The sequence below is a fragment of the Nonomuraea sp. NPDC054003 genome, assembly GCF_055585125.1.
In genome coordinates this window covers 110,565-222,946 of the sequence record NZ_JBVJKR010000015.1, presented here as the reverse complement: position 1 = coordinate 222,946, position 112,382 = coordinate 110,565, and the positions used below count along the sequence as shown (strand labels likewise).

Below are 112,382 nucleotides of genomic sequence, written 5' to 3'. Positions count from 1 at the left end.
TCGCCTCCTACCACTCCGAGGCGGGCTGCCTCAAAGCGGGGCAGGAGGGCGTGCGCAAGCGGCAGTGGACCAAGCCCCAGTGCATCAGGTCCTTCTACGCGCTGGGCACCTGGGACCTTTGGGTGGGCTAGCGCCCGCCGTCCGGTGGCAGGCGCGCGGCCCCCACCTCGCCGGGATGGCCGCCGCGCTGCTGCTGGCGGTGCTGGTGACCAGGGCCGCGGTGACGCTGCCGGAATGGGGGCGGCTCTCCTCCGGCGCGGCGCTGATGACGGCCGAGGTGACCCGGCTGGTGGTGGGCCTGCCGGTGTGCGTCGTCGGGGTGCTGCTCCTGGCCGACCGCTACGCCCGCCGCAGGGGCGCGCTCGTGCTGGCCGCCGGAGTCGTGTGGATCGTTCCGCCCGCGATGTCCGACGTGCTCGCCGCCGTGGAGCACCCGGGGACGCCCGTCGCCGCCGCCGCGATCCTGCTCGCCGCGGCCGGCACCGCCTGCCAGCCGCTGACGGTGCTGCTCTTCCCGCTGTGCCTGCTGCCCCGCCCGGCCGTGCGGTGGCCGAGGACGGCCGTGATCGTGACCGCCGCCGCCGCGAGCATCCAGTACGCGGTCGTCTGGGGGCTGGGCACCCCCGGCTCGGCCCGGTTCGCCAGCCCGTGGGCCGGCACCGCGCCCGCCACGTGGGCCGCCGGCCTGCTGCACGACAGCCAGGTCGCGCTCGACTGGCTGGCGCCGGTCGTGACGGCGGCGGTGACCGCCGAGCTGGCCCGCGCGGCGTCGAAGGCCGGGCGGGGGAGCGCGGCCCGGTGGGTGATCGCCGCGGCCTGCCCGCTCTACGCCTGCCTCCTGCTCTCCGACCTGTGGGGTGAGAGCTGGACGATGGTGGCCCGGTCGGCCGGGGTGGTGCTGTGGGTCGCGATGATCGGGCTGGCCGCCTCGCACGGCGGGCTGTGGCGCCTGGAGCGGGTGACCAGCCACCGCATGGCCCGCGCGTTCGTCCTGGCGGTGCTGGTCATCGCCGTCACCTGCGCCGCCATGGCGGCCTGGGCGGCCCTGCCCACCGGGCGCACCACCGTCACGGCCGTGGTCGCGGGCTGCGCGCTGGTGACGGGATGGGCCGCCCGGCCGCTCGTCCGGCACGCCGTCCTGGCCGTCGAACGCGCCTTCTACGGGCCGCGCGCCCGGCCGCACGAGGCGGTGCGGGCGCTGGCCGTCCGGTTGCAGCAGGCCCCGCACCCCGGCGACGTGCCCGAGCAGATCTGCCGCGGCGTCGTCGAGGATCTGGGGTTGTCGGGCGCGCGGATCGCGCTGGAGACCCGCGCCGGCGCCCGCCTGCTGGCCGCCGCCGGGGCCCCGGTCGACGGCCCGGCGCAGGTCTTCCCGCTGCGTCACCACGGGGAGGTGGTGGGCAGGCTGGAGGTGGCCCGCGACGGGGCGAGCACCCCGGCCGAGCGCGACAGCGAGCTGCTGGCGCTGCTGGCCGACCAGGCCGGGCCGGCGCTGGCCGCGCTGCGGTTCGGCGAGGAGGCGCAGGCGGCCCGTGAGCGGCTCGTGCTGGCGCGTGAGGAGGAACGCCGCCGCCTGCGGCGCGAGATCCACGACGGTCTCGGCCCTCAGCTCGCCGCGGTGCAGCTCCGGCTCGGCGTGGCGCAGGCGTGCGGGCAGGCGTCCCCGGCCGCGCGGGCCCATCTGGGCACGGCGGCGGAAGTGCTCGTCGAGGCGCTGGCCGAGATCCGTCGCATCACGGCGGGGCTGGCTCCCGCCACGCTGGTCGAGCGCGGCCTGCTGGACGCCACCCGCATCCTGGCGCACCGCCTCACCACGGACGCCGTACGGGTCACGGTCACGGCCGGGCCGCTCCCCGCGATGGCCCCTGCGGTGGAGACGGCCGCGTACCGCATCGCCGCCGAGGCCGTGACCAACGCGGTGCGGCACGCCCGCGCCCGCCACGTCGAGGTGGCCTTCACCACCGCCCCCGGCACCCTCACCGTCACCGTCACCGACGACGGGACCGGCTTCGGCGCGGACACGATCCCTGGCACCGGCCTCCTCTCGGTCACCGAACGCGCCGAGGAGGTCGGCGGCCACGCCGACCTCCACCCCACCCCCACCGGCACCACCATCACCGCCACCCTCCCCACCCCACCCCCACCGGCCCTTCCAGACCACCCCGGACGTCCGGACCAGGGTCATTCCCCGCCCTCAGCAGTGGGATCGTGGCCGTCCCCCCGGACCTCCACCCCGCCTCCGGCGGTGGGGTCGTGACCCTCACCCCCTGCTCCTCCGGACTGACCTCGGCGGTGGGGTCGTGAGCGCAGCCCTCCCGGTCCTCCACCCCGCCTCCGGCGGTGGGGTCGTGACCCTCACCCCCTGCTCCTCCGGACTGACCTCGGCGGTGGGATCGTGAGCGCAGCCCTCCCGGTCCTCCGGACCGCCCCCGGCGTCACCTTCCGGCTCCTTCGAACTGACCTCGGCGGTGGGGTCGTGGGCGCCGCTCTCTCGGTCTTTCGGACCGTCCTCGGTGGCGGGATTGTGGCCGTTGCACTCCCGGTCCTCCGGACCGCCCTCGGTGTCCGGATCGTGATTGTTCCGATCCCGGACCTAGGCCTCGCCTCCGGCGGCGGGATCGTGACCGTCACCCCCCGCACCTCCCTGACTTCGGCGGTGGGATTGTGAGCGCTGCCCTCTCGGCCCTCCGGACCGCCCCCGGCGTCCGGAGGGTGATTGTCCCGCTCCTGAGCCTTCGCCCCGCCGCCGGCGGCGGGATCGTGACCGTCACCCCCCGGCTCCTCCGGACCGCCCCCGGCGGCGGGGTCGCTGGGCTTTCTGGTTTCCGTCGGTGTGCCGGGGTTCTTGGTTTGGGGGAGGGTGTGGATGAGTGAGGGTGGGGCGATGGATGGTGCGGGGCCGTGGCGGGTGTTGGTGGTTGACGATCATCCGCTGTTCAGGGAGGGGCTGGCGGCGGCGCTGGGTCTGGACGGTGAGTTCGTGGTGGTGGCGCAGGCCGCCACCGGGGAGCAGGCGCTGGTGGAGGCCGAGCGGACGGGCCCGGATCTCGTGGTGATGGACCTGGGCCTGCCGGGACAGTCCGGCATCGAGACCACCCGCCAGCTGCTCAGGGCGCGGCCGGAGGTCAGGGTGCTGGTGATGACGATGTCGGAGGACGACGACAGCCTGCTCGCCGCCATGCGCGCCGGCGCCCGCGGATACCTGCTCAAGGGCGCCGTACGCGAGGAGATCCTGCTCGCCCTGCGCACGGTCGGGCTGGGTGGCGCGGTGTTCAGCCCGCACATGGCCGGACGGCTGGCCGGGTTGTTCGCCGCCCACTCCGCCGCGCCGGCCAGGGAGGCGTTCCCGACCCTGACCGGACGCGAGCGCGAGGTCCTCGACCTGCTGGCCCGAGGGCTCGGCTACGGGCAGATCGCCCAGCGGCTGTTCGTCACGGACAAGACCGTGCGCAACCACGTGGGCTCGATCTTCGCCAAGCTCCAGGTCCACGACAGGGCGGCGGCGATCGCCCGGGCGAGGGACGCGGGGCTGGGCTCGGGATGACCGGAGGGCCGCCATCCCGGGCCCGCCCGCCGGGTCACCGGTCGGTCCACAGGTTCCACAGCCAGCCCTCCGCGCACTGGTACCGCGACCAGTGGCCGCGGTCGATGCCCTGCTGGCCGGCGGTGATGCAGTCGCTGTGGAAGAGGAACTTGCCCCGGTGGATCGGCAGGTGGTCGGCGGCCGCGGAGGCGGCGAGAGGGGCGGCGGCCATCGTGACGACGAATCCGGCGATGGCGAGCAGCTGCTTCATGGTGATGTTCCCTTCTGGATGTCGGGGCCGGTGGTCACCGGCTCTTCCGGACATCTGAAGCTTCGCCCGCCCCCGTTCCCGGGCGCATGGGTCACCTGACCTGTCCGTTCCCGGGTTCTGATACACCCTTTTTCGTACCAGTGTTGTGACGGTGCGTTCACGAGCTGCCGCAATTCAGAGTGATTACGGTATTTGGCGTGGCAGGATTGTCGGTGAAGGGGTGGGGCGACGGAGGCATAGAGGAGCGCTTATGCCGACTTATCGCAATATGAGAGGTCTGACCGAAATCGTGGGCGGGGATTTCCAGCGGACCGGGCCGACCGCGTTGCGCATATTGGTGGGCTCGCAGCTGCGCAGGCTGCGGGAGGAGCGGAACATCACCCGCGAGCGTGCCGGTTACGCCATTCGCGGATCGCATTCCAAGATCAGCCGGATGGAGGGCGGGCGCTGCGGGTTCAAGATCCGCGACGTGGAGGACCTGCTCACCCTGTACGGCGTCGTCGAGCGGGCCGAGCGCGCGACGCTGCTGCTTCTGGCCGAGCAGGCCAACCAGCACGGCTGGTGGCACGACTACCGCGACGTGGTGCCCGACTGGTTCGAGGAGTATCTCGGGCTGGAGCAGGACGCGGAGCTGATCCGTACGCACGAGATCCAGTACGTCCCCGGCCTGCTGCAGACGGAGGACTACGCCCGCGCGGTCATCGCCAGGGGCCACGGCGGCGAGAGCCGCGAGCGGGTCGAGTCGCGGGTCGCGCTGCGGATGCGCCGCCGGGAGCTGCTGGATTCCTCCGGCCGCAGGCTCTGGGCCATCGTGGACGAGGGCGCGCTGCGCCGGCTGGTCGGTGGCCGCGACGTCATGCGCGCCCAGCTCGGCCACCTCGTCGAGATGGCCGGGCTGGCGCACGTCACCTTGCAGGTGCTGCCGTTCAGCGTCGAGGTCGCGGTCGGCGGCGTCGGTCCCGTCACGCTGCTGCGCTTCCCCCAGGCCGAGCTGGACGACATCGTCTACCTCGAACAGCTCGCCAGCGCCCAGTACCTCACGAAGGACGCGGAGGCGCACCCGTACCGGCATCTGCTGAACGAGCTCAGCGTGCACGCGCCCCCGCCCAAGGCCACGCCGGGCATCCTGCGCCGGATTATGGAGGAGCTGTAGGGCCTACGGTTTGCGGGCGACGCCGACCAGGGCGTCCACCTCCTTGAGCTCGGCCAGCGGGTCAGGGTCGGGCCGCCAGAAGGGGATGGACGCCACCCCGGGCTCGACCAGCTCCAGGCCGTCGAAGAAGGCGCCGAACTCCTCCCTGGAGCGCAGGTTGTAGGGCACCGCGTCGCCCTCGTTGTAGTCCTCCTGGGCCTGGTCGAGGGCCTCGCCGGTGACGACGTTGACCCCGTCCCACAGGGCCAGGTAGCTGCCGGGCGGCAGCCCGTCCATCAGCCTGGCCACGATCGCGTGCGCGCCCTCCTCGTCGGTCACGAAGCCCACGATGCCCATCAGCATCAGCGCGACGGGCTGGGTGAGGTCCAGCGTCTTGGCCGCGGCGGCGAGGATCGCCTCGGGATCGCGCAGGTCGGCCTCGACGTAGTCGGTGGCGCCTTCCGGCGTGCCGACCAGGAGCGCGCGGGCGTGGGTCAGCACCAGCGGGTCGTTGTCCACGTAGACCACGCGGCAGGTGGGGTCGGCCCGCTGCGCGACCTCGTGGGTGTTGTCGACCGTCGGCAGTCCCGTCCCCACGTCGAGAAATTGGCGGACACCTGCCTCATTGACCAGATAACGCACGATACGGGCGAGCAAGTGACGAGATAGCCGAGCGATATGCACAATGTCCGGAAATGCTTGGCTGAACTGGTCACCCGCCACGCGATCGACGTCGTAGTGGTCCTTGCCGCCGAGCCAGTAATTCCACATCCGCGCGGCATGGGGAACGGTGGTGTCGATTCGGGAGCCGGGGGGAGGGGTTTCACCCGTCATGTGAGTTACTCCTCTTTTGTCGGGATGCGCCGATCTTCAACGTAGCCGCCGCACCCCTCCCTTTTCCAGCGGCCGGTGTCAGAGGGCTCCGGAGCTCTGCGCGGCCTGGTAGACCTCCATCGCCTCGTCCCCGAAGAAGGGGCCGAACATGAAGCCGGGCGCGAAGTCGTACGTGAAGCTGTTGACCGAGTTGAGCATGCCCAGCCCGGTCGACTCGTTGAACCCGAGGAACCAGCCGCCCCCGCTCGACCCGCCCGTCATGTTGCAGCGCACCCCCTGGCCCCTGGTCGCGACCGGGTCGTTGAACGCCCGCCCGCTGCAGTAGATCAGGGTCGAGCCGTCGAACGGCGACGCCGCCGGATAGCCGAACGCGAACATCTGCCGCTGCCGCGCCTGGTTGAACGCCACCCCCTGCCCGCCCACGACGTCAGTCAGCGTCCGCCCTTGCAGCGGCGCGACCACGGCGGCGGCGATGTCGAAGTTGATGTCCTCGCGGGCGTTCCACTGCTGCGTGGTGAACAGCCTGGTCGCCACCCAGGTGCCGAAGGGGCGGCGGCCGTTGTCGAAGGCCGGCACGAACGCCACGTTGCGGTGCGCGGCCCCGTTCAGCTTGACGCAGTGTCCCGCGGTCATCACCACGCTCTCGTTCGCGCTGGTCACGGCCGTTCCCGAGCAGGAGGCGTTGGCGCCCTCGGCGGTGGTGAAGAACAGCCGCCCGCTGGTGCGCACGACGGCCCCGCCGTCGGTCCACCGCAGGCCGGGGCTGTTGGGCACGGCCTGCTGGGTCTGGGCGCCGCGGGCCTGGTTCCCGGAGCCCTGGGTGCGCCACGGCGTCCGCTGTGTGGCCCGCTGCCCCGTCTGAGCCGCGTCGCCCCTGGCCGCCCACGGCTCACCACGGGTGGGCCCGCTCGACCGGGTGGCCCGCCGGGGTGCCGCCATGGTGTCCATCGGCTGCGCGGCCAGCATCCGCTGCGTGGTCCAGTACTGCAGGACGGTCCTGCGCTCCGACGACGAGTCCGCGCCGGACCACCGGACGGGCCGGTGATCGGCCGTAACGGTTGCCTGTGCCTGTGCGGGGACGAGCGCGCCCGCTAAGGCGAGCGCGGCGGCGGAGAGCAGGGCGACTCTGCGGTGCATGAAGTACCTCCCGAAGACCGGAATCTGCCATCAGGAGGTACGCACGGACCCGCCCATCTTTCTCAAGCCGATCACATATGGGTATGGCGGGACGCTCGGAACCAGGGCGCTCGTCGGCCCGTGAGGTAGGGTGGGTTCACCGCGCAAGCCGTTCGCTCACCTTGGAGCCCCAGCTCAGGTGACCGGCTTCGGGCAGCCGACCTCCCCGTCTTCGGCCCCGTCGCGCGCCCCCGACGCTTTTCATCTCCGAACGGAGAACCGCATGACCATCCGCACCACCGTCCAGGCGTCCGGTGAGATCGACCTTCACACGGGCGTGAAACTGCGCCGGCAGCTGCTCAACGCGCTCTGCCACGCCACGGACACGCTCGTGCTCGACCTGTCGCGGGTCACCTTCTGCGACGCCTCCGGGCTGTCCGTCCTGGTCGAGCTCCGCAACCGGGCCCGGGCCAGGGGCGTCACCGTCCAGCTGACCAGGCCGAGCCCGTTCATGTCCCGGCTGCTGCGCATCACCGGCCTGTATGGCGGCCTCGTCGAGGCCGCCTGACCACGACCCCGCGGCGGCGGCACTTTGTCCAATCGGACGCGAAAGTCGGTCATCCCGCCGCCGATTGGGTCCTCCTCTATCGGCGTAACCCGGGTTACATTCACGTTGATCTGCCCTCACTTATCCCTCACGTTGACCGAAGGGAGAGGCATGAGAGCGCGAACCGCGATCGCGGCCATGACTGCTGCGGCGATCCTCATGCCGGCCGCGGCCGCCCAGGGCGCGGAGACCACCAGCGCCCCGCCCCCCGATGACCGGTTCCAGAAGGTGACGCTGAACGACAACCCCGGCGAGCCGATGGACCTGGCGGTGTTACCCGACTCCAGGGTGCTCCACACGACCAGGAAAGGCGAAGTCTGGTTACACGACCCGAAGACCGGGCTCAACACGCTGGCCGCCGACCTCGACGTCTACCAGCATGACGAGGAGGGCCTGCAGAGCATCGCCCTCAGCCCCGGCTTCGGGAAGGGATCCAAGAAGGACGACTGGGTCTACCTCTACTACTCGCCGCCGCTCGACACCCCGATCGACGACCCCTCGACGCCCGGCGTGAACGAGGGCGACGCCCCGTTCACCGGCGCCCCCGAGGACTTCGAGCCGTTCGAGGGCCTGATCCGGCTGTCGCGGTTCCGCTTCACCGGCGCCACCGTCGACCTGCGCACCGAGCAGCGCATCCTGGACGTGCCGGTGGACCGCGGCATCTGCTGCCACGTCGGCGGCGACATCGTCTTCGACGCCAAGGGCGACCTCTACCTGTCGACCGGCGACGACACCAACCCGTTCTTCTCCGACGGCTACACCCCGATCGACGAGCGGGCCGACCGGAACCCGGCGTTCGACGCCCAGCGCAGCTCCGGCAACACCAACGACCTGCGCGGCAAGATCCTGCGCATCAGCCCGCGCGACGACGGGTCCTACGCGATCCCGTCAGGCAACCTCTTCCGGCGCGGCACCCCCGGGACCCGGCCCGAGGTCTACGCGATGGGCCTGCGCAACCCGTTCCGCATCGAGCTGAACCGGTCCAACGGTGACCTCTACGTCGCCGACTACTCGCCCGACGCCCGCAACGCCGATCCCGCGCGCGGCCCGGCCGGCACCGGGAAGTGGACGGTCATCCGCAAGGCCGGCAACTACGGCTGGCCCTACTGCGCGACCGCGCGGCTCCCGTACACCGACTACGACTTCGCGACCGGGACGTCCGGCGCGGCGTTCGACTGCGCCGCGCCCGTCAACGAGTCGCCGCACAACACCGGGCGGCGCGAGCTGCCTCCCGTCGTCCAGCCGGACGTGTGGTACTCCTACGGCCAGTCGGCGGAGTTCCCCCAGCTGGGCACCGGCGGCATCGGGCCGATGGCCGGCCCCGCCTACGACTTCGACCAGCGTGACACGCGCGGTCGCGACGCCGTGGGCTGGCCGCGTCACTACGACGGCGTCCCGCTGTTCTACGAGTGGACCCGCGACTACGTCAAGGCGTTCCACCGGGGCGGGCGGATCGAGGACGTGCTCCCCTCGTTCGTCTTCGACAACCCGATGGACATGGAGTTCGGCCCCGACGGCGCGCTCTACGTGCTGGAGTACGGCGACGGCTTCTTCCAGGAGAACCCGGACGCCCAGCTCGCCCGCATCGACTACATCGGCAACACCGGCAACCACACCCCCGTCCCGGCCGCCGCGGCGTCGGTGACCGCCGGGCAGGCGCCGCTCACCGTCCAGTTCACCGGCGCGGCCACCACCGACGCCGACGGCGACAGGCTCCGGTACGCCTGGGACTTCGACGCCGACGGCAGGGTGGACTCCCGCAGCCCCGAGGCCGCGTTCACGTTCACCGAGAACGGCCTGTACAACGCCACGCTCCGGGTCAGCGACCCGAGCGGCAGGTCGGCCTCGACGTCGGTGCGGATCGTGGTCGGCAACGACACCCCGGTCGTCGAGATCCTCCGCCCGGCCGAGGGCGACCCGTTCGCGTTCGGCGACGTGGTCGAGTTCGAGGTGCGGGTCACCGACGACCAGCCGGTCGACTGCGCCCGCGTGACCGTGGACTACATCCTCGGCCACGACGACCACGGCCACCCGCAGACCACGGCCCGCGGCTGCACCGGCTCCATCCAGACCACCGAGCCAGGCGGCCACGACCCGGAGAACGACGACCTCACCGGCGTCTTCGTCGCGGGCTACACCGACCCGGGCACCGGTGGCCTCCCCGAGCTGACCGGCACCGACCAGGTCGTCCTCCAGCCCACCCGTTAGGAGAACCCCATGTGCTACGGCTACGGCCCCAGCCGGCGGTCGCTGCTCGCCGCCGGGCTCGGCCTCGGCGCGGGCGCGCTCGCCGCCGCCTCCCCGGCCGCCGCGGCGTCGCCGCACCGGCCGCACCACAAGCACCGCGTCCCCCCGGGCCAGATCAGCATGCAGCTCTGGACCGTACGCGACGACCTCGCGCAGAACTACGACGCCACCCTCGCCTACCTCGCCGAGATCGGCTACCCGCGGATCGAGGTCGCGCTCGGCTACTTCGGGCGTACGGCGAAGCAGCTCCGCGAGTTCCTGGACGGGCTCGGCATCCGGGCCACCTCCAGCCACGACGGCATCAGCCCCGACGACGCCGCCCTGGAAACCAAGATCGAGAACGCGCTGACCCTCGGCCAGACCTACATGGTCGTGCCGTACCTCAACTCCGACAGCCTGGACCAGTGGAAGGCCTGGGCCGAGCGGATGAACGTCGAGGCGCGGGCCGCCCGCGAGGCCGGGCTGAAGTACGGCTACCACAACCACGCCCACGAGTTCACCATCGACCTCGGCGGCGGCCGGACGCCGTGGGACGTGCTCACCGCCGAACTCGACCCGCGCCTGGTCCACCTGGAGATCGACATCTACTGGGCGGTGACCGGCGGCGTCGGCCGCGGCGTCCGTGACCCGGAGCGGTTCGCGATCGACGTCATCAAACGGGCGCCGCAGCGCGTGCTGCAGTATCACGTCAAGGACCGTCACCTGGACGGCGACATGGCCGACCTGGGGACGGGCACGATCGACTTCCGGAGGGTGTTCGACGCGCACCGCGTCAACGAGTACATCGTGGAGAACGACACCCCGGACGTGACGCCGAGGCAGACGTCCGAGGTCGGCTACCGCTACCTGAGGAAGCTCCGTTACTAGGGACGGCGACCGGGCGGCCCCCCCGCGGGCCCGCCCGGTCCACCCTCCGGGCGACACTGGAGCCGTGCTCGACGAACTCGGCTCCGTGCCCGCCTTCGACCGCTTCGCCACCGTCGACGAGGTGAACGCCCGCCTCGGCTCACTCGCCGACAGTCATCCCGGCGTGGCGACCCTGCGCAGGATCGGCACCTCCCGACTCGGCGACCCGCTGCTCTGCCTCACGGTCGGCGACGGGCCGAGACACGCGATCGTCGCGGCCGGCCCGCACCCGAACGAGCCCATCGGCGGGCTGACCGTCAGCCACCTGGCCGCCCGGCTCTGCGCCGACGGCGAGCTGCGCCGCGACAGCGGCTACACCTGGCACCTCGTCGCCTGCCTCGACCCCGACGGCACCCGGCTCAACGAGGGCTGGTTCGCCGGTCCGTTCACCAGGACCCACTACGCGCGGCACTTCTACCGGCCCGCCCCGGACGAGCAGGTGGAGTGGACGTTCCCGTTCGCCTACAAGCGCTCCTACTTCGACCGGGTGCTCCCCGAGACGCTGGCCCTCATGCGGCTGATCGACGACACCCGGCCCGCCTTCTTCACCACCCTGCACAACGGCGAGACCGGCGGCGTCTTCTACTACCTGAACCGGCCCGTCCCCGAGCTGCACCAGGTGCTCAAGGAACTGCCCGGCAGGTACGGGGTGCCGCTGCACGCCGGTGAGCCGGAGCATCCCGCGGTCAGGTCGTTCGAGCAGGCCATCTACCAGGCGCCCACGATGGAGGACGCGTACGACTACCTGGAGGCCAACGGGCAGGACCCGGTCCCGCTCATCGGCGGCGCGGCCAGCGACTCGCACATCAAGAAGTACGGCACGCTCGGGCTGACCGCGGAGATCCCGTACTGGACCGACCCGTCGGCCGCCGACACCTCGCCCACCGGCCGCTCCTACCGCGACCTGATCGGGGCGCAGGCCGTGGGCCTGCGCGAGACCCACGAGGCGCTCGCCCGGACCCTCGCGGCGGCGCAGGGCGACCTGGTGACGTCCTCGCCGTTCCTGCGGGCGAGCAGGGCCTTCATCCCGATGCTGGCGGGCATGGCCGAGACCGACGCGGTGCGCGCGGGCGACCCGTCGAGCGACCGGCCGGCGACCGTGGCCGAGGTGTCGTCCTGCCGGGAGAGCCTGTCCAGCATGCGGCTGCGGTTCGGCGGGATCCTGCTGCGGGCGCTGGAGGGCGAGCTGGCCGTCGGCAACGTCGCCCCCGCCGTCCGGGCGGCGGCCGGTGAGCTGGCCGAGCTGCACGCGGCCTGGTGCGCGGAGGGCGAGAGCCCGGCCCGCGCGATCCCGATCCACGACCTGGTGGCCATCCAGTACGGCGCGGTCCTCGCGGGCGCCGCGCACGCTTGATCCGTTTTCGTACCCGTTGGTAGCTATACGCTGTCGCGCGTGACCATCGCCGTACCCGCCCAGCTGGGCTCCCGCCGCTGGACGGCGGTGATCGTGCTCGGCTTCGTCGGCCAGCTCGCCTGGACCGTCGAGAACATGTATCTCAACGTGTTCCTGTACGACACGATCAGCGACGACCCCACGGCCATCGCCACCATGGTCGCCGCCAGCGCGGTCACCGCGACGGTCGCGACGCTGCTGATCGGCTCGTTGTCCGACCGCACGGGCCGCCGCCGGGTGTTCATCGCCGCCGGTTACGTGCTGTGGGGGCTGTCCACGGCGGCGTTCGGGCTGGTCACCGTGGACACCGTGGCGAACCTCGCGCCGGCCGCGAACGCCGTGCTGGTCGCCATGGTCGCGGTCATCGTGCTGGACTGCGTCATGTCGTTCCTGGGCTCCGGCGCGAACGACGCCGCCTTCCAGGCCTGGGTGACCGACGTGACGCGGCCCGCCAACCGGGGCCGGGTGGAGTCCGTCCTGGCGATCATGCCGCTGGTGTCGATGCTGGCCGTCTTCGGCGCCCTCGACCCGCTCACCAGGGCCGGGCGGTGGCGGGAGTTCTTCGTGCTGATCGGCGCGGTCATCACGGTGGTCGGGGTGGTGGCCTGGTTCCTGGTCCGTGACCGGCCGTCCGTGCCCCGGGCCCGCGACGGCGCCCTGGCCGCCGTCTTCCACGGCCTGCGCCCGAGCGCCATGCGCGCCAACCCCGGTCTCTACCTGCTGCTGTCGGCGTGGGCGGTCTGGGGCGTCTCGACGCAGGTCTTCCTCCCGTACCTGATCATCTACGTGCAGCGCTACCTGCAGATCGAGGCGTACGCGGTCGTCCTCGGCGTGGTGCTGACCGGCGCGGCGGCGGTCACCGTCGGGTTTGGCCGGCTGATCGACCGCGTCGGCAAGGCGCGCTTCCTGCTGCCCGCCGTGGCCGTCTACGCGGCCGGGCTGCTGGCGATGTGGGCGGCGCGCGGGATGGTGCCGGTCATCGCGGCCGGGCTGGTGATGATGTCCGGGTTCATGCTGGTCGCCGCGACCATCGGCGCGCTCGTGCGCGACCACACGCCGCCGGAGCGCGCCGGGCACGTGCAGGGGCTCCGGATGGTGTTCGCGATCCTCATCCCCATGCTGATCGGACCGTATGTCGGGGCCCTCGTCATCCGGGGCGCGGACGCGTACTACGAGGATCTCGGGGTGCTCAGACAGGTGCCCACTCCCGCGATCTTCCTGGCCGCCGCCGCGGTGCTGCTGCTGATCGCCGTCCCCGTCCGGATCCTGCGCAAGAGAGAGATCGCATGAGCACGCTCACCCGCTGGGGCCGGGACCTCGACCCCGACGCGGTCCTGCCCGAGTACCCGCGGCCGCAGCTCGTCCGCGACAGCTACCTCAACCTCAACGGCCGGTGGGAGTACGCCATCACCGGCGACGGCGAGGAACCGGTGACGTACGACGGGCCGATCGTGGTGCCGTTCTCGCCCGAGTCGGCGCTGTCCGGCGTCGACCGGCGGCTGATGCCCGGCCAGACCCTCTGGTACCGGCGCGGCCTCACCCTGCCCGACGGCTTCGGCACAGGCGGCAGGGTGCTGCTGCACTTCGGCGCGGTCGACCAGACCTGCCGGGTGCTGCTCAACGGCGTCGAGGCGGGCCGCCACACCGGCGGCTACCTCCCGTTCGGCTTCGACGTCACCGACCTTCTGCGCGACGGCGAGAACGTCCTGACCGTCGCGGTGCGCGACGACACCGACACCGGGCAGCACGCCCGCGGCAAGCAGAAGCTGGAACGGGGCGGCATCTGGTACACGCCGCAGTCGGGCATCTGGCAGACCGTGTGGGCCGAGCGCGTGCCCGCCACGCACGTCGAGCGGCTCACCCTGACCCCGCACCTGGACGAGTCGTGCGTCGAGGTGACCGTGCACGCCGCCGAAGGGGAGGCGGACGTCGAGATCCTCGCCGCGGGGACCGTCGTCGCCCGCGCCACCGTCCCCGCCGGTCGGCCGGTGCGGGTCCCGATCCCGGACGTCCGGCCGTGGTGCCCGGAGGACCCCTTCCTGTACGACGTCACGGTGGAACTGGGCGCCGACCGGGTGCGGAGCTACGTGGGCATGCGCTCGTACGGGGTGGGGACCGACGCCGACGGGGTGCCCCGGCTGCTGCTCAACGGCCGCCCGTACTTCCACGCCGGGATCCTCGACCAGGGCTACTGGTCCGACGGCATGTACACGGCGCCGTCCGACGAGGCGATGATCCACGACATCGCCACCATGAAGCGGCTCGGCTTCACCATGCTGCGCAAGCACATCAAGATCGAGCCGCTGCGCTGGTACCACCACTGCGACCGGCTCGGCATGATCGTCTGGCAGGACATGGTCAACGCGGGCGGACGCTACCATCCGCTGGTGGTCACCGCCCCGGCGGTCGTGCCGTTCCATCTGCCCGACCGGTTCTTCGGGCGGGCGCACCGGGAGCGGTTCCTCGCCGAGCTCCGCGAGACGGTGGAGCACCTGCGCAACGTGGTGAGCATCGCCGTCTGGGTGCCGTTCAACGAGGGCTGGGGCCAGTTCGACGCCGCCCGCGTCGCGGCGGAGGTGGCCAGGCTCGACCCCACCCGGACCGTCGACCACGCCAGCGGCTGGCACGACCAGGGCGCGGGCGACCTGCGGAGCCTGCACGTCTACTTCCGCCGCTTCCGCGTGCCGCGCCGCCGTGACCGGCGGGTCCTCGTGCTGTCGGAGTACGGCGGATACGGTCTGCGGGTCGACGGCCACACCTTCAACGACCGCAACTTCGGCTACCGGCGCTACGACACCCCCGACCGGCTGGGCGCGGCCTTCGCCCGGCTGCACGCCGAGCAGATCGTCCCGGCCATCCCGCGCGGCCTGAGCGCCACGGTCTACACCCAGTTGTCCGACGTGGAGGACGAGCTGAACGGGCTGCTCACCTACGACCGCGAGGTGCTGAAACTCCCCGAGGACCTGGTCCGCGCGGTCAACCTGCGACTCACGCTCGACCGGACCCCCTGAGGAGAGCCCCTGTGGACAACCCCCTGGACCTGCTCCGCGCCGACGACCGGACGGCCGCCTGGCTCGCCGGGCTGGAGGCCGACGACTCACCGGACGTCGAGGTCGTCCTGCCGGACGCCTTCACCCTGCTCGACCTGGCCGTGCCGCACGAGGACGTCAACGGGATCCTCGCGCTGGCCAAGACGATCAGGGCCGACCCCGGGCTGTGGTGGCTGCTGGAACGCTGCGCCCGGCGGCTGGTGCGCGGCATCGGGCTGATCGACCACCCCTTCGACCTGCCGTACCTGCCCGCCGGGTTGGGCGCGGCCGGGCGCTACTTCCACCTGTTCGTCTTCGTCGCGGCGCTCCCGCACGTGCGCGCCTACCACCGTGAGCGCGGCGTCCCGGCGGACGTCTCCCGGCACACCCTCGCCGACCTCGGCCGCAACGTCGCCGTCCACCGCAGGCGGCGCGGCGTCGGCGGCGTGATCCAGCCCTCCTGGATCAAGATGCACTACCGGGGCGAGATCTACCAGCTGGGCCGGCTGCAGTACCAGCGCGCCACCCTCGGCACCCGCATGGGGACCCTCATCGAGGGCGTCATGCCCGGCGCCCCCTCACTGAATCTGCATATTCCCGACTTCTCCGGGCCGTTGACGCCCGCCGCCTGCGACGACTCGCTGGCCCGCGCCCGCGCCTTCTTCCCCCGTCACTTCCCCGACGAAGAGCCCACCGTCGCCACCTGCTACTCCTGGCTCCTCGACCCCCAGCTCGCGGACCACCTGCCGGAAAGCTCCAACATCGTCGCCTTCCAGCGCCGCTTCCGCCCCGGCTACCCGGCCGAGCAGCCCAACGACGGGGGCCCGATCGAGTTCGTCTTCGGCGACCCCGACCTGCCGCCCGACCAGCTCTCCCCGCGCACCACGCTGGAGCACGCGATCGTCGCCCACCTGCGCGCCGGCGGCCACTGGTACGAGGGCAACGGCTGGTTCCCGCTCTGACGGGGTCCGGAATCCGCCCGCCGGCAGGCCGTACAGGAGCACGCGGACGTGGTCCGTGGCGTCGTCCATGCCGCGCCGCAGGTCGCGTAGCAGCGTGTCGGCGGCGTGCGGGCAGTCCGCCGGCCCGCCCCGCGCCAGGTCGATCGTCCTGGCCATCGCGACGAGCGTCCGGCCGAGCCCGTCGTGCAGGCTGCGGCTCAACCGGCGACGCTCCTCGTCCCTGGCGGCCACGTCGAGCTCCTCGGCGCGCTTCAGCTCGCCGGCCGTCCACAGGGTGTGGGCGAGGCGGGCGGCGTACGGCACGAGCGCGGCCAGCGCCCGGTCCCGGCACGCCCAGGGCAGGCGCCGGGGACCGACGAGCAGCCGTCCGACCTGTTCGCCGTGCCACACCAGCGGCACCTCGCGGGCCTCGGCGCCGGCCCGCCCGCTCTCCACGGAGGTCTCGCCGTCCGCCACCTCCACCGCGACCCCTCGGACGGCCAGCGCGTCACGCGACACCGCCACCACCGAGGCCAGCGCCTCCTCCGGGGCGCTGTGCCGCAGACACCGGTCCAGCCGATCGGCCAGTCCCCGGACAGACGTCCAGGGGAGGACCGGCAGCCGGGACAGGCCCTTGCGCAACGGCAGGCAGAGCGTGCCCGCGAGGAGCACCGCCGCCAGGTCGTATCCGGCGACCATGCCGCTGATGCCGACGTAGAGTGCGCCGGCGATGGCCGCGGGCGCCAGCCGGTCCGTCACACCCGCGTGGAGATCAGGCTGCCGACCCCGCGCCACTCGGCGTCCGGCATGCGCAGCACGCGCAGCGCGATCCAGCCGTAGGCGGCCAGGTGCAGCAGGGCGCCGGTGGACTGCACGACCGGCGCCTGGTCCATGGTGACGAACGGCACGATCGTGCCCGCCAGCGCGGCGACCGGCACCCACCAGGGCGCGACCTTGACCACGGCCAGGGTCACCAGCAGCGTGATCAGGCCGACGTGCAGCAGGAACCCCGGCAGCAGCATCCCGAACACGAATCCCGGCAGCTCGCCGGCCCGCTGGGTGACCGCCTCGGCCTGCGCGTCGGGCAGGACCTGCGCCAGGGCGAGGTCGTAGAAGTCGGTGGTGAAGAGCGTCAGCCCGTGACCGGCGCCGACCAGCCCGAGCGCCGCCCCGATCCCGCTCGCCCGGGGGGCGCGCTCGCGCAGGAGGTGGGCCAGGGCCAGCACGACGGGGATGAGGGCGAGCGCCGCCCACACGTAGAGCAGCGCGCTGACCTGCACGGCCGTCTCGTGCGTACGGAAGACCTCGGGAGCGTGCTCGGCCCCGGGAGGCGAGGTCAGGAAGGCCAGGAACTCGAAGACGGGCCAGGCGAGGAGGGCGATGCCGGCGACGATCCGGCGGAACGAATCAGGATTTTTCAACACTTGCCCAGCGAATCCGAACCCCGTCCCGCCACGCCCGGGCACTCGTCCCCGTCCATCCGGGAGAAATGCCACGGAACTCCCGGGACACCGTCCCGGTGAACCGGGACAGAGGACGTATACCGTTTGTCCCGAAATATGGGTTTGACCAGGGCTGCGGCAGGCGTCCTGGACGGGAGGGACGGATGGCGACGGCGCGTGTCGCGTGGGCGTGGTGTGCGCTGACCCTGGTGCTGGCGGCGACGGCCGCCACCCTGGCCTTCGCCAACGGCGCCGCCCCGCTCCCGGTGGTCCACCTGCTGTTCGTGGCGGCGTGCGCGGTGGCGGGCGGGCTCATCGGCGCCCACCGCCCCGGTCACATGGTGGGCCGGCTGCTCGCGCTGAGCGCGTTCTGCTTCGCGCTGATGGAGGCCTGTGGCCACTACGCGATCCTCGGCCTCACCCACCCGGGCCTGCCGCTCGCGGCGGGGCTCGCCTGGCCGCAGACCTGGCTGTGGATACCGGCCAACCTGGCGGCCACCCTGATCCCGCTGTACTTCCCCGGCGGCCGACTGCCCTCCCCGCGCCTGCGCCCGCCGGTCAGGGGAGTGGTGTCCGCCGCCGCGCTCGCCGCCGTGCCGAGCGCGCTCCGCCCGGGCGACAACCTCCAGGTGGGGATGGGCGCGGCGGTGCCCAACCCGCTCGGCGTCCCCGCCCTGGCCGCCCCCGCGTCGGCGGCCGAGGCGGTGCTGACCGTCCTGCTGGCGGCGGTGTTCGTGCTGGGCGCCGCGAACCTGGCCGTACGGGCCCGGCGCAGCGAGGACGCCGAGCGCCGCCAGATCGCGTGGCTCGTGTACGTGGTCGCGCTGGAGACGGTGGTGATCGGGGCGCGGCTGGTCGCCGGGCTGACCGACGACGACCCCGCCTCGGTGTGGCCGTCGACCAGCGTCCTGTGGGAACTGGTCGGCATCGCGGGCGCCACGCTCATCCCGGTCGCCATCTGCGTGGCCATCCTGCGCCACCGGCTCTTCGACATCGACCTGGTCATCAACCGCACCCTGGTGTACGTGCTGCTGTCGGGCTGCGTGACCGGCGGCTACATCCTCGTGGTCGGCTACCTCGGCGCGCTCTTCCCGGCCGGGGACCTGCAGATCTCCGTGCTGGCGGCCGGGCTGGTGGCGCTCGCCTTCGCGCCGCTGCGCGAACGGCTGCAGAGCTGGGTCAACCTGCTGACCTACGGCGAGCGGAACGACCCGTACGCCGCGCTCACCCGGCTGGGCCGCAGGCTGGAGAGCACCGCGGACCCCGGCACCGTGCTGCCGGGGATCGCCCGGTCGATCGCCGAGGCGCTGCGCCTGCCGTACGTGGCGGTGGAGACCAGCCAGGGCGCCCGCCACGAACACGGTGAGCCGGCCAGGGCCGCCGATCCGGTGCGGCTGCCGCTGACGCACAACGGCGAGCGGGTCGGCGGCCTGGTGCTCTCACCGCGGCCGGGCGACAGCGGGTTCGGCCCTCGCGACCTGCGCGTGCTCCAGGACCTGGCCCGGCAGGTCGCGGTGGCCGTGCACGCCGTGCGGCTCTCCGCCGACCTGCGACGCTCCCGCGAACGGCTGGTCATGGGCAGGGAGGAGGAGCGGCGGCGGCTCCGGCGTGACCTGCACGACGGGCTCGGCCCCACCCTGGCCGCGCTGACCATGCGGGCCGAGGCGGCGCACGACCTGGTCACCGACGAGCGGGCGCGGCGGCTGCTCGCCGAGATCGTGGACGACGCCGAGACGGCGCTGGCCGACGTGCGGACCCTGGTCGACGGGCTGCGCCCGCCCGCGCTCGACTCCCTCGGCCTGGCCGGGGCGCTGCGCGCGCACGCCATCAGGCAGCCGGCCGGCCTGCGGGTGGACGTGCACGCGCCGCACGACCTGCCCGCGCTGCCCGCCGCCACCGAGGCCGCCGCCTACCGGATCGCGACCGAGGCCCTGGCCAACACCCGCCGCCACGCGGGCGCGACCCGTTCGTGGCTGCGCGTCGAGATCGCGGACGGGACGCTCAGGCTGGAGATCTCCGACGACGGCCGCGGCATCGGTCCGGACGACCGGGACGGATCAGGAGTCGGGCTCGCGTCCATGCGCGAACGGGCCACGGAACTCGGCGGATCATGCACGATCGAGGAACGCCCCGGAGGCGGCACCCGCGTCCGGGTCGAACTCCCCGCGGAAGCGGAAGGGACCGGCGATGACCCAGGATCCTGTTAGCCGACGACCACGCGGGCGGGGAAGGGGACGGGCGGCGACCCAGGATCCTGGTAGCCGACGACCACGCGGGCGGGGAAGGGGACGGGCGGTGACCCACGATCCTGGTGGCCGACGACCGTGCGGGCGCGGAAGGGGACGGCGATGATCAAGGTCTTGGTGGTCGACGACCATGCGGGGTTCCGCGCCGGGTTGCGGACTCTGCTGGCGACGGCCGAGGGGATCGACGTCGCGGACGAGGCGGGCAGCGGGGAGCAGGCGCTCGCGCTGGCCGGGCGGATCCAGCCGGACGTGGTCCTGATGGACCTGGACATGCCCGGCATGGGAGGCATCGCGGCCACCGAGCGGCTGACCCGCGACCACCCGCACATCAGGGTCCTCGTGCTCAGCATGTCCGACGACGACGACTCGGTGTTCGCCGCCGTCCGGGCCGGGGCCCGCGGTTACGTCGTCAAGGGCGCGCGCCGGGCCGAGCTCGTCCGGTCGGTGCAGACCGTGGCCGAGGGCGGCGCCGTGTTCGGTCCGGCCCTCGCCTCCCGCCTCGTCGGCTACTTCTCCGCGGGCGAGCGCGCCGAGCCCGCCCTGCCCGGCCTGACCCCGCGCGAGCGGGAGATCCTCGCCCTGATCGCCGGCCACCTCACCAACCCGCAGATCGCCGCCCGGCTGGGGCTGAGCCAGAAGACCGTGCGCAACCACGTCTCGGCCGTCTTCACCAAGCTCCAGGTGGCCGACCGCGCACAGGCGATCATGCGCGCCCGGGAGGCGGGCCTCTGACGCTCAGCCGATGAGGCCGCGCCGGAAGGCGACGGCGACGGCCGCCGCGCGGTCGTTCACGCCGAGCTTCGCGTAGATGTGCAGCAGGTGGCTCTTGACCGTGGCCTCGCTGACGAACAGGCGCGCGGCCACCTCGCGGTTGGTCGTGCCCTGCGCGATCAGGTCCAGGACCTCCAGCTCGCGGGCGCTCAGCGGGTCGGCTGGCGTGCGCACCTGCCCCACCAGGCGGGTGGCGACGGACGGGGACAGCACCGACTCGCCCCGCGCCGCCGTGCGCACGGCCCTGATGAGGTCGTCGCGCCGGGTGTCCTTGAGGAGATAGCCGGTCGCGCCGGCCTCGATGGCGGGCAGGACGTCCCTGTCGGTGTCGTACGTGGTCAGGACGAGCACCCGGGCCCCGATGCCGAGCCTGGTGAGCTCCTTGATGGCGGCGACGCCGTCCATCCCCGGCATGCGCAGGTCCATGAGGATCACGTCAGGGCTCAGCGCCCGCGCCAGCTCGACCGCCCGGGCGCCGTTCTCGGCCTCGGCGAGCACCTCGAAGTCCGGGTCGCCGGCGAACATGCCGCGGATGCCGTCGCGCACGATGGGATGGTCGTCGGCGATCAGCAGCCGGATCGGGTCGTCAGCCACGCGCCACCGCCGGGACGCTCGCGGAGATCGCGGTGCCGCCGCCGGGCTCGGTCTCGATCTCCAGGGTTCCGGCCAGGCGGCTGACGCGCCCGCGCATCGAGGTCAGGCCGAAACCGCCGCCGTCCCGTACGCGTTCGAGGTCGAAGCCCGCGCCGTCGTCGCGCACGTCCAGCGTCACCATGTCCTCCATGTAGGAAAGGGTCAGCCCCACCCGGGACGCGCCCGCGTGCCTGGCCGCGTTGGCCAGGGCCTCCTGCGCGGTGCGGAGCAGGGTCTCCTCCACCTCCGGGTGCATGGGACGCACGGTGCCGGTGGTGGTGAAGTCGGCGCGCACCCCGTTGAGCTCGCTCCACCGGGCCACGACCTCGCGCAGCGCCTCGGGCAGCGGGGCGGCGTCCAGCTGGCCGGGGCCGACCGCCTGGACCGAGCGCCGGGCCTCGGCGAGGCTCTCCCGCGCCAGCCGCAGGGCGTTGTCCACGTTGCGGCGCCAGTCGCCGGCCTGGTGTGCCGCCTGGAGCTGGGTGATGATGCCGGTCAGGCCCTGGGCGAGGGTGTCGTGGATCTCCGCCGCCATCCGCTGCCGCTCGTCCATCACGCCCGCCTCCCGGGCCTGGACCAGCAGCTGCGCATGCAGGCCGGCGTTCTCCCGCAGCGTCTCCTCCAGCCGCGTCACCATCTGCTTCCGCTCGGCGCTGCGCGCGGCCGTGATCTCGCCGACGAAGCTGAACAGCCCGACCGCGGCCACGATGGCGGCGGTGAGCAGCAGGTACGAGAGGATCTTGGACGGGACGGGGTCCGGCGGCCCGCCGAAGAAGGCCGTGACGCTGATCGCCGCCGTGGCGGTGACCCCGGCGAAGCGCCACATCCCTTTCAGGTACTCCCATGAGTGCAGGTAGCCGATGAAGCCGAAGAAGCCGGCGAACCACACCGCCTGCGTGCACAGCACGCCGATCAGGACGATCAGCCCGATCACGTAGACGACGCCCCGCGGGACCAGCCGGAGCCACAAGGCGGCCAGCGCCGCCAGCGCCACGACCCGCCATGGCGGGCCGTCCTCCGTGAGGAGCGCGAGCATCGTGCTGGCTGCCAGCAGGACGTACGGTGCTGCCGTCAGCTGGCGCTCCAGCAGGCGCTCCCATCGATCGAGCTGCGCCGTCATGCCTTACTCCCAGCGAAAGAACCTGGCCGCGATCATACTGACGACCAGCGCGTACCCGGCCATCACCAGCAGCGGCAGCGGATCGGCCGGACTGCCCGCCCAGATGTCCTGCAGACTCTGCCGGAAAGCCCCCAGAGGGGTGTATTCACCGACGCGCACCAAAATATCGGGCATCTGGTGCGTCGGCTGCATCAGCCCGGCCAGAAAGGCCATCGGGAAGTACAGCAGGACGCCGATCCCGTTGGCGGACCGCCCGTTCGGGGCCAGCGCCGCGATGAGCAGCCCGATGGCGAACAGGGAACCCGCCCCGAGCAGGAAGACCAGCGCGACCAGCGGCCACCGGGAGGGCAGGTGGGCCCCCAGGACGCCGCCCGCCACGCCCAGCAGCAGGCCGCAGGCGGCCACCGCGAGCACGAGCTGCAGGATCAGCTGCACCACCAGCATCCGCACCGGGCGCACCGGCGTGGCCGAGAGCCGGCGCAGGATGCCCCGCTCACGGTAGGTGGCCAGGGTGGTGGGCAGCATGTAGAGGCCGACGAGCCCCACCGCGATGGCCAGCGCCATCGGCACCAGCACGGTGTCGCCGGGCTCGATCGAGCTGCCGAAGACCACGAGGATGAACAGCGGGATGAGCAGGGCGAAGATCGCCCCGGGCTCCCTGGTGAGCAGTTTCAGTTCGACGAAGGTCAGCTTGGTCACGGGTCCTACTCCTTGGTGCCGAAGGAACGGCCGGTCAGGGCGATGAAGGCGTCGTCGAGGGTGCGCTTGTCGATGCGCAGATCGCTCACGAGGACGTGGTGCCTGGCGAGGTGGGCGGTGACGGCGGTGGCGAAGTCGGCCCGCCCGCTGACGACCACCCGGTCGCCGGTCCTGCTCACCCCGGTCACCCCCGGCAGGTCCGCCAGCCCGGCGGGCTCGCCGTCCATCAGGGTGAAGCTCATCCGGTGCTCGGCGTCGATCCCGTCGATCAGCCCCGCCGGGGTGTCGAGGGCGACGACGCGGCCGCGGTCGAAGACGGCGACCCGGTCGCAGAGCTCCTCGACCTCGTCCATGAAGTGGCTGACCAGCACCACCGTCACGCCGCTCGCCCGGACCCGCTTGATCAGCTCCCAGGTGGTGCGCCGGGCCTGCGGGTCGAGCCCGGTGGTCAGCTCGTCGAGGAAGGCCACCCGCGGGTTGCCGACCAGCGCCAGGGCGATGAACAGGCGCTGCTTCTGGCCGCCCGACAGCTTCCCGAACCGGGCGTCGCGCTTCTCGTCCAGCCCCCACTCGGCCATCAGCTCGCGCCAGTCGCGCGGCTGGGCGTAGAAGGAGGCGTAGAGGTCCAGGGCCTCCCACACCTTGATGTTCTCCGGCAGCTGCGTGTGCTGGAGCTGCACGCCGATCCGCTCGCGCAGCCGCCTGCCGTCCTTGGCCGGGTCGAGCCCCAGCACGCTGATCGACCCGTCGTCGGGCTGCCGCAGCCCCTCCACGCACTCCACGGTGGTGGTCTTGCCGGTGCCGTTGGGGCCGAGGATGCCGAAGATCTCGCCCTCTTCCACGGAGAACGACACCCCGTCCAGAACCGTCAGCTCCCCGTACGACTTGCGGAGCCCGTTGACTTCGATGACTGCCATGGCTCAAGCGTCGTCCGCCGGCGGCTCCGGCGAATCGACCCGCCGGCCATGATCCGCCGCGGATCCGGCTGGCGCGGAAATCAACCGATCGGTTGATGCGCGGCCGAATCCGGAGCTGAAAGTTTCACCGGCGGTTGACGAACGCACCGCCCGCCGCACATGATCACGCTTGTCTCCTGGTCAGGAGGAGGCGTCGAGTGATGACCGTCCAGTGATGACCGTCCAGTGATGACCACTGCCACGGCGAGGTGCACCGATGCCGAGAACCCTGCTCCGGGCCGCGTCCGCGATCGTGCTGACGCTGGCCGCCCTGAACATCCCTGCCGCCCATGCCCAGGACGCCGCCCCTGTCGAGGTGACCGTCAACACCCGTGCCGCCCTCGCGGCCGTACCCGAGACAGGCATCGGCACCAACCATGCCATCTGGGACACCCACCTGGGCTCGGACCAGACCGCCGACCTCCTCAAGGAGGCGGGCGTGAAGCTGCTGCGCTACCCCGGCGGCTCGTACTCCGACATCTACCACTGGGCCGACCACACCGCCCCCGGCGGCTACGTCGCGCCGAACACCGACTTCGACACCTACATGGCCGGCGTGCGCCGCACCGGGGCGAAGGCGATGGTGACCGCCAACTACGGCACCGGCACGGCCGAGGAGGCCGCCGCCTGGGTCAGGTACGCCAACGTCACCAAGGGCTACGGCGTGAAGTACTGGGAGATCGGCAACGAGAACTACGGCAACGGCCACTACGGCGCCGCCTGGGAGGCCGACGACCACCCCGACAAGAGCCCGGCCGAGTACGCCCGCCACGTCGTCGCCTACGCGGACGCCATGAAGGCCGTCGACCCCACCATCAAGATCGGCGCCGTGCTCACCACCCCCGCCAACTGGCCCGACGCGATCGTGGCCGAGGGCGACGCGGGAAGCTGGAACCAGGTCGTCCTGTCGGCCGCCGGATCCAAGATCGACTTCGTGGTCCTGCACTGGTATCCGGGGGCCCTCGACCGTACGGGACACGTACCCGACATGGTCCAGCTCGCCCGCGAGCAGATCGCCCGGTACGCCGGCCCCGGCGCCGAGCGGATCGGCATCGCGATGACGGAGTTCAACACCGGCTCGAGCAGCAACGGCACCAACACCCAGCCGGGCGCCCTGGCCGCCGCCGACGCGTACGCGACGCTGCTGGCCAACGGCGTGTTCACGGTCGACTGGTGGAACGTGCGCAACGGCATCGGCGCCGTCACCGAGGTCGAGGGGCACACCGACTACGGCGACTTCGGCCTGCTGTCGAGCGCGGCCTGCACGTCCGACGGCTCGGTCTGCGAGCCCGCGCTGAACACCCCCTTCGCGCCCTACTACGCGCTCCAGATGGTCAGCCGGTTCGCCCGTCCCGGCGACCAGTTCGTCCGGGCGGCGGCCGACCAGCCCGCGGTCTCCGCGCACGCCGCCCGCCGCCCCAACGGCGAGCTGGCGGTCATGCTGATCAACACCTCGCGCGACACCTCGTACGCGGCCGCCCTCGACTACGAGGGCTACACCCCCGCCGCGGGCGCGCCCACCGTGCTCACCCACACCAACGGCGCCACCGCGATCACCACCGAGACCGCGGGCACTCCCGCCGGCCGGCTCCTGCCGCCGCTGTCGCTCACCACGATCGTCCTGCGTCCAGCCGCCCCGCCGTCCGGCCCCGGCGCCCCCGGTCAGCCCACCGCCACCGCCGTGACCGACACCACCGCCACCATCACCTGGCCGCGCGCCACCCCGGGCGCCCGCCCGGTCGCCAAGTACGAGATCCACCGCCAGCACGGCGCCGTCACCGAGCAGCTCGGCGAGACCGGCGGCACCTCGTTCACGGCCGCCAACCTCAGGCCCGGCACCCGCTACACCGTCAACGTGATCGCCCGCGACAGCGGCGGCGGCCTCTCCTGGTCCTCCCCGCCGCTGACCTTCACCACCAAGGCCCCCGCCACGAGCTCCTGCACGGCGAAGCTGACCGTCCAGTCGGACTGGGCCAGCGGCTACGTCGGCAGCATTGAGATCACCAACACCGGCGCCCCGGTCAACGGCTGGACGCTGAACTTCGCCTGGCCGAGAGCCTGGCAGAGCCTCGGCAGCGGCTGGAGCGCGACCTGGACCCAGAACGGCCAGGACGTCAAGGCCGTCAGCGAGCCAGGGAACGGCGCGCTGGGCACGGGCGCGACGACCACGATCGGCTTCGTCGGCAACTACACCGGCCCGAACGTCCTGCCGTCGGTCTTCACCTTCAACGGAAGGGTCTGCGGCACCGGCTGACGCGTCATGAAAGGGCATCGAAGGCCGCCATTCGATCGACGGCCTTCGATGCCCTTCAAGTCTTTTTGAAACCGGTGGATTTGTAGTGATTGATCCCCATTTGGGTGCTAGCGTCCTAATTGAAGGATCAATCGAAAAGGGGGAGACGTCGTGAGTAGCGGATATGGCGGCTGCCGCCGCCGTCGATACCGTCGCTGCCGCCGCAGAAGGTGGTGGGGCTACTGGAACGACTGGGACTGGGACGACGACTGGGGCTACTGGTGGTGACCGCAGTCCCGATCTGACGGATCGCGACGGTCAACGCTCGGCGTTAGGTCGCCGTGATCCGTCCTCAACACCGGCCGGCTGCCGTTCGAGCAGGGTCTTGAGTTCGGACAGCAGGTCCGGCCATCCCCCCTTGATCATCTCCAGAACGGTGCTGCCCGGCTCGAACCCGTCGTGGACGACGGTGAGCTTGACCCGCTCCCCGGCCGGTTCGAGATCGAAGGTCACGCGAGAGCGGGGCTCGGCGGCGATCTCGGCGAGGACGTCCGGGGCGACGCCGGCGTCGTCGGCCCACTCCCGGGTGAAGGTGTGCCAGCTGTACGAGAGCCGCCGGTAGGGGTCGGACTCCAGGACCACGCTGCCGCCGTCGTCGACGACCGAGCCCTCGGTGCGCCAGACGACGGGGGCGCCCTTGGTCCAGGCCGACTCCAGGGTGAGACCCCAGTAGGACCGGGTGAACTCCGGCTCGGTCAGCGCGCGCCACAGGCGCTCCGGCGTGGTGACGATGTAGGACGTGTAGACGAACTCGGGCTTGGACACAGCCGTCTCCTCAAGGGCTCGCTTCAGCGCCGACAGCGACTGGACGCGCCGCCGGTCGTAGCGGCGGATCCAGCGCTCGGCGATGTCGTTGATCGGGGCGGCGTTGAGGTAGTGGAGCTTCTCCCGGCCGTGCCTGACCGTGGTGATCAGCTCGGCGGCCTCCAGGACGGCCAGGTGCTTGCTGACCGACTGGCGGGCCATGTCCAGCCCGTCGCAGAGCTCGCTCAGGGTCTGGCCGTCACGGGCGTTGAGACTGTCCAGGAGCATGCGGCGGCTGGCGTCGGCCAGCGCCTTGAACACGTCGTCCACAGCTACCACCTCGAATGCGCAGCCGTTTGGCTGCCTATGAACGATAGGCAGCCAAACGGCTGCGTGTCAACAGGTGCGCAGCATGTTGAGCAGGGCCGTCTTCTCCTTGCGGGTGACGAAGAGCCGGTAGTGACGCTTCACGGTGATCCACGACGTCGCGTACCGGCACCAGTGGGCGCGGCGCGGCGGACGCCAGCTTTGCGGGCCCTTGGCGCCCTTGGCGATGTTGGCGGAATGGCTCACGGTGAGCAGTTCGGGCCGCCTGATGTCGTTGGCGAACGCGCGCCGCTTGGCCGGGCTCCACCGCTTGGCGCCCGACCGCCAGGCGTACGCGAGCGGCACCACGTGGTCGACGTCCACGTACCTCTCGCTCTTCAGCTTCTTGCCGTCGTACGGGCTGAACCAGACTCCCTTGACCGGGTGGCAGGCCGCGTTCCGGCGGACGCGCCGCCCGTCGCGGGCCAGGACGAGCTCCCGCGTACTGCACCTCCCCTTGCGGTCCGCCCAGTGGGGGCGGAACTTCTCGCGGCTGTAACCGCGGATGGACAACGGCCTGGCGACCTTGAGCTGCGCCAGCATGCTCCGGGCCCGGGCGGCGGCCTGCTTGCGGGATTCGGCCGCCGCGGGCGGGGCAGTGAGAACGGCGGTGATCGGGAGGACGAGGAGAGTGAGCACGGCGACGTTGGTCGCCCGCCGCAGGAAGATCATGGTTTCACCCATGACGAGCGGCATCCCCGCTCGCGGCGCGGCTAACCTCGCCGTGAAAGGATCGATGACGTGACGCGCCTGCTGATCGTGCACCACACCACCTCGCCCACGCTCCGCGAGCTCTTCGAGGCCGTCCGGGAGGGCGCCACCACCGACGAGGTCGAGGGCGTGGAGGTCGTCACCCGCCCGGCGCTGGCCGCCACCGCCGTCGACGTGTTCGCGGCCGACGGCCTCATCCTGGGCACCCCGGCCAACATCGGCTACATGAGCGGCGCGCTCAAGCACTTCTTCGACACGATCTACTACCCCTGCCTGGAGGAGACCCGCCGCCTGCCGTACGCCCTGTACGTGCACGGCAACAACGACACGACCGGCGCCGTCCGCGCGGTGGAGTCGATCGCCACCGGCCTCGGCTGGGAGCGGGTCCGGCGCCCGGCGTCGGTGACGGGCGCCCCCGGCAAGGACGACCTGGAAGCCTGCTGGGAGCTCGGCGCCACGGTCGCCGCCACGATCAGCCCCGGCTGACGGCGGCTCAGCGGCTCACCGCGGTCTCCCGCTCCATGCGCGACAGCTTCTCGGGATTGCGCACGGCGTAGAGCCCGGTGATGAGGCCGTCCTCGACGCGCACCGCCATGACGGTCTCGACCTCGCCATCGGCACGGATGACCAGCGCGGGGCAGCCGTTGACCAGCGCCGGCTGCGGCGACGCCGCGCGGGCGACCCTTTTCAGCAGCGCGGCCACCTGACCGGCTCCCACGACGGGCGCGGGCGCGGCCGGCACGAGCCCGCCGCCGTCCGCCAGCAGGACGACGTCGGGCGCGAGGACGTCGAGGAGCCGCCGCAGGTCGCCCGTCTCGACCGCCCGCCGGAACGCCTCCAGCACGTCGCGGGTCTCGGCCGGTGAGGCGGCCCCGCGCGGCCGGCGGGCGGCGACGTGGGACCGCGCCCGGTGGGCGATCTGGCGGACCGCGGCCGCGCTCTTGCCGACGGCTTCCGCGATCTCGTCGTAGGCCAGGTCGAACACCTCACGCAGCACGAACACCGCCCGCTCGGTCGGCGTCAGCGTCTCCAGCACCAGCAGCATCGCCATCGAGACGCTCTCGGCCAGCTCGACGTCCTCGGCCACGTCGGGCGCGGTCAGCAGCGGCTCGGGCAGCCACGGGCCGACATAGGACTCCTTGCGCCGGCCGAGCGTGCGCAGCCGTTTCAGCGCCTGCCGCGTGACGATCCGTACCAGATAAGCACGCTGATCCCGCACCGTACCGAGATCGACGCCCGCCCACCGCAGCCAGGTTTCTTGCAGGACGTCCTCCGCGTCGGCGGCCGAGCCCAGCATCTCGTAGGCGACCGTGAACAGCAGGTTGCGGTGGGCGAGGAACGCCTCGGTCGCCGGATGCTCGCTGCCTTCGCCCATCACTGCTCCTCGCCTGTCCGTTCCCGACCGTGCCACGCATACGATCCCGGCCGCCGCCGCCGTGTGACACCCGGACTCAGTGACATACGTCACACCCGCCGTGCTGTCACAAGCGTCGCGCCGCCGGGATCTCTTGCTCGTCAGACCGCGTACGGAAGGAACATCATGAGTTCAGCACTGGAAACCCTGCGCCGCGACTTCGGCGGCGACATCGTCGAACCGGGATCGGCCGAGTACGCGTCGGCCAGTCGTTCCGTGCTGGTGACGGGCAGTCCTGCCTGGGTCCTGCGGCCCAGGAGCGTCGGGGACGTGCGGGCGGGCGTGAGATTCGCCGCCGGCGCCGGCCTCCGGCTGTCCGTACGAGGAGGCGGCCACGCCTTCGCGGGCTTCGGCACCAACGACGGCGGCGTGGTGATCGACCTCGGCGCGCTCGCGAGCGTGGAGGTCACCGACAAGGAGCGTCACCTCGTACGGATCGGCGGCGGCGCCACCTGGGGCCAGGTCGCGACCGCGCTGGCCCCGCACGGCCTGGCGATCTCCTCGGGTGACACCAAGGGAGTCGGGGTCGGCGGGCTGACCTTGAGCGGGGGCATCGGCTGGAAGGTCAGGAAGCACGGCCTGGCCCTGGACAACCTGGTCGCCGCGGAGCTGGTCACCGCCGATGGGGAGACCGTGCGGGCCTCCGCGCGGGAGAACCCGGAGCTGTTCTGGGCGATCCGCGGCGGCGGCGGCAACTTCGGGATCGTGACCGCCTTCGCGTTCGCGGCACACCCGACGACGGACGTCTTCTTCGGCCGGATCGCCTTCCCCGCGCGGGAGGCGGCGGCCGTGCTCCAGGGCTGGGCGGACCACCTCCGCACCGCCCCGGAAGAGCTCACCTCCGTCGCGGAGTTCGCCAACCCCTTCGCGGGCGGCCCCGAAGCGCCCGTCGAGATCCGCGTCGCCTTCGACGGCGACGACCCGGAGCGCGCGGCCGGGGCCATCGACCCGATCCGCCGCCTCGGCACGGTCATCGACGACGACGTCGCACCGCGGCCCTTCGCGGACACGCTCGTGGAGGGCGCCACCCCGCCGCCGGGTTTCCGCGTGTTCACCCGGAGCGCCTTCACCGGCGGTGACGCGGCGCCCGCCGCGCTCAAGGTCCTGGCCGAGGCCGGGGCGTCGGAAAGGCCGCCGTTCATCGCCGTCCGCAGCGTCGGCGGCGCCGTGTCCCGCGTGGCCCCCGACGCCACCGCCTACGCGCACCGCCAGGCGGAGCTGATGTTCACGACCACCGTCGCGGGCCCCGAGCCGGTCGTCGAGGCCGCGCGTCCCGCCCTGGAAGCGCTCTGGGCGAAACTCGCGCCGCACGCCGGCGGCGCCTACGCCAACTTCCTCGCATCCGCCACCGAGGAGGACGTCGCCGCCGTCTACCCGGCGCCGACCTACGAGCGGCTCGCCGCGGTCAAGCGTCAGTACGACCCCGGCAACCTGTTCACCGGCAACCACAACATCCGGCCCCGGTAGACAGGAACCGGCCGGCCATGTCAGTGGCCGGCCGGCCGCGTCACTGGCGTTTGCGATCGATGAAGCGCTGGAGCACCAGGAGGACGATCGGCAGGATCAGCCCGAAGGCGAACTCCGTCAGCTGGATCAGCCGCGTCGCCAGCCCCACGGCTCCTCCCGCCACGAAGAGCGCCAGCGACACCCAGGCCCAGTGCCTCCGCAACCACCGCAGGGACCCGGCCCACCGGCGCCGCGGCAGCAGAGGACGCAGGACCTTCTCGATCGGCAGGTTCTTCCCGTCCTTCTGCCGGATCACGATCGCGCCTTCCATCCAGACGATCTGATCCCCGGCACGAGCGAGCCTGACGCTCCTGAGCGACGCCAGGGCCTCCACGCAGGGCCACACCCCCCACAGAGTGATGTGCGTGCTCATGCTGTTGGGCCAGGACCCGTCCTGACACTGCTCGGTGACGATCGTGTCGAAGGACTGCGCCAGCTTCCCCGCCACGTCGATGCTCTGGAACCGCGGATGGTGCATCAGCGCCGTGGTCGCCACCGGCAGCGCGTAGTGCGTCAGCGACGGCGGGAGCCAGTATTCCTCGCCCTTGTCCGTACGCAGGAAGAGGACGTTGGACCGTTCCTCCCGGTTGCCGATCTCCACCAGGGAGGAGGTGTCCAGGTTGGCGAGGAGCCAGTCGAAGCCCTTGGCCACCTTCTCGGACGCCGGGTCGACGCCGGCCTTCACCAGCGTGGTGAGCGCCGACGCGGTGTGGGCGACGCGTGCCTGGTTCTGGCGGGGCTCCGGGGCCCAGCCGCCGGAGGGCAGCTGCTGCTCGATCAGCCACGCCACCCCCTTGTCGACCGCCGGGTCCTGGGGCGCCGCCTCCAGCAGGGCCCGCAGGGCCAGGCACGTCAGCCAGACGCGGGGCGGGCAGCCGTGGAAGGAGCCCCAGCCGCCGGACCTGTCCTGGTTGTTGCGCAACCAGGACACCGCCCGTGAGAGGTCGGGAGTCGTCGGCTGGTCGTCGCACCGCAGCGCGGCCAGGCACCGCACCACCCAGGCGGTCGCCTCGACCACCGGCTTGTCCTTGCTGGTGTTGGTCCACCAGCCGCCGTCGACCTTCGGGTCCTCGTCCTTGATCTGGCGGACCCTGAGGAAGTTGAGCGCGTCCTCCAGGTGGGGCGGAGACTCACCCGCGACGTGGAAGGTCAGCAACGCCACGGCGGTCGCGGTCGCCCCCGGCGGGACGGTGTCGAGCAGGTGGTACCAGCCGCCCCCACCCGCGGGACTTTCGTTGTACATGTGGCGCAACAAGTCCATCGACTTGTTCAACGCGCTCTCGGACTGTGACAGATCGATCTCGTGCAACAAGGCCGTTCCCCCGTCGCCGCTTTTCCCGGAGCGTACCGTTCCCCCCATTGCAACTAACGTCACGCTTTGATATAGCCGAAGTGTCCGGTCGCCATACCTCATTCGGGACGGTGCAGATCGGTGGTTTCTGGCTTTCATATTGAGGACGGCGATATCCTCGCGCTCGGCGGCACGACCGAGTGGGCCCGATCCCTTCCCCGGCGGGCTTCCCTGGCCCATCTCACCGCCGCCACCGGGACCTGGGCCGCGGAGGAGGGCATTGTTACCCGCCCGATCCCGGGCGCCCTGCCGTATCCAGCGGGTTTCTACCGGCGCATTCACTGCGACATGGAGACGGCCGGTCATCTGCTGCCGGAAGCCTTCGAACTTCTCCCGCCCGGCGGAGTCCTCATTCCACGGTACGGCACGCCCGAAAATCGAGACGGCGCCGTCATGCTTTCTGAAAACGTGTCAAAAACCGGCCAAGAGGAGGATTGTGTATTTTGCGGTCGTTTCCGGTTTCGGATGAACCAGGACGCCGGTGTTCCCGGTGCGGCCGCCCTGCTGTGGGGTGACGAGTTCCTGTGGTGCGCGCCGGATCTGGCTCCTCTCACCGAGGGTCATCTCCTGCTGGTCTCGACGCGCCACTTCCCGTGCTTCGGCGCGTGCCCACCGGGCCTGGCGCGGGAGGTCGCCCGGCGGAAGCGGGAGGTCACCCGGTGGCTGGAGGCGGTCTACGGCCGCCCCGTGACGGTCTTCGAACACGGCCCGGCCGGCCCGCACGGCGCCGGCTCCTGCATCGACCACGCGCACCTGCACTTTCTGCCCGGGGCCGGCCCGGTCCGCGCCGGGATCGAGCGCGAGGCCCTGTCCGGCACCTCCGCCGGCCCGGCGGAGCTGTTCCGGAGCGGCGTCTCCTACCTCTACCTGGAGGACGCCGAGGGAACGACCACCTACCCCTGCCCGGGATCGTTGCCCACGCAGTTCCTCAGGATGTGCGCCGCGCCGCCCGGCGAGCGGTGGCGCTGGCAGGACATCTACGGGCTGCCGGAGACGCGCGAGCGGTTCATGGCGACGCTCCGGAAGCTGCTCCCGTCCGCGGAGGCCGGGGCGAGCCCCGTTGACAGCAGCCAGCGCAGCTCACGCGCGGTGAGCAGGTCGCCGAAGCCCATGGGATCGGAGACGCGCTCGTAGCCGGTGGGGTAGTCGACGTGCAGGCGGTCCTGCTGGTAGATCGTCGACCGGCTCGCGCCACCGGCCCCCGAGCGGATCATCCACACCGGTGCGGCCTTGTGCACCGCGTCGAGCAGGGGAAACAGAAGCTCGGGGCCGCCCTCAGGGGCGCCCACCACGCCGCGCAGCGTTTCCAGCTCGCCCACCACGACGTCCGCCGCCTCCAGGAGCGGCAGCAGCCGCGCCGGGGGGATCCTGCGGTGGATGTCGTGCGGCACCAGGTCGAGGCAGATCACCGTGGAGTGCGACCGGGCGACGGCCGCGGCTTCCAGCACGGCTTCGGCCGACCGGGCGTGCAGCAGCTCGTATCCCGTCAGGAAGAGGGCGTCCGCCGCGGCGATCTCCCGGATCGCCGCCCGCACGTCCGACACGCCCAGCATCTGGAGGTCCGACAGCGGTTCGGCGACCATCAGGCGGACCCCGTGCCCCTCCGACGTGTCACGTATGACGAGCACCCTCGCGGTCGAGGCGCCTTCCACCACGGTCAGCCGCGGCGTCACCCCCATCGCGGTCACCTGGGCCCGTATCGGATCGGCCAACTCGTCACGCCCGATCCTGGACACCAGCGTGACGGTGGCGAAGAGGCCGATCGCCTGGCGGGCCATCTGCAGCGCGACGCCCGCCGGAGTGATGCGCACCGGCGCGTAATGGAACTGGTCGCCGCGCACGTCGCGAAAGCGCAGGGAGTCGACCCGCACGCGGACGTCGATCCGGATCTCACCGATCGCGACCAGACTGAACCGGCGCTCTCCGTCGGCGGGAATCATGGTCAGCGGCGGCAGACGGCTTCGGACGGATGCGCGCCGCGCAGCCGCAGGAACCGCTCCACCGCCCCATCGATCCCGGGAATGAGCGGATAGCGGGCGACGGCGTCGAGCCGCACCCACCGCACCTCGTCGATGTGGTCGCCGGAGATCTGGCCGGAGGTGGTCACCTCGTGCGACAACGCCCGGCACTGCCGGGCCACGGCGATGACCCGGACACAACCGCCGTCGTCGGCCGGCATGGCCCAGTCCCACATGTGAAAGGGAGGGCCGGGCTCGATCTCGATGCCCGCCTCCTCGCGGACCTCGCGCACGATGTGCTCGTCGAGCCCTTCGTCCGCGCCCCGCATACGCCCGCCGGGAACCTCCCACAAACCGGGGTTGTAGGGGTCGGATGGCGATTTGCGGACGAGCAACAGGCGGTTCCTGTCGGCCATGAAGGCTTTCTGCGCGACGACGATGCGCACTTTTTCCTCATTCGCCAGATCAGCCTCTGTCAGGCCGCCCAAGAGCCGGTCCACCATAGACTTCACCTTCGCCGAGTGGGAACGCCTGAACGCCGGTCGCGACACGGCCGGCGCCCCACACTAGCGCTTCTACCTCGTCCGTCAGGCAGTTTCCACCAGTCGTGAAGCGTTCGACAGCGCCTTGGCGGCGGTGGATCATCCGAAGTGCGGCTTATTCAGTGTGGCAGTTCGGGTCGCCGACATCCAGACTCCGCAATAATGTTGCCCGAAAGCGACTTTATGTTGCCTGCCCTCTGAAGCCCCGTTTAAGACGCCCTTTCCGTGCTGCATCCGGGAACTCTTCGACGTCGACGAGCGTGCAGCCCTTCACCTATCGCCGGCCGCTCGGCCATGAAAGTGAAGAGGGCCGGGCGCTAGCGAGGCCCGAGCCCTGTCTTCCCGTCGATCAACTCGCGCACGACGTCGAGGTGTCCGGCATGACGGGCGGTCTCCTCGATCATGTGCAGCGCGATCTGCCGTAAGTCGGTGATCCGATCTCCCGGCGGATGGGGATGGCGCCCCCGGGGCCGCATCGACAGCGGCATGGCGGCGAGGACGGCGTCGGACCGCTCGCACTGGGCGCGGTAGAAGGCCAGCACCGTCGACGGCGAGCGCGGGGTCGTGAGCGGCGCGTGGTCGTCGGCCGGCCAGGGCAGGGGCTCGGCCGAACCCAGGGCGACCTCCTGGAACCAGTGCCGCTCGGCGTGACCGAGATGCTCGACGAGACCCAGCGGCGTCCACCCCGAGGGCAGGACGGCGGTCGTCAGGGCGTCGTCGCCGAGACCGTCGATGATCGCCAGCACGGCGGCGCGCTGCGCCTCCAGGAATGTCAACAGGGACTGCTTCTCGCTGTCGCCCACCGGCCCACACCCTTCGCCGACCAGCCCGCCGCACCGCAGGCTAGCGGCCGGCCCCGACAGTTCCCGGGCGCCCGCCCTCCGGTTACGCGGTTGTGGTGGCTGGGCGCGGTGGATAGGTTGGCCCACCGTGCACTATTTGGACGTGGCCTGTCGGCTGCTGCTCGCGGCGGTCTTCGTCACGGCGGCCTGGACCAAGGTCTCGGGGAAGGCCGGCTGGGCCGCCTTCGTCGGTTCGCTGCGCCAACTGGACCAGGTGCCGGGCCCCCTCCTGCGGCCGGCGGCGTTCGCCGTGGTCGCGACCGAGATCGTCGTCGCCGTGCTGCTGCTCGTCCCCGTGCGGGTGGCGGGGTGGATCGGCTTCGCCCTGGCCGGCTGCCTCCTGCTGTCCTTCACCCTGGTGATCGGGCGGGCGCTGTCGCGCGGCAACCGCGCCCCCTGCCGGTGCTTCGGAGCGTCGAGCACGCCCCTGGGCCCGATCCACATCGTGCGCAACCTGATCCTCGTCTGCGTCGCCGTCCTCGGGCTGGCCGGCGCCTCCGCGCCGGGCGCGTTCGAGGTGCCGTACGCCCTGCTCGCCGGTGTCGCCGGACTGGTCGCCGGCATCCTGATCACGGCGTTCGAGGACCTCGTCGCGTTGTTCAGGCCGACGGCGAGATAACAGCCGGTTTGATCCCTATGTCGTGTTATGCGCAGAGAATGCCCTGTCGATAATCATGGACCGCTTCGCCTGACTAGACCTGTACTATCCTGGCCGCTCCGAAAACGATCAACTCGGAGGATTACGCCGTGTCAGTCTTGTGGGCCGCGTTAGCGATCGTCTTCATCATCTGCCTGCTCAACCTGGTGCTCACCGTCGCGGTGATCCGGCGCCTGCGCGAGCACACCGAGCTGATCAACCGAGGGGGCGGGCATCCCCCCGGACAGGAAGAGATCACCCTGCCCGCCGGCGCCCGCGTCGGCGAGTTCAGCGCCGTCACGGGCGACGACCGGACGGTGACCCGGGACGATCTGCGGCCGGGGATGCTCGTGGCCTTCTTCTCGCCGCGCTGCCCGACCTGCGAGGAGCAGAAACCCGCCTTCATCCGGTACGCGTCCGGCCTGCCGGGCGGGCGCGACCAGGTGATCGCGGTGCTCCTCGGCTCGCCCGAGGAGCTCGGCGGGCTGCGCGAGGAACTGGGCGGGATCGCGCAGATCGTCATCGAAGGGGACGTCGACGGCGCCATGGCCGCGGCGTTCGGCCTGCGCGGATACCCGGCCTTCTGCCTCATGGGCCAGGACGGCGTCCTCCAGGTGACCGGTTTCAAGGTCGACGTCCTTCCCGACTCCGTGGCCCTGTGACGACCGGCAGGCGGGTTGCTCTCGCCGCCTGGCGGCTGGCCTGGCGGTTCGCGGCGCGTACGACCATCGCCCAGCTCGTGCTCACGGTGCTGGGCGCGGGGGCGCCGGTCGCCGTCGCCTGGCTGACGAAGATCGTCTTCGATCAGCTGAGCGCCCCCGGCGGGCCCGCGGACCTGACGGGGCCGATCGCCGGCCTGGTCGCCGCGGGCATCCTGACGGCCCTGCTGGCGCAGGTGCTGCGCTACCTGCGGGCCGAACAGGGACGGATCGTCGCACTCGCCGCCCTCGACCAGCTCTACGCGGCGGTCAACCGGCTGGTCGGTCTGGGACGGTTCGAGGACCCGCAGTTCGCGGACCGGTTGCGCTTCGCCCGTCACGCCGGCGGCTCAGGACCGGCCGAGATCGTGGCCGTGAGCCTGAACCTGCTCCAGCAGGTCCTGGTGACCGCCGGGTTCGTCGTCTCACTGGTCACGGTCAGCCCCGTTCTGGCGGTCGTCGTCCTGGTCGGCGCGCTCCCCGCGGTCGGCGCCGAGTTCGCGCTCGCCCGCCGGCGGGCCGAGACCATGAACACCGTGGGGCCGCACGAACGGCGCGAGCTGTTCTACGGCCAGCTGCTGTCCGACGTCGAGGCGGCCACCGAGGTGCGGCTGTTCGGCGTCGGCTCCTTCCTCCGGGGACGGATGCTCGGCGAACGCCGTACCGCGAACCGGGTGGAACGGGCCATGGACCGGCGGGCCCTGAGCACGGAAGCGCTGCTCACCATGCTCTCGACCGGGGTGGCGGGCGGCTGCCTGGTCTGGGTGGTCAACGCCGCGGCCGCCGGAACGGTCACCGTCGGTGACGTGGCCATGCTGGTCGCCGCGGTGGCCGCGGTGCAGGCGGCGCTGCTCGGCGTCGTGCGCGACCTGGCCGGAGCGCACACCCAGCTGCTGATGTTCGGTCACTACCTCGCCGTCGTGGAAGCGGAGCAGGACCTGCCGGTGCCGGCCCGCCCCCGTCCGGTGGAACCGTTGCGGCACGGCATCGAGCTGCGGGACGTCTGGTTCCGCTACCGGGAGGACCTCCCGTGGGTGCTGCGCGGCGTCACCGTGACGATCCCGAAGGGCCGGGCGGTGGCCCTCGCCGGATACAACGGCGCCGGCAAGAGCACGATCATCAAGCTCCTGTGCCGCTTCTACGACCCGGACCGCGGCGAGATCCTCTGGGACGGCGTCAACCTGCGCGACCTCGACCCGGCGCAGCTGCGCGCCCGGATCGCGGGCGTCTTCCAGGACTTCGTCTCCTACGAGCTGTCGGCCGCCGAGAACATCGGCATCGGTGACGCGGAGGCCCTGACGGACCGCCCACGCATCGAGGCCGCCGCGCGGGACGCGGGGGTGCACGACATCCTCAGCGGGCTCCCGCACGGGTACGACACGCTGCTCAGCCGCATCTACTTCGCCGGCGACGAGCTCAACGGGACGACCCCGGGCACCACGCTCTCCGGCGGGCAGTGGCAACGGGTCGCCATCGCCCGCAGCTTCCTGCGCGGCGGCCGTGACCTGCTCATCCTCGACGAGCCGAGCGCCCGCCTCGACGCCGAGGCCGAACACGAGATCCACCAGGGCTTCCAGCGGCTGCGCGACGGCGGCACGAGCCTGCTGGTGTCGCACCGGCTCGGCACGATCCGGGACGCGGACCTGATCCTGGTGCTCGACGGCGGCACCGTGGCGCAAGCCGGGCGGCACGACGAGCTGGTCGAGGCAGGAGGGCTCTACGCCGAGCTGTTCTCCCTCCAAGCCGCCGGATATCGGGATTGACCCGGACCTGAATGGATCTTTACTGTAGGTCGAAACGGGTCAAGATCGGGCGACGCCTACCGGCGTCAAGGAAACGGCCCGTGAACCTCACAAGGGAGTAGAGCATGCTGCGACTCTTCAACACCCTCGGCGACCGTATGTTGTCGGCTTTCGTGCCCAAGGTCACCGCTCAAGCCGCCTGCACGACCTGGAAGGAATTCTGCTACTGCAGCGGCGTCTATTCCATTTCCCGGTGGTGCGACCGCGGTTGCGACAGCAGCCAGACGACCTGCGGCCCCTGCAACGTGAGAGGGGCCAAGTACAGCTGCTAGCCGACACGTAGGCGCGAGTGGCCGCCGGCACGGAGCCGGTGGCCGCTTCCGCGTCAGTGTCCCCCTACCCCGCAGTTCCGCCGACGAGTGAGGCGCCTTCCGTGCAGGTCGTGATCGCAGTGCTCCTGGCCGGTGCCGGCGTGGCGGCCTTCGCCGCGGTGCTGCGGCGCAGGTTCGTGCTGGCCACGGTCGCGGGCTTCAGCATGGCGCCCACCTTGCGCCCCGGCGATCGTCTCCTCGTACGCCGCACGCCCCTGTCACGCCTGAGCGTGGGCGACATCGTGGTGGTCGTGCCGGACGCCCGGATGGCGGACCCGCGCCACCCCGCCGGATACGTGATCAAACGGCTCGCCGCCGTACCGGGGGACCCCGTACCGGATCACATACCGTCGCCCGCGCACGAACGCATCCCACCGGGCCGGATGGCGATCCTGGGCGACAACCCCGACGCCAGCCGCGACTCGCGGGACTACGGCCTGGTCACCCAGGAGCAACTCGTCGGCGTCGTCGTACGCGCCATCGGCACCTGAACCCCTGACGCCGATTCTGCGGCGAGAATTCTCGCGGAACCTGTCGAGGATCGGTGCCGCCCGTTCGTCACCCGGACGACGCAGTTCTGTCGACCACGAGGAGTGACGATGAAGTACGCGATGCTGATCTTCGGCGACGACCGCGAGTGGAGCGGGCTGTCCCCGGCCGAGGAGCAGGACGCGATGAAGCAGGTCTACGACTGGTACGAGCGGTGGCAGCCGACCGGCAAGATCGCTGACGGCGGCGCCGAGCTGCAGCCCCGGGAGACGGCGAAGACCGTGCGCGCCGACGGGACCGGTCAGCCGATGATCAGCGACGGACCGTACCTGGAACTCAAGGAGGTCATCGGCGCGGTCGTCATGCTGGAGTGCGACGACATCGACGAGGCCGCGCGGATCGCGGCCACCTGGCCGCTCACGGCCGGGATGAGCGCGCTGGAGGTCCGTCCGGTGATGAGCCGCGAACAGCTCTGACGCTGGGCGCCGGTCTCACAGCCGGCGCCTCAGCTCACCCACTCGACGCGACATCAGCTCCCGTTCGGCCGGGTTGGTCGCCAGCTCCAGAGCCCGCTCCGCCGCCGTCAGCGCCTCGGCCGTACGGTCGAGCGCGGCCAGCAGGTCGGCCCGGGCGGCGTGCCACAGGTGATAGCCGGCGAGCCGGGTCCCGAGCGCGTCGACCTCGTCCAGCGCCGGAGCCGGGCCCACCGCGAACCGCGTGGCCACCGCCCGGTTCAGCAGCACCACCGGCGACGGGTCCAACGCGTACAGCCGGTCGTACAACCCTCGCACACCGGCCCAGTCGGTGGCCTCGTACGAGACGGCCAGGGCGTGGAGCGCGGCGATGCCCGCCTGCACCTGGTACGGCCCGGGCCGGCCCTGGCGCACCGCCGCCCGCAGCCGCAGCGCCGCCCGTTCGATCGCCGCCCTGTCCCACAGTCGCCGGTCCTGCCGGCCGAGCAGCACGATGCGGCCCCGCGAGTCGAACCGCGCGTCGACGCGGGCTTGGTGCAGCTCCAGCAACGCCGCCAGACCCGCGGCCTCCGGCTCACGGGGCAGCAGCCCCGCGAGCTGGCGTGCCAGCTCGACCCCCTCGCGGGCCAGCTCGCGCCGCTGGGCGGACCGGCCACTGGGCAGATAGCCCTCGTTGAACACGAGATAGATCACCGCGAGCACGGTCGGCAGCCGGTCGACGTACTCATGCGGCTGGGGCACCTCGAACCGGATGCCGCGCTTCCGCAGCAGACGCTTGGCCCGGGAGAGCCGCTGCGCCATCGTCGGCAGCGGCACCAGGAACGCGGCCGCGATCTCGGCCGTACTCAGGCCACCGGCGGCGTACAGCGTCAGCGCGACCCGGGCCGGCTCGGGGAGGTCTGGATGGCAACACGCGAACACCATCGCCAGCCGATCGTCCACGCCCGGTTCAGGCGGCGCTTCCGCCGCCAGCCGCGCCATCTTCTCCCGGCCGACGGCGTCGCGGCGCAGCCGGTCCAGCGCCCTGCGCCAGCCCGTGGTGACCAGCCAGCCGGTGGGGCTGTCCGGCACGCCCTCGTCGGGCCAGCGCCTGAGCGCCTCGGCCAGCGCGTCCGACAGCCCCTCCTCGGCCCGGTCGAAGTCGCCGAGCCGCCGGCTGAGCGCGCCGAGCATGCCGGCCGCGTCCGTCCGCCAGATCCGGTCCAGCAGTTCCGCCACGTCACTCACCGCACCAGTCTGCAGTCCTCGCAGGACGGCGCAATCACCTACCGCGGACGCGGTAGATTCGCGGTTCCTGCGGCGTCCGCGGTAGGGAGAGATGTCTCCATCAGTAGGATGACCGGCGGCGGGTTCAGCGGACATAGTTCTTGGCGTCCAGTCGCGGGAAGCGGAGGAGCGCCTCATGTCCGTCCTATTCGACCTCGCCGCACAGGTGGCCTCGCCCGTGTGCACGACACCGACAGAATGCGCGGGTCAAGGTGTCGACACGTTCCTCGGGACCCCTGAACGCGTCTGGGCCAGCGTGGCCGCACTGGTGGCGGTGGGCGGCGTGGTTCTCGGCTGGCTGGCGTGGCGCTCCGTCCGCCGGGCAGGCAGCGGCGGGAGGAGGAGAGCCATCGCGGCCCTGGTGATGGGGCTCGTCGGCGGGCTCAACGGCGCGGTGAAACTGGCCGTCGCCGACGGCGGTCTCGGCACCGGCAACGGAGTGTTCGGGGCGGCCATGGCCCTGGCGCTGGGGCTGGCCGGTGCGGCCCTCGGCGGGCTGGCCCTGGCCCGCTCCCGCCGCGCTGAGCCACACCCCGCGTCTCCGCGGGCTTCTGCCGGCAAGTGAACGGCCGACCGCCCATGACCACGCCGCCACGGAGATCGCCATTACATTGGCCGCATGACCGAGCTCGGACCCGTCGCCTGGCCGCCCGCCCCCATCAGGACCGAGCGGCTCGTCCTCCGTGAGCCCGAGGCCCGGGACCGTACAGCCATCATCGAGCTGTTCACCTCGCCCGAGGTGGGCGCCTACCTCGGCGGCCCTCGACCGCGTGACGAGTTCGAGCGCGCGTTGCCTGCCGTGCCCCGGCGCCGCCCCGGCCTGTTCGCGGTCGATCTCGACGGGTCGATGATCGGCGTCGTCGACATCAAGCGGCGCGAGGCCGATCGTCCGGGTCGCGTCCGCCCGGACGGCGGCGAGGTCGAGCTCGGCTACATGTTCCTGCCGGAGGCGTGGGGATTCGGGTACGCCGCCGAGGCGTGCGCGGCGGCACTCGACTGGGTCGCCGGCGCGCTTCCCCGCGAGCCGGTGGTGCTCACCACCCAGACCGCCAACGACCGCTCGATGCGCCTCGCGGCGAAGCTGGGGTTCACCGAGGTGGCGCGGTTCGAGGAGTTCGACGCCGAACAGTGGTTCGGCGTGTGGTCCGGTTGAGCGGGGCCGGTACGTCACGCCCGCGCGGCCACAGGAGCCCCGTCGGTCGTCTCCAGCACGAACAGCCGTGCGGCCAACGGTGCCAGCGCGACACCCATCAGAGCGAACATCATGATCCCGGACACGGCGTCCGGCGTCGCGAAGTCGGCTGCCAGCGCCACCACCAGCGTCACCGCCGCCCACCGCGGTGCCAGCCGCGTCCGCCAGAGGGCGACGGCGAGGGTGAGAGTGCCCACAACGGTCGTCAGCAGCACCGGGACGATGAGCACGGCGAAGGGCGGCGCCGCGAACATCGCCCCGGCGATCTCGGCCGCACCCGCCCGGTCCGCGTGGTGGGCCAGCGGGTACTGGGCCATCACGTACGCGACGGGACCGATGTGGAGCGCCCACCCCAGCGCCGCGAGGACCGCCCCCGTGACGCCCAGCCGCGAACCCTGGGCGCGGAAGAGCCCGGTGAGCCCGAGCAGGGCACCGGCGAAGCACAGGAACGAGACGACGAGCAGTACGTTCGCACCCATCCAGAGGGCGGGCCGAGCCTCGATCAGGGCGAGCTGCGCGGCGGCGTCGGCGGACGACGGCAGCAGGATCGTGCCGGCCAGGCCGGCGACGGCGGCGGTGAGCAGTGCGACGGCGGTGCTTCGGCGTGACATGTGGACCTCCGGGGGAGCAGTGGCTGTGCCGCCGACGCTAGGGACGGCAGGCGCCGGAATCGTCGGAGGTCACGCCGAACCGCGTACGAGCCCGCTCGTACGCGCCTACCTCCCCGGGGCGATGCCGCACGGGTAGCGCGCCGCTATGGTTCGTGCCATGACCGACGACGGCGCCGGCGCCCTGGCGCGGTGGCTGCGGGCCCGGCCGCGGCTCGTCGACTTCACGGTGGCCGCCGTCCTCGTCGCGCTCGGCGCCGGGCAGGTGATGGCCGGGGACGGCGGCGCGACGGCGCTGATCGTCTCGGTCGCCATGACGGCGCCCGTCGTGTGGCGGCGGCGACGGCCCCTGCCGGCCGTCCTGATCGGGTGGTCGGCCCTCTTCGTCGCGGAGGGCCTGGGCGCGGACGTCACGAGCCAGGGGTACGCGGCGGTGATCGCGCTCGTCATCACCGTCTACTCGGTCGCCGCCCACGCCCCGCTCCGCCAGGCGCTCGCCGGCCTGGTCGCGGCCCTGGCCCTGGTGTGGGGCGCGATCCCGTTCGCCGCGTCACAGACGGTGGCCGACTTCGCGTTCACCGGGCTGATCACGCTCGCGCCCTGGCTCGCGGGCCGCACCATCCGGGACCGGCAGCTGCGCATCACCGAGCTGCGACGCCTGGCCCGCGAACTGGAGCACGAGCGGGAGGAACGGGCCCGTGAGGCGAGGGACGCGGAACGTTCCCGCATCGCCCGGGAGATGCACGACGTGCTCGCCCACACGGTCAGCGTCGTGGTGGTCCAGCTCGGCGCGGTCGAGCGCATCGTGGAGTCCGACCCGGGCAAGGCCCGCTCAGTGGTCGCCTCGGTGCGCGCCACCGCGAAGTCCGCGCTCTCCGAGCTGCGGTTCCTGCTGGGCCTCGACGGCGCTCCCGCGGCCGGGCCGCGTCCTTCCCTGGCCCGGCTCGGCGACCTCGCCGACGACATGCGCGCCGCCGGCGTGCCGGTCGAGCTGACGGTCACAGGTCCGGTCGGCGGGCTGCCGCCGGCGGTCGACCTGGCCGCCTACCGCATCGTCCAGGAGTCCCTCACGAACGTCATGCGCCACGCCCCGGGCGCACCCACCCGTACCCTCGTGGTCGTGGACGAGCATGCCGTGCGTCTCACGATCGAGGACGACGGCGCCACCCGGCCAGGGACACCCGAGCGGGCCGGCTACGGCCTGATCGGGATGGCGGAGCGGGCCCGGCTGTGCGGGGGCGACCTCGAGGCCGGGCCCCGGCCGGGCGGAGGCTTCCGCGTCCACGCGCGGCTGCCCCTGGTGCGGGCCGTGAGCGTGGCGTGATCCGGATCCTGCTGGCCGACGACCAGTCACTCGTACGCGCCGGGTTCCGGCTCATCCTGGAGACCGAGGAAGATCTCGAAGTCGTGGGCGAGGCCGCCGACGGCCGGCGGGCGGTCGCCGCCGCCCGCGAGCTCCGACCGGACCTCGTGCTCATGGACATCCGGATGCCCGTGCTCGACGGGATCGGCGCGACACGTGAGCTGGCGAGGGCCGGCGCCACGTCGAAGGTCCTGATACTCACCACCTTCGACGACGACGCCCTCGTCCACGACGCGCTGCGCGCCGGCGCCAGCGGGTTCCTCCTCAAGGACGTGGACCCTCCCGACCTCGTCCATGCCTGCCGGACCGTCGTCCGTGACGAGGCGCTGCTCGCGCCGGCCATCACCCGCAGGCTCATCGAACGGTTCCTCGCCACCCCGCCGCCGGGCCGCCCGCCGGCCGCGTTCTCCCGGCTGACGGCGCGCGAGCTCGAGGTGTTCACGCTGATGGCTCGGGGCCTGGACAACCAGGAGGTCGCCGACCGGCTGGTGATCTCCGCCACGACCGTCCGGACGCATATCACCCGCATACTCGCCAAACTCGGCCTGCGTGACCGGGTGCACGCCGTGGTCCTCGGCTACGAGTCCGGGTTGGTCCGCCCCGGCGAGGGCGGCTGATCAGCCCGCTGCCGGTGATCGGACCTCGCTGCGAAAGCACTCCTGGAGCGCTTTCAGTACTGCCACTTCTCATTTCGGCGGTGCCTGGTCGGCTCCGGCTCCTCACCCCGTAGCAGGGTCAGCCGCACGCGCTGCCGGGCCTTCCGCTCAGCGATGTTCGCGTCTTTCCCGATGCCCTCATAGGACCCGCCGACGTCATGCCTGAAACGGCGGCCGTCCTGCTCCTGAATGCGTAGCGGCATGGTGTTATCGGTCCGGCTCACACCGGGAATTCTGGCAGCCGCACAGATGCACATGCCACCACCTGTTGCCGTCAACACAACGCAAACGCCCCGGAGCGACAATCGCTACGGGGCATTCTTGCTGTTCAGATGAGGTGGTCAGGGGCGGGGCCGAACCGCCGATCCGCGGCAACGTGATCAGTCGACGCACATCGCGTTATGGGTGGACTCGAAGACCCATGTGCCGCCACCTGGAGAGGAATAGATCAACAGCGTGCTATAGGTCCCAGGGGTGCAGTCGTGGCCGACCGCGAGGACGTCTTGTCGAGCCCGCTGTTCGGCCGCCGCTAACCCGGCCGCGTAGGTGTTGCCCGCCCCCCGAGCAGTGGCGCTGCGGGCAGTGTCATAGCCATCGGCGTGCGCGGCCATGGGCGCGGTCGCCAGGCCGACCGCCACTACCGCTGAGACGAGACCGAGCCGGCGGAGCCAACTGACTTTCTGCATGCTTCTCCTTACGAGGGACGGGCATTTGATATCGATCAAAACAGATTTAGCGCATATCGATCTAGCGGCGGTATCGGCCACTTCGTCAATAAGAATCCGGCGACCGTTATCCTCACGGTGAAACGCATGGCCAAGGGCACTCTGGGGAGTCAGTCTTCGATTGTTCGTACGGGCCGGTTTCCGCACCCGATGATGTAAGTTTCATCCGCCGTTGGAAGTCATGCGGGGCAAGTGGAACGGCGGGTAGCTGATGCGCGGACGCCCTCAAGCTCGGTGGTTCATGGTGCTGCCCGCTGATCTCGGAGATCTCGCCCAGAACCTTCGGGCGCTGGATATGGGCATCAGGCGACGTCGAGGTCAAGAAGGCGGAGGGCGGGCAGGACCTGTATCGGAAGTCGGTCGGGAGTCGCTGAGCTGTGGCGGTCAACCCACCCGACCGGTTTCCTGCGATCTTCTGGTCGATCTTCACGTAGAGTGCGACCAAGAGGGTCCAGAGGCTTGTCCTCATGTACGGATCATTGAGGCCCTCGCTCCTGTCGCGGGCCGGAACTCGGGATCTCCTCCTCCGGATGACCGCCGATCACACCATCTGACAAAGCGGGCTGGGCCGTGTCCATGTCCGAGACGTACGAAGGCGGTCGATGAAGCGCTACATCCTGACCGGCACCCCCGGAGCCGGGAAGACGACGATCCTGCGTTGGCTGGAGTGTGACGGCTACACCGTCGTCGAAGAGGCGGCGACGGACGTCATCGCCCTGGAGCAGGCTCGGGGTGAACCTGAGCCGTGGACGAAGCCGTCCTTCGTGGGGGCGATCGCCGCCTTGCAGCGCCGCCGGCAGGAACAGGCCGCGGCCCTTCCCGGTGATGTACAGATCTACGATCGATCGCCCGTCTGCACCTACGCCCTAGCCACTTACCTCGGCCATCCTGTCTCTCCGGCTCTGTCCCGCGAATTGGAACGCATCCAAGCTCAGCAGATCTACGCCAAGAAGGTGTTCTTCGTTCAGAGCCTTGGGTTCGTCACACCGACCGACGCGCGATCGATCACCTTCGAGGAGTCCCTGCGATTCGAGCAGATCCACCAGGACACCTACACCTCACTCGGCTACGAGTGCGTGCCGATCGCTCCAGGCCCGCTGCCGGACCGGGTGGCGACGGTCAAAAAGCTGCTCGAAGCCGCATCTTGACCAGCCCGCGGACTCTGCGCATTTTGTCCTGCCAGCGGACCGCTCAGCTTGCCACAGGCCGAACTTCCACCTCAGCCAATAGGCTCTCGGCAAGCTGGAAGACGCCTCAGCTGATCGTCACTCCGCCACAACGCCCCGCGAGCTCACCCGCTCCGAGGCATTCTTGCTGGTCAGATGAGGTGGTCAGGGGAGGGGGCGAACCGCCGACCTTCCGCTTTCAGGTGTGGCGATCGCCCTGCTGACATGCCGCGGCCTGGAGGTCGAAGGCCGTCAACGGTGCCTCACGTATGGCTACGGTGATGAACGTTGCCATCAGGGTTGCCGTCGGTATTCAGCGAGGAACCACCTGAGCGCTCACGCCGGGGAGATCGTCGAACGCGGCCGACGCGTCCATCGTCAGCACCGTTCTCGCGGTGGCCGCGGCCGTAGCCGCGATCAGCAGATCGTACGCGCCTCGCGACTTCCCCTCTCGTCGGACATGCGCCATCAGACGGGCATGGACTCTGGCGACGTCCGTCGTGTACTCCTCAACAGGGATCAACGCGAGAACTTGGTCCACAAAGGTCTGCCGATCGGGCCGTCGTGCCGCATCGGCCAGCTCCACGCCGACGAGCAGCTCGGCCACAGTGATCGCCGAGATCGCAACATCATCGGCGTCTCCTATCACCGCGTCAACGGATGCCTTGCCTCGCTCGGCCGCAATGAGCACACCGGTGTCAAGGATCAGGCGTCGGGCCATGTGCCCCTCATCTCGCTGTCGATCGCCTCGCGGGCCGCCGCCACGTCAGCTTCGAAATCGGCGTCCAACGTCCCGGCTCTGCTTGCCAAAAACGCCTTGACCATACGCCCCGGCGCTGTCGGTGCGGGCCCGATCACAGCGATCTGCTTCCCACCGCGAGTCACCACGATTGTCTCCCCGCGCTCGGCCTCGTCGAGCACCGACGCAAAGCTTCGAGACGCCTCAGTGGCAGTCATCACCTTCATAGATATCAGATTATCTGATCCCATGAGGATGAGCCAGCCGAACCGATGACGACCCTCCATGTCAGCGGACACCAAAACGCCCGCGGAGCGATGATCGCTACGGGGCATTCTTGCGGGTCAGATGAGGTGGTCAGGGGCGGGGTCGAACCGCCGACCTTCCGCTTTTCAGGTGTGGCGATCGTCCTGCTGACATACCGCGGCCTGGAGGTCGACGGAGGAGGGCCCCAGCAGGCGATCGCCCTAGCCAGGTACGGCAGGCACCGAAGTCGGCGATCGTCACGGCCTCTGCAGAACACTTGCTTACGAGCTTGGCTGCGGGGCCTAGTGATCCAGTTCTTACAGTCGCACCGTGCCGTCCACGCGGCACGTGGAAGCCGCATCTTCGTAGGCAGGCTGTTCAACGAAGGTCGGGGATGCGTTGGCCATTCTTCGCAGAGCTCCGGTTTGGCGATGAGGCCGGCCACGCAACGTCGTCGATCGCGAGCCACGGCGCGGCGGCCACCGCCGTGGGCGTGAGCCCGGCGAACGTCTTGACCTCACGGTGGAGGTGGGATTGGTCGACATAGCCGCTCTCGGCGGCGACGCCGGCGGCGGCGTTACCCGCCGCGAGAAGGTGGGCGGCGTGGTCGAAGCGCACCAGTTGGGCGGCGCGTTTGGGGGTGATGCCGAGCTGGGACCGGAATCGGGACCACAGGCGTTTGCGGCTCCAGCCGACCTCGTCCGCCAGGCCGTCGACTCGCACCCGCCCCCGGCTGGTGAGCGTCCGCCGCCAGGTGTAGGCGACTTCCGGATGAACCGGCGGGCGGGCGCGCAGCCGCCGGCCGAGGACATCCGCCACGATCGTGAACCGTTCGTCCCATGACGCAGCGGCGCGCAGCCTGTCCTCGACTTGCTCGGCGTCGCGACCCCAGACATCCTCAAGGGCTACCAGCGTCCCGGTGAGCTCGATCGATGCGCCGAACACCGCGGCCGCCGCCACCGGCTCGAACCGGACCTGGAGGCACTGCCCGACGCCTCGGCCGGTTGCTCGAAAATCGCCTGGGAGGAGCCCGACGACGACACTGCCGCGCTCGCGTCGGCCGTGGATGTCGTAGACGATGCCTTCTCCGTCGCTCAGATCGACGAGCAAGGTGACAGACGGGTGCGCGACCATGGCGATGTCGACGGGTGCGGGGGAACGGTGACGGAACCCGGCCATGCTGATCCCCGGCAGCTGACCTGATGGGCGCGGGACGGCGACCTCCACCTGCGCCCAGTCGGGTGGTGCCCCTGTCGACAGCACATGACCACTCTAGGCGTCAGTGATCGCGGGCCTGGTGTCAGTGGCATGTTCCGTGAAGCCCAGCAGCAGTTCGCTGGTCGTCTCGGGGGCTTCCAGCATGGGTAGGTGCCCGACGCCGGGCAGCAGTTCGACCCGGGAGTTGGGCACCGCGTCGTACTGGTGCGCCGACGACGGCTCCCAGCGGGGGTCGGCGGCGCCGAAGATCACCATAACCGGCACCTGGAGGGCGGCCAGACGCTCGGGCACGCTTCGCTCGGCGATGTACGCGCTGTTTCGGCGCAGCACCGTCCTGAACACGCGGTAGGAGATCCCTCGCAGTTCGGCGACCATGTCGTCCGGGACCTGCACCGGGCGAGCGGCCGTCGCGCTGAGCCCTCTGCGGATCATCGCGTCCGAACGCCTCGACCACAACAAGGGACCGAGAGGCGGGCCCAACAGGACCCGGAGGATGAACGGCTGCGGAAGCAGCGCATCGGGACTCGGGCCGGTGCTGATCAGCACGAGCGAGCTCACCAGGTCGGGGCGCTGTTCTGCCAGCGCGGTGGCGACGTAGCCGCCGCTGGAGTGCCCCACCGCGGCGACGGGACCAAGGCCGAGGTCGTCGAGCACCGCCGCCACCCGGACTGCTTGGTCGGGCACCTCGTACGATGGCGCGGGCGGGGACTGGCCGCAGCCTGGGAGGTCGACCCGGATGAGGTGATGGTGGCCGGCGAGTTCCGGGACCATCGGGCTCCAGGAGGCGCCCGAAGCCCCCGATCCGTGGATGAGCAGCAGTGGCGGTGCCTGTCGCGGGCCGTTGTGGACCACGTGCATCCGATGCGAGCGCTCGAACTCGTACTTACTCATGCATGGGACTATGCACGGACGCTCGACCATCAGTCTTGGACGAATGTTCCCGCAGGCTCGACGACCGACGGACCAGCATGGGGCACGATCGATCAACCAGCACTGCGTGCCCGCGGGCAGGGCGCGTGGGGACGGTGGCGCGGATGCGTCGGTCTGTGGGGACGTTGCTGTCAGCGCTGTGTCACCGCAGCCATGGTCACCGGATGACCAGCCAAGGCGAGCGGCTGTTCGTCTTGGGCTGGGCTTGGGCGTTGCGCCGGCGTACGCAGGCGCCGATCGCTGTGTTCTGCTCGTCATGACTGCGGTGGTCGGTGCAGTTCAGCGCGTGCGACTCGGCTCCGTCTCGGGTCGCACCTCAGTGGCATGTCGGCTGACGGTCGCCGTCGGCGCCGAAGGTCAGCAGGCGCTCGGCCAGGCGCTGGACGGCGGTCCGCAGTTCCCTCGGCGACACGATCGTGAACCGGAAGCCAAGCCCGGCGAGCATGGCGGCCATGCCGTCCAGGGACTCGGCCCGCATCCGCAGGAGGACTCCGTCCGGGGCCTCGGTGAGGGTGGCCACCGACGGCGGGACGCGGCGGGCAGCCTCGGCGAGGGGAACGTGCAGGACGACCTCGACGACGTGCGCGTACGGCACCTGGGCCAGCGACGCGGTCACCTGGCGCACCGGGTCGGACTCCTCGGGAATCTCGTAGGAGGCAGCCCCCGGCACGACGGTGGAGATCCGGTCGAGCCGAAAGGTGCGGGTCTCGCCGGACCGGTGGTCGTGACCGGTCACGTACCAGCGGCCGGAGTGGAAGACCAGGCCGTGGCCGTCCAGTTCGCGTTCGGTCTGGTCGCCCTTCCAGGAGCGGTAGCGCAGGGTGACCCGGCGGCGGTCGCGGATCGCGGCGGCCAGGGTCAGCACGGCCCGGCTCGCGGGTGTCGGCGCCGCACGTTCGGCGAGGGTGAAGCCCAAGGTCTCCTCCAGCGCGCCGACCTGTTCCCGTAGCGTGATCGGCAGCACCCGCCGGATCTTGGCGAGGGCGGCCTCGGTGGCCTCGGCGGCGAGGCCGAGGCGGCGTCCGGCGAGCAGGCCGAGAACCACGGCGGTGGCCTCGTCGTCGGTGAGCATCAGCGGGGGCAGCTTGTAGCCGGGCATCAGGTGGTAGCCGCCGTAGCGGCCGCGCTCGGCGGTGACCGGGATGCCCAGTTCGGCGAGCCGGGCGGCGTAGCGCCGGACGGTCCGCTCGTCCACACCGAGGCGCTGCGCCAGGTCGCGGCCGCCCAGCTCGTGGTGTGCCTGGAGCAGTTCGAGCATCGCCAGCATCCGGGTCGCCGGATATGACACAGGTCACCTCTTAATCCGGGCGGGTTCTGTCCGCTATCAGCTTTAGCGTAGCGACGTCGGCTCACTGGAAGGACGATGAGATGGCGAACTACGTGCTGGTTCCCGGCTTCTGGCTCGGCGCCTGGGCCTGGGACGAGGTGGCGCAAGAGCTGCGCGCCGCGGGACACCAGGTGCGGGCGGTCACCCTGACGGGGTTGGCGGAGCGGGCCGGGGAGCTGTCGCCGGAGGTCGGCGTGGAGACCCATGTCCTGGACATCCTCGCGGCGATGGACGGATGGGAGGAGGTGGTCCTGGTCGGGCACAGCGGGGCGAATGTCCCGGTGACCGCGGTCGCCGACCGGCATCCCGAGCGGCTCAGCCGGGTGGTCTATGTCGACACCGCGCCGCTGCCGTCCGGTGTGGCGGTGATCGACTTCAATGACGAGGCCACGCAGAAGGCCTGGCGCGCTCAGGTCGGGGACGGCTGTGCGCTCGACCCGCCCGCCTTCGAAGAGGGAGAGGGGATGTTCGCCGGACTGACCCGGGAGTATTGGGCGCAGATCAGCGCGAAGGCGACGGCGGAGCCGTGGGGCGCGGTCACCCAGTCGGTTCAGCGGCCGGGACGGATCCCGGCGACGCCGAAGACCATGGTCGCCTCGACGATGCCGGTGGCGGTGATTCGCGAGCTGATCGCCTCGGGGAATCCGGCTTTCGCCGAGCTCGGCACACCCCAATGGACCTTCGTCGAGCTGCCGACCGGCCACTGGCCGATGTTCACGCGACCGGCGGACCTCGCCGCGTTGCTCTGACAATCTCCTCGTTCACCCTCGGGAGAAGCCCTTACGTGGTGACGCGGACGAACCTCAGTGAACAAAGCCACAGCGATCGCCACGATCGCGGGTGCGGCGTTGTTCGGCGGGCCGTCTCCTCCGCGCACGTCGGTGGCAGCCGTCGCAGTCCGAACGTCCGATACCGCCGCACCCAGCAGGAACCGCTCTTCCCCCCACGCAGCGCAAGCGTCGACACCGCGCTCCGCCTCGGCCTGCGCCGTGTGGAACTCCTCGGGATCACAAAGCTGTCTGACTATATTGATTTACCACTCTATAAATCGATGTCAAGATATTGATTGCCCCGTAAACACATGAAATATCGGAGGCATCCCCTCAAGTAAGCACAGAGGAGCCTCCGGTGAAAATCCCCCCAATCACCGCACGCCTGGCAGTGGCGCTGGGAGTCGCCTTCGCCATGGTCGCAGTGGGCGCCGTCCAGGCCACCGCGGCCCCCGCCGTCGTCAAGGACGCCGCCGACACCGGCGAGGTCCCGGGTGGTTTCGCCTCCTGGAAGGATCTGGTGGCCACCCAGGAGAAGCTGGTCAAGGCCGCCGACCGCGTCACCGCCGCCGTCAAGACGCGGGGCGACACCGGGTTCGCCGGCATCGTCGCGGCGCCGGAGAACCGTGAACTGCGCGTCTACTGGAAGGGAGACACCCCCGAGCGCATCGACGACCTGGTCGGCCGACTGCGCCGGGACGTCCCGGTCAGTGTCCTGCCCGCGGCCTACTCGGCCCGGGAACTGGAGAGCGAGATGAACCGCCTGGTCCGCGCCTCCGGCGGCGCGATCACCTCGATCGCGCCGAACGTCGACGGCTCGGGCCTGACGGTCTCGGGCGCCGACCACGGCCTGACCCGCTCGAAGGTCGCCGGCTCGGCGGTGCCGGTCACCGTGGAGGCCGGCGTCACGCCGGCCCCGGCCAGCCGCTGGAACGACGACGCACCCTGGCTGGGCGGCGCGGCCTGGCGCAACGCCGGCACCGGGCTCGGCTGCTCGACGGGCTTCGCCGTCACTCTCGGCGGGGTGAGCTGGATGCTGTCCGCGGCCCACTGCGGCAGCGTCGGGCAGACGGCCACCGACCCGACCGGCCAGGTGATCGGCCCGATCGCCTACGCCAACACCAGCCGCGACGTGATGCTGATCCGCGCGAACACCGCCGGTCGTGTCTACAACAACGACCCCGCCGCCACACCCCAGGAGTTCAGCAACCCGGTCGTCGGCACCTCGGCCTCCTACGTGGGCATGTGGCTCTGCACCTCCGGCGCCTACTCGGGCACCGTCTGCCTCTGCCAGGTGAAGGCGATCAACGTCACGATCTTGGGTCCCAGAGACACATTCCGTGGCCTGGTCCGCGTCGAGAGTCCGACGTACAAGAACGCGGCCGGCCAGGGCGACAGCGGCGGCCCGGTGGAGACTCCGGAACCGTCCGGCATCACCCAGCAGTACGCGGTAGGGGTCATCTCCCTCATCGACACCAGTGCTCAGGTGCCCTGCACCGGCTACGTCGTCACCGGCCGGGTCTGCTCCTGGCGGCTGTACTACGCGCCGTGGAGCAACGCGACCTCCGCATTCCCGGGAATCGCCATCATGACCGGCTGACGTCTCGACCTGACGAGAGGCCGAACGGGTACGCGGGCGGGACCGAAGAACGCTCTTTGAAAACCGTCGGGTGCGGTGATGAGCAGGACGGGTGTGCCGATCGTCGTCGACGCCGCCCGTGCCCCGTTCGTCACCGTTGTTCCTCCTCGGCTCGTCGGTGCGCGTCGCTGCCCTCTCGGTAGAAGAGGTAGCCCCCGTGGTGCAGTACGTCTCCGTCGAACGTCCCGTCCGCGCTGAATCCGGTGTCGTCGGCGTACTCGATCCGGGTCCCGGAGACCACATAGGAACCCGTGTAGGCGCTCTCCCGCTCTCCGCGGGCCTCGTCGTAGCGGCCGTTCGCGAGCAGCTCCTGGCGGATGTGCCCGTCGGCCGTCACCCACATTCCGACGTACGGGTGCGGTGACGCCTCTCCGTTCTCGTCCGGGCGTGTCCGTGCTGTCGCCGTGGCGGGTGACGGCGTCTCCTGCCGGCCGTGCTGCGCCGCGTTGTCAGGGCCTGCGAGTCCTTCGCTGTCCGGCCCCGCGGAGCACGCGGCGAGACCTCCGGCGAGGAACACAGCGACGCCCATGCCGCCGACCATGGTTTCGAGGCGGGTCTTCACGAGGTCCTCCCTCGCATATCGTCCCGGTCTCCGGAGCGAGTCACCGTCAGCGAGCCGAGCAGGCGCAGCGCGTTCGCGGTCCGGGTGCCCTCCTGAGCGTGGTAGACGATCAACTGCTGCCCTGGAGCGGAGCGTACGTCGAAGGCCTGTAGCTGCAGGGTCAGCTCGCCGACATCGGGATGAAGCAGGACCTTCGCGGCGTCACTCTTGCCGCGCGCGTCCCGCCGCCGCCAGAGGTCGGCGAACTCGCGGCTGTTCTCCATGGCAGTCCGCAGCACCTCCTGGATCCTCGGGTCGTGCGGCCAGGCGCCTTCGAGGAAACGGAATCCCGCGACCACATTGGCCGCGGCCTTCTCCCAGTCGATGTAGAACGAGCGAACCGACGGGTCGAGGAAAATCGTGAGCAGCAGGTTCGTGCCGGGTTGGAGGTGGTCGAAGACCGCGCGCCCCAACGTGTTCGCGGCCAGGACGTCGTAGGCCCGTCCCAGGAGCAGGGCCGGCGTGCGGTCCCACAGCTCGGCCAATGCCAGCAACTGGGGGGCCGCCTGCTCGATGCTGCCCTGCCGGCGTGGGGGCGGGATCACGCCCCCGATTCGGTACAGGTGCAGCCGGCCGTCGTCGTCCAGCAGCAGCGCGTCACTCAGCGCGTCCAGGACCTGCGGCGATGGCCGCCGCTCACGCCCCTGCTCCAGCCGCAGGTAGTAGTCCACGCTGATGCGGGCCAGCATCGCGACCTCTTCGCGGCGCAGGCCGGGGACGCGCCGCCGCCCGTCCTCGGGCAGACCGACATCGGGCGGCGCCACCTGCGCGCGCCGGGCCTGTAGGTAGTCACCCAGTCTTGAGGTTGTCATGCCGACCAGGCTATGTTTCCCCGCGGCCGGGAGCCTGGTCCCAGTGCACCCAGGACGAACACGGCCTTCTCCCCTGACCAGGCCCTGTCAACAATCAAACGCATGACCGAAATCTTCACTTCCGCTGACCTTGACGCCGTCCTCACGGGCGCCGCTCGTCCACTGCTGCTGACCGATGCCACCGTGCACACCCTCAACCCGGTCATCGGGACCATGGAGCACGCCGACGTGCTGATCGGCGCGGGACTCGTCGTCGGCGTCGGCCCGGGCATCATCACCGCCGCCGAAGACGACAACGCCGTGGTGATCCGTGCCACGGGTACCACGATCATCCCCGCCGTCCTGGACATCAGCGCCATGCTCGCGTACGCCCCGCACACAGAGGGTCCGGGCACAGAGGGTCCGGGCACAGCGGATTCGGGCACGCTCACCCCGGGTGTCCCGGCGCACCTCGCCGTCCTGGACGACGCCGACGCGCCGGACCTGCCCACGGCGCTGCGTACCTCGCTGACCGATCCGGGGCGGCTGCGCGCGGTCCTGCGTGACGGCGTGCCGATCGCATGGGGTGGGACCGTGCTCGCCCCGGCGTCGCGGCACCCCGCGACGACGGACGCCGACGGAGGCGTCGCGGGCCGCGTCGACCCGGACCGGGTCGGCGTCTGGATCGACACCGAGGACTTCCTGCACCAGGAGCTGACCGCCGACGGCCGCTACGACGAGACCCGCGGCGGACGCGCGCACGCGTACCAAGGCCGCTACTGGATCGACGGCGAGCGCATCGACTATCTCGATGACCTCGGATTCTGGGCCTTCGGCCAATTCGACGGGGACACCCTGCACCACGCCGGCTACACGATGCGCCGTAAGGACGTCCGATGACAGAGAACCTCCGGCCCACCCTCGAAACGCTCACCACCGCCGAGCGTGATCCGGACCGTCTGGTCCTGCTCACCGGCGGTACCGTGGTGACCGTGGACCCCGCACTGGGGACGCTCGAAGACGCCGACGTGCTCCTGCGCGGCGATCGGATCGCGGAGGTCGGCCGCGGCCTGACGGCGGCGAACGCGATCGTCATCGACGTGTCGGGTTCCATCGTCGCACCCGGGTTCGTCGACACGCACCGGCACTCCTGGCAGGCCCAGATGCGGCGCACCATCCCCGACGTCAACGACCTCGCGGGCTATCTCCAGTCCACGCTCATGCAGGTCGCGCCGCTGTACCAGCCGCACGACATGTACGTCGGAACCCGCCTGGCGGCGCTCACGGCACTGGACTGCGGGATCACCACGATGCTCGACTTCTCCCACAACTCCCGAACCGGCGCGCACTCCGACGCCGCGATCACCGCGTTGCTCGAATCCGGCATCCGCGGCGTACACGCGTCGATGAGCCCGCATTTCGGCGACTGGGACCAGCAGTGGCCGCACGACCTGGCACGACTTCGGACGACCTACTTCTCCACCGACGACCAGCTGGTCACGCTGAGACTCGCCGCTCTCGCCACCCCTGACATCGCCGGGGCACGCCTCGCCTACGGCCACGACCTGGCCCGGGTCGCGGCTGACCTCGGCATCGGAGTGAGCCTCGACGTCATGTTCGGGGCGGCGGCGTCCGAGGCGATCGTGCGGTGGGAGCGAGAAGGACTGCTCGGACCGCACATCGAGTCGATCCACTCGACGGCCCTGTCCGGCGACGCGTGGTCCGCGATGCGCGACACGGGCGTCACCGTGTCGCTCGCGCCGACCTCCGACATGCAGATCGGCCTCGAAGACGCCGTCCCACCGGTCGACGAGGCGCTCGAACACGGCATCCGGCCCGGTCTGTCGGTGGATGTCGAGGTCGCGCTCGCGTCGGACATGTTCACGCAGATGCGCACCCTGCTCGCCGTCCAACGCATGCGCGCCGTCCACGCCGCCTACGGCACCGACAACGAGCCCGTACGCATCACGACACGCGACGTCCTGGACTTCGCGACGCTGTCCGGCGCCCGAACGCTCCGGCTCGACGACACCACCGGGTCCATCACACCCGGCAAGCAGGCGGATCTCATCGTCGTCGACGCGGAGGACCTCAACACCATGCCGCTGCACGACCCGGTCGGGACTCTCGTGCTCGGTGCCGACCGTGGCAACATCACCTCGGTCTGGGTCGCCGGTCGCGTCCGCAAGTGGGCCGGGCGCCTCGTCGGCGTCGACGTGGACGACCTGCGCACCCAGGTGCACGACTCGGTCGACGCCATCACCGGTCGGCGGGCCGCTTGATGCAAGCTCGGTGATGCTCTGGCGTAGAGCACGCGCTTCTTCCTGGCGTCCCGGAGCTCTCACTCCGGGACGTCTTTGTGGCCGACCAATCCGATTCTCACTTGATGGTTGTGCTCGGCGTGTCCAATAACCGTGCCTTCGACCACAGCACCGATTTCAGGAAGCTCGTAGTCGGCAGGCATCCCGATGATCTCCGCGAGTCCGATCGCGTCAGGAACACCGGTGAGGCGCAGGAACACGCCGAAAGGCTGCCGGCCGATGACCATTCCTGTCACTCGCGTCCCGACCGGCGAAGCTTGACGTGTCGTGCTCCAGGCAAGGCGCACCCGCTCAACGAATCCGGGTCCTTCGTCGGGCCACCTGTATTCAGACACGTTCGGATCCTAGAAACCTGTAAGTACGGAACCGTACGACGACGTTGCCGTCAGGGCACACAAAAACGCCCCGGAGCGATGATTGCTACGGGGCATTCTTGCTGGTCAGATTGATGTGGTCAGGGGCGGGGTCGAACCGCCGACCTTCCGCTTTTCAGGTGTAGCAATCACCGTGGTCTCCAGCCCTTACCAGGAGCTAGTCAGTCGTTCGCAGTGCTCGGCGTGTGAGGTTGGTGGCCGACGTTGCCGTCACAGATACCGCCATGCCCAGTGCCGAGGCCGGCTTCACCCATGTCTTCGGCCGGCGGGCAAGAGCCGCCCTGGGAGCTACCCAGCGTGATCAACGATCACCGGGAAAGGCTCAGTGGCCACGCCTCCGGTATCTCCCCCAAACCGTATTAGCGCGCGCCTCGGGATCTACTGCCGTGCTGCGTGTCGCCCAGGGTCAACGGTAGCGGTCCAGCTCCCACGGATCGTGAGCACTGATGAGCGAAACCTCATCGCCGTGGTCGCGGACGAGTTCGCGCAGCCGGGCCTGAGTGCCGAGCCGGAGGTCATGGTGGACTTCCGAGCTGGTCTGCACGAGGTCGAGAAGGGGGTGCGGATGCGGATCTTTGTCGAGTTCCCGGTGGTAGTAGTAGGCGTCACCACAGTGCAGGAGCCAGCGATCGCCTTCACGCACGGCGACTCCGGTATGGCCGGCGGTATGACCCCCGAGTGGGACCAGCCGGATCTCCGGCGGCAGGCCCTTCGGCCGGACGGAGGTGAACCCGAACCATTCCTCGCCCGGCTCGGGGGTGTAGGGAACCCACTTCGGGCCGTGCGCCCAGTGGGCCGGACGGTAGCGGAAGCTGGGCGCCTCGGTGGTCGCTGCTTCGAGTTCGGCGGCAAGGACATGGACCTGGGCATCTGGGAAGTCGGGTAGGCCACCGCAATGGTCTACGTCGAGGTGGGTCACGATGAGGTGGCGTACATCGCCGGGTGAATATCCCAGCCGGGCGACTTGGCGAATGGCGGTCTCCTCCTCGGCCAGTACGGGCTGAGCCATCTCGACCCAGTCGGAGCCGAGGGTGTCGCCTGGGTTGCGGACGTCGTCGAGACCGAGGCCGGTCTCGATGAGGACCAGGCCATCAGAGTCGGTCTCGATCAGCAGACAGTGATTGACGGCGTGCGCGGGAGCCGGGCCGTCGTAGGTGGCCTCGATCTGCCGTACGGACCCGCAGTTGAGGTGATGGATGTTCATGGCGGTTAGGCTGTCACTTGAAGCGCGGTTCAAGTCAAGGAGGCGTGGTGGCCAAGTCGCTGCTGGACATCGCCGAAGTGGCCGAGCGTTCCGGGCTGGCTCCCTCGGCGCTGCGGTTCTATGAGAACAGAGGCCTCATCGCCTCGGCGGGTCGCAATGGCCTGCGCCGCACCTATCGGCCCGACGTTCTCGACCGCCTCGCACTCATCGTCTGCGCCCGCGGCGCCGGGTTCACGATCGCCGAGATCGCCAGGTTCCTGCTGGCCACACCCGACGACACCAAGCTGCGTGCACACATGGCGGAGAAGGCGCGGGCACTGGAGGAAGACATCGCCCGGCTCACTCGGATGCGCGACGGTCTCCACCATGCCTCGAGGTGCATGCACGAACCGCTCGTAGAGTGCCCTGACTTCAAGCGCACATTCGAAAGCTCTGCGACTCTAACGCCATCCCGCGGCGATAGCAGCTCGGGAAATCTCTAGCGCATCTGATCGCTGAGCTGGGAAGTCACCGAGCCTTTCCCATTGATCGTTGATCACGCTGGGTAGCTCCCAGGGCGGCCCTTGCCTGCCGGCCGAAGACATGGGTGAAGTGCGCCCCGAGGCCGGGCTGACGCACCGCGAGAAGCCGGTGTGCTGCGCCCTCAAGGGCGGTCAGTGCTGCGACTCCCGCTTGTCCACGCGCATGGTCCAGTCCATCCACGCGGTCCTTCGGAACGCCCTGGAGTGCGCCGTACGAGAGGAGATCATCGCTCGGAACGTCGCCAAGCTCGTCAAGGTGCCGGTGCCCAAGTACAAGGTCAGCCGCGGCCTCACCGTCCCGCAGGCTCGTGCCGTCCTCAAGGCCGCTCGGGACCACCGGCTCTACGCGCTGTACGTCCTGGCGCTCTGCGTCGGCCTGCGCCGCGGGGAACTCCTCGGGCTCCGCTGGGTGGACGTCGACCTTGAGGCCGGCAAGCTGGAAGTGGTCCAGAGCCTCCAGCGGGTCGCGAGCCGCCTCCAGTTCGTTCGCCCCAAGACCTCCGACTCGGAGCGGACTGTCCCGCTGCCGCCCATCTGCGTGGAGGCCCTGCGGGAGCACCGAAGGAAGCAGTTCGCCGAACGCTCGGACCGCTGGGAGGAGTGGACGGAACACGGCCTCGTCTTCCCCTCACGCTGCGGTACCCCGATGGAGCCGGACAACCTACGGCGAAGCTGGGGAGCCATCCGCAAGGCCGCGGGCCTCGGCGAGATGAGGTTTCACGACCTCCGCCACACTTGCGTGACGCTTCTCCTCAACCTCGGCGTCCCCAGATCGTCCGCGACATCGTCAGCCACAGCGACATCGAGGTAACCATGAGCATCTACGCCCATGCGTCCCCTGACGACAAACGCCACCATCGGCAGAAGCTGGGGGAAATTCAGGGCAGGTCGCACCCGGCCACGGGCCTCAGATGACGGCTTCGTTCTCGTGAGTGATCCATTCGCCCTGCTTGACGACCACGGGCGGGGACGGCTGTGCGGGCCAAATCTGTACGTAGTGGTGGTTGCCATCGAAATCCGGCCGCTCCCAGAGCATGCTCCGGACGTGATAGCGCAGCCGGTGAAGGCCCGGACCAGCGGGTAGCGGGGGAAGGCGGCGCATCGCCTCGTCGTCCCAGTCCATGCACCATCCGATCAGGAGGACCTTGCCAGTCGATGACATGAAGTCGATCTCCACGATCTCCTCGTACCCGTCGAGGTCGGCGCCCGGGTCGTGGTCGGCGATGGTCACCGTGAAAGGAATGCCGTCGCCGTGCTGATACATGATCGACAGATCGACCATGGCCTTCCGTACCGTGACGAGCGCGACGGACCGCTCCACGTCGCCCACATCGTCTCCGTCCCAGTCCTCGTCCATCAGGCCGACAGTGCCACAGTCCTCGACGTCTACTTCCACCCGAACGGTCTCCGCGTAGGGACTCATAGCGGCGAGCGTAAAGCCCGCCACCGACGAACCGGCCGGTCAGCGTCGATCTCAGACGTCACCTCTCGAACGCCTTTACCCCGGACGCTCCGCATGGAGCATGGGTTGGACGCGCTGAGTGACGAAGGCTTCGAGTCGGTTGAAAGGTTGATCGAACGGCTCGCGAACGTACCGCCGCACGTCCTCTGCCAGCTGACGTTGCTGTCACCAGAGATCAAAAAGCCCCGAACGACGATCCGTCCGGGGCATTCTTGCTGGTCGTGTGATGTGGTCAGGGGCGGGGTCGAACCGCCGACCTTCCGCTTTTCAGGCGGACGCTCGTACCAACTGAGCTACCTGACCTAGAGCGGTCCTGACGGGACTTGAACCCGCGACCTCCACCTTGACAGGGTGGCGAGCACTCCAAACTGCTCTACAGGACCTTGCTTCGTTCGTTTTGCGCTCGCTTAGCTTACCAGCTCCCCGGTGGCCTCAGACCATCCGTTTCGCGGTGCGCTTCGCGCTCGCAGTGCCCCCAACGGGATTCGAACCCGTGCCGCCGCCTTGAAAGGGCGGTGTCCTAGGCCGCTAGACGATGGGGGCTCAGGATTCCCTGTCGCCTTCCGTCGGAGACCTCTGAAGCATAGGGGACGATCGCCCCTCATGCCAAAGCGGCATTCCGTTGGCCGGCGTGGTCGGGCCGTTGACCGTTCCCGATGGCGACGGGGCGCTCGTTGGCTCTGGGGAGATTGTACGTGCCGGGTCGGGTTCCACGTGACGTTGGACGTACACCGATTGCTCGCCGAGGCCGCCGAGGGTGATGTCGTCCCAGGCCTGCAGGCGTTTCGTCTCCTTGTCGAAGTACAGAACGGAGGCCTGGACGGGGGTGGGTTCCTCGTGTTCGAGTGCGCGCAGGCCGGCGCCGCCCGTGGAGCCCTGGACGATGACGCGGGTGCCGGTGGGCAGCATGGTGGTCTTGCGGACGTGGGCGTGGCCGGACAGGACGAGCGGGGTGGTGCCGGAGAAGCCGCGGGCGACGATGTCGTCGTGCACGGCCACGAGGTCGGCGTCCTCGACGGCGGCCCGGTGGTCGCGGCCGAACTGTTCCATCGAGGCGGGGTCCGGGTTGACCGCGGTGGTCTTGTCGGGGGTGAAGCGGGGGTCGCCGAGGCCGTAGATGTCCAGGCCCTCCACGTTGCGCATCTTGTCGTCGAGGACGATGGCGTTCTTCTGTTTCGCGACCGCGCGCTGGGTGGCCTTGGAGTCGTGGTTGCCGCGGACGAACACGTAGGGGACGCCCAGGGTGCCGATCTCCTCGACGAACTTGTTCTCCGCCTGCGTGCCGTGGTCGGAGATGTCGCCGGTGTCGATGATCAGGTCGACGGAGAACTGGTCCTTCAGGGAGCGGATCACGTTCCAGGCGATCGGGTTGATGTGGATGTCGGAGACGTGCAGGACCCGGATGGACCGGTCGTCGGCGTCGTACAGAGGAAGGGTCGAGACGGCTTCGTACAGCTTTGAGACATTCGTCACAAGCTTGGTGAGCTGCGCGCGGTACGACTCGAATCTGGTCACGATGGCCTCCGCGCTGCCCACCAGGGAGGGCGCGGCGGCGATCAGGCCGGAGTAGCGGGGCTCGACGAGCGAGCTCGGCTGGAACGTACGGACCGCGAACATCCCCGTGCCGGCCAGCGCCACCGACGCCGCGATCAGGCCCGCCAGGGCCACCAGCGGGCGCCTGAACACCATCAGGACGGCGAGCAGCGCGCCGGCGCCCGCGCACAGCAGTGAGCGGATCGCGAGCTCGCCCACGCCGTCCATCAGGTCGCGTTCGATGATGCCGGGCAGCCGGTCGGTCAGCCTGGGGTCCTCCAGGAGGAGGCGGGCGCGCTCCTGGTCGATGTTCTCCAGGGTGATGCGGAGCGTCAGGGGCGCGTCGTGGCTGCGGAACGTGAGCGTGCCCAGCGGGCTGGCGTCCACGATCGTCTCGCCGGTCCACGACGGCCGGACGGTCATGCCGGTCTCGACCGGGCCGATCTGCGCTCGTACGGTGCCGCTCAGGAAAATGCCCAGCCAGGCACCGGCCGCGGCCACCAGGAGCACCGCCGCAGCCTTGGTCACTCTCGACTGGATGACCTTTTTGAGCACGTCCGAGAAGTTCATACGCTTTCTTGGATACCCGAGCCGAGAGGCAGAATGACAATTGTGATCGAGGTTTCGCCGGAGAAGTTCGATGAGCTCGTGTCCGAGGCGCTGGACACGATCCCGCCCGACCTGACCCGGGTCATGAGCAACGTCGTAGTGACCGTCGTCGACGATCCACCGGAACCCCACCTGCTAGGCCTGTACACCGGCATTCCTCTCACCGAGCGCGGCGACTGGTACTCAGCCGTTTTGCCCGACCGGATCGAGATCTACCGCAATCCGATCTGTCAGATCTGTGACACCGAAGAGCAAGTGATCGAGGAAGTACGGATCACGGTGGTTCACGAGATCGGCCACCACTTCGGCATCGACGACGCCCGCCTGCACGAGCTGGGCTGGTAACTCTTTGCACAGGACGTGCTGCTTTGGGTTGCACGTTGCCGATTGATCGGGCACCTTAGGTGACATATTCAACACTGTGAGTCAGGCACAGCGGAGTCCAGTGGGGGCCATGCGGGCGCGACGGCTGACGGGGCGGCACAGGCGATCCACTGAGCGCCAGGCCACCTATGGCGAGGTCATCGCCGTCAAAGAGTTCAGAGCGCTCTGGTACGCACAGGGCCTGTCGCTGCTCGGTGACCAGCTCGCTCAGGTGGCGCTGGCCGTGCTCGTCTATGACCGCACCAAGTCGGCGCTGGCCACCGCCGCCGTCTACGCGCTCACCTATCTGCCGTCGATCCTGGGCGGGCCGCTGCTGGCCGGACTGGCCGACCGGTTCGCGCGCCGGGGCGTGATGCTGGTCTGCGACCTGCTGCGGGCCGGGCTGGTGTGCGTGATGGCGCTGCCCTTCATGCCCTTCCCTGTGCTGTGCGCGCTGGTGTTCCTCGTCGTGCTGCTCAGCGCGCCGTTCTCGGCCGCGCGCGCGGCCGTGCTGCCCGAGGTGCTCGCAGGCGACCGGTACGTGGTCGGCTCGGCACTGCAGAACATGACGAACCAGGCCGTGCAGATGCTCGGCTTCGCCGCGGGCGGCGCGATGATCGCCGCCATGGGCCCGTACCGCGCCCTGGCCCTGAACGCCGCCACCTTCCTGGCATCGGCGCTGATCCTGGTCACCGGCGTGCGGCGGCGGCCCGCTCCGGGCCGTCCCGGAGCCAGGCCGTCCATGTGGGCGATGACCAGAGCCGGAGCCAGACTCGTCTTCGGTGACCGCAAGCTGCGCACGCTCGTGCTCTTCGCCTGGCTGTGCGGCTTCTACGTGCTGCCCGAAGGCATCGCGGTGCCGTACGCGGTCGCGCTCTACACCGGCGTCATGCCCATCCCGGTGATCACCGGTCTGCTGATGGCGGCGATGCCGGCCGGCACCGTGGTGGGCGCGTTCCTGTTCAGCCGGTTCGTCTCGCCGCCGGGCAGGCTGCGGCTGATGGGGTGGCTGGCCATGCTGAGCTGCGCGCCGCTCGTCGTGACCGCGATGCGGCCGCCGTTGGAGGTGGTGCTGGCGGCATGGTTTCTATCCGGGGTCGGGGGCGCCTACCAGCTCGCGGCGAACGCGGCGTTCGTCCAGCGGGTGCCCGACGGCCAGCGCGGGCAGGCGTTCGGCCTGGTGCATTCCGGCCTGATGGCGGTGCAGGGGATCGCCATCCTGATCGGCGGTTACGCCGCCGAACGACTCGGGCCCGAGCCGGTGGTCGCCCTGTCGGGCATCACCGGCTTCACGGCCGCCGTCGTGCTGACCGTGATCTGGGCCGACGCGCGCGGCGCCAGGATGCGCGCGCAGGCCACTGCCTGATCACTGCCGCGGCTTGTGGTCGTCCTCGGTCCAGGGGCTGCCGGTGCTGCTGCTCTTCTGCTGCTGCTTGGCCAGCAGGTCCTGCACGATCGAGGTGTCCTTGCCCTCCTCGGGCAGGAGCAGCCAGCCGATCGCGTAGACGCCGATGCCGAGGCCGCCGAAGAGCGTGACGATCGCCAGGCCGATGCGGATGATGTTGGGGTCGATGCCGACGTACTCGCCGACGCCGGAGCAGACGCCGCCGAGGATCCGGCCCTTGTGGGTCCTGCGCAACTGCTTGCTGCTGTGATATTCGCTCATGACTCAAGACTGCCCTCAACCCTGGCATTCGCACATCAGGATTGCCCCTGGTAGAACCCTGGTAGCCCCCTATAACGAGGAGAGGAGCACGTCATGGACGATCTGCTGCGCCTGGACGACCGCCTCGACGGTGACCAGAGGTTGATCAGCGACACCGTCCGCTCCTTCGTCGCCGACCGCGTCCTGCCGCACGTCGGCGACTGGTTCGAGGAGGCCACGTTCCCGGCGCGCGAGCTCGCGCCCGAGCTCGGCTCGCTCGGCCTGCTCGGCATGCACCTGCAGGGCTACGGCTGCGCCGGCACGGACGCGACCTCGTACGGGGTGGCCTGCCGCGAGCTGGAGGCCGGCGACTCGGGGCTGCGGTCGTTCGTGTCGGTGCAGGGCTCGCTGGCCATGTTCCCCATCTGGCGGTACGGGTCGGACGAGCAGAAATCGGAATGGCTGCCGCGGATGTCCGCCGGTGAGGCGATCGGGTGCTTCGGCCTGACCGAGCCCGACCACGGCTCCGACCCCGCGAGCATGCGCACGTACGCCAAGCGCGACGGCTCCGACTGGGTGCTCAACGGCTCCAAGATGTGGATCACGAACGGATCCGTCGCGGACGTCGCGGTGGTGTGGGCGCAGACCGACGACGGCGTCCGCGGCTTCGTCGTCCCCACCGACACCCCGGGCTTCTCCGCCCCTGAGATCCACAAGAAGCTGTCCCTCAGGGCATCGGTCACGTCATCGCTCTACTTCGACGACGTGCGCCTGCCCGAGTCGGCCGTGCTGCCCGGGGTCCGAGGGCTGAAGGGGCCGTTGTCGTGCCTGTCCGAGGCGCGCTTTGGGATCCTGTGGGGGGCGGTGGGCGCCGCGCGAGCCTGCGTCGAGGCGGCCGTCGAGTACGCCCAGACCCGCGTCCAGTTCGGCAAGCCGATCGGCGCCTTCCAGCTGACCCAGGAGAAGCTGGCATGGATGTACGTGGGGCTCGCCCAGGCGGGGCTGACCGCGCTGCACCTGGGCGCCTTGAAGGACGCGGGTAAGCTTGAAGCCCGGCAGATCAGCTTCGGCAAGATGGCCAACGTGCGCTCCGCCCTGGACATCGCCCGGCAGGCCCGGTCCATTCTCGGCGGGAACGGGATCACGCTGGAGTACCCTGTGATCAGGCACATGAACAACCTGGAGAGTGTGCTCACGTACGAGGGGACCCAGGAGATCCACACCCTGGTGCTGGGCGAGGCGCTGACGGGGCTGGCGGCATACCGGTAAAGGGCGTCGCGGGGTCGGCGGTAACCTCGGTACGCTTGGCTGTTGCTAGGGGGCGTTAGCTCAATTGGCAGAGCTGCGGACTTTTAATCCGTAGGTTCCGGGTTCGAGCCCCGGGCGCCCTACCAGCTATTACGTCTCTCCTTGATCTTGTCGGGTGGAGTCGTACAACCAGTTTTACAGCCAAGAGGGCCGGATTCCCGTGGAGGGAGTCCGGCCCTTGATCGTGCTGGAGATCATCCGAGCTGTGGCCGAGTGTCTTCATGACCGTGCGAGGGGACGCCCCGCTTGCCAGAAGGTAGGACGCGCAGGCAGGTCGCAAGTCGTGCAGCCGCAGCCAGTCAAGCGATGGCGCGGGGCATCGCCGCACGCCCGCCACGCCGCAACCCAACAAACGCGTCGACCACCGCCCTGCCGCCGCATGACTCCAGAACACTCACTCCGAACTCAATCGTCAACAACAGTTGACACCCACGCGCTGGTCAATCTAAGTTGACGTCATGGGAAGGGATGAGAAACCCGGAAACAACGATGTACCGACGCCGGTACTGATCGACCTAGGCGATCATGCACTATGCGCCCAGGTCCGCGGGAAAGGCCCCACAGTGGTTCTCGAATGCGGTGGCTCAGGCCAGGGCGTGGGAACCTGGGGAGAGGAACTGGAACTCGCGTTGGCCGAGCGTGTCACTGTAGTGACCTACGATCGGGCCGGCGTCGGCCGCTCCGGCGGATCGCAGGCCCGTACCGTCACCGAGATGGCCGACGACCTGCGTAGGCTTCTTCGCGCCCTGCACCTTGAACTGCCGGCGGTATTCGTGGGCTGGTCCTACGGTGGGCTCGTGACCCAGCTTTATGCCGCCCGCCATCCCACTGATGTGGCGGGGCTGGTCTTCGTGGATCCGACCGCCAGCGGAACACCGCCGGGCTCGGCGCTCGTACGCGCCCTCTCCTTCCTCCTAGCCCCAAGGCTGCTCCGTCTGCGTGCGATGTTCGGCGGCACCGATGCGCGGTCGCTGCGCGAACTGGCCGACACCCTGGCCGGGATGCAGAATGCCATGAACGAGGCTGCACAGGCGCGTCAGGAGAGCGGGTTGCCGCCTGTGCCCATCCGTGTGATCACGGCAGGCAAGCGGCCGCGCATGCCCAAAGCGCATCTGGAGCATCTGAACGCCGACCATCGCGCTCTGGCCAGCCAGTCCCCACATGGGCAAGTGATGGTCGCCGAGCGGGCCAGTCATCAGATTCCGTTCGAGCAACCCGAGATCATTATTCAGGCGGTCGATGAGGTGTTGGGCTGCCGCCGACATCACAGGAAGGCCTGAACGGGTGAGCCGCTGGATTTTCCGACGCGGCCCACCGAGCGCCGGGCTGCCTCGTGGGCCAGCTCCGGAAGCACTGTCGTGTACGTGTTCTCGGTCAGAATCGTCGAGCCGTGGCGCAGCATCGTGGACACCATCTCGTGTCGGCGCCGGCCGCATGAGCGAGCGTCGCTGCGCAGCGCCGTAGGTCGTGCAAACGGATCGGCGGCAGGCCTCGCCCTCCTCCAACTCCCATCCGACTTGGGCGAGTCGCTTCGCCACGACCAGCGTGCGCTCGTTCGTGTCGAGGTCCTCCCACCGGACGCCACAACCCTCGCCACGGCGCGGGCCACGGAAAGCAATGAGGGGGAAGAAGGAGTACAGCCGATGCTGGGCCGCGACGTCGAGGAATGCGCCGAGCTGGACCGGTGTCCAGACCATCACGGGTGACGGCGGCAGTTCGAGAGCCTCCCGGACCCGTACGGCGCTGATCTTCTTGCCGCCCTTCTCCGCCTTCACGGCCGCCAGGCGCTCGGCGAACTCGGCGACGAATGTCTCCCCCCGTTGCTTGGTCCACACCAGAGCCTGGGGCCGCTTGGCCTTGTCCAGCTTGATGGCACCGGCATTGTTGATGCTGCTGATCTCTTGCCGGACCGCTGGGAGTCCCCCACGCGCCGCTCACCCATTCGTTACAGCGACATGCTGCCCAAGATCATCGGAGTGCTGTTTTTGTGACCATTCCAGGAGCCAGGCCATGAGCCACCCTTCCACACCCGCCATCACCGGGGAAGCAGAGTCTCGCCCCGGAAGCCGGCACCCGACACTTTGATCAACTCGACCCCAAGAGGGCTCGGTCGCGATCGTGAGAGATCAGGGCCGAAACGCGCCTGCTGGGATTACCTCAATGAATGGCAGCTCAGAACACGAAACCGTTCACCGAATCGAACGTCCTTCAGGACCGGTCTCCCTCTTGCACCCTGATGAAGATGCGAGCTTCTCCACGCTCCGTTTTCGCCACCACACGCCAGCAACCTGGTGAAGGGAACTGCAACGACGCCGGTATGGGGCCCGGCAAGCCGTCCGCCGTAGGCATCAGCTGAGCCGAGCCCACGTTGTCACCCGCCACTTCTTCAACGGTAACCGTGGGAAGCCTCGTGCCGGTCGTCCATAGTGGACGCTTGATCTGATAGCCCTCCGGGACCCGCACGGCCGAGGAACTCCAATCTCCTGACACAGGAGCGACGAACCAGATGTCGGTTGCGCCTACCCCTGGCTGGCCATCGCTCCCGGGAATGTCCACGCGATCGCGCACCGTGTCATCACATGGTGCCGTGGCGGCATCTGTGGCCTCCGTGCGCGCCCCTCCTTGCGAACAGGCTGTCAGGCTCAACGCAGCTATGGTTCCGCATGACATGAGCGTCATGGCGGTAGCGGTTCGGTAGTTCACAGCAGCCATGCGGAAGCCATCCATCCTGATATTGCGACCATGACGAGCACGCCGAGCGCCTGTGCGTAACGAACGCTGTGCCACCAGCGGTCCATCGCTCTCTTGCCGAGAGCTGAAACATCACCGGCGCTAACCGAAATGATAAGCGGAACGGCGAAGAACAGGCCGTAGACCGCGCCTGACCGCGACGGCGCTATCCCCAAGACGGCCGAAAGCAGGACCAGCCAGGAAGTGAACGACACTCGATAAAGAGCAAGGCTCTTCGCGGTTTGCCGACGCCATCCTATGGACATCGAGCCACGAAGAATCGCCCGGGTGTCGACGATGACTCCCTTGGCAGCGACAAGGGCGAACACTTTGAGCGCGTTTTCCACAGGGAGGACAAGCGCTACCGCCTGACCGATCTGCGACAGGAAGAACACCGGGCACGCCCTGGCACTGCCGGCCCGGGCATACCGGCCAGGTCATCACCACGCTGCGCAGGCCGCCACAGCCGTCGCGCCTGAAGCTCCGCGCTCTGATCGCCAATGGTGATCTCGACGAATACTGGCGTTTTCACCTCGCCCGGCAACACGAACGGGTCCACCGGAGCTGCTACCAGGACGGATACTCCCTCACGGCTTGATCGATCAGTCACTGCGGAAGAGCTACACCCGTCCGGTTTGGTCGGCAGTGGGAGGATGGGGGGCATGTATGTCCGTGAGGCCGGTGACGCACACGCTCCTCCCATTCTGTTACTGCACGGTGGCGGCGTCGCGGGATGGATGTGGCGACCGACGCTGGAGCGGCTCGGAGCGAAAGCCCGAGTGATCGTTCCCGATCTGCCCGGTCACGGACGCAGTGCGGAGGAAGCGTATCGGTCACACGAGATGACCGCCCAGGCCGTGGCCAGGGTCCTGGAAGAGCGCGCACCGGACGGCGCGATGGTCGCGGGGTTCTCGTTGGGTGCGCAGCTCACGATTCTCCTCGCCGCTACCCGGCCCGATCTCGTCACCAGTGCCGTCGTCGTGAGCGCGCAGGCGAAGCCTCTTCCGTTCCCGCAGGCGGCCCTGGGGCTCCTCGGCGCGACCGCACCGCTCGCACGGCAACGGTGGTTCGCGAAGCTCCAGGCGAAGCAACTGTTCATCCCGGACGAACTCCTGACCGACTACCTTCGCGACAGCGCTCGCATAAGCCGTGAGACTCTTCTCGCCAGCGTCGGCGAGAACATCCGTTTCACCCTTCCCACCGGCTGGGCCGACTTCAAGAACCCGGCACTGGTGATGGTGGGCGAGCACGAGCGGAAGCTCATGCACGACTCCGCACGGAACATCCACGACTCCCTTCCGGGCAGCCAGATGACCTTCGTGCCGGAATGCGGCCATGGCATACCCCTGCAGCGCCCGGACCTGTTCGCTGAGATTCTGGCCGACAGAATGTGAGTGTCCTGTTCTTGGGCTTCCGCGCCATCACGCTGCCTCCCGGGACCACCACGCCCAAGCTGAATCGGGCGACGTAAGCGGCAATGCACCCTGGCCCACGGCTATCAGGGCCGCCTCCTGCCAAGCCGCCAGGGCCGCCGCAACCGTGCCGGGCCACCTGCGGGTGATTCCGAGGGTGATCACCGCGGCCATTCCGCACGCGGGCGGGATGTCGATCCGCGCCCTGGCCGCTCGACGCGTCAGCGAGAGCAGGACATGAGGAATGCCGAGTCCTCAGAACGCGTGGGAGGGGCAACGTGCTCGCGTACAACGGCGTACCGGTGGACGGCCAGGACCGATCAGAACTCGCCGACGGCCGAGGGGACAAGGAGTTCGCGGAGCCGGCATCCGCGTTGCGGTTGGCGCGCTGTGTGGCCGTCGTCGTCGGCGTGGGATTCGCGCTCGGTGGTCTCGCCGGCCTTCTCGCGAACGAGCCGCCCGGCGTTCTGCTCGCGGCCGGGATCGGCGCCCAGGCAACGATGTTCGCGCTGTATCTGTACAGCTGCGTGCCGCCGGCGCGTGGGCGACGGCCGCGAGGCTGGCGCTGGTCGCTGCTTGCTCAGGCCGCGCTTACGGGCGTCGGCCTGATCTGGGAGGCCGGCTCCTGGTGCGGCACTTCCGGCTTCCTGGCGGCCGCGGTCCTGCTGCTGGTCAGGCCGGTCCGCCTCGGTTGGGCGGGGTTCGCCGGCGTGCTGGCGGTGCAGGGATGGTCCTGGTGGACGGTCGATGCCTCTCCGGGCGAGGTAGCGAATCTGGTTTTCGGACATACCGCGTTCGTCGCCATCGCCCTGTACGGCAGCGTCCGGGTGGCCGATCTGGTTGCCGACAGGTACGACGCCCGTGCTGAGCTGGCTGCCGCCGAGGTGACGCGGGAGCGCCGGGCCTTCGCCGACGAGCTCAACGGCCGGGTGGGGAACAGCTTGCGTACGGTGATCGCCGCGGGCGAGGCCATGCTGGCCTCGACCGGCACCGAGCAAGCCCGCGGCCAGCTGGAGCGGGCACTGGATACGGCTCGGTCCACGCTCGATGAGACCAGGGCGATGTCACACGCCCGTCGCGACTCGCATGCCCGGGTCCGGCCGCCGGCCGATGACATGAGCCCGGCGTACGTGCACTTCCTCGGCGGTGTCACCGTTTGCCTGATGATCGTCCCGGAGTCGGCGCGTTTCGCGGTCGAGGCGGGGCTTTCCGCCGCCGGAGGATGGGCGTTCGGCCTGCTGCTGGTGTCCTTCACCGCGCTCTATCTGTGGCACTGTCTGATGGACGGGACTGGAGGGCGGCCTCCGCACTGGCCTTGGACGCTGCTGATCCAGGCGGTCATCGCGTTCGTTCCCGTTGCGTTCTACGGTCTGCAGGCGTGGCACGTCGTTGCCTTCTTGCCGGGGCTCACCCTGATATTGCTGCGTGGATGGCTGCGCTGGGCGGCCACGGGGCTCCTGCTTGTGCAGAACGCCGTGTATCTCTTGTGGGGTGGCGGCCTGGGCGAGGCCGACGTGTTCGACCAGCTCTCGCGGGTGGTGTGGGGTGGCGAGCGCGCTCTGGTCGTCTACGGCCTGGCGCGGATGGCGCGGATGACCTGCGAGTTGCGTGGCATGAGAGAGGCGCTCGCGCGCACGGAAGTGGCTCGCGAGCGCCTGCGTTTCGCTCGTGACCTCCATGATCTGTTCGGCTACAGCCTGTCGGTCGTCGTGCTCAAGGCCGGCCTGGCAGGACGACTGCTGACGGTGGACAGGGAGCGTGCCGAACGTGAGATGGCCGAAGGCGTCGCCGCCGCACGCGAGGCCCTGGACGACATCCGGACCGTTGCACACGGTTACCGGCAGGAGTCTCTCGCGGAAGCCTTCGAGTCGGCCCGGTCCCTGCTGCTGGCAGGCGGTTTCGACGTGCGTGCCCACTACACCCATGTGCCGATGTCCGCTCATTTCCAGACAGAGCTGGCAGCGTTGTTGCGCGAGGGCGTCACGAACATCCTGCGGCACAGCAGCGGTGACTGGTGCGAAGTCCGTATCGAGCGCGATGGGAATCACGTCCGATTGGCGCTGTCGAACAATGGTGCGGGGGCGGGTGCCGGGAGTCAGGGCCTCGGCATGGAGAGTTTCGCCGCTCGCGTGCGCGTCCTGCACGGGTCGTCGGACCGGCGCGTCGTCGGTGACGTTCATGTCCTCACCACGGAGATCCCGCTCGACGACGGGTCAGAGCCAGCCCTCGTCCGTGGCGATGCGGATGGCGTCGATGCGGTTCCTGGCACTCAGCTTGACGACCGCGGAGGTGAGATAGTTGCGGACGGTGCCCAGGCTGAGAGACAGAGCGGCGGCGATCTCCTGAGGCTCCGCACCGGTGGCGGCCATCCGCAGCACGTCGGTTTCTCGCTCGGCGAGAGGGCTGGTCATCGTCTCCAACGCCCTCATCGCGAGTGAAGAGTCGACCACACGATCACCGGCGGCGACTTTGCGAATGGCCTTCACCAGATCCTCCGGCGGCGAGTGCTTCAGGAGGAAGCCGGCCACCTGCGCGGTCAGGGCGCGACGCAGATAGCCCGGCCGCGCCATGCCGGTGAGCATCAGGACCCGGCAGGAGGGCAGCAGCTCATGCACCTGGGCGGCGGCGGTCAAGCCGTCGATGCCGGGCAACTCGATGTCGAGAAGGGCCACGTCGGCGCGTAGGCGCGCGGCGGTCCCGGCCACGTCGTCCCCCCGCTCGACGGTGGCGACGACATCGAAATCGTCCTCAAGGCCGAGGACGGCGGCAAGGGTGTCACGCAGAATTCGGACGTCTTCCGCAATGATGATTCTTATCATATCCGTCCCCGACGAAAGAGGCTGGGTGACTTCAGTATTGACACGTTGATTTTAGCGCCTCGCTGCCAGGCGAATTGCATCACCTTTTGATTGACTCACAGGCGCCTCCGTGACGTATTCATCAAGGGCTGGTGATCAGCGCACTTACCTCCTTACCTGCTGCCGGGGGAAGCTCACATCGGTACACCTGAAATCACTGAAAGGATCGATGATGTTGCTGGCGAAAAAGAACATCGTCATCTACGGCGGCAGCGGGCCGATCGGCAACGCATTCGCTCTGACCTTCGCCCGGGAGGGCGCGCGGGTGTTCCTGGTGGGACGGACCCGGAAGCCGCTTGAGCGTACGGCGGCCGAAGTGGAGGCCGCGGGCGGCAGCGCTCACGTAGCCGTGCTGGACGCGCTGGACGAGCGATCGGTGAACGAGCACGTACAGGAGGTGCGAACGCTGGCCGGTTCGGTCGATGTGTCGGTGAACTTGGTCTCGCGTGGCGATGTGCAGGGCATTCCACTGATCGACATGGCGACCGACGACTTCGTCCGGCCCATCACCGCAGGTCTGACGGCGGCGTTCGTCACCGCCCGGGCCGCCGCGCGGGTGATGGCCGACCAGGGCGATGGCGTGATTCTGACACTGAACAGCGGCTCGGCTCACGGCAGCCCGATGCTGGGGGCCAGCGGCCCGGCCGACGCCGCCACCGACACCTTCATCCGCAATCTCGCCGCCGAGGTGGGCCCGCGCGGGGTGCGAGTGCTGGGCCTGTGGACGGCGGGCCTGCCCGAGAGCTTCGCCCCGCGATTCCTCGAGCACAATCCCACGCGGCGGGCCTCCGGCATGTCAGCCGAGGACATCGACCGGGTGATCAGTGGGCTGAGCATGCTGGGCCGCGCTCCACGGCTGGCGGATGTCGCCGAGACGGCCGCCTTTCTGGTCTCCGACCGGGCCGGCGCGATCACCGGCGCCTTCGTCAACGCCACCAGCGGCATCTTCCCCAGCTGACCCTTCCAGCCAGGCACTCGAGCAGAGATGAGAACGATGAACCACGGACACGACGAGACCGTCGCCTTCGAAACCGTCGCCCCGCAGCCCGTCATCAGCGTGCGTCGCACGGTCCCGGTCGCCGAGCTGCCCCGGACCCAGGCAGAAATCCTGGCGGCGCTGTGGGCTCACCTCGGCGAGCACGGCGTGCGCCCGGCCGGGCCGCCGTACGTGCGCTATCACGCCTTCGGCGACGTCGAGACCGACGTCGAGGTCGGTGTTCCGGTGCAGGGTGTGGCCGCGAGCCGAGGAGAAGTCGCCATGGGCGAGCTTCCCGGCGGGCCGGCCGTCACCACCTGGCATCTCGGCGCGCACGACCGGCTGGGCGGCGCCTACGACCGGCTGCAGGCGTGGACGCGGACCGCACCGTACAAGCCGGAGGGCGGCGCGTGGGAGATCTACACCTGGATCGACCTCGCTCACCGCCCTGATCCCGCGGCGTGGCCGGCCCCGTCCACATGGCGCACTCAGCTCGTCCAACCCCTCAACAGCGCATGACAGACATGATCGCCAGGTCCACGGCGGGCCGCCGGGAATGGCTCGCGCTGGCCGTCCTGTGTCTGCCCACGATGTTGACCATGCTGGACATCAGCGTGCTGTTCCTGGCCGTGCCTCAGATCACCGTGGATCTGGGTGCCGGCGCGACCGAGCAGTTGTGGATCACCGACATCTACGGTTTCCTCATCGCGGGCTTCCTCATCACCATGGGCAGCGTGGGGGACCGGATCGGCCGTCGCCGGCTGCTGCTGCTCGGGGCGACCGCGTTCGGCGCGCTGTCGGCACTCGCGGCGTACGCCCCCTCGACGGAGGTGCTCATCGCCGCGCGCGCTCTCCTGGGGGTCGCCGGCGCCACGATCATGCCCTCGACCCTCGCGCTCATCATCGGCATGTTCCGCGACCCTCGACAACTGGGCGTCGCCATCTCGGTGTGGGCGTCGGCCCTGACGGCGGGGGTCGCCCTGGGACCCCTCGTAGGAGGAGCGCTGCTGCAGGCATTCTGGTGGGGTGCGGCCTTCCTCGTCGCGGTGCCGGTGATGCTGCTGCTGGTCGTCACGGGTCCCCGGCTGCTGCCGGAGAGCCGGGACCCGGGCGCGCCCGGCGTGGACCCAGTGAGTGTGGTGCTGTCCCTGGTGGCGGTTCTGCCGCTGGTCTACGGGCTCAAGGAGCTGGCTCAATCCGGCTGGTCGCCCGGTCCGGTCGCGCTCACGCTGGCAGGGGCCCTCGCGGGTGTCGTGTTCGTGGTGCGCCAGGGCCGGCTGGCGCACCCGATGCTGGACCTCGGGCTCTTCCGGATCATGGAGGTGAGAGGCGCGCTGCTGATCTCCCTGCTGGTCGGCGCCTTGCAGAGCGGGAGCGGCTTCTTCGTGGCCCAGTATCTGCTGTCGGTGGAAGGACTGAGTCCGCTGGCGGCCGGCCTGTGGATGCTGGTGCCGACCTTCGGCCTCGTCATCGGAATCTTCGTCAGCCAGGGGATCGCGCAGCGGGTACGTCCCGCCCACGTGGTGGCGGCCGGAGCGGCGATCGCCTCCGCAGGCATGGTCGTCCTGACGCAAGTGACACCCGGCGGCGGGCCGGCGATCCTGTTGCTGGGATTCACCGTGGTCTACGTCGGCGTCAGCCCGGTCGGTCCGCTGGCCGGACGTCTCGTGGTCCCTGCCGCGCCGCCGGAGAGGGCCGGCTCCGCCTCGGCCATGCAGTCCATGAGCGGGGAACTCGGCGTGGCCCTCGGCATCGCCGTCCTGGGCAGCCTCGGGGCAGCGATCTACACATCGGCGGTCGAGGTTCCCCCGGCGCTGGCGAACACGGCGCCGGGCAGAGCGGCCGCCGAGACCATGGCCGAGGCGGTGGCCGTGGCACAGCGACAGCCGACCGGCATCGGCGACGCACTGATCAGCTCGGCACGCGACGCGTTCGCCTCCGGCCTCAACGTCACAGCGGCGGTGTGTGCGCTGGCATTCGCCGGCATCGCGGTGCTGGCGTTGACGACCCTGCGGCGCATCCCACCCTTCGGACCGCCTGCCGCCCAGGAGAGGGTAGGAAGAACGACATGACAGCCCTCCCCACCAGTGACGTCTTCACCGAGCGATTGACGGCCCTGCCAGTGCCGGAAGGGCGCCGTGTTCGTATCTCAGAGCAGGGCGCCGTGCTCGGTGTCCGTATGCGCGACGTCTTCGCTCTCGCCAGAGAGTTCATCGACATGCCTCCGGACGAGATCGCCAATCTCCTCGAAAGCGACGTGCACGAGGTCAGGGTCGGCGCGTGCAGCATCATGGACAAGCAGGCCCGCCGCAAGCGCACGCCCCAGTCGCGTCGCGCGCAGCTGTACGACCTCTATATGGGCCGCCACGACCGCATCAACACCTGGGACCTGGTGGACCTGGCCGCGCCCCATGTCGTCGGAGGCTATCTGTACGACAAGTCGCGTGCCCCTTTGTATACGCTGGCCCGTTCCCCGCAGTGGTGGGAGCGGCGCACCGCCATTGTCGCCACCTTCTACTTCATCCGGCACGACGATCTCGGCGACACCTTCGGCATCGCCGAGATCCTGGCCGATGATCCTGTTGATCTGGTGCAGAAGGCCTACGGCGGATGGATCCGCGAGGCCGGCAAGCGGGAGCCTGCGCGCCTGCTCGCCTTCCTTGACCGGCACGCCGCCACGATGCCCCGCACCGCCCTGCGTTACGCCGTCGAACACCTCGGCAGCGACCTCAGAGCGCATTACATGGGAGCGGCGAAACGATCTGCCGGGTCTCAATAGGCTTCGTGCTCAGTGCGCATCAGAGGCATTCCGGCGAGTCACGCCAGGGCCTCGATGCGCACTGCCATACTTCTACCCCGACGCCCACTCGCCGGCCCGGCACAGGAACACGGCGAGCCCACTCGACGGCCTCCGCTCTGTCCTTTGCTTGGATCAGCCAGAATCCGGCGATCCATTCAGTGTCGAGCGATGGCCGGGCAGTCACGACGGCCTCGCCACCGTGACGCGCGATCTGCGCCACCAGGCTCTCTGGACGCAGCCTCCCGGCGGTCAGAAGCACTCCGGCCCTGATCAGGGTCTCGTCATAGACCCGCAGTCTGGCGGCGAACTCGCGGCCGGGTGGAAAGCCCGCCTCGGTGTCTGCCCCGGCCCGGCGAATGATCATGAATCTCATCGATCTTCTCTCAGCTCGGCAGGCCGTTTTCTTTCATGTCGAAGTTCGTCGGGGCGTCTAGCTCCTGCCTCAGATTGCCGCTTCATCCGAGGGTTGTGTAGTGCGCTCTTCATCGGACACCAGTGAGATATTCATGTTCAGCCGGTTACTCATAGCGAGGATTCCGTCACCGTATGGAGAAGGGGAGGGAACCCTCGCGACAGGAGTTGCCCGGCGTGAGGCCGGGGACGATCGGGGCATGGCGAGCACATTTCAGCGGGGCAAGGTGCGACTCGTTTTCGGTGCGATGGACGTCGACGGTGACGGCGTGCTGCGCGAGAGCGATTTCGATGCCCTAGCGGGGCGTTGGGCGTCCATCCGCGCGGCCGGTGATGAGGAGCACCTCATGGCGATCATGCATGGCTGGTGGGGAACGCTCGCCGAGCGCTCCCGCGACCCCGAGTCGGTCACGCTCGACGACGTCCTCACCGTGGTGGATCTGCTCGGCCGGACGCCGGACGCCGTGGACGCCACCGCCGAGGCCATGTTCGAGGCCATCGACGAGGACGGCGACGGCCGGATCTCGCCGGCCGAGTACCAACGCATGATCGAGGCGTGGAACGGCAGCCCCACCGACACCACCGACGTGTTCGTCCGACTCGACGCCGATGGTGACGGCACCGTCTCCCGTACGGAGTTCGTCCGCCACTGGAGAGAGTTCTGGGTGGGCGACGACCCTGCGGCGCCCGGAAGCCACGTCTTCGGGATACCCCCCGCGGCCTGATTCCTAGGAACAGGTCTCGAGCGATCGTCAGACGGTGGTGCGTGACCACTGCTGGTTGGTGCCGGTGTTGCAGGGATACTGCTTGAGGATCACGCCGTCCGCGGTCGACGCGGCCGGTACGTCCACGCATTTGCCACTGTGTCGTGCCCGGAGCTGGAAGTAGCTGCCGTTGGCGACCATCTGGAACTGCTGGTTGGTGCCGGTGCCACAGGTGTACTGGATGAGTTCGGCGCCGTCGGCGGTCGACGCGCTCACCACGTCGAGGCATTTTCCGCTGTGGCGGCTGACGACGCGCCAGTAGCCGCTGCCGGCGTCCTGGAACTGCCACTGCTGCCAGGCGTTGCCGCCGTACGTGTACTGGCCGACGCGCGCGCCGTTGTCGGTGTTCGGCTGCTGGACGTCCATGGCCTTGCCGCTGTGGCGCACGTCGATCCGGTAGTACGTCGGCGGGGGAGTGGGGCCGACGGCGTCGCCCCAGGCGTACCGGATCCGGTCGGCGCCGGAGGGGTTGCGGACGGTCAGGCCGAGATCGGTGCCGCTGCCGGTCAGGCCGTACATCGAGTAGTGGTCGTAGCCGCTGGTTCCGGTCGGTTTGCCGCCGAGGGCGGGCCAGTAGGTGCCGCCCATCTGGTTGTCCCGCATGACCTGGGCCATGGCGCGGATGTGGCGCACGAAGTTGTCGGTGCTGTTCGCGTCGCCGTAGTCGAGGCCGGTGGCCATCGGCGCGCCGAACTCGGTCGCGACCGCGCGGGAGGCGCAGTTGCCCAGACGCGTCTGGATGTGGCCGCGGAAGGCGTCGTAGGTCATCGCGCTGTAGAAGAAGGCGTAGTGGTGGAAGGACAGCAGCGTCGCGTTGAAGCGGCTGTCGTTGCAGACGTCCCGCAGGTCCTGGCTGTAGCCGGTGCCGCCGATGAGTACCCGGCCGGGCACCGCCGAGGTGTGGTAGCCGAGCCAGTTCGCCGCGACGTCGCGCCACTCCGCCGAGGTGTAGCCGTGCGGCTCGTTCATCGGCTCGAAGTAGACGTTGCCGTTCGAGCCGTACGTGTTGGTCACGCTGGACCACATCGTGTTCCACGCGGCGAGGTCGGTGATTCTGCCACCGGAGGCGGCGCCGTCCTCCCAGTACGCGAGGATGACCTTGAATCCACGGGCAGTGGCGGCGTCGATGGCGCCGCGGTAGGCGTTCCACCAGGTCGTGTTGGCCACGGTGTGGGTGTTGATGGGCAGCCGGACGGTGTTGACGCCCATGGTGGAGGCCATGTCGTCGTAGAGGGCGTTGGCTTTCGCCCGTACTGTCGCGTTGCTGTCGGACTGGCTCAGGCCGTGCAGGACGAGCGTGCCGGTGCTGAAGTTGTCGCCCAGCACGGCCCAGTTCATGCCCCTGAACTGGCTGGTGGCGGCAGCGGCCGGCGACGCGGTGACGACGAGGCTCGCCGCCGCGGTGAGCGCCGTCACCACGAGGGCGATCAGCGACCGGCGTGACGACCGGGTGTTTCCCGAGGATAAGCAGCTGATCAGTCTCATGGCATGCCCAATCACTGGATCTGAATTCCTGGGTCAGACCTGGGTGCGGCTCCACTGCTGGTTGGTGCCGCTGCCGCAGGCGTACTGCTGGATGTCGGCGCCGTCGCCGGTGCCGGAGCCGACGACGTCGAGGCACTTGCCGCTGTGCCGTGCGACGATCCGGAAGTAGCTCCCGGTGGCCTGCCACTGCCATTGCTGGTTGGTGCCGCCGCCACAGGTGTACTGGATGACGTTGGCCCCGTCGGCGGTCGAAGCGCCGGCCACGTCCAGGCACTTGCCGCTGTTCTGGTTGACGACGCGGAAGTAGCCGCCGCCGGCGTCCTGAAACTCCCATTTCTGGTTGCCGCCGCCGTTCCAGGTCCACTGTTTGATCTCGGCGTTGTTCGCGGTGGAGGCCGACACGACGTCCATCACCTTGCCGCTGTTGCGGTTGGTCACGCGGTGGACCGGTGCGGGGGCGGGCACGTCGGCCACCGGCAGGATCGTGCCGTGGCGGCAACCGGGGCAGGTGATCTGGCTCAGGCCCGACCAGGAGTTCAGGTTCGAGCTGGTGGCCGTCCAGATGCCGCCGTTGGTGTACTTGTCGATCCAGATGCGCCAGGAGCCGTCGCTCATCCGCAACACGGCCGGTCCCTCGTAGCCCGAGCTCCACAACTGGCCCTGGTTGCTCCACCCGCTGGTGAGACTCGTGCTGGTCCAGTGCTCGATGTACTTGGAGGTCTCGTTCTTGGTGAAGGCGTGGTAGGTGCTACCCGACTTCACCACGTACGTGTCGATGTAGTTGTAGCCGAGACCACCCATCTGCGCCGGTCCGCTCCAGGAGGTGAGCGACGCGTTCTGGGCGGTGAAGATGTACGGACGGAAACAGTTGGAGCACGTCGTCTGGGCGATGCTCACGATGATCCGGACGGTGCCGCCCTCGACGTAGAACTCGGGCGCCCAGGTGAAGCGCGTGTTGGCGACGCCGGAGCTGACGCTGGTCACGTGGGTCCAGTTGACCAGGTCGGGGCTGGAGGCGATGTTGAAGTGGGTGGAGTTCGTGGTCCACGACTCGACGGTGTGGGCGATGTAGTAGAGCCCGTTGTGCTGGATGATGCTGGGGTCGCGCAGCACGCCGGACGGGCCGCGGTAGTTCGTGTCGGCCAGCACGCCGAAGTTCGTGCCGTTGGCCGACGAGTAGACCCAGAGCTCCTGGTCGGCGGCGGCGTCTCCCTTGAACGTGGTGTAGACGTAGCCGGGCGCGGCCTGTGCGGGTGAGGCGACCGACGCCCCGGCGGCGGCGGCGGTGAGCGCCACGAGGCAGAGCCGGGCCAACCAGCGTCTGACCTTCAGTCGTCTGTTCACGAGTGAATTCCCTCGCCATGAATTGTTAGCGCTAACATCATGCTGATCCATTCACGAAGGCGTCGAATGGTGGTCGGTGCGCCAAGCGTGCGCGGGGGTGCGGTCGTTACGTCGGCGTTACATCAGTGTGTTCGCTCATGTCGAGCCGGTCAATACCCCGTTCATTCGTGGCGGTTGACCGCAGGCGGAATCGTCTCGTGGCGAGGTATTGACAACCGGGCTGTCAGCCTTTTCCATGTGGGAAAACACGCCGTAAACATGCATGTGACCCTCGGGCCGGTGGTGATGTTAACGCAAACATCGTGCCCCGTGGAACACCCGGTCGCCACGCCAACCGCCGGAACAGAGGGAAGTGATCAGCATGAACCGACTCGTGAGCTTACGCCGCTCGCTCACGGCCATCCTCCTGCTCGCCGGTGCCGTCGTCGGCCATGCCGCGACCGCGGCCCCGGCCGGCGCGGCTCCGGTGACCATCACCAACGGCACCCAGTTCCTGGACACCAGCGGCAACGCGCTGCACGCCCATGGCGGCGGCGTGCTGCGGGAAGGCGGCTACTACTACTGGTTCGGGGAGAACCGCAATCCCGACAACACCTTCCGGGCGGTCTCGGTCTACAGGTCCACGGACCTGCGGAACTGGGAGTTCCGCAACGACGTCCTCACCCAGTCGTCGCACCCCGAGCTCAACGTCGCGAACATCGAGCGGCCGAAGGTCATCTACAACAGCTCCACCGGCAGATTCGTCATGTGGATGCACAAGGAGAACGGCTCAAACTACAGCGAGGCCCGCGCCGCCGTCGCCTCCTCCGCCACCGTGGACGGCGCGTACACCTACCACGGCAGCTTCCGTCCGCTCGGGCACATGTCGAGGGACATCACGCTCTTCAACGACAACGGCACCGCCTACATGATCTCGGCCGCGGACGAGAACTACGACCTGCACATCTACCGGCTCACGACGGACTATCTGAACGTCAGCACGCTGGTGGGCAATTTCTGGAACGACGCCCACCGGGAAGCCCCGGCCATGTTCAAACGAGGAAGCGTCTATTTCCTGCTGACCTCAGGGGCGACCGGGTGGAGTCCGAACCAGGCGCGATACGCGACCGCGTCGAGCATCTCCGGTCCATGGACCGGGTGGACCAACGTCGGCGACGGCACGACGTTCAGCTCCCAGCCGACGTACGTGCTGCCGATCCAGGGCTCGTCGACCACCAGCTACCTGTACATGGGGGATCGCTGGGCCGGGGCCTGGGGCGGGCCGGTGAACGATTCCCAGTACGTCTGGCTGCCGATCACGTTCCCGTCCGCCACCAGTATGAGCCTGACCTGGTATCCCCAGATCACCATCGACGCCGCCACCGGCGTCGTCTCCGGCGGCGGCACCTCCCCGTACTACCGGATCACCGGGCGCGCCAGCGGAAAGGTGATGGACGTCGTCAGCTCGTCGACGGCGAACAACGCCGAGGTGAAGCAGTATCCGTGGAACGGCGGCGGGAACCAGAAATGGCAGTTCCAGGACATCGGCGGCGGCTATCACCGGCTGGTCAACCAGAACAGCGGCAAGTGCCTGGACGTGGCCAGCGCTTCGACCGCCGACGGGGCCAACATCATCCAGTACACCTGCGGCGGTGGCTCCAACCAGCAGTGGCAGTGGGTGGCCACCGGCAGCTACTTCCAGCTCAGGGCCCGTCACAGCGGCAAGTGCCTGGACGTCGTCAACGCGTCCACGGCTGACGGCGCCGACATCCAGCAGTACGCGTGCGGCAGCGGCACCAACCAGCAGTGGTCCCGTACCCAATCCTGATCCTCGGCCGTAGCGACATGACCAGGAAGCCATGCCATGAGAAGACTCCCACTCGCCGCGGCGCACCTGCTCGCGGTGTGTTCACTGGTGGCGGCCACGTTGGTCGCCGGACCCGCCGCGCCTGCCCAGGCGTCGAACCCGATCGTGAACCGGTTCGCCGCCGATGCGTCGATGCACGTCTACAACAACCGCGTGTACGTCTACACCACGGACGACGAGAGCAACAGCGGCACGTACTGGGACTCGAACGCCTGGCGGGTGTACTCGTCGGCCGACCTGGTGAACTGGACCGACCACGGCGCGCCGTTCTCGGTCGGCGGGTTCGGGTGGGCGACGCGGTACGCGTGGGCGCCCTCGGCGACCCAGCGCAACGGGTACTACTACCTGTACCTGCCGACTGACCGGACCACGATCGGCGTGGCCAGGAGCACGTCGCCCACCGGCGGGTTCAGCGACCCCCGCGGCACCCCGCTGATCGAGAAGGGGCGGGACGCCAACACCGGTGAGGAGCCCATCGACCCGGCGGTGTTCGTGGACGACAACGGGCAGGCGTACCTGTACTTCGGCGGCGCCCGCGCGCCGAAGGTGGTCCGCCTGAATTCGGACATGATCTCCACCACGGGCGCGATCCAGAACGTGACGATCAGCGGCGGCAGCGGCTTCGCCGAGGCCGGCTTCATGCACAAGAGGAACGGCGTCTACTACTACTCGTACTCCACGGGCTGGCCGGGTCAGATCGCCTACGCCACGGCGAGCAGCCCGCTGGGCCCGTTCACCTACCGGGGCGTCATCCTCGAAGGCGTCAACGTCAACACCAACCACCATTCGATGGCCGAGTACAACGGCCAGTGGTACATCGCCTACCACCGCAACGCCCGCGCCGGCGGTGGCGACTACAAGCGGTCGATCGCGCTCGAGTACCTGTCCTACAACGCCGACGGCACGATCCGCCGGGTGACGCAGACGAGCGCCGGGGTCGGCACCCCGACCATCGCCGCGAATCGGCTGCAGTCGTACAACTTCCCGGACCGGTACGTACGGCATGCCGACTACGACGTACGGATCGACCCGAACGTGAGCCCGGCGGCGGACGCGCAGTGGCGGATGGTGCCGGGGCTGGCCGACACGGGCGGCGCGTACGTGTCGTTCGAGGCGGCGAACCTGCCCGGCTACTACCTGCGGCACTACGACTACGACCTCGTGCTGGCGCGGAACGACGGCAGCGCGACGTTCCGGGCCGACGCGACGTTCCGGCGGGTGAGCGGGCTGGCCGACTCGTCGGCGGCGTCGTTCCAGTCGTACAACTTCCCGGACCGCTACCTGCGGCACGCCGACTACCTGCTCAGGATCGACCCGGTCAGCACCACGACCGCCAGGGCCGACGCCACCTTCCGCGTCACCGGCTGAGACCTGAGGGCCGGAGTCCCGCCGGGGAGTCCGGCCCTCGGTCAGCGCCGATGGGGATCCGTCGAGGATCTGTCAGGCGCCTTGCGGCAGGGCCTTCTCGACGGCGGCCGTCTCCATGGCCGACGGGCCTTCGCCCGGGCGCCGGGGAGGCGTCGGCGGCTCGCGGAGGACGATCGGCATCCCCGCGGCGTGCCATGCCTGGAAGCCGCCGATCACGTCGGTGCTGCGGTGGAGGCCGAGGTCCTGGAGCGAGCGGGCGGCGAGGCTGGAGGAGTATCCCTCGTCGCACAGGATGATCCACTGGATGCGGGCGTGTTCGGCCTCGGGAATGCGGGCCTCGCACCGGGGGTCCAGCCGCCACTCCAGCTGGTTGCGCTCGATGACGATGGCGCCCGGGACCTCTCCCGCGCAGCGCTGGAAAGCGGGCCGGGTGTCGACGATGAAACTGTCGGCCCGGCCCGCCGCCGACCATGCCTCGGGCGGGCTCAGGCGGTGCAGCCCCGTACGGGCCTGAGCCAGCACCTCGTCGATGTCTATCGAAGCTCCTCGGTCGGCGCGAACGGACGGGCAGTCGAACCCGCCGCCACCCTAACGATCAACAAGGTCCCATGAGAAGCCGACCCGCTCGCCTACACCGAGGTCAAGACGGGTCGGCCAACTCGTTGGCAATGAAATCTCGGAAGAACTGGTACACCGCATGCATGCGCGGAATCCGGAGAAACTCCTGCGGGATCGCGATCCAGAACTCTCTATGAGCATGGACTTCGCCTGACAGCAGGCGTACCAGATCCTTGTCGTCTCGCACCAGATACCGCGGGAACATGCCGATGCCCAGTCCGCTCCGGACCGCGGACAGTTGCACGAGTGGACTGGTGCTCCTGAACACCACGGCGTTGGGATGGGTGATGTCCGCCAGCCAGCGGAGTGCCTGGACCTCGACCATGTCGCCGATGTAGTCGATGAAGGCATGCCCGTCCAGGTCCGCGAGGGTGCGAGGCGTTCCGGCAGCGTCCAGGTACTGAGGCGCCGCGTACAGATGCACCCCGCAGGTCGCCAGCATGTGTGTATGCAGCTTGTTGCCGTGCGGCTTCGCCAGGCTTATGGAGATGTCTGCTTCCCGTCGGGAAAGGTTGGCCAGCTGCATCACGGTGATGACTTCAAGCCTGATGTCAGGGTAGGCGCGGTGGAAAGCCGTCAACAGCGGAGCCAGAACCTTGCCGGCCAAGCCTTCGACCACAGCGAGTCGCACGGTGCCGGCCACCCGGCCCCGTTCGCCGACCGGGCTGAAGATGCCGTCCGCGAGCGCCTCTATCTCCTCGGCGCGTAGCAGCAGTTCATGTCCTGCGGCCGTCAGGCTGAAGCCGGCATGTGACCGATCGAACAACTTCCGGTCGAGCCGCTTTTCCAGAGAAGCGACTCGACGCAGCACAGTCGTGTGAGAGACACCCAGCCGGCGAGCGGCCTTGGCGAGCGTCTGCCGGCGTGCCAGCTCGAGGAAGTACTGGAGGTCATCCCATGGGAGCAATTCGAGCGAAGATCCCATCCTCATCCTGGTGGAGCAGCGCCGGGCGCGTGGTACGGCAACCTTGCCCGGTGCCGCTGTCGGCGTCAAGGCTCCATCCGGCGGAATGGCGCCCCGGCTGACGTGGGAGGACAGGCACGGCTCAGCCGACCTAACGCACGGCTCCTCTGTCCCGGAGTTCGGCCAGACCGGTCGCGTCGATGCCCATCGCACCGAGCACCTCGTCCGTGTGCTGACCGTGCTCTGGTGGGGCCGTACGGATGGTCGTCGCGGTAGCGGAGAGCTTCAGGGGCGACGCGATCGTCGTGATGGTGCCCGCACTGGGATGTTCGACCTCACCGATCATGTTCCGCGCCCGCACCTGGGGGTGCGCGAGCGCCTGGTCGACCGTGTTGATCGGACCGGCCGGCACACCGGCATCTGCCAGCACCTGTCCCCATTCCCGCGCGGACCGTCGGCCGAGCGCCGCGGCGATGATCGGGATCAACTCGTCACGGTTGCGCACCCGGTCTGCGTTGGACACGAACCGCGGATCTTCCGTGAGTTCGTCGAGCCCGACGGCACGCGCGAAACGACCCCACAAACGGTCGTTGCCCGCAGCCACCATCAGGTAGCCGTCTGCGGTGGAGAATGCCTGATACGGGACGATTGTCGGATGTGCCGATCCATAGCGGCGCGGCACCTCTCCAGAGGCCAGATAGCCGCCGGCCACATAGGTCAGCCAGGAGATCTGACCGTCGAGCAAGGAGACATCCACCCACTGCCCCTCGCCGGTGCGTTCCTTGGCCCGCAGTGCGGCGAGCAGTCCGATGCAGGCCCACATGCCCGCGGCGAGGTCGGCGCCGGACACACCGACCCGCACCGGGGCGCCGTCCGACTCACCGGTCACGCTCATGACCCCGGACAACGCCTGGGCGATCGCGTCGTACCCGGGCTCCTGTGACATGGGCCCCGTCTGTCCGTAGCCGGACACCGAGACGTACACGACAGCTGGGTTGATCAGCCGCACCTGCTCATACCCAAGGCCGAGGCGGGCTGCCGCGCCGGGGCGGAAGTTCTCCACCACGACGTCCGCTGTGGCAGCCAGTCTCTCGACCAGTGGCCGGCACTGAGGATCCTTGAGATCGACCGCGATGCCGCGCTTGTTCCGATTGACGCTGTGGAAGTACGCGGCATCCTTGCCCTGGAACGGCGGCCCCCAGGAGCGGGTGTCGTCTCCTCCCTCGACGCTCTCCACTTTGATCACGTCCGCGCCGAGGTCTGCGAGGATCATCGTGCAGAACGGGCCGGACAGAATGCGAGACAGGTCGAGGACCCGAATGCCCTCCAGCGCGCCCGCGTGCGTGAGCCAGGGCGTGCCCACGTCGGAAACAGGCATTTCTTCTCCGATCTGATGAACTGGGTCTTCCTCAGGCGCCGGCGTCCGCAGGTCGTGGGAGACAGCAGCGGATCGCCGGCGGCTACGCCGTTCTCTCAGGCAGTGGCTGAGGTGAGAAGCCTGTCCACGTCGGCCTGGCTGGGACCTTCGGAGCGGGCGTTCGGCCTGGGGCCGGATGCGTACGCCACGACAAGGAGGATCTCGTCGGGCCGGGGCGCGTCCGGAACGGACACGGTCATGGTGTCCATCGCATCGAGATCCCACCCCTCGTCGAGGGGACCGAAACACACGTCCACCTGGGTGCCGGCCGGTCCCACCTTGCCGTTGCCCGGGATCAGAACGCGTCCCCGCTTGATCGTCCGACGCATGGCCATGCCGAGGCGCGAGTGGATCATGGCTGCGCCATGCTCAAGGTCTCCGGCGGATCCCACGACGACGGCCTTCGAGTATGACCGGATGCCGGCGGGATCGCCCAGGCGGTCGAGCGCCCGCCTGGTCAGCTCCACGCCCAGCTCTTCGGAGATCTGGACCAGCTCCTCAAGGGAGTCATCGTGGGCTCCAGCGAGGCGGGGGTTCTTGATGACCGCGCCGACCGCGATGCGCCGCAAGGGAGGCGAAACCGGCCGGCCGCCCTCTGAGTGGATCTCTTCCTCGAAATGAACGATCTTACGGATCAGCCTGTCGATGCTCATTCAGCATTCCTTTCCGTGCTTGGTCAAGGGGACTCTAGCTTTCCGGGGAACTCCGCGGAATGACGATATTTGCACCGGGGTTTGCAGCGGAGCAACGCCGCGTCGCCGGCCTGTTCGTCACTGCAACGCGCGGTGCACATCTGCTCATTACGCCGTGGTTGCCGCCCTGCTAACGTTGCCTGAAATTTACTGCTTCCGTGGCGGCGAACGAACTTGCGTGCAGAGGACGGGGAACTCCGCAGCAGGACCAGGAGAGCCCGAAGCAGCCTCTTGCCAGGAGGTCTCATGACGTCCATCGAATCCACTTCTCCCGTCCGAAGTTCGTCGGCGATGCGTCGGAAAGTATTCTTCGGAAGCTTCATCGGAACAGCCATCGAGTGGTACGACTTTTTCATCTACGGCCTCGCGGCCGCGCTGGTCCTGGGCGAGCTCTTCTTTCCGAGCTTCGACCCGGTGGTCGGCACGCTCAGCGCATTCGCCGCTTTCTCCGTGGGATTCATCGCCCGTCCCATCGGTGGAGTGGTCTTCAGTCATTTCGGGGACCGGATCGGCCGTAAGTCGGCTCTCATCGCCTCGCTCCTGCTGATGGGGGTGGCCACCTTTCTCATCGGGCTCCTGCCCACGTACGAGACGATCGGCGTGGTCGCTCCGATAGGGCTGGTCCTTCTTCGCTTCATGCAGGGGGTCGCGGTCGGCGGCGAATGGGGCGGCGCGGTGCTCATGTCAGTGGAGCACTCTCGTCCGCACCGGCGCGGGCTCGCGGGGAGTATTCCTCAGATGGGCGTGCCGGCGGGTCTCATCATGGCCTCCACCGCATTCCTCGCCCTGTCCCCGCTGAGCGAACAGGACTTCGCCGCGTGGGGCTGGCGTATCCCGTTCCTGGCCAGCGGCATCCTCGTCGTGATCGGGCTGATGATCAGGCTGGGCGTCACCGAGAGTCCCGAGTTCCAGGATCTTCGCCGGGAGAACGGCACGTTGAGGTCGCCGGCCTGGACAGTGCTGCGGCGCAACCCCAAGAATGTGCTGCTGGCGGCCGCGATGCGGCAGGAGACCACGCTCTTCTACGTGCTCGTGACCTTCATCGTTTCGTACGGAACAGATCAGGTAGGCGTCTCACGGGACGTCATGCTGAACGGGACGACGATCGCGGCGTTCGTGGCCCTCTTCACCATCCCGATGTTCGGAATCCTGTCCGATCGATTCGGCCGTCGCAACGTCTTCCGCATCGGCGCCGCCTGCGCAGTCCTTTTTCCCCTTCCATTCTTCGCCCTGGTGGACACCGGTGAGCCGTGGCTGATCTATCTCGCCCTGATCATCGGCCTTGCTCTGGTCCACGCATCCATGTACGGGCCGCAGGCCGCATTCTTCAGCGAACTCTTCGGAACGCAGGTCCGATACAGCGGGGCCTCTCTGGGTTACCAACTCGGCTCGGTCGTCGGCGGGCTCTCGCCCCTTGTCGCGACGGGCCTCATCGTGGCGACGGACGGCTCGCCGCTCTACATCATTCTTTATGTCGCCGTGCTGCAGGCGGTTGCGTTCCTGGGTGCTACTTTCGCGCCTGATACCCGCCGCACCGTGACCGCCGCACCCAGCCCGCTGCCGCGCTAGAAGGCACGGAAGAAGTCCATACGGAACCCTCGTGGCTGATCGCGGAGCGATCGGCCACGGACCCTCCTTGAAATCACTGCGGAAGCGATATTCGATGAATCAGCATGGAGAAGCGTCCACGGCGTCAGACGATCCCCGATCGTGGAGGATGCTGATCGGCGGCCGTTGGGTGGAGAGCGTGACCGGAGAGTCGCGCAAGATCAGCACGCCGGCGCGACGTGGACAGGTGCTCGCCCGGGTGCCCGAGGCGAAGGCCCAGGATGTCGATCTGGCCGTTGCCGCTGCGCGTGCGGCGTGGCCTGGATGGCGTGACCAGCACTTCACCGTGCGCCAGCGGGCACTGCTCAAGATCGCGGATGCGATCGAAGCCCGCGGCGAAGACCTCGCGCGGATCACAGCGGCCGACACGGGCAACGCGATCCGGACGCAGGCCCGTCCTGAGGTCAGCACCCTGGTCGACCTGTTTCGCTACTTCGGCGGGGTCGCGGGCGAGGTGAAAGGGACGACCTTGCCGGCCGGCTCCTCACAACTGCAGTACACCCGGCAGGAACCGCTGGGAGTGATCGCCGGAATCCTCCCGTGGAACTCACCCCTGTTGATCGCCGGATTCAAGGTGCCGGCCGCGCTCGCCGCCGGGAACACCATGGTTCTCAAGGCGGCCGAAGATGCCCCGCTTGCGATCCTGGAGCTGGCGGAGATCTGCCAGGAGTTCCTGCCGGAGGGGGTTCTCAATGTCATCACCGGCTCGGGCAGCACCGCGGGAGCGGCGCTCGTAGGTCACCCTGGAGTGGACAAAGTCTCCTTCACCGGGTCCACCGAGGTGGGGCGACTGATCGCGCAGCGCTCCGCCGAACGGCTCGCCCAGGTGTCCTTGGAGCTGGGAGGAAAGAATCCCTCCATCGTGTTCCCGGGCACGATCAGCGACAGGCTCATCGACGGCCTGCTGACTTCTTCAAGGGTCACCCGCCAAGGGCAGAGCTGCACCGCCGGCTCCCGGCTCTTCTTGCATCGTGAGGTCCACGACGAAGTCCTGGAGCGGCTGGTGGCACGCCTCGCGGACCTCCGGGTGGGTGACCCGCTCGACGATGCCAACGACATCGGCGCCGTCATCAACGAGACCCAGTACCGCTCGATCCAGGGCTACATCGACGCCGGACTCGACAACTCGGCGCTGACTCTCAGGATCGGAGGAACGCCTCCGGCCACAGGCCCGCTGTCCGAGGGGTACTTTCATGTCCCGACCGTCTTCTCCGGAGCCGACAACACCTTCCGGCTTTCGCGGGAGGAGATCTTCGGTCCCGTCATCATGGTCATCCCGTGGACCGACGTCGAAGAAGTGATCCACATGGCCAACGACTCCGCGTACGGCCTCGCTGCCTATGTCTGGAGCGACGACGTCAACGCGTCTCTGGAGGTCGCGCACCGGCTCGAGGTGGGCTGGGTCCAGGTGAACCAGGGCGGCGGACAGATGATGGGGCAGTCCTTCGGCGGATACAAACAGAGCGGCCTCGGACGTGAGGTGTCCCTCGAAAGCATGATCGCCGGCTTCACCCAGACCAAGCAGGTCAATGTCAACCTCGCCCATTGACCGGTGATCGCTGTGCCGTCGGGTGTGGCGGCCAGGGGCACCGGCCGGCGCGGGGTCAGGGCGATGGCGGTGCCCGCCGGGTGCGGGTCGTCCACCTCGACGGTCCCGGGGCTGAAGCCGTACGGCCTCCTCACGGCAGAGCGACCGGCATGCGGCGGATCGCGATCATGGCGGCGTCATCGCCGAGACGTCCGCCGGTATAGGTGAGGAGGTCGTCGCACACCCGTTTCAACAGCCCTTCCGGGGCTTCCTGCGTCCAGGCGCCGATCCGGTCGGCCAGCGGATAGAAGACGCCGGCGGCGTCGCGCGCCTCGGTGACGCCGTCGGTGTAGAGCAGCAGGAGATCGCCCTCGTCGAACCGGAACGAGCAGACGGCGTACCCGTGGTCGCAGAGGTCACCCAGGCCCAGCGGCGGCGCCGGATTCTCGCACTGCAGCGGCGTGACCTCCCCGGCGTGCACCAGCAGTGGCGGCGGGTGACCGCAGTTCACCAGGGTGAGCACCGGTTCGTCGTCCGCGATGTCCAGGGCGACCGCGGTCACGAAGGTCTCTTCGCCCGCCGGCCATTCCCCGGCGAAGTCGTACGGATTGAACCCGGCGCTGTCCTCCAGGTCGGCGACGAGCTCCGGCAGGGACAGGCCCCGGCGGGCGGCTTCGCGGAAGGCGCTGACGAGAGCGGCGGCGTCGGAGATGGCGGTGAGGCCCTTGCCCCGGGCGTCGCCGATGATCAGGCGGGTGGCGTTCGCGGTGCGTACGGCACCGTACAGATCACCGCCGACCCGGGCCTCCGCCGCGGCGGCCAGGTAGACGGAGGCCAGCCGGAGCGTGCCCAGCGACTCCGGCAGTGGCCGCAACAGAGCCCGCTGCGCGGCTTCGGCCACCGAGCGCACCTGCACCAGGACCCGCCGCTCGCGGTCCCGGATGAGGCAGAAGACCACCACGAACGCCGATACCGCGATCATGGCGATGAGCTCCGACTGCATGTTCTCGGTGCCCAGGCGGTTGTGATGGACGCCGATCATGATCTCGCCCGTGATCGCGAGAAGCCCGATCACCCCCGTGAACCACGCTCCCGCGAAGGAGGCCGTGATCGCCGGGGCCGCCACCAGCAGAGCTCCGAAGTGGATGTCGCTGGGTGACAGCAGGTCGGCGACCGTGATGACCACGATCATGGCCAGCGGAATCACCGCCAGCGCGTGATTCCGTTGCAGTGAGAGACGCCCCCGAAGATGCGGGTTTCCCCCATATCTCACAGTTTCTGTCTACATGTTCCGATACGGGGACAAAAAGGTAGATGGACAGGTCTTGGGAAAGGCTTTCATCCCAGTCGCTCACCTCTCGTGACGTCGCGATGACATTCGGTGGTGGCGTGCCTAGGCTCTCCCCGTGATCGGCTTTGCGGAAGTCGTGAAGCGTCTGCTGGTCGGCAGGGCGCTGCGCAGCGAAAAGCTGCACGAGAGGCTGCTGCCCAAGAGGCTGGCGCTGCCGATCTTCGCGTCCGATCCGCTGTCGTCCGTGGCCTACGCCACCCAGGAGATCCTGCTGGTCTTCTCGGTCGCCGGGCTGGCCTTCCTGCATCTGACGTCCTGGGTGGCCACGGCGGTGATCGTCCTGCTGGTCGTGGTGGTCGTGTCCTACCGGCAGGTGGTCCGCGCCTATCCCGGGGGCGGCGGGTCGTACGCGGTCGCCTCCGGCAACCTCGGCCCGACGGCCGGCCTGGTGGTGGCCGCGGCCCTGCTGGTCGACTACGTGATGACCGTGGCGGTCTCGGTCGCCGCGGGAGTGGACAACATCGTCTCCGCGTTCCCCGGCCTGCACGAACACCGGGTGAGCCTGGCCGTGGGTCTCGTCGCCGTGCTCGCCACGATGAACCTGCGCGGGGTACGGGAGTCCGGCCGCGTCTTCGCCGTACCGACGTATCTGTTCATCGGGGCCGTGCTGGTGATGTGCGCGACCGGTCTGTTCGGCTGGGTCACCGGGAACGCGCCGGTGGCCGAGTCCGCCGGGTGGGAGCTCCGTCCCGAGGCGGGGTACGAGCAGCTGACGGGCCTGACGTTGACCGTGCTGATCCTGCGGGCGTTCTCCAGCGGCTGCACGGCGCTGACCGGAGTGGAGGCGATCTCCAACGGGGTGCCGGCGTTCCGCCGCCCCAAGGCCCGCAACGCCGCCACGACCTTGGCCGTCATGGGCCTGATCTCGGCGACGATGTTCGCCGGGATCACGGCGCTGGCGCTGATCAGCCAGGTGCGGATCGCCGCCGACCCCTGCCAGTTCAGCGGCACCGGCCCGGACTGCGCGGACCTGCCCCAGCGCACCGTGATCGGCCAGCTGGCCGCCGCCGTCTTCGGCGGGCACGACAGCGTGGGGTTCTTCGTCGTCCAGGCGGCCACCGCGCTGGTGCTGGTGCTGGCCGCCAACACGGCCTTCAACGGATTCCCGCTCCTCGCCTCGCTCCTGGCCCGGCATCGTTACCTGCCCGAGCAGCTGCACATGCGCGGGGACCGGCTCGCCTTCTCCAACGGGATCATCGCCCTGGCGGCCATCGCAGCCGCGCTCCTGTGGGTCTTCCACGCATCGGTGACCGACCTCATCCATCTGTACATCCTGGGCGTCTTCACCTCCTTCACCCTGTCCCAGGCCGGGATGGTCCGCCACTGGGGCCGGGCGCTGGCCGTCGAGTCCGACGCCGGAGTGCGACGCCACCAGCGGCTGGCACGGACGATCAACGCCGTGGGGGCCCTGACGACCGGCCTGGTCCTGATCATCGTGCTGGCCACCAAGCTCACCGAGGGCGCCTATCTGGCGCTGGCCGCGGGCGTGCTGCTGTGGTCGCTGATGCGGGGCATCCGCCGTCACTACGACGTGCTCGCCACCGAACTCGCCGTCACCGACCCGATCGAGGAGTCCGTCGCCCCCGCGCGGGTCTTCACCATGGTCGTGGTTCCCCGGATGGACGCGGCGACCATGCGCGCCCTGGGCTACGCCCGTGCGCTCAGGGCCGACCACGTGGAGGCGGTCACGGTGGCCATCGACCGCGAGGACGCCCAGGACCTGCTGAGGCGGTGGGACACCTCGGGCATCAACGTCCCGCTGAAGGTCCTGGACTCGCCGTACCGCGAGCTCACCCGCCCGATCACGGCCTACGTCCGCTCCCTCGTACGGAAGAGCCCGCGTGACGTGATCTACGTCGTCATCCCCGAGTACAGCGTCGGACGATGGTGGGAGAGCCTGCTGCACAACCGGACCACGCTGTGGCTCAGGAGCCGGCTCATGCTCATCCCCGGGGTCGTGATCATCAGCGTCCCCTGGCAGCTGCCGTCCTCCCGCCGTCTCACCCGCCGCCTGACCCGCCGGCCCCTCCGCCGGGCCCCGGGAGCCGTACGACGAGGCGAACCCGACCCCCGAGCGGACCGCGGCTAGAGCGAGTCGGCCGGGTCCCAGACCTTCACGGTCGCCCGCATGTTGTGGTACGAGTCGTCCTTCATCTTCATCGCCGCGATGCGCCCTTCGGAGGTCCGCAGGCAGAAGATCGCTCCGGTCTCCACCTCTTCCTTGCCTGACTCGCCCCATTCCGTCGTGCCCTGGGTCGAAAGTGCCTCGACGCACTGCTGCCGGGTGGGCGCGGTGGAGTCGCTCCACGGGGCGAGGGACTGTTCGTGCGCTTTGATCGAAGGCACGAACCAGGACGAGGATTCAGTGATGTCCGCGTTCTCGTCGGATGTGCGAATGGTCGGCGGGAGCTGGTCGAGGTCGACGCCGGCGCCCAGGCGCACGACTCCGGTGTACCGGACGGAAGGCGCTGCCGACGGTTCTGGTGACGGGGTCTGGCTCGGCGTCGGAGCCGAGCTGCTCGGGGCCGTGCTGGAGGGGTGAGTCGAGGGGCTGGCGGTCGCGGCCGCCGGCGGTGGGTCGTCCTCGCCGCGGAACCACCCGTCACCGAAGAACAGGACGGTCACCGCGAGGGCTAACGACAGGACCGCGAGGACTGTCTCCTTGGTCCATTTTCTCGATGGCTGCTGACCGGGATCGCCGTAGTAGTGGCCTGAAGGGTCTGCCTGGTCGCCATCTTGTCGAGTCTGGCTCATCCGAGCATTCCCATCGCCGTCAGATGTTCCTTCGAAGTCCGGTGGACCCCAGAGTGCCACATCTGAGCTGTCGGCTTCGGGTCAGGCCGCGAATTCGCCCGGCCGGTCTGCCTTCCATGAGAAAGGCTGACCGGCGGGCGCCGAATGGTCTGGGCGTGTGGTGCCGCCCAGGCTTTGTTAGCGCTCACATTACGCGGTGCGGTCCTCCTTCGCACTCCGGCGTCTTCCGGTGGTGATGGCGGCGAGTAAATACAACGCGCCGGGTGTCGTCAAGGGGTGGTGGTCTGGTGCGCGACGTGTCCGGTGGGTGTCGGGGCAGGTCTGCGGGTCCGTAAGTTGCGGGGATGGGTGAAAGTTTCATCTCCGCCGTCGCGGGGTGCTCGTACGATATCGCTCCTGGTGTCCGTGGCTCCATGGCATCCGCGGTCAGGCATCCACCCCGAGTCGGGCGTTCCGAAATTTTCGTTGAAACGTTGACATGTTTCGGTTACGTTCCCACACTGATCTCCGAGGCGGTCGGTCCTGCCTGATGTGGTGATCGGCCAGGGCCGCCGGTCATGACGCCATCGTGGTGTGCGCCTCCGGCCTGGGGTGCGGCGTCGTCCGCCGGGGTTCCCGCACATCCCTCGTTCCGTAACTTCAGTATGGAGTCAGGCATGGGCTTGAAGGCTTTACCTTCATCCGCGTACAAACGTTTCGGTGTCCTCCGCGGCATCGTGGGCGCCGTCGGCGCCGTGGGAATCGTCGGCGCGGCGCTGATGGTGTCGGTTCCCGCGGACGCGGCGGAGAGCACGCTCGCCGCCGCCGCCCAGCAGAGCGGCCGGTACTTCGGCACGGCCATCGCCGCGGGCAAGCTGGGCGACCAGCAGTACACGACGATCGCGAACCGCGAGTTCGACATGATCACCGCCGAGAACGAGATGAAGATCGACGCCACGGAACCCAACCGGGGGCAGTTCAACTTCAGCGCCGGCGACCGGATCTACAACTGGGCGGTGCAGAACGGCAAGCGGGTACGCGGCCACACCCTCGCCTGGCACAACCAGCAGCCGGGCTGGATGCAGTCGCTCTCCGGCGGCAACCTCCGCCAGGCGATGATCGACCACATCAACGGCGTGATGGGGCACTACCGGGGCAAGATCTACGCCTGGGACGTCGTCAACGAGGCCTACGCCGACGGCAACTCCGGTGGCCGGCGCGACTCCAACCTCCAGCGGACCGGCAACGACTGGATCGAGGTGGCCTTCCGCACCGCGGCGGCCGCCGACCCGTCCGCCAAGCTCTGCTACAACGACTACAACATCGACAACTGGAGCTGGGCCAAGACGCAGGGCGTCTACAACATGGTCCGCGACTTCAAGCAGCGTGGCGTACCGATCCACTGCGTCGGCCTGCAGTCGCACTTCAACAGCAACAGCCCCTACAACAGCAACTACCGCACGACCATCCAGAGCTTCGCCGCCCTGGGCGTCGACGTGCAGATCACCGAGCTGGACATCCAGGGCGGCTCGGCCACCACGTACGCCAACGTCGTCAACGACTGCCTGGCGGTGCCGCGCTGCACCGGCGTCACGGTCTGGGGCGTCCGCGACACCGACTCCTGGCTCGGCTCCGGCGCCAGCGCGCTGCTCTTCGACGGCAACGGCAACAAGAAGGCCGCGTACAACTCCGTCCTGAACGCGCTCAACAACGCGGACCCGGACCCCGACCCGGACCCGACCACGACGCCCACGCAGACCCCCGGCACCGTGGGACAGATCCGGGGTGTGGCGTCCGGGCGGTGTGTGGACGTGCCGAACGCCTCGACGGCCGACGGCACGCAGCTCCAGCTGTGGGACTGCCACTCCAACTCCAACCAGCAGTGGTCCTACACGTCCGCGCAGGAGATCCGCGTCTACGGCAACAAGTGCCTGGACGCCGCCGGCAGCGGCAACGGCGCCAGGGTGCAGATCTACTCCTGCTGGGGCGGCAACAACCAGAAGTGGCGCGTCAACTCGGACGGCTCCATCGTCGGAGTCCAGTCGAATCTGTGCCTCGACGCCGTGAACAACGGCACCGGTAACGGGACCCAGCTCCAGATCTACTCCTGCTGGGGCGGCGACAACCAGAAGTGGTCCTGGAACCGGGGCTAGGAGGTCAGATCATGAGACGGCACCAGCAGGTGCCGATCGGGTCAGGGACGGTGATCGCCGCCGTGGTCACCGCGGTGATCACCGTCCTGGCCGGTTGCGTCGCCATGGCGCCCCAGGCGAGTGCGGCGACGCTGACCAGGATCGGCGACTTCGGGGCGAACCCCGGCAACATCCAGATGCACCTCTACGTCCCTGACAACGTGGCCGCGCGTCCCGGCATCCTGGTGGCGATGCACGGCTGCAACGGCCGGGCGACCGACTTCCACCAGCAGACGGAGTTCGCGTCCCTGGCCGACCGGCACGGCTTCGTCGTCATCTACCCGCAGGCCAACAAGAGCGCCAACGGCCTGTCGAACTGCTTCGACGTGTGGTCGGACGAAGCACTCCGGCACGGCGGCGGCAGCGACCCCGTGTCGATCGTGTCGATGGTCAACTACGTCGTGCAGCGCCACAACGGCGACCCCGAGAAGGTGTTCGCCACCGGCTTCTCCTCCGGGGCGATGGAGACCGTCAACCTGCTCGCCACCTATCCCGATGTGTTCAAGGCCGGCGCTCCCTTCGCCGGTGTGCCCTTCGGCTGTCTCGGCCCGCCCGGTTGCGGCGACCGGACTCCGCAGCAGTGGGGCGACCTGGTCCGCGGCGCCTACCCCGGCTACACCGGTCCCCGGCCCCGGCTGATGGCCTGGCACGGCACCGCGGACGACGTGCTGAACTTCAGCATGTTGCAGAAGGAGGTCGACCAGTGGACCGACGTGCACGGGGTGAGCCGGACGCCCACCTCGACCACGAACCCGCAATCAGGGTGGACGCACAGAGTCTTCGGGACCGGCCAGGTCGAGGCCTACACCATCAGCGGAGCCGGGCACAATCTGCCGCATCCCGGGATGGCCGTGCACGCGATCCGGTTCTTCGGCCTCGACGGCGCCGGCCCCACGCCGACGCCGACCCCTGGCGGCGACGGCCAGATCAGGGGCGTCGCCTCCGGGCGCTGCGTGGACGTGCCGAACTCGAGCACCGCCGACGGCACGCGGCTCCAGTTGTGGGACTGCCACGGCGGCGCCAACCAGCGGTGGGCCCTCACCTCGTCCCAGGAGTTGCGGGGTCTCGGCGGCAAATGCCTCGACGCGGCCGGGACGGGCAACGGAGCCGGCGTCCAGCTCTACTCGTGCTGGGGCGGCGCCAACCAGAAGTGGCGCGTCAACGCTGACGGGACGATCGTCGGCGTGCAGTCGGGGCTGTGCCTGGACGCCGCCGGGACGGCCAACGGCGCCCGACTCCAGCTCTACTCGTGCCACGGCGGCGCCAACCAGCGGTGGGACCTGGGCGCCGCGTGACGCACCCGGGTCTGGGCGGTCCCTTGAGGACCGCCCAGACCGGGGTCATGGCTCAGAGGCGGCTCCACCGTTGGTTGGCCGCGCCGCTGCACGTCCAGATCTGCAGGTAGACGCCGTTGGCGGTGGCGTTGCCCGGCACGTCCAGGCACTTGTTCGCACCGAGCGCGGTGATGCTTCCGTCGGTGTTGAAGCGCCACTTCTGGTTGTTCTGGCCGTTGCAGTCCCAGATGATCACGCTGGTGCCGTCGGCGGTGCCGTTGTTGTTCACGTCCAGGCACTTGTTCCCGTAGACCCGCAGTTCGCCGGCTGCCGTGGAGGTCCACTGCTGGTTGACCTGACCATGGCAGTCCCAGATCGCCACCCGGGTCCCGTTGGCCTGGGAGGCTCCGGTGACGTCGAGGCATCTGCCCGACCCCACGCCCTGGATCCGGGACACCGGGTTGGGCGTCCCGCCGCTGACCCGGAACACGACGGTGCCGTGCGACGGCACGCTCGCCGAGATGGCCCCGGTCGTCGAGGTGACGGCGTTCGTCCAGGCCTCACGCAAGCTGAAGGAGCTGCCGGACAGGCCGATCGCCGAGGTGGTGGTGCTGATCGTCGTCGTGCCGCCGCCCTGGTTGAACAGCGCGACCGCGACGTCGCCGTTGCTCAGCCGTTTGGCCAGGACGCGGCGGGTGCCGTCGTTGCTGATCTGGGTCGCCTGGAGGCCGAGCGGGTCCTGGTTTAGGGCGATCAGGTTCTGGTTCTTCATGATCGTGGCGGTCGCGGAGTCCATGTTCCGCATGTCGTTGCCCGCGATCAGCGGTGCGGCCATGATCGCCCAGAGGGCGAAGTGGCTGCGCATCTCGGTGTCCGTCATGCCGCCCCGGCCGACCACCATCATGTCGGGGTCGTTGAACTGTCCCGGCCTGGCGTAGCCCGACAGGGGCGCGTTGACGTTGACGATGTTCTGGATGCCCATCGGGTAGCCGTTGGTCTGACCGGAGTTCCACACGTTGGTGATGTCCTCGGTCGTACGCCAGATGTTGGCGACGTCACCCCAGTTCCGCTGCGGGCCGGTCTTCTCGTGGATGCTGTTGGGGTTGATGCTGTAGAGGATCGGCCGGCCGGTGGCCGCCAGGGCATCGCGCATCTTCGCGAAGGTGCGGACCTGGTCGTCGATGGTGCCGGTGGGGGAGCACCAGTCGTACTTGAGATAGTCGACGCCCCAGGCGGCGAACTGCTGGGCGTCCTGGACCTCGTGGTTCAGGCTGCCGGTGGCGCCCGGGTAGGCGCCGAAGTACTGGGCGCAGGTGCGGTCCAGGGGTGCCTGGTAGAGGCCGAACTTCAGGCCCCGGGCGTGCAGGTAGTCGCCGAGCGCCTTCATGCCGCTCGGGAATCTCGACGGGTTGGCCCGCAGGTTTCCGGCGGAGTCGCGGGCCGGGTCGAACCAGCAGTCGTCGACGACGACGTACTGATATCCGAGGTCGCGCATGCCGGAGGAGACCATCGCGTCGGCGGTCTGGCGGATCAGCGTCTCGTTGATGTTGCAGCCGAAGGTGTTCCAGGTGTTCCACCCCATCGGCGGGGTGCGGCCCACGCCGTTCTCCAGCGCCTGCGCCTGGGTGGCGGGGGTGAGCGCCACGACCAGGGCCACTGCGGTCAGCAGCGCGCGGGTTCGTTTCCCGTTCATGGAGATCGCTCCTCAGGGGGTCGAAGGGAGGGCACTGCCGGTGAACTGCCACCAGTTGACGTTGAACAGGTAGCCGCCGCCGCCCGCGAAACGCAGGTAGAGGTCACGGGTGCCGGTCGCGCCGGACACCGGGCAGGTGACCGTGGTCCAGTTCTGCCAGCCGCCGGTGCCGTTGACGGCGCAGGTGCCCACGAGGGTGCCGGTGGCGCTGCCGAGCCGCAGCTCGATCCGGCCGCCGCTGGTGGCCGAGGCGACGCGGGCGGTGAAAGCGGTGGCCCCGTTGCCGAAGGCGACGCCCTTGACCTTCAGGTAGTCGCCGTTCTCGATGTAGCCGACGTTCATGCCGCCCTCGCCGGAGGGTTCGGTCTCCACCCCGGACGCCCAGGCGACGGTCTCGGCCTCCTGCCGGACGAACGGGTTGAGGGTGCCGACCTGAGGCGGACCGGCGGTGGTCATGTTGATCGTCGGGATGCTGCCGTCGGCGTTGTAGGTGAACTTCTCCACGGCCACTGACCTGGTGAAACCGCCGCCGCCCGGCAGGGCGCCGTTGTGGTAGAAGAAGTACGATCCTCCGGCGTAGTCGACGATCCCGGCGTGGTTGGTGAAGCTGCTGCCCTGCCGGGGCATGATCGTCCCCCGGTAGGTCCACGGCCCGGTGGCGCTGGGGGCCGTCGAGTAGGCGATGAACTCCGAGCAGCATTCCGCGGCGAACACGTTGTAGTAGAGGCCGTTGCGCTTGTAGACCCAGGGCCCCTCTTCGTAGAGCGTGGGACGGCTGGGGTTGCCGTTGCGCGTGCCGAACCCCGCGCCGGTCAGCGGGATGTAGGTGATGCCGCCGGAGTAGGAGATCATGTTGCTGTTCAGGCGTACGTACGCGAGCCGGGGGTTGCCCCAGTACAGGTAGGCCTGGCCGTCGTCGTCGATGAGGACGTTGGGGTCGATCTCGTTGTTCTCGACCAGCGGACGGCCCAGCGCGTCACGGAACGGCCCGGTCGGGCTGTCGCCGACCGCGACGCCGATGGCCATGCCGCCGGTCCTCCGGTTCCGTACGGGGACGTACCAGTAGAACTTGCCGTTGCGGTAGGCGACGTGGCCGGCCCAGGCGTTGGCGTCGGCCCAGGCGAAGGTGGCCAGGCTCATGGGCGAGCCGTGGTCGGTCCAGTTGGCCATGTCGGTCGAGGAGTAGACGCGCCAGTCGCGCATCGTGAAGTACGTGGAGCCGTCCTCGTCGTGGCCGGTGTAGAGGTAGACGCGGCCGTTGTGGACGAGCGGCGCGGGGTCGGCGGTGTAGATCGTCTGGACGATGGGGTTGTCGGCCATGGCCGGTGTCGCGGGCAGCAGGGACATGATGCAGAGCACGCTCATGATCCAGGCCAGGCGGCGTGATCGCGCGGGTCTCATGGGGTCCTTTCGGGGCGGCTTCGCGGAGTGTTAGCGCTAACATCAAATCGTGGGGTGCGTCGTCGCGGAGTACATCCGATGGTCCGGCGGCCGTCAACGGAGGCGATCCCCGCCGTGTGGGCGTCGTCGCCTGGACGCTTCCCGGCCTGCGGTTCCGTCCGAAAAGAGATCACGTGACCGCACCGTCCCGTGAAAATTTCACGTGACGGTGCGGCCGGCCCGTGGATCAGGCGATCTCGATATGGTCCAGCTCCGCCCAGCGCGTCCGGTGCTGCAGGCGCAGGGTGTTCCAGCCGGCGTTCAGCGTGAGCGGGGCCCGGACCTGCGTCCAGTTGTCCCAGCCGCGGTCGGGGTAGTCCAGGGTGAACCGCGTGGTCCCGTTGACCGTCACCAGGTGCTGCGCGTCGCCGTAGCCGGCCGCGTAGGCGACGTGCGCGGTGTAGGCCCCGGCGACCGGCGCGAACACCCGGACGTCGACCCAGCTGTCCGCATGGTCGATCTTGGCCACGACGGCCCCCTGGGACGCCCCGGCCGCGCCGGTGCGGACGGTGGCGCGGTTGAGCGTGCCGCGCTCGGCCTCGTACCGTACGCGGCTGCCGCGCACGACCGGATAGTCGCCGGCCCAGCCCAGCGCCGCCGTGTACAGGTGGCGGGCGTCGCCCACCCAGCCGTGGAAGAAGGCGCGGTCGCCGAGCACGTCGGTCCCGCCGGGTCCCTGTACGGCTCCGTCGAAGGTGGCGGTCGTCATCAGCGGCCGGTACGCCTTGGTGTAGCGCCCGGTGAGCGACGGGGACACGGCGTAGCCGGTGAAGTAGCTGTTGCCGGTGTAGGAGCCGCCCGAGTAGAAGAGCACGTACTGGGAGGGCCGCTTGACGAGCACGGGCGCCTCGATGACGCCGGCCTCCTCGGGCCTGTCGTCGCGGATGAGCTCGGTGCGGCCGCCGACGAAGGTGACGCCGTCGGCCGCGACCTGCTGCAGCCACAGGATGGTGGGCCGGCCGACGGCGTTGCCGTCGTTCTTGTAGAGCAGATACCGCTTGCCGTCGGTGTCGACGAAGCTGGACGGGTCGATGTCGCCGCCCTCGTCCGCGTCGCAGACGAGCGGCGAGCCGCCGGCCGGCTGGAAGGGGCCGAGCGGGTTCGCCGAGGTCGCGGCGCCGACGCACATGCGCCCGGTGGCGGTGCTCGGGCCGGTGAAGTACATCAGGTAGCGGCCGTCGGAGAGACGGGAGACGTCGGGCGCCCAGAACCCGCCGTCGCCCGCCCAGGACGGCTTGGCCGGCAGCGCGTCCCCGCGCACGGTCCACGGGCCGGTGGCGGACGGGGCGCTGGCGACCGGGATGCGGCCGGGTCGGCTGCTGGTGGAGTAGGCGTAGAAGGTGGAGCCGACCTGGATGACGTCCGGATCGGGGAAGTCGGCGCGGATCACGGGCGCCGGGGCCACGGTGTCCGCCGCCGCAGCGGCCGTGGGGAGACAGGCTGTGGCCGCGGTGAACGCCAGGAAGAGCCGGCCGAGGAGCCGCATGAGGACCTCCGATCATCCGTAATCAGTTCAGGTCCCCAGTGAAGTCCTCCGGCCGAGGTGTCCGACAGGGGTTCGGACGCACTCGGACAGACTCGGCCTCCCGTCGCGCTATGTCTCGGTCAGGAAGGCGCGGATGGCGGGGACGAATCGCTCGTGGGCGTCCTCCAGGAGGTAGTGGCCGGCTCGCCTGCAGACCTCGACCCTGGCGTGGGGCAGGCGGCGCCGCCACTCGGCCAGCATGGCGGGGTCGAAGACCGGGTCGCGCAGCCCCCAGCCGACGAAGGCCGGCAGCCCGGCGAACCGGTCGAGCCGCCGGCCGGTGCCTTCGAGGAGCGGCCACGCCCGGTCGCCCGGCCGCAGCGGGATGTCGTGCACGAACCGCTGGACGGCCACCCGGTGCTCGGGCCGGTCGTACGGGGCGAGAAAGGCGGCGCGCACGTCGGCGGGCATGCGGCGGCGCACGCCGAGCGGACGCCAGGTCGCGCCGCGGGCGAACAGGTTGTGCCGCAGGAACAGCCGCGCGCCGAGCCGGGTGCGGCGCAGCACCCACAGCGGCGCCCGCAGCGGGAGGCGGACCCGCTCGCCGTGCGGGCTGGGGAAGGCCGCCGTGTTGAGGACGACGAGCCGGGCGACGCGCCCGGGGTGGCGGCAGGCCCACGCCATGCCGATCGGCCCGCCCCAGTCGTGCATGACGAGCGTCCAGCCCCGCTCGGGGGCGCCCCGGGCGATCAGGTGCCCGACCAGCGCGTCGAGGTCGTCGACGCGCGAGGCGAAGGTGTGGTCGTACTCCCGGGCGGCCGGTTTGTCGGACAGCCCCATGCCGATGTGGTCCGGAGCGACGCAGCGGAACCGGTCACGCAGGGCCAGGATCGGCCGCCGCCACAGGTAGCTCCAGGACGGGTTGCCGTGCACGAACAGCACCGGGGCACCCGCCCCTTCGTCCACGTAGTGCTGGCGCAGCCCGCCGGGGTGGGCGTGCCAGCGGGAGGCGAACGGGTAGCCGGGGAAACGCGTCACGGGGACTCCGAGAGGTGGGCGGTCAGGCGGGCGAGCCCTTCGGCCATGCTCACGCGTGGCCGGTAGCCGAGGTCGCGGCGGGCCGCGGAGATGTCGAACCAGTGCGCCGTGGACGCCTGCTCCACCAGGAACCGGGTCAGGGGCGGCTCCCAGCCGCCCTGAGCGGCCAGCCGTTCCAGCATCCCGGCCGCGGCCATCGCCGGTCCGGCGGGCAGCCGCCGCCGCACCGGAGGCTGCCCGGCCGCCGCGAGCAGCGCGTTCACCCAGACGCCGAAACCGCACGGCTCGCCCTGGGTGATGAAGTACGCCCGCCCGCACAGCGGCGACCCGGGGCGCAGCCGGTCGAGGGCCAGCACGCAGGCGTCGGCCGCGTTGTCGACGTAGACGGTGTCGATGGTCTTGTCCGCCCTGCCCAGCAGCCACAGCCGGTGCCGGTTCGCCACGAACCGGGGCAGGAAGTGCGGGTCGCCCGGCCCCCAGATGAGGTGCGGGCGCAGCGCGACGGACGGCGCCGGCCCGGCCAGCACGAGCCGTTCGGCCGCCGCCTTGGTGCGCGGGTAGGGCGCGGTGAACCGGGTGGCGTACGGGACGGACTCGTCCACGCCGTCCAGGTCGCGCCCGTTGTGCACGACGCTCGGTGACGACACGTGGACCAGCCGGGCCCCGGCTCCCGCGCAGGCGTCCACCACGTTGCGCGTACCGTGCACGTTGACCTCGGCGAAGTCCCGGGACGCGCCGTGCGCCCCGGCCTTGGCGGCGCAGTGGACCACGGCCTCGCACCCGTCGACGGCGGCGCGGACGGCCGCCGGGTCGCGGATGTCGGCCAGGTACTGGGTGACGCCCAGCGCGTCCAGTTCGAGACGCGGGCGGCGGTGCAGCGCGCGCACGGTGTCGCCGCGCGCGACCAGGCGGCGGCACACGGCGCGGCCGAGGAATCCGCCGCCCCCGGTGACCAGGACGTTCACCGGCGGCCTCCGCGCGACCGCCGGGCCGCCCAGGCGGCGAGCACGTCCCGGCGGATCTTGCTGTTGTGCCGGGCGTCCACCGGGAAGCGGCGGTGGAACAGCACTTCGCGCAGGCCCGCCGTGCGCGGGTGCCGCGCGGCCTCCGCGAGGATCCCGGTCCGTACGAGGTCGCGCCGGAAGCCGGGCTCGGGCTCCACCACGAGGACGGGGCGTGGGCCGGCGCCCACCAGGGCGACGCGGCGCGCTCCCGGCACTCCGGCCAGGAGTGTCTCGACGTGGTCGGTGTAGAGGTCGCCGTCCGGGGCGCGGACGCGTTCGGACTTGCGGCCCGCGAACCACAGCCGGCCGTTTTCGTCCAGCCGCCCCAGGTCGCCCATGCGGTGCCAGACCCGGTCGCCGTCCGGGATCCTGGCCAGGGCGGTGGCCCTCGGGTCGTCCAGGTAGGGATCGCTGACGGCGGGGGAGGAGACGACGAACTCCCCGACGGTGCCGGGCGGCACCGTCAGGTTCTCGTCCCACCGGGCGATCGGCCCGTCGGTGACGCCGATGACCCGGACCTCGACCCCGGGCAGCGGCGGGCCCAGGCATGTCCCGGCCCCCCGGTGCGCGGCGTGCCCCGCGACCAGTTCGGCGCCCTCGATCGCGGCCACCGGCAGGCACTCGGTCGCCCCGTACACCGACAGCACCCGGGCCGCGCCGGGGACGCAGGCGCGGACGCGGTCCAGCGTCGGCAGCGGCAGCGGCGCCCCGGCGACCGCCACCGTCTCCAGCGAGTCCAGCACCAGGCCGCGGGCCACGCAGTGCCGGGCCAGCCGGTCCAGCAGGGCGGGCGCGGCGAACAGGGTGGACACCCGGTACCGGCGGATGTCCGCGGCCAGCGCCGCGGGATCGAACCGCAGCGGGCGCCGCGGGTCCAGATCCGGCAGCACGGCGGTCGCGCCCAGCGCCGCCGCCCCCAGCGCGAAAGGGATGAACGTCGACAGCACGGGCGCGCCGGCCCGGATGAGCTCCAGCCCGGCCAGCAGGTCGAGCTGCGCCGTCAGGTGCCGGTGCCGCAACGGCACCCCCTTCGGCGGCCCCGTCGAACCGGAGGTGTACGCGATCAGCGCCAGATCACCGGCCCCCGGCGCAGGCAGCCCCGGCATCGAGCCACGGGCGGCGGCTCGCGGGTCCGGGGTCGGTCCGGCGTCGGTGACTCGCAGATCTGGTGTATGCGGGTCCGGGGTCGGTCCGGGGTCGGCAGCTCGCAGGTCCGGTGTATGCGGGTCCGGGGTCGGTCCGGGCGCGGCGGCTCGCGAGTCCCGTGTCAGGTCGCGGGCGGCGGTTCGTAGGGTGGCGAGGGTCGGGCCCGGCCAGGAGCGGCGGTGTCCGACCGTGATGACGACGCGGCTGGTGCGCCGGGCCCAGCCCAGGGCCAGCCGGGCCGCCTGGGCGAGCGGCACCCCGATGAACGCCTCCGGCGCGGCCCGCTCCAGGCACCGCCGGACGGCCGCGTACGGCAGTCCCGGATCGACCATGACCGGCACCGCCCCCAGCCGCAGCAGCGAGAGCACCAGCACGCCGAGCTCCACGCCCGGACGCACCAGCAGCACCGTCCGCATGCCGGGCCGCACCCCGCCGAGCGCCAGCGCGGCCGCCGTCTCCTCCACCGATCGCGCCATCTCCCCGTAGCTGGCCGAGCGCGGCGCCCGCCCGCCGACCTGGCAGGCGAGGGTGTCCGGCCGGTCGGCGGCCCAGCGTTCGGCCCGGGTGACCAGCTCGCTCACCGGCACCGGGGTCACCACCGCACCACGACGGTGCCGGCGCTGAACCCGCTCGCCAGGCCGACGAACGCCACCAGGTCGCCGCGCCGCACCCGTCCGGCGGCGACCGCCTGGGCGAGCTGGACCGGTATCGTCGCCGCCACCAGGTTGCCGTGCTGGGCGATGGTGACCACGACCTTCTCCGGCGGGATCCCGACATGGGCGCAGAACTTCCACAGCGCGGGCAGCGACGCCTGGTGCACGCACACGACGGCGAAGTCGTCCCAGGTGAGGCCGAGGGCGGCGAGCGGATCGGAGAAGACGGCGTGGTCGGTCGCCTCGATGCCGCGTATCAGTCCGATGGCGTCGACGGTGAGCGGGCGGATGACCGGCCAGTCGGTCGCCGGGTCGGACGTCAGGTTCCGCAGCGCCACGGTGGCGGCGTCCCACCCGTGGGACTGGGCGGCGAACCGGTGACCGAGCACCCCCGGCTCCGCCGCGGCCTCCAGCAGCAGCGCGGCCCCGGCGTCCGACACCGTGTAGGCGGCGGCGACCGTCATGAACTCGTCGGCGCCGGAGAGCGTCCACGGCATGAACGCGGTCGGCAGCTCGCCGCAGCAGATCAGCACCCGCCGGTGCCGGCCGGTGACGATCAGCGCCTCCGCCACCTGGATCGCGTTCAGCACGCTGTTGCAGGCGTTGCGCACGTCGAACACCGGGCAGCCGGCGCCCAGCTTCGCCGCCACGACGTGCGCGGTCGCGGGCTCGACGAGGTCGATGGTCACCCCCGCGTAGACGAGCAGGTCGAGGTCGCGGGCGTGCAGGTCCTGCTCGTCCAGCAGCGCGCGGGCGGCGTGCGCGGCCAGGTCCGACGGTTTCTCCCCTGGCGGGGCGACGTGCCTGCGGCGGACGCCGCTGCCGTTGTGGATCACTCCCCGGGGCAGGACCAGCCCCGGGTTGCGGGCGGCGAGCCGGTCCTCCACCTCCGCGGTGGTCATCGTGGTCTCGGGCAGGTGGGCGGCCACACCGGCCACCCGGGCGTGCACGGAAGCCATGGCGGTCTCCTCAGGAAGCCGGACGCGTGGAGTGCAGCCCCAGGTGGAGGAGCACCGTACGGGCGATGTCGGTGACGGTCCCGGCGCCGCGGATCAGCTCCATCGGCGGGATGTCCACCCCGAACGCGTGCCGCATGGACAGCAGCAACTGCGTGGCCATGAGCGAGTCCAGGCCGTACTCGTCCAGCCGCCGGTCGGGGGCGATGTCGGCGGCCGGGACGAGCAGTACCGCGGACAGCAGGGCGGTGATCTGCTCGACGACGTGCTCGTGCGCCTCGTCGCCGGTCATCGCGGCCAGCTCCGACAGCAGGTCGCCGGTGTCGGGGGCCTGATCGGCGCCGGGCGGCAGCACCGCCGACAGCCACGGCCGTCGCAGGCCGGGGAGCGTCTGCCGCAGCCTGGCCCAGTCGCAGCGGCCCACCACGGCCACGTCGGCCCCGTCGGCCAGCATGGCGTCCACGGCGGCGAGCGCCACGGCGGGGTCCACCGGGTCGATGCCGAACCGCTTCAGCGCCTCGGCCTGCGTGCCGTGCGCCAGCACGCCGGTGCCGGAGAGCGCGCCCAGGCAGACCGCGAGCGCGGGCAGGCCCCGGGCCCGCCGCCGTCGCGCCAGCGCCTCCAGGAACAGGTTCGCCGACACGTACGGCGACTGCCCGATGTTGCCGATCGTCGTCAGCGACGAGTACAGCACGAACGCCTCCAGCGGCAGGTCCGCGGTGAGCTCGTCCAGCACCAGCGCGCCCGCGACCTTGGGGCGCAGGACCGCCCGGATCCGGTCGTCGGAGAGATCGGCCAGCGCCGCGTCGTCGAGATGCATGGCGGCGTGCACGACGCCGCATACGGGATGACCGGAAGCGTCAAGTTCGCGCAGGATGTCCCGCATGGCGTCGCGGTCGGCCACGTCGGCCGCGTGCGCGGTGGCCTCCGCGCCGAGGCCGCGCAGCTCCTCCAGCAGCGTGTCCGCGCCCGGCGTGTCCGCGCCGCGCCGGCTGACGAGCGCCAGCCGCCGCACCCCGCCCCGCGCCAGGTGCCGCGCCGTCTCCGCGCCGAACCCGCTCAGCCCGCCCGTGATCAGGTACGTGCCCGCAGCCGGACGCCGGGTGGGCCGGGACCGCACCGCGACAGGGTCGCCGAGGGATACGACGACCTTGCCGATGTGCCGGGAGTGCCGCATCAGGGCGAACGCGTCGGCCACCCGCTCGGCCGGGAACACCGTGTGCGGCAGCGGGCGCTGGTCGTGCACGTGCTGGAACGCGGCCGTCATCCGCTCGGCCATCAGCGCCGGGTCCTTCCACATGAGGGTGCCCACGTCCACGCCGAAGAACGCGAGGTTGTCGCCGAACGGCCGCAGCGCCACGTGCCTGCTCTCGTAGATGTCGCGCTTGCCCAGCTCGACGAACCTGCCGCCGTGCCGCAGGCACTCCAGGCCGCGGCTGATGGCCTCCCCGGCCAGGGAGTTGAGCACGACGTCCACGCCGCGGCCCCCGGTCAGCTCCCTGACCTGCTCGCCGAAGCGCAGGCTGCGCGAGTCCAGCACGTGCGCGGCGCCCAGCGCCCGCAGCAGGTCGCGCTTGGCCTCGCTGCCCGCCGTGGCGATCACCCGCGCGCCGGCGTGCCTGGCGTACTCCAGCGCGGCCAGGCCGACCCCGCCCGCGCCGCCGTGCACCAGCAGCGTCTCGCCGGGCCGGAGCCGCGCGCACCCGTGCAGCGAGTGGTAGGCGGTCGAGAACGCCATCGGCAGCGTGGCCGCCGCGGCGAAGGTGAGACCGTCGGGGATCCGGACGGCCGTCCACTCCTCCGCCACCGCGTGGCTGCCGAACCCCACCGGGCCCGCGGCCATCACCCGGTCGCCGGGCCTCAGCCGGACGACGCCCGGCCCCACGGCGGTGACGGTGCCGGCGCACTCCAGGCCCAGCTCGTGGCCGCCGAAGACCGCCTCGACCGCTTCCGACGGGAGCAGGCCGACCGTGAACATGACGTCGCGGTAGTTCAGCCCGATCGCCCGTACCTCGATCAGCACCTGGCCCGGCCCGGGCTCCGGGATCTCGGCCCGTTCCCAGCAGAGCTCGTACGACAGCCCCGGGTCACGCACCGCCAGCCGGTACGCGCCCCGGCGGCCGGCGGGGACGGACGGCGGCGCCGACCTCACCAGACGCGGCGTGAACCGTCCCCGGCGAGTGAGGAGGATCTCGTCGTCCTCCCCGGCCGACACCAGCTCCGCCACCAGCCGCGCCGCGTCGCGCCGGACGTCGCCACTACGGTGCAGGCACACCCGCCGGGCGTCCAACTGAGGCTGCTCGTTCCCGAGCGACCGCACCGTCCCCCAGGTGGCTGCATCCTCGGGGTGAATGGTTTGTACGGGGTCGGTGGCGTTGTCGGGGTGGAGGGTCTGTACGGGATCGGTGGCGTTCTCGGGGCATGCGGCGTCGGCGGTCTTGACCGGGTTGGTGTTTCCGGCGTAGACGTCGTCGGCTGGTCCCGGCTGCGGGAGCGCGCCGCATGGGCGGGTCACCAGCCACAGCCTCACCTGGACGTGGTGCGGCAGTTGCTCGCAGGCCAGGGCGATCGCGCGGAGCGCCGCGGCCCGGCGGGTGATCCGTTCGACGGCGTCCTCCGGGCCTGTGCCACCGAGGACGACCGCGAACGTGACCATGTTCGCCGACAAGGCCGCGGCCGCCCACGCGGCGGGATCATCGGGGAGGGGCGCCACGTTCGCCCGCCCACCCCGCTCCCGCAGCGACGAAGCGAGCTCGACGGCCAGCGGATCCCCGTCGTCCTCCGCAGCGACAACCCACACGCCGTCCGCACCGCCGTCGGCGATCCTCTCCGCCACGTGGTCGGAGGGAGAGGTGGCGAGGAGTACGGAGAAGTCGCCCGCTTCAGGGTCCTGTTCAGGGCCGGTCTGGACGATGTCGGCGTATCCGGCTTCCGCCAGCAGCTCCGGCCACCGCTGGGCGGACGGCAGCGCGCCGGGGCCCCACAGCTCCGGTGTCAGCCCCAGGAACGGCAGCAGCGGTCCGGCCCGGTGCGGTCCCGCGACGACCAGTTTGCCGCCCGGGGCGAGGAGCCGTCCCAGCCCGCGGAGGGCGCCAGGCAGGTCACGCGCGAGATGCAGGCACCCGGCCGCCACCACGAGGTCGAACCCGCCGGCCGGCCACCCCTGCCCGGCCGGGTCGGCGTCCAGGTCGAGCAGGCCGAACTCGGCGACGTCCACCCCGGACAGCCGCTGCCGCAAGCGGGCCAGCACCGGCTCGGCCACGTCGGTCACCGTGTAGCGGACCCGGTCGACCGGCAGGATCGGCAGCAACGTCACCGTGGTGCCGCCCGTCCCCGCGCCCACCTCCAGGACCCGCAGCGGCCGGTCGGCCGGCCACCCCTTGACGACCTGCTCCACCAGCGCCCGCGCGAGCCGGTTCGCGAACAGGCTCGCCGGCCCCACGTCGTGATACTGGTCCAGCAGCTCCCCGGCCCCGTCCGCGCCGAGCACGTCGCCGGCCGCGACCTCCCCGGCCAGCACCTCGCGCAGCCGCAGCCCGGCCCGCACCGCCAGCGCCGTCTGCGCGGGGAACGCCGCCCCCGCCACGGCCAGCCCCCGCAGCTCTGTCGTGACCGGTGCGGGCGGGGCCAGGCGCACCCCCCGCTCGCCGCGGCGTTCCAGCACGCCGTGCCGTTCCAGCAGCGGCAGCGCCGCCCGGACCAGCGCACGGTGGTGCGGCTCCCGGCAGGCGGCGGCCAGATCGTCGACGGTCAGCTCGCCCCCGCCGGTCAAGGCCGCCAGCGCCGCGCCGAGCGTACGGGCGAACGTCTCTTCCAGCTTGGCCGCGTACTCCGGGTAGCGCAGCTCACGCCAGGCCGAGCGCACCTCGCCCAGCCGCGCGGAAGCCCCCGCGAGTATGCCCGCCGGATCAGGCCCCGGCCAGGCGTCCGCCGGCTCCCCGGGCCGGGGCGTCGCCAGGAGTTCGACGTGGTAGCGCTCGGTCCGCGTGGCGTGCAGGCCGGGCGTCCGGCGCAGCCGGACCCCCTCCATCTCGGCCGCCACCCGGCCGTCGTCCCCGGTGACCGTGATGTCCCAGCACACCTCCTCGACAGAACT

At 70.0% G+C, this 112,382-nt stretch carries 102 protein-coding genes, 4 tRNA genes and 2 pseudogenes (2 of these 108 cut by a window edge); 52 read left to right on the top strand and 56 right to left on the bottom strand.

Annotated elements, in window-relative coordinates:
• The 3 genes from ACZ6YG_RS34530 to ACZ6YG_RS34520 form a co-directional block, all read left to right on the top strand.
• Positions 1–131, top strand: partial view of a hypothetical protein gene (locus ACZ6YG_RS34530; RefSeq protein ID WP_148035343.1) — the 3' portion only. The gene continues 103 nt to the left of window position 1, outside the view; the window shows 131 of its 234 coding nt (coding positions 104–234); its start codon lies beyond the left edge, outside the window; the stop codon is at positions 129–131.
• On the top strand, positions 119–2,257 hold the full coding sequence (locus ACZ6YG_RS34525) for an ATP-binding protein (protein ID WP_466020320.1): 2,139 nt from the start codon (positions 119–121) through the stop codon (positions 2,255–2,257). The genes ACZ6YG_RS34530 and ACZ6YG_RS34525 overlap by 13 nt, the downstream gene beginning before the upstream one ends.
• Positions 2,258–2,914: 657 nt before the next feature.
• Positions 2,915–3,544 carry a response regulator transcription factor gene (locus ACZ6YG_RS34520; RefSeq protein ID WP_315970654.1) on the top strand — a complete coding sequence of 210 codons (630 nt, stop codon included), beginning with the start codon at positions 2,915–2,917 and terminating at the stop codon, positions 3,542–3,544.
• Between the two features lie 34 nt (positions 3,545–3,578).
• Here the strand turns inward: ACZ6YG_RS34520 and ACZ6YG_RS34515 are convergent, their stop codons facing one another.
• Positions 3,579–3,794, bottom strand: a complete 216-nt coding sequence (locus tag ACZ6YG_RS34515; RefSeq protein ID WP_148035339.1) for a hypothetical protein — start codon at positions 3,792–3,794, stop codon at positions 3,579–3,581.
• 268 nt (positions 3,795–4,062) lie between these two features.
• Here ACZ6YG_RS34515 and ACZ6YG_RS34510 point away from each other — a divergent pair, with 268 nt between their 5' ends.
• The gene (locus tag ACZ6YG_RS34510; protein ID WP_466020319.1) at positions 4,063–4,947 is read left to right on the top strand and encodes a helix-turn-helix domain-containing protein; all 885 of its coding nucleotides are present in this window, start codon (positions 4,063–4,065) and stop codon (positions 4,945–4,947) included.
• A gap of 3 nt (positions 4,948–4,950) precedes the next feature.
• Here the strand turns inward: ACZ6YG_RS34510 and ACZ6YG_RS34505 are convergent, their stop codons facing one another.
• A complete protein-coding gene (locus ACZ6YG_RS34505) occupies positions 4,951–5,760 on the bottom strand; it encodes an SAM-dependent methyltransferase (RefSeq protein WP_466020318.1) in 810 nt (269 codons plus the stop codon).
• A gap of 78 nt (positions 5,761–5,838) precedes the next feature.
• Positions 5,839–6,897: a trypsin-like serine peptidase gene (locus ACZ6YG_RS34500; RefSeq protein ID WP_466020317.1), complete on the bottom strand. Its 1,059-nt coding sequence runs from the start codon at positions 6,895–6,897 to the stop codon at positions 5,839–5,841.
• Between the two features lie 262 nt (positions 6,898–7,159).
• On the opposite strand from ACZ6YG_RS34500, the gene ACZ6YG_RS34495 reads away from it, so the two are divergent.
• The 7 genes from ACZ6YG_RS34495 to ACZ6YG_RS34465 all read left to right on the top strand — a co-directional run bounded on the left by ACZ6YG_RS34495 (position 7,160) and on the right by ACZ6YG_RS34465 (position 16,020).
• Positions 7,160–7,444, top strand: coding sequence for an STAS domain-containing protein (locus ACZ6YG_RS34495; protein ID WP_466020316.1), 285 nt, complete (start codon positions 7,160–7,162; stop codon positions 7,442–7,444).
• A 150-nt stretch (positions 7,445–7,594) separates the two neighbouring features.
• Positions 7,595–9,691 (top strand): PQQ-dependent sugar dehydrogenase, encoded by a 2,097-nt coding sequence (locus ACZ6YG_RS34490; protein ID WP_466020315.1) that lies wholly within the window; start codon positions 7,595–7,597, stop codon positions 9,689–9,691.
• Between the two features lie 9 nt (positions 9,692–9,700).
• Positions 9,701–10,597, top strand: coding sequence for a sugar phosphate isomerase/epimerase family protein (locus tag ACZ6YG_RS34485; protein WP_466020314.1), 897 nt, complete (start codon positions 9,701–9,703; stop codon positions 10,595–10,597).
• Between the two features lie 64 nt (positions 10,598–10,661).
• Complete coding sequence (locus tag ACZ6YG_RS34480) at positions 10,662–11,990, top strand: M14 family zinc carboxypeptidase (RefSeq protein ID WP_397196054.1); 1,329 nt, start codon at positions 10,662–10,664, stop codon at positions 11,988–11,990.
• 39 nt (positions 11,991–12,029) lie between these two features.
• Positions 12,030–13,319, top strand: a complete 1,290-nt coding sequence (locus ACZ6YG_RS34475; protein ID WP_466020313.1) for an MFS transporter — start codon at positions 12,030–12,032, stop codon at positions 13,317–13,319.
• A complete protein-coding gene (locus ACZ6YG_RS34470) occupies positions 13,316–15,040 on the top strand; it encodes a glycoside hydrolase family 2 protein (RefSeq protein ID WP_466020312.1) in 1,725 nt (574 codons plus the stop codon). Before ACZ6YG_RS34475 ends, ACZ6YG_RS34470 begins: the two co-directional genes overlap by 4 nt.
• Positions 15,041–15,051: 11 nt before the next feature.
• Positions 15,052–16,020 carry an acyltransferase domain-containing protein gene (locus tag ACZ6YG_RS34465; RefSeq protein WP_466020311.1) on the top strand — a complete coding sequence of 323 codons (969 nt, stop codon included), beginning with the start codon at positions 15,052–15,054 and terminating at the stop codon, positions 16,018–16,020.
• Between the two features lie 84 nt (positions 16,021–16,104).
• On the opposite strand, the pseudogene ACZ6YG_RS34460 reads toward ACZ6YG_RS34465, so the two are convergent.
• Both ACZ6YG_RS34460 and ACZ6YG_RS34455 read right to left on the bottom strand, forming a co-directional pair.
• Positions 16,105–16,176 (bottom strand): annotated as a pseudogene (locus tag ACZ6YG_RS34460) (hypothetical protein); the annotation flags it as partial.
• Positions 16,177–16,754: 578 nt separating this feature from the next.
• Positions 16,755–17,423 carry a hypothetical protein gene (locus ACZ6YG_RS34455; RefSeq protein WP_466020310.1) on the bottom strand — a complete coding sequence of 223 codons (669 nt, stop codon included), beginning with the start codon at positions 17,421–17,423 and terminating at the stop codon, positions 16,755–16,757.
• Between the two features lie 182 nt (positions 17,424–17,605).
• Between ACZ6YG_RS34455 and ACZ6YG_RS34450 the strand changes: the two genes are divergently transcribed.
• On the top strand, positions 17,606–19,648 hold the full coding sequence (locus tag ACZ6YG_RS34450) for a sensor histidine kinase (protein WP_466020309.1): 2,043 nt from the start codon (positions 17,606–17,608) through the stop codon (positions 19,646–19,648).
• Here the strand turns inward: ACZ6YG_RS34450 and ACZ6YG_RS34445 are convergent.
• Entirely contained in the window at positions 19,645–19,797 is a 153-nt protein-coding gene (locus ACZ6YG_RS34445; RefSeq protein ID WP_187281490.1) for a hypothetical protein, read from the bottom strand. The two genes, ACZ6YG_RS34450 and ACZ6YG_RS34445, sit on opposite strands and share 4 nt — an antisense overlap.
• On the opposite strand from ACZ6YG_RS34445, the gene ACZ6YG_RS34440 reads away from it, so the two are divergent.
• Complete coding sequence (locus ACZ6YG_RS34440) at positions 19,790–20,419, top strand: response regulator (protein ID WP_187281489.1); 630 nt, start codon at positions 19,790–19,792, stop codon at positions 20,417–20,419. The genes ACZ6YG_RS34445 and ACZ6YG_RS34440 overlap by 8 nt on opposite strands.
• Positions 20,420–20,422: 3 nt before the next feature.
• Here the strand turns inward: ACZ6YG_RS34440 and ACZ6YG_RS34435 are convergent, their stop codons facing one another.
• From ACZ6YG_RS34435 to ACZ6YG_RS34420, 4 genes are read right to left on the bottom strand one after another with little or no spacing between them, the layout of a single operon-like run.
• Positions 20,423–21,052, bottom strand: coding sequence for a response regulator (locus tag ACZ6YG_RS34435; RefSeq protein WP_148035327.1), 630 nt, complete (start codon positions 21,050–21,052; stop codon positions 20,423–20,425).
• Positions 21,045–22,211, bottom strand: coding sequence for a sensor histidine kinase (locus ACZ6YG_RS34430; protein WP_148035326.1), 1,167 nt, complete (start codon positions 22,209–22,211; stop codon positions 21,045–21,047). Before ACZ6YG_RS34430 ends, ACZ6YG_RS34435 begins: the two co-directional genes overlap by 8 nt.
• Positions 22,212–22,214: 3 nt before the next feature.
• Positions 22,215–22,910, bottom strand: a complete 696-nt coding sequence (locus ACZ6YG_RS34425; protein WP_364229544.1) for an ABC transporter permease — start codon at positions 22,908–22,910, stop codon at positions 22,215–22,217.
• A gap of 5 nt (positions 22,911–22,915) precedes the next feature.
• Positions 22,916–23,827 carry an ABC transporter ATP-binding protein gene (locus tag ACZ6YG_RS34420; RefSeq protein WP_271277379.1) on the bottom strand — a complete coding sequence of 304 codons (912 nt, stop codon included), beginning with the start codon at positions 23,825–23,827 and terminating at the stop codon, positions 22,916–22,918.
• A 256-nt stretch (positions 23,828–24,083) separates the two neighbouring features.
• On the opposite strand from ACZ6YG_RS34420, the gene ACZ6YG_RS34415 reads away from it, so the two are divergent.
• Entirely contained in the window at positions 24,084–26,120 is a 2,037-nt protein-coding gene (locus ACZ6YG_RS34415) for a cellulose binding domain-containing protein (RefSeq protein WP_466020308.1), read from the top strand.
• 297 nt (positions 26,121–26,417) lie between these two features.
• Here the strand turns inward: ACZ6YG_RS34415 and ACZ6YG_RS34410 are convergent, their stop codons facing one another.
• Positions 26,418–27,233 carry an ArsR/SmtB family transcription factor gene (locus tag ACZ6YG_RS34410; RefSeq protein WP_219542991.1) on the bottom strand — a complete coding sequence of 272 codons (816 nt, stop codon included), beginning with the start codon at positions 27,231–27,233 and terminating at the stop codon, positions 26,418–26,420.
• A gap of 66 nt (positions 27,234–27,299) precedes the next feature.
• Positions 27,300–27,953 (bottom strand): HNH endonuclease family protein, encoded by a 654-nt coding sequence (locus ACZ6YG_RS34405; protein ID WP_261808938.1) that lies wholly within the window; start codon positions 27,951–27,953, stop codon positions 27,300–27,302.
• Between the two features lie 57 nt (positions 27,954–28,010).
• Here ACZ6YG_RS34405 and ACZ6YG_RS34400 point away from each other — a divergent pair, with 57 nt between their 5' ends.
• Positions 28,011–28,466, top strand: a complete 456-nt coding sequence (locus ACZ6YG_RS34400) for a flavodoxin family protein (protein ID WP_148035321.1) — start codon at positions 28,011–28,013, stop codon at positions 28,464–28,466.
• 7 nt (positions 28,467–28,473) lie between these two features.
• Here the strand turns inward: ACZ6YG_RS34400 and ACZ6YG_RS34395 are convergent, their stop codons facing one another.
• The gene (locus tag ACZ6YG_RS34395; protein WP_466020307.1) at positions 28,474–29,355 is read right to left on the bottom strand and encodes an RNA polymerase sigma-70 factor; all 882 of its coding nucleotides are present in this window, start codon (positions 29,353–29,355) and stop codon (positions 28,474–28,476) included.
• A gap of 165 nt (positions 29,356–29,520) precedes the next feature.
• On the opposite strand from ACZ6YG_RS34395, the gene ACZ6YG_RS34390 reads away from it, so the two are divergent.
• On the top strand, positions 29,521–30,861 hold the full coding sequence (locus ACZ6YG_RS34390) for an FAD-binding oxidoreductase (RefSeq protein WP_466020306.1): 1,341 nt from the start codon (positions 29,521–29,523) through the stop codon (positions 30,859–30,861).
• Positions 30,862–30,901: 40 nt separating this feature from the next.
• Here ACZ6YG_RS34390 and ACZ6YG_RS34385 read toward each other — a convergent pair whose 3' ends face one another.
• The 4 genes from ACZ6YG_RS34385 to ACZ6YG_RS34370 all read right to left on the bottom strand — a co-directional run bounded on the left by ACZ6YG_RS34385 (position 30,902) and on the right by ACZ6YG_RS34370 (position 35,554).
• Positions 30,902–32,143 (bottom strand): prenyltransferase/squalene oxidase repeat-containing protein, encoded by a 1,242-nt coding sequence (locus tag ACZ6YG_RS34385; protein WP_271277383.1) that lies wholly within the window; start codon positions 32,141–32,143, stop codon positions 30,902–30,904.
• A 1,085-nt stretch (positions 32,144–33,228) separates the two neighbouring features.
• Positions 33,229–34,191: a PfkB family carbohydrate kinase gene (locus ACZ6YG_RS34380; protein WP_466020305.1), complete on the bottom strand. Its 963-nt coding sequence runs from the start codon at positions 34,189–34,191 to the stop codon at positions 33,229–33,231.
• A gap of 2 nt (positions 34,192–34,193) precedes the next feature.
• Positions 34,194–34,712 (bottom strand): NUDIX domain-containing protein, encoded by a 519-nt coding sequence (locus ACZ6YG_RS34375; RefSeq protein WP_148035316.1) that lies wholly within the window; start codon positions 34,710–34,712, stop codon positions 34,194–34,196.
• A gap of 356 nt (positions 34,713–35,068) precedes the next feature.
• Positions 35,069–35,554, bottom strand: coding sequence for a DinB family protein (locus ACZ6YG_RS34370; RefSeq protein ID WP_466020304.1), 486 nt, complete (start codon positions 35,552–35,554; stop codon positions 35,069–35,071).
• A 127-nt stretch (positions 35,555–35,681) separates the two neighbouring features.
• Between ACZ6YG_RS34370 and ACZ6YG_RS34365 the strand changes: the two genes are divergently transcribed.
• The 6 genes from ACZ6YG_RS34365 (at position 35,682) to ACZ6YG_RS34340 (ending at position 40,006) form a co-directional block, all read left to right on the top strand.
• Positions 35,682–36,212, top strand: a complete 531-nt coding sequence (locus ACZ6YG_RS34365; protein WP_187281487.1) for a MauE/DoxX family redox-associated membrane protein — start codon at positions 35,682–35,684, stop codon at positions 36,210–36,212.
• Positions 36,213–36,340: 128 nt separating this feature from the next.
• Positions 36,341–36,892: a redoxin domain-containing protein gene (locus ACZ6YG_RS34360; RefSeq protein ID WP_187281486.1), complete on the top strand. Its 552-nt coding sequence runs from the start codon at positions 36,341–36,343 to the stop codon at positions 36,890–36,892.
• On the top strand, positions 36,889–38,691 hold the full coding sequence (locus tag ACZ6YG_RS34355; protein ID WP_466020303.1) for an ABC transporter ATP-binding protein: 1,803 nt from the start codon (positions 36,889–36,891) through the stop codon (positions 38,689–38,691). The genes ACZ6YG_RS34360 and ACZ6YG_RS34355 overlap by 4 nt, the downstream gene beginning before the upstream one ends.
• Before the next feature lie 104 nt (positions 38,692–38,795).
• A complete protein-coding gene (locus ACZ6YG_RS34350; protein WP_148035312.1) occupies positions 38,796–39,002 on the top strand; it encodes a hypothetical protein in 207 nt (68 codons plus the stop codon).
• Positions 39,003–39,112: 110 nt separating this feature from the next.
• Positions 39,113–39,532 carry a S26 family signal peptidase gene (locus ACZ6YG_RS34345; protein ID WP_466020302.1) on the top strand — a complete coding sequence of 140 codons (420 nt, stop codon included), beginning with the start codon at positions 39,113–39,115 and terminating at the stop codon, positions 39,530–39,532.
• A 108-nt stretch (positions 39,533–39,640) separates the two neighbouring features.
• Complete coding sequence (locus ACZ6YG_RS34340) at positions 39,641–40,006, top strand: YciI family protein (RefSeq protein ID WP_148035311.1); 366 nt, start codon at positions 39,641–39,643, stop codon at positions 40,004–40,006.
• 15 nt (positions 40,007–40,021) lie between these two features.
• On the opposite strand, the gene ACZ6YG_RS34335 is transcribed toward ACZ6YG_RS34340, so the two are convergent.
• Positions 40,022–41,230 (bottom strand): RNA polymerase sigma factor, encoded by a 1,209-nt coding sequence (locus tag ACZ6YG_RS34335; RefSeq protein WP_466020301.1) that lies wholly within the window; start codon positions 41,228–41,230, stop codon positions 40,022–40,024.
• Between the two features lie 175 nt (positions 41,231–41,405).
• Here ACZ6YG_RS34335 and ACZ6YG_RS34330 point away from each other — a divergent pair, with 175 nt between their 5' ends.
• Positions 41,406–41,834 (top strand): DUF6223 family protein, encoded by a 429-nt coding sequence (locus ACZ6YG_RS34330; protein ID WP_466020300.1) that lies wholly within the window; start codon positions 41,406–41,408, stop codon positions 41,832–41,834.
• Between the two features lie 54 nt (positions 41,835–41,888).
• The gene (locus ACZ6YG_RS34325; protein WP_148035308.1) at positions 41,889–42,422 is read left to right on the top strand and encodes a GNAT family N-acetyltransferase; all 534 of its coding nucleotides are present in this window, start codon (positions 41,889–41,891) and stop codon (positions 42,420–42,422) included.
• A 14-nt stretch (positions 42,423–42,436) separates the two neighbouring features.
• On the opposite strand, the gene ACZ6YG_RS34320 is transcribed toward ACZ6YG_RS34325, so the two are convergent.
• Complete coding sequence (locus tag ACZ6YG_RS34320) at positions 42,437–43,072, bottom strand: hypothetical protein (protein ID WP_466020299.1); 636 nt, start codon at positions 43,070–43,072, stop codon at positions 42,437–42,439.
• 157 nt (positions 43,073–43,229) lie between these two features.
• On the opposite strand from ACZ6YG_RS34320, the gene ACZ6YG_RS34315 reads away from it, so the two are divergent.
• Entirely contained in the window at positions 43,230–44,393 is a 1,164-nt protein-coding gene (locus ACZ6YG_RS34315) for a sensor histidine kinase (protein ID WP_466020298.1), read from the top strand.
• Complete coding sequence (locus ACZ6YG_RS34310) at positions 44,390–45,049, top strand: response regulator transcription factor (RefSeq protein WP_364229571.1); 660 nt, start codon at positions 44,390–44,392, stop codon at positions 45,047–45,049. The genes ACZ6YG_RS34315 and ACZ6YG_RS34310 overlap by 4 nt, the downstream gene beginning before the upstream one ends.
• Before the next feature lie 53 nt (positions 45,050–45,102).
• Here the strand turns inward: ACZ6YG_RS34310 and ACZ6YG_RS34305 are convergent, their stop codons facing one another.
• Both ACZ6YG_RS34305 and ACZ6YG_RS34300 read right to left on the bottom strand, forming a co-directional pair.
• Positions 45,103–45,312 carry a hypothetical protein gene (locus ACZ6YG_RS34305; RefSeq protein WP_219543003.1) on the bottom strand — a complete coding sequence of 70 codons (210 nt, stop codon included), beginning with the start codon at positions 45,310–45,312 and terminating at the stop codon, positions 45,103–45,105.
• A gap of 156 nt (positions 45,313–45,468) precedes the next feature.
• Entirely contained in the window at positions 45,469–45,774 is a 306-nt protein-coding gene (locus tag ACZ6YG_RS34300; protein ID WP_466020297.1) for a hypothetical protein, read from the bottom strand.
• A gap of 641 nt (positions 45,775–46,415) precedes the next feature.
• On the opposite strand from ACZ6YG_RS34300, the gene ACZ6YG_RS34295 reads away from it, so the two are divergent.
• Positions 46,416–46,961 carry an AAA family ATPase gene (locus ACZ6YG_RS34295; RefSeq protein WP_148035303.1) on the top strand — a complete coding sequence of 182 codons (546 nt, stop codon included), beginning with the start codon at positions 46,416–46,418 and terminating at the stop codon, positions 46,959–46,961.
• A gap of 331 nt (positions 46,962–47,292) precedes the next feature.
• Here ACZ6YG_RS34295 and ACZ6YG_RS34290 read toward each other — a convergent pair whose 3' ends face one another.
• The 5 genes from ACZ6YG_RS34290 to ACZ6YG_RS34270 all read right to left on the bottom strand — a co-directional run bounded on the left by ACZ6YG_RS34290 (position 47,293) and on the right by ACZ6YG_RS34270 (position 51,400).
• Positions 47,293–47,700 (bottom strand): PIN domain-containing protein, encoded by a 408-nt coding sequence (locus ACZ6YG_RS34290; RefSeq protein ID WP_271277396.1) that lies wholly within the window; start codon positions 47,698–47,700, stop codon positions 47,293–47,295.
• A complete protein-coding gene (locus tag ACZ6YG_RS34285) occupies positions 47,685–48,017 on the bottom strand; it encodes a type II toxin-antitoxin system Phd/YefM family antitoxin (RefSeq protein ID WP_378583190.1) in 333 nt (110 codons plus the stop codon). The genes ACZ6YG_RS34290 and ACZ6YG_RS34285 overlap by 16 nt, the downstream gene beginning before the upstream one ends.
• A gap of 325 nt (positions 48,018–48,342) precedes the next feature.
• A complete protein-coding gene (locus ACZ6YG_RS34280) occupies positions 48,343–49,227 on the bottom strand; it encodes a helix-turn-helix domain-containing protein (protein WP_466020296.1) in 885 nt (294 codons plus the stop codon).
• A 9-nt stretch (positions 49,228–49,236) separates the two neighbouring features.
• Positions 49,237–50,073 carry an alpha/beta fold hydrolase gene (locus tag ACZ6YG_RS34275; RefSeq protein ID WP_466020295.1) on the bottom strand — a complete coding sequence of 279 codons (837 nt, stop codon included), beginning with the start codon at positions 50,071–50,073 and terminating at the stop codon, positions 49,237–49,239.
• A gap of 355 nt (positions 50,074–50,428) precedes the next feature.
• The gene (locus tag ACZ6YG_RS34270; RefSeq protein ID WP_271277401.1) at positions 50,429–51,400 is read right to left on the bottom strand and encodes a helix-turn-helix transcriptional regulator; all 972 of its coding nucleotides are present in this window, start codon (positions 51,398–51,400) and stop codon (positions 50,429–50,431) included.
• 80 nt (positions 51,401–51,480) lie between these two features.
• Between ACZ6YG_RS34270 and ACZ6YG_RS34265 the strand changes: the two genes are divergently transcribed.
• Positions 51,481–52,188 (top strand): alpha/beta fold hydrolase, encoded by a 708-nt coding sequence (locus tag ACZ6YG_RS34265; protein ID WP_364229582.1) that lies wholly within the window; start codon positions 51,481–51,483, stop codon positions 52,186–52,188.
• Between the two features lie 379 nt (positions 52,189–52,567).
• Entirely contained in the window at positions 52,568–53,809 is a 1,242-nt protein-coding gene (locus tag ACZ6YG_RS34260) for a trypsin-like serine protease (RefSeq protein WP_466020294.1), read from the top strand.
• A 130-nt stretch (positions 53,810–53,939) separates the two neighbouring features.
• Here the strand turns inward: ACZ6YG_RS34260 and ACZ6YG_RS34255 are convergent, their stop codons facing one another.
• Both ACZ6YG_RS34255 and ACZ6YG_RS34250 read right to left on the bottom strand, forming a co-directional pair.
• The gene (locus ACZ6YG_RS34255) at positions 53,940–54,410 is read right to left on the bottom strand and encodes an Atu4866 domain-containing protein (protein ID WP_271277404.1); all 471 of its coding nucleotides are present in this window, start codon (positions 54,408–54,410) and stop codon (positions 53,940–53,942) included.
• Complete coding sequence (locus ACZ6YG_RS34250) at positions 54,407–55,261, bottom strand: helix-turn-helix transcriptional regulator (protein WP_219543009.1); 855 nt, start codon at positions 55,259–55,261, stop codon at positions 54,407–54,409. The genes ACZ6YG_RS34255 and ACZ6YG_RS34250 overlap by 4 nt, the downstream gene beginning before the upstream one ends.
• Positions 55,262–55,363: 102 nt before the next feature.
• Between ACZ6YG_RS34250 and ACZ6YG_RS34245 the strand changes: the two genes are divergently transcribed.
• Both ACZ6YG_RS34245 and ACZ6YG_RS34240 read left to right on the top strand, forming a co-directional pair.
• The gene (locus ACZ6YG_RS34245) at positions 55,364–56,140 is read left to right on the top strand and encodes an Atu4866 domain-containing protein (RefSeq protein WP_466020293.1); all 777 of its coding nucleotides are present in this window, start codon (positions 55,364–55,366) and stop codon (positions 56,138–56,140) included.
• Positions 56,137–57,522 (top strand): amidohydrolase family protein, encoded by a 1,386-nt coding sequence (locus tag ACZ6YG_RS34240; RefSeq protein ID WP_466020292.1) that lies wholly within the window; start codon positions 56,137–56,139, stop codon positions 57,520–57,522. The genes ACZ6YG_RS34245 and ACZ6YG_RS34240 overlap by 4 nt, the downstream gene beginning before the upstream one ends.
• 59 nt (positions 57,523–57,581) lie before the next feature.
• On the opposite strand, the gene ACZ6YG_RS34235 is transcribed toward ACZ6YG_RS34240, so the two are convergent.
• Together ACZ6YG_RS34235 and ACZ6YG_RS34230 are read right to left on the bottom strand one after the other, a co-directional pair.
• Entirely contained in the window at positions 57,582–57,896 is a 315-nt protein-coding gene (locus ACZ6YG_RS34235; RefSeq protein WP_466020291.1) for a hypothetical protein, read from the bottom strand.
• 445 nt (positions 57,897–58,341) lie between these two features.
• Positions 58,342–59,139: an MBL fold metallo-hydrolase gene (locus tag ACZ6YG_RS34230; RefSeq protein WP_466020290.1), complete on the bottom strand. Its 798-nt coding sequence runs from the start codon at positions 59,137–59,139 to the stop codon at positions 58,342–58,344.
• Between the two features lie 47 nt (positions 59,140–59,186).
• Here ACZ6YG_RS34230 and ACZ6YG_RS34225 point away from each other — a divergent pair, with 47 nt between their 5' ends.
• Both ACZ6YG_RS34225 and ACZ6YG_RS34220 read left to right on the top strand, forming a co-directional pair.
• Entirely contained in the window at positions 59,187–59,621 is a 435-nt protein-coding gene (locus ACZ6YG_RS34225) for a MerR family transcriptional regulator (protein WP_466020289.1), read from the top strand.
• Between the two features lie 100 nt (positions 59,622–59,721).
• The gene (locus tag ACZ6YG_RS34220) at positions 59,722–60,471 is read left to right on the top strand and encodes a tyrosine-type recombinase/integrase (RefSeq protein ID WP_466020288.1); all 750 of its coding nucleotides are present in this window, start codon (positions 59,722–59,724) and stop codon (positions 60,469–60,471) included.
• Between the two features lie 96 nt (positions 60,472–60,567).
• Here the strand turns inward: ACZ6YG_RS34220 and ACZ6YG_RS34215 are convergent, their stop codons facing one another.
• From ACZ6YG_RS34215 to ACZ6YG_RS34195, 5 genes are all read right to left on the bottom strand, one after another.
• Positions 60,568–61,083: a hypothetical protein gene (locus ACZ6YG_RS34215; RefSeq protein ID WP_466020287.1), complete on the bottom strand. Its 516-nt coding sequence runs from the start codon at positions 61,081–61,083 to the stop codon at positions 60,568–60,570.
• A 268-nt stretch (positions 61,084–61,351) separates the two neighbouring features.
• Positions 61,352–61,425: transfer RNA gene (locus tag ACZ6YG_RS34210), tRNA-Phe, on the bottom strand.
• 5 nt (positions 61,426–61,430) lie between these two features.
• Positions 61,431–61,505, bottom strand: a tRNA-Asp gene (locus tag ACZ6YG_RS34205).
• 87 nt (positions 61,506–61,592) lie between these two features.
• A tRNA-Glu gene (locus ACZ6YG_RS34200) sits at positions 61,593–61,665 on the bottom strand.
• Complete coding sequence (locus ACZ6YG_RS34195; RefSeq protein ID WP_148035281.1) at positions 61,666–63,225, bottom strand: metallophosphoesterase family protein; 1,560 nt, start codon at positions 63,223–63,225, stop codon at positions 61,666–61,668. It abuts the tRNA gene before it with no gap.
• 33 nt (positions 63,226–63,258) lie between these two features.
• Between ACZ6YG_RS34195 and ACZ6YG_RS34190 the strand changes: the two genes are divergently transcribed.
• Positions 63,259–63,609 carry a metallopeptidase family protein gene (locus tag ACZ6YG_RS34190; protein WP_378525304.1) on the top strand — a complete coding sequence of 117 codons (351 nt, stop codon included), beginning with the start codon at positions 63,259–63,261 and terminating at the stop codon, positions 63,607–63,609.
• Between the two features lie 109 nt (positions 63,610–63,718).
• Positions 63,719–64,993, top strand: coding sequence for an MFS transporter (locus ACZ6YG_RS34185; protein WP_466020286.1), 1,275 nt, complete (start codon positions 63,719–63,721; stop codon positions 64,991–64,993).
• Here the strand turns inward: ACZ6YG_RS34185 and ACZ6YG_RS34180 are convergent, their stop codons facing one another.
• Positions 64,994–65,293, bottom strand: a complete 300-nt coding sequence (locus ACZ6YG_RS34180) for a PspC domain-containing protein (RefSeq protein WP_148035278.1) — start codon at positions 65,291–65,293, stop codon at positions 64,994–64,996.
• 93 nt (positions 65,294–65,386) lie between these two features.
• On the opposite strand from ACZ6YG_RS34180, the gene ACZ6YG_RS34175 reads away from it, so the two are divergent.
• From ACZ6YG_RS34175 to ACZ6YG_RS34165, 3 genes are all read left to right on the top strand, one after another.
• Positions 65,387–66,541: an acyl-CoA dehydrogenase family protein gene (locus ACZ6YG_RS34175; protein WP_466020285.1), complete on the top strand. Its 1,155-nt coding sequence runs from the start codon at positions 65,387–65,389 to the stop codon at positions 66,539–66,541.
• A 49-nt stretch (positions 66,542–66,590) separates the two neighbouring features.
• Positions 66,591–66,666: transfer RNA gene (locus tag ACZ6YG_RS34170), tRNA-Lys, on the top strand.
• A 372-nt stretch (positions 66,667–67,038) separates the two neighbouring features.
• Positions 67,039–67,860: an alpha/beta fold hydrolase gene (locus ACZ6YG_RS34165; RefSeq protein WP_148035276.1), complete on the top strand. Its 822-nt coding sequence runs from the start codon at positions 67,039–67,041 to the stop codon at positions 67,858–67,860.
• On the opposite strand, the gene ACZ6YG_RS34160 is transcribed toward ACZ6YG_RS34165, so the two are convergent.
• Positions 67,845–67,982, bottom strand: a complete 138-nt coding sequence (locus ACZ6YG_RS34160) for a hypothetical protein (protein WP_222709223.1) — start codon at positions 67,980–67,982, stop codon at positions 67,845–67,847. The genes ACZ6YG_RS34165 and ACZ6YG_RS34160 overlap by 16 nt on opposite strands.
• 1,297 nt (positions 67,983–69,279) lie before the next feature.
• The gene (locus tag ACZ6YG_RS34155; protein WP_148035275.1) at positions 69,280–69,705 is read right to left on the bottom strand and encodes a hypothetical protein; all 426 of its coding nucleotides are present in this window, start codon (positions 69,703–69,705) and stop codon (positions 69,280–69,282) included.
• A 267-nt stretch (positions 69,706–69,972) separates the two neighbouring features.
• On the opposite strand from ACZ6YG_RS34155, the gene ACZ6YG_RS34150 reads away from it, so the two are divergent.
• On the top strand, positions 69,973–70,704 hold the full coding sequence (locus ACZ6YG_RS34150; protein WP_466020284.1) for an alpha/beta fold hydrolase: 732 nt from the start codon (positions 69,973–69,975) through the stop codon (positions 70,702–70,704).
• A 518-nt stretch (positions 70,705–71,222) separates the two neighbouring features.
• Positions 71,223–72,560, top strand: a pseudogene (locus ACZ6YG_RS34145) (sensor histidine kinase); the annotation flags it as partial.
• 375 nt (positions 72,561–72,935) lie between these two features.
• On the opposite strand, the gene ACZ6YG_RS34140 reads toward ACZ6YG_RS34145, so the two are convergent.
• Positions 72,936–73,541, bottom strand: coding sequence for a response regulator transcription factor (locus tag ACZ6YG_RS34140; protein WP_148035272.1), 606 nt, complete (start codon positions 73,539–73,541; stop codon positions 72,936–72,938).
• A 208-nt stretch (positions 73,542–73,749) separates the two neighbouring features.
• On the opposite strand from ACZ6YG_RS34140, the gene ACZ6YG_RS34135 reads away from it, so the two are divergent.
• Genes ACZ6YG_RS34135 through ACZ6YG_RS34120 form a run of 4 tightly spaced genes read left to right on the top strand, consistent with a single transcriptional unit; the run spans position 73,750 to position 77,335 of the window.
• A complete protein-coding gene (locus ACZ6YG_RS34135; RefSeq protein ID WP_222709222.1) occupies positions 73,750–74,538 on the top strand; it encodes an SDR family NAD(P)-dependent oxidoreductase in 789 nt (262 codons plus the stop codon).
• A gap of 36 nt (positions 74,539–74,574) precedes the next feature.
• Positions 74,575–75,075: a GyrI-like domain-containing protein gene (locus ACZ6YG_RS34130; RefSeq protein WP_148035271.1), complete on the top strand. Its 501-nt coding sequence runs from the start codon at positions 74,575–74,577 to the stop codon at positions 75,073–75,075.
• Complete coding sequence (locus tag ACZ6YG_RS34125) at positions 75,072–76,628, top strand: MFS transporter (RefSeq protein WP_466020283.1); 1,557 nt, start codon at positions 75,072–75,074, stop codon at positions 76,626–76,628. The genes ACZ6YG_RS34130 and ACZ6YG_RS34125 overlap by 4 nt, the downstream gene beginning before the upstream one ends.
• The gene (locus ACZ6YG_RS34120; protein ID WP_466020282.1) at positions 76,625–77,335 is read left to right on the top strand and encodes a DNA alkylation repair protein; all 711 of its coding nucleotides are present in this window, start codon (positions 76,625–76,627) and stop codon (positions 77,333–77,335) included. The genes ACZ6YG_RS34125 and ACZ6YG_RS34120 overlap by 4 nt, the downstream gene beginning before the upstream one ends.
• Before the next feature lie 19 nt (positions 77,336–77,354).
• Here the strand turns inward: ACZ6YG_RS34120 and ACZ6YG_RS34115 are convergent, their stop codons facing one another.
• Positions 77,355–77,729, bottom strand: coding sequence for a YciI family protein (locus ACZ6YG_RS34115; protein WP_148035268.1), 375 nt, complete (start codon positions 77,727–77,729; stop codon positions 77,355–77,357).
• Between the two features lie 385 nt (positions 77,730–78,114).
• Here ACZ6YG_RS34115 and ACZ6YG_RS34110 point away from each other — a divergent pair, with 385 nt between their 5' ends.
• A complete protein-coding gene (locus ACZ6YG_RS34110; RefSeq protein ID WP_261808929.1) occupies positions 78,115–78,492 on the top strand; it encodes an EF-hand domain-containing protein in 378 nt (125 codons plus the stop codon).
• A 27-nt stretch (positions 78,493–78,519) separates the two neighbouring features.
• Here the strand turns inward: ACZ6YG_RS34110 and ACZ6YG_RS34105 are convergent, their stop codons facing one another.
• Both ACZ6YG_RS34105 and ACZ6YG_RS34100 read right to left on the bottom strand, forming a co-directional pair.
• Entirely contained in the window at positions 78,520–80,016 is a 1,497-nt protein-coding gene (locus ACZ6YG_RS34105; protein WP_466020281.1) for an RICIN domain-containing protein, read from the bottom strand.
• Between the two features lie 33 nt (positions 80,017–80,049).
• Entirely contained in the window at positions 80,050–81,360 is a 1,311-nt protein-coding gene (locus ACZ6YG_RS34100; RefSeq protein ID WP_466020280.1) for an RICIN domain-containing protein, read from the bottom strand.
• Positions 81,361–81,721: 361 nt separating this feature from the next.
• On the opposite strand from ACZ6YG_RS34100, the gene ACZ6YG_RS34095 reads away from it, so the two are divergent.
• Entirely contained in the window at positions 81,722–83,167 is a 1,446-nt protein-coding gene (locus ACZ6YG_RS34095; RefSeq protein WP_466020279.1) for an RICIN domain-containing protein, read from the top strand.
• A gap of 36 nt (positions 83,168–83,203) precedes the next feature.
• Positions 83,204–84,574: an AbfB domain-containing protein gene (locus tag ACZ6YG_RS34090; RefSeq protein ID WP_466020278.1), complete on the top strand. Its 1,371-nt coding sequence runs from the start codon at positions 83,204–83,206 to the stop codon at positions 84,572–84,574.
• A 72-nt stretch (positions 84,575–84,646) separates the two neighbouring features.
• Here the strand turns inward: ACZ6YG_RS34090 and ACZ6YG_RS34085 are convergent, their stop codons facing one another.
• From ACZ6YG_RS34085 to ACZ6YG_RS34070, 4 genes are all read right to left on the bottom strand, one after another.
• A complete protein-coding gene (locus ACZ6YG_RS34085) occupies positions 84,647–85,096 on the bottom strand; it encodes a rhodanese-like domain-containing protein (protein WP_466020277.1) in 450 nt (149 codons plus the stop codon).
• A gap of 118 nt (positions 85,097–85,214) precedes the next feature.
• On the bottom strand, positions 85,215–86,117 hold the full coding sequence (locus ACZ6YG_RS34080) for a LysR family transcriptional regulator (RefSeq protein WP_466020276.1): 903 nt from the start codon (positions 86,115–86,117) through the stop codon (positions 85,215–85,217).
• Between the two features lie 130 nt (positions 86,118–86,247).
• On the bottom strand, positions 86,248–87,474 hold the full coding sequence (locus tag ACZ6YG_RS34075) for a CaiB/BaiF CoA transferase family protein (protein ID WP_466020275.1): 1,227 nt from the start codon (positions 87,472–87,474) through the stop codon (positions 86,248–86,250).
• 95 nt (positions 87,475–87,569) lie between these two features.
• Positions 87,570–88,166, bottom strand: a complete 597-nt coding sequence (locus ACZ6YG_RS34070; protein WP_466020274.1) for an amino acid synthesis family protein — start codon at positions 88,164–88,166, stop codon at positions 87,570–87,572.
• Positions 88,167–88,451: 285 nt separating this feature from the next.
• On the opposite strand from ACZ6YG_RS34070, the gene ACZ6YG_RS34065 reads away from it, so the two are divergent.
• Together ACZ6YG_RS34065 and ACZ6YG_RS34060 are read left to right on the top strand one after the other, a co-directional pair.
• Positions 88,452–89,774 carry an MFS transporter gene (locus ACZ6YG_RS34065; protein ID WP_466020273.1) on the top strand — a complete coding sequence of 441 codons (1,323 nt, stop codon included), beginning with the start codon at positions 88,452–88,454 and terminating at the stop codon, positions 89,772–89,774.
• Positions 89,775–89,922: 148 nt separating this feature from the next.
• Positions 89,923–91,362, top strand: coding sequence for an aldehyde dehydrogenase family protein (locus ACZ6YG_RS34060; RefSeq protein ID WP_466020272.1), 1,440 nt, complete (start codon positions 89,923–89,925; stop codon positions 91,360–91,362).
• Between the two features lie 130 nt (positions 91,363–91,492).
• On the opposite strand, the gene ACZ6YG_RS34055 is transcribed toward ACZ6YG_RS34060, so the two are convergent.
• Positions 91,493–92,548: a PP2C family protein-serine/threonine phosphatase gene (locus ACZ6YG_RS34055; RefSeq protein ID WP_466020271.1), complete on the bottom strand. Its 1,056-nt coding sequence runs from the start codon at positions 92,546–92,548 to the stop codon at positions 91,493–91,495.
• Between the two features lie 199 nt (positions 92,549–92,747).
• Between ACZ6YG_RS34055 and ACZ6YG_RS34050 the strand changes: the two genes are divergently transcribed.
• Positions 92,748–94,781, top strand: a complete 2,034-nt coding sequence (locus ACZ6YG_RS34050; protein WP_466020270.1) for an APC family permease — start codon at positions 92,748–92,750, stop codon at positions 94,779–94,781.
• On the opposite strand, the gene ACZ6YG_RS34045 is transcribed toward ACZ6YG_RS34050, so the two are convergent.
• A complete protein-coding gene (locus ACZ6YG_RS34045) occupies positions 94,778–95,446 on the bottom strand; it encodes a hypothetical protein (RefSeq protein WP_466020269.1) in 669 nt (222 codons plus the stop codon). The genes ACZ6YG_RS34050 and ACZ6YG_RS34045 overlap by 4 nt on opposite strands.
• Before the next feature lie 656 nt (positions 95,447–96,102).
• Here ACZ6YG_RS34045 and ACZ6YG_RS34040 point away from each other — a divergent pair.
• Both ACZ6YG_RS34040 and ACZ6YG_RS34035 read left to right on the top strand, forming a co-directional pair.
• Positions 96,103–97,578, top strand: coding sequence for an endo-1,4-beta-xylanase (locus ACZ6YG_RS34040; RefSeq protein WP_148035259.1), 1,476 nt, complete (start codon positions 96,103–96,105; stop codon positions 97,576–97,578).
• 11 nt (positions 97,579–97,589) lie between these two features.
• Positions 97,590–98,912 carry an extracellular catalytic domain type 1 short-chain-length polyhydroxyalkanoate depolymerase gene (locus ACZ6YG_RS34035; protein WP_466020268.1) on the top strand — a complete coding sequence of 441 codons (1,323 nt, stop codon included), beginning with the start codon at positions 97,590–97,592 and terminating at the stop codon, positions 98,910–98,912.
• Between the two features lie 52 nt (positions 98,913–98,964).
• Here the strand turns inward: ACZ6YG_RS34035 and ACZ6YG_RS34030 are convergent, their stop codons facing one another.
• The 8 genes from ACZ6YG_RS34030 to ACZ6YG_RS33995 all read right to left on the bottom strand — a co-directional run.
• On the bottom strand, positions 98,965–100,584 hold the full coding sequence (locus ACZ6YG_RS34030) for a glycoside hydrolase family 27 protein (RefSeq protein ID WP_466020267.1): 1,620 nt from the start codon (positions 100,582–100,584) through the stop codon (positions 98,965–98,967).
• 12 nt (positions 100,585–100,596) lie between these two features.
• Positions 100,597–101,985, bottom strand: coding sequence for a glycoside hydrolase family 43 protein (locus ACZ6YG_RS34025; RefSeq protein WP_466020266.1), 1,389 nt, complete (start codon positions 101,983–101,985; stop codon positions 100,597–100,599).
• Between the two features lie 226 nt (positions 101,986–102,211).
• Entirely contained in the window at positions 102,212–103,510 is a 1,299-nt protein-coding gene (locus tag ACZ6YG_RS34020) for a family 43 glycosylhydrolase (RefSeq protein WP_466020265.1), read from the bottom strand.
• A 108-nt stretch (positions 103,511–103,618) separates the two neighbouring features.
• Entirely contained in the window at positions 103,619–104,527 is a 909-nt protein-coding gene (locus tag ACZ6YG_RS34015; RefSeq protein WP_466020264.1) for an alpha/beta fold hydrolase, read from the bottom strand.
• A complete protein-coding gene (locus ACZ6YG_RS34010) occupies positions 104,524–105,492 on the bottom strand; it encodes an NAD-dependent epimerase/dehydratase family protein (RefSeq protein WP_148035253.1) in 969 nt (322 codons plus the stop codon). The genes ACZ6YG_RS34015 and ACZ6YG_RS34010 overlap by 4 nt, the downstream gene beginning before the upstream one ends.
• Positions 105,489–107,273, bottom strand: a complete 1,785-nt coding sequence (locus ACZ6YG_RS34005; protein WP_466020263.1) for an AMP-binding protein — start codon at positions 107,271–107,273, stop codon at positions 105,489–105,491. The genes ACZ6YG_RS34010 and ACZ6YG_RS34005 overlap by 4 nt, the downstream gene beginning before the upstream one ends.
• On the bottom strand, positions 107,270–108,289 hold the full coding sequence (locus ACZ6YG_RS34000; protein WP_271277103.1) for a 3-oxoacyl-ACP synthase III family protein: 1,020 nt from the start codon (positions 108,287–108,289) through the stop codon (positions 107,270–107,272). The genes ACZ6YG_RS34005 and ACZ6YG_RS34000 overlap by 4 nt, the downstream gene beginning before the upstream one ends.
• A gap of 10 nt (positions 108,290–108,299) precedes the next feature.
• On the bottom strand, positions 108,300–112,382 hold the 3' portion of the coding sequence (locus tag ACZ6YG_RS33995; RefSeq protein ID WP_466020262.1) for an SDR family NAD(P)-dependent oxidoreductase. Its footprint extends 3,420 nt past the window's final position; the window shows 4,083 of its 7,503 coding nt (coding positions 3,421–7,503); the start codon falls outside the window, past its right edge — the gene reads right to left on this strand; it ends in the stop codon at positions 108,300–108,302.

Coding starts and splice junctions, on each gene's coding strand:
- ACZ6YG_RS34300 (WP_466020297.1), bottom strand. CDS start 45,774: ATGCAGAAAGTCAGTTGGCTCCGCCGGCTCGGTCTCGTCTCAGCGGTA.
- ACZ6YG_RS34390 (WP_466020306.1), top strand. CDS start 29,521: ATGAGTTCAGCACTGGAAACCCTGCGCCGCGACTTCGGCGGCGACATC.
- ACZ6YG_RS34275 (WP_466020295.1), bottom strand. CDS start 50,073: ATGAGTAAGTACGAGTTCGAGCGCTCGCATCGGATGCACGTGGTCCAC.
- ACZ6YG_RS34240 (WP_466020292.1), top strand. CDS start 56,137: ATGACAGAGAACCTCCGGCCCACCCTCGAAACGCTCACCACCGCCGAG.
- ACZ6YG_RS34290 (WP_271277396.1), bottom strand. CDS start 47,700: ATGGCCCGACGCCTGATCCTTGACACCGGTGTGCTCATTGCGGCCGAG.
- ACZ6YG_RS34125 (WP_466020283.1), top strand. CDS start 75,072: ATGACAGACATGATCGCCAGGTCCACGGCGGGCCGCCGGGAATGGCTC.
- ACZ6YG_RS34140 (WP_148035272.1), bottom strand. CDS start 73,541: ATGATAAGAATCATCATTGCGGAAGACGTCCGAATTCTGCGTGACACC.
- ACZ6YG_RS34195 (WP_148035281.1), bottom strand. CDS start 63,225: ATGAACTTCTCGGACGTGCTCAAAAAGGTCATCCAGTCGAGAGTGACC.
- ACZ6YG_RS34160 (WP_222709223.1), bottom strand. CDS start 67,982: ATGCTGCGCCACGGCTCGACGATTCTGACCGAGAACACGTACACGACA.
- ACZ6YG_RS34135 (WP_222709222.1), top strand. CDS start 73,750: ATGATGTTGCTGGCGAAAAAGAACATCGTCATCTACGGCGGCAGCGGG.
- ACZ6YG_RS34415 (WP_466020308.1), top strand. CDS start 24,084: ATGCCGAGAACCCTGCTCCGGGCCGCGTCCGCGATCGTGCTGACGCTG.
- ACZ6YG_RS34020 (WP_466020265.1), bottom strand. CDS start 103,510: ATGCGGCTCCTCGGCCGGCTCTTCCTGGCGTTCACCGCGGCCACAGCC.
- ACZ6YG_RS34000 (WP_271277103.1), bottom strand. CDS start 108,289: ATGGCTTCCGTGCACGCCCGGGTGGCCGGTGTGGCCGCCCACCTGCCC.
- ACZ6YG_RS34500 (WP_466020317.1), bottom strand. CDS start 6,897: ATGCACCGCAGAGTCGCCCTGCTCTCCGCCGCCGCGCTCGCCTTAGCG.
- ACZ6YG_RS34105 (WP_466020281.1), bottom strand. CDS start 80,016: ATGAGACTGATCAGCTGCTTATCCTCGGGAAACACCCGGTCGTCACGC.
- ACZ6YG_RS34075 (WP_466020275.1), bottom strand. CDS start 87,474: ATGCCTGTTTCCGACGTGGGCACGCCCTGGCTCACGCACGCGGGCGCG.
- ACZ6YG_RS34515 (WP_148035339.1), bottom strand. CDS start 3,794: ATGAAGCAGCTGCTCGCCATCGCCGGATTCGTCGTCACGATGGCCGCC.
- ACZ6YG_RS34495 (WP_466020316.1), top strand. CDS start 7,160: ATGACCATCCGCACCACCGTCCAGGCGTCCGGTGAGATCGACCTTCAC.
- ACZ6YG_RS34250 (WP_219543009.1), bottom strand. CDS start 55,261: ATGACAACCTCAAGACTGGGTGACTACCTACAGGCCCGGCGCGCGCAG.
- ACZ6YG_RS34130 (WP_148035271.1), top strand. CDS start 74,575: ATGAACCACGGACACGACGAGACCGTCGCCTTCGAAACCGTCGCCCCG.
- ACZ6YG_RS34470 (WP_466020312.1), top strand. CDS start 13,316: ATGAGCACGCTCACCCGCTGGGGCCGGGACCTCGACCCCGACGCGGTC.
- ACZ6YG_RS34450 (WP_466020309.1), top strand. CDS start 17,606: ATGGCGACGGCGCGTGTCGCGTGGGCGTGGTGTGCGCTGACCCTGGTG.
- ACZ6YG_RS34395 (WP_466020307.1), bottom strand. CDS start 29,355: ATGGGCGAAGGCAGCGAGCATCCGGCGACCGAGGCGTTCCTCGCCCAC.
- ACZ6YG_RS34315 (WP_466020298.1), top strand. CDS start 43,230: ATGACCGACGACGGCGCCGGCGCCCTGGCGCGGTGGCTGCGGGCCCGG.
- ACZ6YG_RS34375 (WP_148035316.1), bottom strand. CDS start 34,712: ATGGTGGACCGGCTCTTGGGCGGCCTGACAGAGGCTGATCTGGCGAAT.
- ACZ6YG_RS34505 (WP_466020318.1), bottom strand. CDS start 5,760: ATGACGGGTGAAACCCCTCCCCCCGGCTCCCGAATCGACACCACCGTT.
- ACZ6YG_RS34095 (WP_466020279.1), top strand. CDS start 81,722: ATGAACCGACTCGTGAGCTTACGCCGCTCGCTCACGGCCATCCTCCTG.
- ACZ6YG_RS34150 (WP_466020284.1), top strand. CDS start 69,973: ATGTATGTCCGTGAGGCCGGTGACGCACACGCTCCTCCCATTCTGTTA.
- ACZ6YG_RS34420 (WP_271277379.1), bottom strand. CDS start 23,827: ATGGCAGTCATCGAAGTCAACGGGCTCCGCAAGTCGTACGGGGAGCTG.
- ACZ6YG_RS34350 (WP_148035312.1), top strand. CDS start 38,796: ATGCTGCGACTCTTCAACACCCTCGGCGACCGTATGTTGTCGGCTTTC.
- ACZ6YG_RS34510 (WP_466020319.1), top strand. CDS start 4,063: ATGAGAGGTCTGACCGAAATCGTGGGCGGGGATTTCCAGCGGACCGGG.
- ACZ6YG_RS34430 (WP_148035326.1), bottom strand. CDS start 22,211: ATGACGGCGCAGCTCGATCGATGGGAGCGCCTGCTGGAGCGCCAGCTG.
- ACZ6YG_RS34215 (WP_466020287.1), bottom strand. CDS start 61,083: ATGAGTCCCTACGCGGAGACCGTTCGGGTGGAAGTAGACGTCGAGGAC.
- ACZ6YG_RS34070 (WP_466020274.1), bottom strand. CDS start 88,166: ATGAGCATCGACAGGCTGATCCGTAAGATCGTTCATTTCGAGGAAGAG.
- ACZ6YG_RS34120 (WP_466020282.1), top strand. CDS start 76,625: ATGACAGCCCTCCCCACCAGTGACGTCTTCACCGAGCGATTGACGGCC.
- ACZ6YG_RS34025 (WP_466020266.1), bottom strand. CDS start 101,985: ATGAGACCCGCGCGATCACGCCGCCTGGCCTGGATCATGAGCGTGCTC.
- ACZ6YG_RS34110 (WP_261808929.1), top strand. CDS start 78,115: ATGGCGATCATGCATGGCTGGTGGGGAACGCTCGCCGAGCGCTCCCGC.
- ACZ6YG_RS34190 (WP_378525304.1), top strand. CDS start 63,259: ATGACAATTGTGATCGAGGTTTCGCCGGAGAAGTTCGATGAGCTCGTG.
- ACZ6YG_RS34180 (WP_148035278.1), bottom strand. CDS start 65,293: ATGAGCGAATATCACAGCAGCAAGCAGTTGCGCAGGACCCACAAGGGC.
- ACZ6YG_RS34175 (WP_466020285.1), top strand. CDS start 65,387: ATGGACGATCTGCTGCGCCTGGACGACCGCCTCGACGGTGACCAGAGG.
- ACZ6YG_RS34035 (WP_466020268.1), top strand. CDS start 97,590: ATGAGACGGCACCAGCAGGTGCCGATCGGGTCAGGGACGGTGATCGCC.
- ACZ6YG_RS34440 (WP_187281489.1), top strand. CDS start 19,790: ATGATCAAGGTCTTGGTGGTCGACGACCATGCGGGGTTCCGCGCCGGG.
- ACZ6YG_RS34340 (WP_148035311.1), top strand. CDS start 39,641: ATGAAGTACGCGATGCTGATCTTCGGCGACGACCGCGAGTGGAGCGGG.
- ACZ6YG_RS34295 (WP_148035303.1), top strand. CDS start 46,416: ATGAAGCGCTACATCCTGACCGGCACCCCCGGAGCCGGGAAGACGACG.
- ACZ6YG_RS34030 (WP_466020267.1), bottom strand. CDS start 100,584: ATGAACGGGAAACGAACCCGCGCGCTGCTGACCGCAGTGGCCCTGGTC.
- ACZ6YG_RS34485 (WP_466020314.1), top strand. CDS start 9,701: ATGTGCTACGGCTACGGCCCCAGCCGGCGGTCGCTGCTCGCCGCCGGG.
- ACZ6YG_RS34060 (WP_466020272.1), top strand. CDS start 89,923: ATGCTGATCGGCGGCCGTTGGGTGGAGAGCGTGACCGGAGAGTCGCGC.
- ACZ6YG_RS34220 (WP_466020288.1), top strand. CDS start 59,722: ATGGGTGAAGTGCGCCCCGAGGCCGGGCTGACGCACCGCGAGAAGCCG.
- ACZ6YG_RS34040 (WP_148035259.1), top strand. CDS start 96,103: ATGGGCTTGAAGGCTTTACCTTCATCCGCGTACAAACGTTTCGGTGTC.
- ACZ6YG_RS34265 (WP_364229582.1), top strand. CDS start 51,481: ATGGCGAACTACGTGCTGGTTCCCGGCTTCTGGCTCGGCGCCTGGGCC.
- ACZ6YG_RS34165 (WP_148035276.1), top strand. CDS start 67,039: ATGGGAAGGGATGAGAAACCCGGAAACAACGATGTACCGACGCCGGTA.
- ACZ6YG_RS34490 (WP_466020315.1), top strand. CDS start 7,595: ATGAGAGCGCGAACCGCGATCGCGGCCATGACTGCTGCGGCGATCCTC.
- ACZ6YG_RS34185 (WP_466020286.1), top strand. CDS start 63,719: ATGCGGGCGCGACGGCTGACGGGGCGGCACAGGCGATCCACTGAGCGC.
- ACZ6YG_RS34325 (WP_148035308.1), top strand. CDS start 41,889: ATGACCGAGCTCGGACCCGTCGCCTGGCCGCCCGCCCCCATCAGGACC.
- ACZ6YG_RS34320 (WP_466020299.1), bottom strand. CDS start 43,072: ATGTCACGCCGAAGCACCGCCGTCGCACTGCTCACCGCCGCCGTCGCC.
- ACZ6YG_RS34330 (WP_466020300.1), top strand. CDS start 41,406: ATGTCCGTCCTATTCGACCTCGCCGCACAGGTGGCCTCGCCCGTGTGC.
- ACZ6YG_RS34080 (WP_466020276.1), bottom strand. CDS start 86,117: ATGGGATCTTCGCTCGAATTGCTCCCATGGGATGACCTCCAGTACTTC.
- ACZ6YG_RS34090 (WP_466020278.1), top strand. CDS start 83,204: ATGAGAAGACTCCCACTCGCCGCGGCGCACCTGCTCGCGGTGTGTTCA.
- ACZ6YG_RS34385 (WP_271277383.1), bottom strand. CDS start 32,143: ATGTACAACGAAAGTCCCGCGGGTGGGGGCGGCTGGTACCACCTGCTC.
- ACZ6YG_RS34115 (WP_148035268.1), bottom strand. CDS start 77,729: ATGAGATTCATGATCATTCGCCGGGCCGGGGCAGACACCGAGGCGGGC.
- ACZ6YG_RS34065 (WP_466020273.1), top strand. CDS start 88,452: ATGACGTCCATCGAATCCACTTCTCCCGTCCGAAGTTCGTCGGCGATG.
- ACZ6YG_RS34405 (WP_261808938.1), bottom strand. CDS start 27,953: ATGGGTGAAACCATGATCTTCCTGCGGCGGGCGACCAACGTCGCCGTG.
- ACZ6YG_RS34380 (WP_466020305.1), bottom strand. CDS start 34,191: ATGATTCCCGCCGACGGAGAGCGCCGGTTCAGTCTGGTCGCGATCGGT.
- ACZ6YG_RS34230 (WP_466020290.1), bottom strand. CDS start 59,139: ATGAACATCCATCACCTCAACTGCGGGTCCGTACGGCAGATCGAGGCC.
- ACZ6YG_RS34045 (WP_466020269.1), bottom strand. CDS start 95,446: ATGAGCCAGACTCGACAAGATGGCGACCAGGCAGACCCTTCAGGCCAC.
- ACZ6YG_RS34245 (WP_466020293.1), top strand. CDS start 55,364: ATGACCGAAATCTTCACTTCCGCTGACCTTGACGCCGTCCTCACGGGC.